The organism is Streptomyces sp. MI02-7b, from assembly GCF_033793585.1.
Lineage (GTDB): Bacteria > Actinomycetota > Actinomycetes > Streptomycetales > Streptomycetaceae > Actinacidiphila.
This window is the reverse complement of sequence record NZ_JARAWX010000008.1, coordinates 227935-337965: the sequence shown is the minus strand read 5'-3', so window position 1 is coordinate 337965 and position 110031 is coordinate 227935. Positions and strand designations below refer to the sequence as shown.

Below are 110031 nucleotides of genomic sequence, written 5' to 3'. Positions count from 1 at the left end.
GCTTCACGGCGATCAGCACCCCGGCCGCGGCGACCGCCGCGGCGGCGACCACCGACACCGCGACGGCCAGGCCCCGCCGGTTGCCGGGCGGCTTGGGCCCGCCGGGCCCGCCGGGCAGCGTCTGGGCGCCCCACGGCGGGGGCGGCGGCTGGTAGGCCGGGTGCTGCTGGGGCGCGTACGGCGACGGGAACTGCTGCGGGGGATGCTGCGGATACTGCGGTCCCCCCGGCTGCTGCGGATACTGCGGTCCCCCGGGCTGCTGTTCTCCTGGCCACATGGCTCGAAACACTAGGGGTTGCGGCCTCCCGGTTCCATGGATCGCGCCATTACCAGCTGGTAACATCCGGCCATGTCCGAGAACCAGCCCCAGATAGCCGAGCTCCTGACGGCCACCGTGCCCATGGTCCGCACCCTGAACCTCGAGTACGAGGAGACCACCGCCGAGCGCGCGGTGCTCCGCCTTCCCGACCAGGCCGATTACCACAACCACGTCGGCGGCCCCCACGCGGGCGCCATGTTCACCCTCGCCGAGTCCGCGAGCGGTGCCATCGTGCTCGCCGCCTTCGCCGACCAGCTCTCCCGCGCGGTGCCTCTCGCCGTCCGCGCTGAGATCTCCTACAAGAAACTCGCCATGGGCCCGGTCACCGCCACCGCCGAACTCGGCCGCCCCGCCGCCGAGATCGTCGCCGAACTCGACAAGGGCGAGCGCCCCGAGTTCCCGGTCACCGTCGCGATCCGGCGCGAGGACGGCGCCGTGACGGGCGAGATGTCGATCGTGTGGACCCTGCGGCCCAACTCCTGACGCACGGGGGCCCCGGGGTGGGCCACCCCACAGGCACGGGAACCGCGCCGGGCCGTACGTCGGATACGCTGCAACGACGTGCGCGCCCGGCGCACCGGCACCCGACCGCCCCAGGGGAAGGAAGCGGCCTTGCACGTCCAGGAGTGGCTCGGGACGATCCCGCCCGTCAGCATCTATCTGCTGGTGGCCCTCGTGATCGGTGTGGAGAGCCTGGGCATCCCCCTGCCGGGCGAGATCATCCTCGTGAGCGCGTCGCTGCTCGCCTCGCAGGGACATGTCAATCCATGGGTGGTCGGCGTCTGCGCCACGGCCGGGGCGATCGTGGGCGACTCCATCGGCTACGCGATCGGCCGCCGCGGCGGACGTCCGCTGATGGACCGGCTCGGCCGGCGCTTCCCCAAGCACTTCTCTCCCGGCCACATCGCGACCGCCGAGGCGTCCTTCGAACGCTGGGGCATGTGGGCGGTGTTCTTCGGGCGCTTCGTCGCGCTGCTGCGGATCTTCGCCGGGCCGCTGTCCGGTGTGCTGCGCATGCCGTACTGGAAGTTCCTCGTCGCCAACGTCCTCGGCGGCATCGTGTGGGCGGGCGGCACGACGGCCGTCATCTACTACGTGGGCATCGTCGCCGAGCCCTGGCTCAAGCGCTTCTCCTGGGTGGGCCTGGGCGCGGCCGTGCTGATCGGCCTGGCGTCCTTCCTCGTCGTACGCCGCCGGGCCAAGGCCGCCGCGGCCGCCGTCGTGGAGCCCGCCGAGGAGACGGTCGCGGCGACGGCCGAGTGAGCCGCCGGGCTCAGCCCGCGGCGTCCGCCGTGAACGCGGCGCGGTGCGCACTGGCCAGCTGCACGTAGTGCTCGGCGTTCAGCCGGACCATCTCCCGCTCCTCCGCCGTCAGTTCCCGCCGCACCTTGGCCGGCACCCCGGCCACCAGCGAACCCGGCGGCACGCGCATGCCCTGCGGTACGAGGGCGCCCGCCGCCACCAGCGAACCCGTCCCGATGCGGGCGCCGTTGAGCACCGTCGCGCCCATGCCGACCAGCACGTGGTCCTCCACGACGCAGCCGTGCACCACCGCGTTGTGCCCGATCGTGACGCCCGCGCCGATCACCGCCGGGAAGCCCGGATCGGCGTGGACCGTCGCGTTGTCCTGCACATTGCTGCCCGCGCCGAGGCTGATCGGCGCGCAGTCGCCGCGGAGCACCGCGTGGTACCAGGCGCTGGCGCCTGCCGCCATCGTGACCTCGCCCAGCACCACCGAGGTCGGCGCGGCGAAGGCGTCCGGGTCGACGCGGGGCGTGTGGCCGCCCACGGCCGCGATCAAGGCTCTCTCCGTCATGGAGATCACCGTAGCCCCGCGATTGCGGTGATCGCGGGGAGGGTAGCGCCTACAGCGTGCTGAAGTTCTCCGATGATGTGATCGCCGCGCTGGAGTCGGGCGCCCCGGTCGTCGCCCTGGAGTCGACGATCATCTCCCACGGCCTGCCCCGCCCCCGCAACCTCGAGGTCGCCCGGGAGCTGGAGGCCGCCGTACGGGACGGCGGAGCCGTGCCCGCGACCATCGCGGTCCTCGACGGCGTGCCGCGCGTCGGCCTGGACGACAAGGAACTGGAGCGCGTCGCCCACGACGAGCGGATGCGCAAGCTCGGCCACCGTGATCTGCCCGTCGCCCTGGCCACCGGCGCCGACGGGGCCACCACCGTCTCGGCCACCGCGTTCCTGGCCGCCCGTGCCGGACTGCGCTTCTTCGCCACCGGCGGACTCGGCGGCGTGCACCGCGGCTGGACCCACGAGCAGGACGAGTCCGCCGACCTGCGCCTGCTCGCCGAGACCCGCATCACCGTGGTCTGCGCCGGGGTCAAGTCGATCCTCGACGTCGCCGCCACCCTGCAGCGGCTGGAGACCCTCGGCGTCACCGTCGTGGGCTACCGGACCGGGGAATTCCCCGGCTTCTACCTCAGCCGCTCCGGGCAGCCGGTCGACTGGACGGTGGGCACGCCCGAGGAGGTCGCGGCGGTCATGGCCGCCCAGGACGACCTGTGCGGGCCGCCCGCCGCGATCGTCGTCGCCAACCCCGTGCCGGAGGAGGAGCAGCTCGACCCGGAACTCCACGACCGCGTCCTGGCCGAGGCGCTGGACGCCGCCGAGCGCGACGGCGTGACCGGCCAGGCCGTCACACCGTTCCTCCTCGGCCGGCTCGTCGAGGGCACCGCGGGGGCCAGCCTGGAGGCCAACCTCGCCGCGGTGCGCGGCAATGTGCGCCTGGCCGCGCGGCTCGCCGTCGCGTGGTCCGAACGCGGCACACATCACACCTGATCGACCGGCCGCGCACCACGGCCCTCGGTACCGTGAGCGGGTGCCGAAAAACGAGAACCTGTTCTCCCCGTTGGGGGCCTGGCGCCGGCGCGCCACCTCCCGCCTGGTGCACCGCGGCTGGCGCTGGGTCCAGGGCGCCGGAGCGGTGACCGCGGACCGTCCCGGGCCGCTGCGCTTCGGCCGCATCGGCACCGGAACCCGGCTGGCGTTCCCCCAGGGCACGATCTTCGGCGAGCGCTGGATCCACCTCGGCGACTACTGCATCATCGGTGAACAGGTCACCCTCACCGCGGGCATGATGCCCGGCCTCGACCTCGGCCCCGACCCGGTCGTCCGGCTGGGCGACGGCGTCGTCCTCGGCCGCGGCAGCCATGTCATCGCCTCGCGGCCGGTGGTGTTCGGGAACGACGTCTACTGCGGTCCGTACGTCTACGTCACCAGTGACAACCACTCCTACGACGATCCCCACGAGCCCATCGGCCGGCAGTGGCCGCGTTCCGCGCCCGTCGAGATCGGCTCCGGAAGCTGGCTGGGGGCGGGCGCGGTGATCCTGCCCGGAGCCCGGATCGGGCGGAACGTGGTGGTCGCGGCGGGGGCGATCGTCCGGGGCGAGGTCCCCGACCACTCGGTGGTGGCGGGCGCACCGGCGCGCGTCGTGCGGCGCTGGGACCCCGAACGCGGCTGGGAGCCCCCGCTGCGCACCCCCGCGCCGATGCCGGTGCCCGCGGGGGCGACGCACCAGCAACTCGCCGCCCTGGCCGCGCTCGTCGAGCTCGAACCGGAGGGGTGACCGCCGCCCCGCACGGCGTGCGCGGGGGCGGTGTCCCCCCGCGGCTGTCCGTTCTCCGATCGGCGGCGCGTCCGGCGGGGCGGGTTTGTTAGCGTGCCGGACATGCGCGCACCCATCGGCACCTTCACCGACGTCTCTCCGGCCCTCGAACGGCTCGACCTCCTGCCGGAGCCCGTCGCCGCGGTCCTCACCGCCTGGCACGGGGAGGTGCCGGCCGAGGAGGTGCTGCTCGTCGACACCGACCCCGAGAAGGCGGACACGGCCGTCTTCGCGGAGACGTACGGCGTCGGCATGGACCAGTCGGCCAACTGCGTGGTCGTCGCCGGCAAGCGGGGCCAGGACGTGACCCTGGCCGCGTGCGTGGTGCTCGCGACCACCCGGGCCGATGTGAACGGCTTCGTCCGGCGTCATCTCGGTGTGCGGAAGGCCTCGTTCGCGCCCATGGACACCGCGGTCGGCGAGAGCGGCATGGAGTACGGCGGCATCACCCCGATCGGGCTCCCCGCCGCGTGGCCGCTCCTGGTCGACGCGGCGGTCACGGACACGCCGTACGTGATCATCGGCAGCGGCCGGCGCCGCGGCAAGTTGCTCCTGCCGGGCAAGGCGCTGGCCGCGCTGCCCGGCGTCCAGGTCGTCGAGGGACTGGGCGTCCCGGCGTGACCGAGTTGCTGGCGCGCCTGGAGCGGTACTACGACGCGGTGCCCCGGGCGGCCGCCCGCGCCGAGGACTTCGGCCCGCTGACGCTCTTCGTCCGGGAGGGACTCGGCTGGCCGTACTACGCCCGCCCCACACGGGACGCGGACGGGCGGGTCGGCCGCGCGGACGTGGACCGGGTGCGGGAGCGGCAGCGGCGGCTCGGTGTTCCCGAGTGCTTCGAGTGGGTGGCGGAGACGACGCCCGCGTTGCGCGAGGCGGCGGAGGCCTCGGGCCTGCTCGTGCACGCGCACCCGCTGATGGTGCTCGACCCCGGGGCGGCCGGAGCCGTCGCCGCGCCCGTCGACGGCGTGGACGTCCGGGTACTGGCGCCCGGCGACCCGGCGTTCGCGAGCGCCCTCACGGTGCCCCACCTGGCCTTCGCGCACCCCGGCACCGCGATCGGCCCGGCCGGGACGTCCGAACTGGACGTCGCCCGGGTGCTGCACGCCGCCCCGGCCGCCCTCGCGGCGGCCGAGGCACGGGTCAGGGACGGGCTGACCGTGCACGCGGCGGCGGTGGACGGCACGACCGCGCTGTGCGCGGGACAGTACAACCCGGTCGGCGAGGTGTGCGAGATCGTCGGCGTCGGGACGCTGCCCAGCGCCCGCCGCCGCGGCCTCGCGCTCGCCGTGACCTCGGCGCTCGTCCGGCACGCCCGGGCGCGGGGACTGGGCACGGTGTTCCTGTCCGCGGGCGACGAGGACGTGGCCCGTATCTACGCCCGCGTCGGCTTCCGCCGGGTGGGCACGGCCCTCATCGCGGAGCCCCCGGCCGGCTGAGGTCCAGCGACAGCGGTATGGAGTGCTCGGCGAAGCCCAGGCTCCGGTACAGGGACTCCGCCTCGGGCGTCGCGTGCAGGTCGACCCGCGTGACGCCGCGCTCGGCGAACCACGCGAGCAGCGCCCCCGTGGTCGCCCGCGCGTGGCCCAGGCCCCGGTAGCGGGGATCGGTGCAGACGCTGAAGACGAAGCCGAACCGCCCCTCGGGGTGCGCGGGCGCGGGCAGCCGCTCCTCGATCCGCCCCACCGCGCACGCCGCCAGATGCGGCCCGCCGCCGGGGTCGCCGTCGACCACGAACGCGCCCATCGCCCGCGCGGCACCGCCGGCGAGCTGCTCCCGGGCCCGCTGCTCGGCCGCGGCCTCCCACGCGCCCGGTTCGTCCCGGCCGCTCATGGCCAGGAACATCAGCCGGCGCAGGCGCACCAACTCGGCGGCGTCCTCGGGGCGGGCCGGGCGGACGACGGCGTTCGCCGTCATCCGAGACGGGGGATCTCGATCGCCGGGCAGCGGTCCATCACCATGACCAGGCCCGCGTCCTTGGTGCGGGCGTACGCCGCCTCGTCGATCACGTCCAGCTGGAACCAGACGCCCTTGGCACCGATCGCGACGGCCTCGTCCGCCACCGCGCCGGCGAGGTCGGAATTGACGAAGACGTCCACGACGTCGACAGGGAAGGGGATGTCCGCCAGCGAGGCATAGCCCTGCTCGCCGTGCACGGTCTCGGCCTTCGGGTGCACCGGCACCACGCGCTTGCCGAAGCGCTGCAGCACGCGGGCCACGCCGTAGGCGGCGCGCGAGGTGTTGCTGGACAGGCCCACCACGGCCCAGGTGTCCCCGAGACCGGTCAGCAGCTCACGTACCGCCGCGTCGTCTTCGTGCACGTCGTCCTCCCTCGGACCTGAGGCCGTTCCCAGCCCTCCGCAGCAGTCAACCAGAGGGGCCGCACGGCCATTCCCGTAGGGTGGCGGGGTGGTGGAGCGGTATCTGACGATCGGGCGCGCGGGCGTCCACGAGAGCGAGATCAAGCGATCCCGCTTCCTGTGCGCGCTGGCGCCGGTGTCCAGCGAGGCGGCGGCGCAGGAGTTCATCGCCCGCGTCCGCCGGGAGCATCCCGGCGCCAGCCACAACTGCTTCGCGTACGTCATCGGCGCCGAGGGGCGGGTGCACAAGGCGGGCGACGACGGCGAGCCCGGCGGCACCGCGGGCACCCCCATGCTGCAGGTCCTGCTGCGCCGCGAGATACGGGACGTCGTCGCCGTCGTCACCCGCTACTACGGCGGGATCCAGCTCGGGGCGGGCGGACTGGTGCGGGCGTACGGCGGCGCGGTCTCCGCGGCACTGGACGAGCTCGGCACCGTCGAGCGGCAGAAGCTCGCCCTTGTCACCGTCGTCGTCGACCACCAGCGGGCCGGCCGCATCGAGAACGACCTGCGGGCCGCGGGCCGAGCGGTGCGCGGGGTGGCCTACGCGGCCGACGTCCGCATCGAGCTCGGCGTGCCCGAGGAGGAACTGGACTCCTTCCGCGGCTGGCTCGCCGACGCCTCCGCGGGCTCGGCCGGCATGGAGGTCTCGGGCAGCGCCTACGTGGACGTCTAGGCCCGGTCGTCACATGGGCGCCGGCCGCCCGGAGGGCTGGCCCCGCGTCGGCGGCTGCCGCTGGGGTGCCCCCAGGTGCGGCGCATCGCCAGGCGGAGAGTTGCCGTGCCGGGCGCCGCGGGGTGGGGGCACCCCTCACCCCCGCTGGGGGAGGGAATGTGACGACCGGGCCCGGCCCGCCGTCAGGTGCGCGGTCGCGGCGACGGCCACGACGGACAGGCCGTCCAGGGCGGTGATCGCGCAGGACGGGAGGCCGTCGCGCATCAGGGCGGCCGGCACCGCGGCGTCACCGATCACCGTGCGCAGCAGGTCCACGGTGACCCCGCCGTGCGCCACCAGCGCGACCGGGCCCGGCGTTCCGGCCAGGACGACCAGGCAGGCGCGCAGGCGTTCCGCCGCGGCGCGGGAGGAGTCACCGCAGGCGGGCAGGAAATCCCGGTCCTCCACGGTGGCCGCCCAGTCGCTCAGGAAGTCCTCCGCGGACCGGGAGGAGTCCCAGTTGATCCGCTCGCGCAGCCGGGAGTCCTCCTGGACGGGCAGGCCGGTCCGGTCCGCGATGGCGGCGGCGGTCTCGCGTGCACGGCGCAAGGGGCTGCTGAGGAGGGCGCGGACACCGGCGTGGTGCAGCCGGTCGGCGGTCCTGGCGGCCTGCAGGCGTCCCGCCCCGGTCAACCCGGGGTCCCCGGGGAGGCGTTCCTTCTCGGCGTGCTGCACCGGATGGAAGACGGTCATGCCCGCAGGGTGACGGTTCGGCGGGGCGGCCGCCACCAATGGACGCCGGTCTCACTCGGCGGTGAGCTCGCTCAGCTGCTCGGCGGCGGTGATGTTGCCGGCGTTGGCGAGGCGGCGGAGTTCCTCCAGGTCCTCGTTCTCGGTGGCGAGTTCGACGACCAGGTCGGCCGCGTCGCTGTTCCCGGCGTCCGCGAAGGTGCGGAGCAGGTCCATGTCGCCCTGCTCGGCGGCCAGTTCGATGAGCTGGTCGATCGCGTCGCTGTCGCCCGCCTCGGCCAGCGTGCGGAGTCCGGTCGGAAGGTAGTCGGTCATGACGCTCTCTCCTTGGTGTCCTTGGAGTCCTCGGTGTTCGTCCGGCGTGGGCAGGGTACTCGCGGCCCGCGGGGCGGCGCGGTGCGCGCGCCTCTCCGCGGGGGCGTGGTGGCCCGCGGGCCCGGAGCCGGTGTTCCCCCGGTCACGGGCTGGCCGGCAGGGCGTCGCGGAGCGGCTCGGTGCGCCGGGTGCGGCCCGGACCGGTCGGCGTCACGGCTTCATGACCAGCGTGACCTTGCCCTGGAGCGTGGCCCGGACGTAGCAGGTGCGGTGGCTGTCCACGCGGTACAGGGACATGTAGCGGTCGTGGTCGATGAGACCGGATTCGACGATCAGATACTGGTTCTCGGGGTGCGCCACCCCGCAGTCCTTCTCGGCCCGCTTCATCAGAACGGGCAGGGCGTCCCAGTTGACGGAACCGAGTTCGATCAGGGCGTCGTCGGGGTCGACGGTGCCGCCCGACCCCCAGGCGCCGGTCGTGCCGTCCCGGTAGACGGAGCTGTCGTAGATGGTCCTGTCGGACCTGGTGGGGGCGGAGAAGGTCGCGAAGTCCGGGTACAGGGTGAGCCTCAGCACCTTGGTGTCGCCCGAGACCCCCCGTACGACGCCGGCCATGGAGCGGCCGCCCGCCACGCTGAGCAGTGTCCCGGCGGCCGCGGTCTCCGGGGAGGACGGCTGGGACGCAGGACCGGACGTCGGTCCGGAGCGGGAGCCGGGGGACGAGGCGGATCGTGTCGGCGAGGCGTTCGCGTCGCCCCCGCCGTGGAGGTCCGGGACCAGCGTCCACAGCAGGACGCCCGCCAGGCCGACCGCCGCGACGGAGGACACCGCGGCCACGGCACGCCCTCGGCGGCCCGCAGGGGCGGCGGCCGGCCGCGGCGGGTACGTCGCCGGGGGCGGCCCGAAGCCGGCGGGCACCGCGTCGACCGGCGGCGCCGCCAGGCGGGGCGCGGGCGAGCCGGCGGGCGCCGCCCCGGTCCCGGTCTCCGCCTCGGCGAGCATCCGGTCGAGGTGCCCGGCGCCGGGCCGCGCGGCCGCGTCCCGTACGAGCAGCGCGGCGAGCACCGGGGCGAGCGGCCCGGAACGCGCCGCCGGCGGGAGGGGCTCGTCGAGGACCGCGACGAGGGTGGCGATGCTGGTCTCACGGCGCAGCGGATGGACGCCCTCCACCGCGACGTACAGCATCATGCCGAGCGACCACAGGTCGGAGGCGGGGTTGCCCTCCTCGCCGCGGATCCGCTCGGGGGCGATGTACTCGGGAGAGCCGATCAGGCCGCCGGTGGTGGTGAGCCGGGGGGCGTCGCCGAGCGTGGCGATGCCGAAGTCCGTGAGCACCGGGGTGCCGTCGGGCCGCAGCAGCACGTTCGCGGGTTTCACGTCGCGGTGGTGGACCCCGACCGCGTGCGCGGCGCGCAGCCCGGCGAGGACGCCGCGCCCGATGCGGGCCGCCTCCCGCGGCGCCAGCGGACCCCGGGCGATCAGGTCCTGGAACGTGCCCCCGGTGACCAGTTCCATGACCAGCCACGGGTGGGCGAGGTCCGTTCTGTCCACGATGTGGTGGATCGTGACGACGTTGGGGTGGTGCACCCGGGCCAGCGCGCGGGCCTCGCGCAGCACGCGCTCCCGCAGCTTCGCCGCCGCCTCGGGGTCGGAGGTGGCCAAGTCCGGATCGGACGGGCGGACTTCCTTCAGCGCGACCTCGCGGTGCAGGGCGGTGTCCCGGGCCCGCCACACCAGGCCCATGCCACCGCCGCCGAGCCGTTCCAGCAGTTCGAAGCGGTCGTCGACCAGGGGGACGGGGGGTCTGCCGGAGTCGCTCGCCGTCATGGCGGTCATGGTACGGGCCGCCACCGACGGCCGTGGCGGTGTCGTGACCGGTATTGCCCGGATTCGGACTCCCGCGCCGCGTTGTCACTGGTGGCGGATAGCCTGATCGGCGAAGCGCATGGGAAGGGTGGGGACACCGGTTCTCCTGCGGAGGATGCGGGACGAGAGCCGGAGGAGCGGAACATGCGGGCGGGAGAACCGCGGTGAGGCTGCTGCACACCTCCGACTGGCATCTGGGGCGGTCCTTCCACCGGGTCGGACTGCTGGACGCCCAGGCGGCGTTCGTCGACCACCTGTTGGCCACCGTGCGCGCGGAGGACGTCGACGCCGTCCTCGTCGCGGGGGACGTGTACGACCGGGCGCTGCCGTCGCTGCCGGCCGTCGAGCTCTTCGACCGGACCCTGCACCGGCTCGCCGACCTGGGCGTGCCGACGGTGATGATCTCCGGCAACCACGACTCGGGCCGCAGGCTCGGCGTCGCGTCCGGCCTCATCGACCGCGCCGGCATCCACCTGCGCACCGACCCGGCGGGCTGCGCCACCCCCGTCGTCCTCGCCGACGCGCACGGACCGGTCGCGCTGTACGGGCTGCCTTACCTCGAACCCGCCCTGGTGCGCGAGGAGTTCGCGATGGAGCGCGCCGGGCACACCGAGGTGCTGTCGGCCGCCATGGAGCGCGTGCGCGCCGACCTCGCCGCCCGCCCCGCCGGTACCCGCTCGGTGGTCCTGGCGCACGCCTTCGTGGCGGGCGGCACGCCCAGCGACAGCGAACGCGACATCACCGTCGGCGGTGTCGCCGCCGTGCCCGCGGGGGTCTTCGACGGCGTCGACTACGTCGCCCTCGGCCATCTGCACGGCTCCCAGACGATCACCGAGCGGGTGCGCTACTCCGGCTCTCCGCTGGCCTACTCCTTCTCCGAGGCCGACCACCGCAAGAGCATGTGGCTGGTGGACCTCGGCGCCGACGGCTCCGTGACCGCGGACCGGATCGACTGCCCCGTGCCGCGGCGGCTGGCCCGGATCCGCGGCCGCATCGAGGACCTGCTGGCCGACCCCGCCCGCGAGCGCCACACGGACGCCTGGGTGGAGGTCACCCTGACCGACCCGTACCGGCCGCACGACGCGATGGCCCGCCTGCGCGAGCGCTTCCCGCACGCCCTCGCGCTCGCCTTCGAGCCCGAGCGGGTGGACGACGACCCCCTCGCCTCGTACGCCGAGCGCCTGCGCGGCCGGACCGACCGCCAGATCGCCGAGGACTTCGTGGCCCACGTACGCGGCACCGCCCCCGACACCGCCGAACGGGCCGTCCTGCGCGACGCCCTGGACGCGGTCCGCACCGACGCCGCCCGCGCGGAGACCGACTGATGCGTCTGCACCGCCTGACCCTGACCGCCTTCGGCCCCTTCGCCGGCAGCCACACCGTCGACTTCGACGAGCTGTCCTCGGCCGGGCTGTTCCTGCTGCACGGCGCGACCGGCGCCGGCAAGACCTCCGTGCTGGACGGCGTCTGCTACGCCCTGTACGGCGGCGTTCCCGGCAGCCGGCCCGGCAACCGGCTGCGCAGCGACCACGCCGGTCCCGACACACCGACCGAGGTCGTCCTGGACCTCACCGTCGGCGGCCGGCGGCTGGAGGTCACCCGGCGCCCCGAGCAGCCGCGCCCGAAGAAGCGCGGCAGCGGCTTCACCATGGAGAAGGCCGTCACGCTGCTGCGCGAGCAGTCGGCGGGACAGTGGCGCGCGCTCAGCAAGTCCCACCAGGAGGCGGGGGAGGAGCTGCTGCGGCTGATCGGCATGAGCCGCGAGCAGTTCTGCCAGGTCGTGCTCTTGCCGCAGGGCGAGTTCGCGACCTTCCTGCGGGCCACCGCCACCGACCGCGCCGCCCTGCTCGGGAAGCTCTTCGACACCCGGCGGTTCAAGGCGGCCGAGGAATGGCTCAAGGCGCAGCGGAACGCCGCCCAGTCGCGGGTGCGGGAAGGCGACGACGAGCTGCTGCGGCTCGCCCACGGGATGCAGCAGGCCGCCGGCGACGGCTCCGAACGCCTGGAGGACTGGCTGCCGGAGGGCGCGGGCGCCGGGCATCCCGACTTCGCCCCGCACGTGCTGCAGTGGGCGGCGGTCCTGCGGGCGACGGCCCACGAGCAGGCCGCCGTCTCCGACCTGGCCACCACCGCGGCCGAGACGGCGCATGCCGCGGCCCAGCGCGCGGCCGAGGACGTGCGCGAACTGCACACGCTCCAGCGGCGGCACGCGGCGGCCATGCGCCGCGCCGCCGCCCTCGAGGAACAGAGCGAGGTCCGTGACAGCGAGGAGGCGGTGCTGGAGACCGCCCGCCGGGCCGAGACCGTGGGGCCCGCGCTGGAACTGCGGGACCGCGCCGCCGTCCGGCACCGTCGCGCGGCCGAGCAGGAGCGCGCCGCCCGCGCGGACCTGCCCGCGGAGCTCACCGGCGCCGGTGCCGACCAGCTCACCGCGTACGGGAACGGACTGCGCGAGGAACTCGGCGGCCTCACCGAGGCCGGCCGCGCCGAGCACCGCGCGGCCGAACTCGTCGCCGAACGCGCCCGGCTGGAGCGCGAGACCGGGGCCGACGAGCAGCTGATCGCCGACGCCGGTGCCTGGCTGGAGGACTGGGAGCGGGTACGTCTCGGGCACGAGCGCCGTATCGACACCGCCCAGGCCGCCGCGACCCGCGCCGCCGAGCTGGCGGGCACTCTCGACTCCTCCCGCCGCAGGCTGAGCGCCGCCCGTGAACGCGATGCCCATGAGAGGGAGTTGGGCGCTGCCGAGGAGCGCCTGCGGGCTGCGCGGGAGGCCGCCGCCGACGCCCGCGAGCACTGGCAGGACGTCCGCGAGGCGCGCATCAACGGCATCGCCGCCGAACTGGCGGCCCGGCTCCGGGACGGCGAGGGATGCCTGGTCTGCGGCGCCACCGAGCACCCGCACCCGGCCCGGCCCTCGGACCGGCAGGTCGGCCGCGCCGAGGAGGAGGCCGCCCAGACCGCCCACCAGGAGGCCGCCGACGCCCGCGAGAGCGCCCAGGCAGAGGTCGCCCGCGTCACCGCCGCCCGCGACGCCGCCGCCACCGAGGCGGGACGGACGCCCGAGGCCGAGCTGGCCGCCGCCCACGCCGAACTGGAGCGCGCCTGCCGCGAGGCGTCCGCCGAGGCCGCCGCGCTGCCCGAGGCCCGGCAGGCCCTCGACCGGGCCGTCGCGGAGCACACCCGGCGCACCCGGCTGCGACACGAGGCCGAGAGCCGGGTCGCCTCCGTCACCTCCCGCCGCGAGGTGCTGGACCAGGAGCACAGTGCGCTCACCGGGCAACTGGCCCGCGCGCGCGGCGCATTCGCGACCGTCGCCGAACGCCGCGACCGGCTCGCGGAGCAGGCCGAGCGGATCGCGGCCGCGCCCGCGGCCGCCCGCGCCGAACAGGACACCGCCCGTGCGCTCAAGGACGCCGACGCCGACCTCGCCGACGCCGCCTACCGCGCCGGGTTCGACACTCCCGAGGCCGCCGCCGCGGCGCTGCTGCCGTCGGCCGAGGTGCAGCGGCTGCGTCAGCGGGCGGAGGAGCGCCGCCGCGAGGAGGCCGCCGTCACCGCGGAACTGACCGCACTGGACGTGGCGGAGGCGGCCGGGCTGCCGCCCGCCGACCCCGAGGGCGCCCGGCGCGCCGTCGAGGACGCCACACACAGGCTGCGCGGGGCCACGGCCCGTCAGGACGCGGCCCGCAGCACCTGCGCCGCCCTCGACCGCCTCGGCGCCGCCGCGCTGACCCGTACCCGCGAACTGGCCCCTGCCCGCGCCGAGTACGCGCGGCTGCGCCGGCTGGCCGACCTGGCCACCGGCGCCGGCGAGAACACGCTGCGGATGGAGTTGGAGACCTACGTGCTCGCCGCCCGCCTGGAGCAGGTGGCGGCCGCCGCGAGCGTTCGCCTGCAACGGATGTCCTCCGGCCGGTACACGCTCGTCCACACCGACGCGCGGGCCTCACGGGGCGTCAAGTCGGGCCTCGGCCTGATGGCCGTCGACGCCTGGACGGGTACCGAACGCGACACGGCCACCCTGTCCGGCGGCGAGACCTTCTTCGCCTCCCTCGCCCTGGCGCTCGGCCTCGCCGACGTCGTGACCGACGAGGCGGGCGGGGCCCGGCTGGACACCCTCTTCATCGACGAGGGCTTCGGCAGCCTCGACGAGCAGACCCTCGACGAGGTGCTGGACGTGCTCGACGGGCTGCGCGAACGGGACCGCGCGGTCGGCATCGTCAGCCACGTCGCCGACCTGCGGCAGCGCATCCCCGCGCAGCTCCAGGTGGTCAAGGGGCAGGGCGGTTCATCCCTGCGCCACCGCGCGGCGGGCGAGCGGTGAGGAGTAGACGACGCTCGTCGTCACCGAACCGAGCCCGCCGATACGGCCGGTGACCTCCTCCAGGTGACGCATCGAGCGGGCGGTGACCTTCATGACGAAGCAGTCGTCGCCCGTGACGTGGTGCGCCTCCAGCACCTCGGGCGTGGAGGCCAGCAGGTCGTGGAACGGCTTGTAGTTGCCGTGCGGGTAGCGCAGCCGTACGAAGGCGAGGATCGGACGGCCGATCCGGTCGAGGTCGATCACCGCGGAGTAGCCGGTGATCACCCCGGCCTCCTCCAGCCTGCGTACGCGCTCGGTCACGGCGCTGGCCGACATGGCCACCGCCCTGGCGAGCTCGGCGTAACTGGCCCGCCCGTCGCGCTGCAGGGCGTCCAGAATGCGCCAATCGGTCGCGTCAAGGGATTCCACGGTCATGGACGGTGTCTAGCAGGGGATTCCCCGGCAGGACAAGCGCGGTGCCGGGGAACGTGCCTTCCGGGTGGGGACTCCCGACCGTAGATTCCTGACCATGACACAGACCTCCGCACGTCCCGGAAGCCCGGTCGCCCCCGGTACCGACAACCCCGTGCTGCGGGTGCCGCCCGCCGTGCCCTCCGAGGCCGCGGCGTACTTCGCCGCGAGCCTCGCCTTCCACGCCGACGTCGCCGATGTCGCCGCGGCGCTGGCCGCTGCCGCCACCGGCGCAGACCCGGGCTTCGTGCTCATCGACTCCCGCTCCACCGAAGCGTGGGAGCAGGGGCACGTTCCCGGCGCCGTCCACCTGCCGACCGGCCGGATCCCCCGAGAGGCGCCCGCCCTCCTCGACCCCGCGGTCCCGGTCGTCGTCCACTGCTGGGGCCCCGGCTGCAACGGCGCCACGCGTGCCGCGCTCGCGCTGGCCGAACTCGGCTACCAGGTGAAGGAGATGCTCGGCGGCATGGAGTACTGGATCCGCGAGGGCTTCGCCTACGAGACGGCCGCGGGCGATGAGCGACGCCCCGCCGACCCGCTCACGGCCCCCGTCGCCGCGGGCGACTGCGGCTGCTGAGCCGCCGTTCCGGCGGCGGGTGGACGTGGCGGGTGCCGACCACGCCTGAGCGCGGCCGTTCGGGCGGCCCGTCGGGGGAACGGCGGTTCCGGGTGCTGCGCGGTGGGGCCGGCCTGTCATGCCGGGGAGTTCCATCGTGCGGCGGACGCGGCGGGTGTCGAAGCCGGCGGACAGGTCCGGGCGGCACGGACGGGAGCAGCCGCGGGCCGAGGTCCGGGCCTCGGCCCGCGGCTGCGCGTGCGGCGTTCAGGGGCGGCGGATGCGGCGGGTCGCAGGCAGCGTGCCCAGTCGGGTCAGGATCCGCCGCCCGAGTGAGGCGTCCGGCGGCGCGTCACGCACGTCACGCACGGCCGGGAGGCCGCGACCCCGGCAGCCGCGACCGGAATCTCGTCCCGCCGCTGCCGACGTGCCCTTCAGCGGACGACGGAGGCGACGGGCCGCCGGAAGCGTGCGTCGGGCGGTGCGGGCTCCGCCGCCGGGGCGGCGGCGCGCAGCACCACGTCGAGCACGGCGTCCTCGTCGCAGGCGTAGTGCCCGCTCGCCCAGGCCGCGTTGGCCTCGACCACGGCCCATTTCCCCGCGACGCAGCCGACGTCGACGACGATCGCGGAGGGCAGTTCGGGCACCCCGGGCGCGAACAGGCGTGCGGCGAAGTCCAGGACCTCGTCCCGAGCGGGGTCGGCGTCCAACGGCGCGACGTCCAGGTCGCCGCCGGTCGCGTACCGGCTGCCCGTCAGCACCTCCCCGTCGCACAGGAAGAGCCGGTACTCCGCGCCGAAGGTGACGATGTCGCTGACCAGCACCGGTACGTCGTCGTCCACCGCGTCCGGGCCCGGCAGTCCGCTGCCGTCCCGGTGGACCCGGGCCGGGAAGCTCTTGTCGTTGGGCGGCTTGACGAAGGCCGGCCGACGCAGGCGGCGCGCTTCCGCGACAGTGGCGAAGGCGATATGACGCCGTGTCAGTTCCTGGGGCAGGCGGGCGAGCCAGTCGGCGTCCGCCTCCAGCAGGGCCAGGCGCAGATCGCCCGCGACCGCGTCGGCGAACAGCGGGCCGGCGTACAGGGACGGTCCGGGCACGTCCATCAGCTCGGCCGGCACGCGCCACTCCCGCAGGGTGTGCACGGGGATGCCGCGCCGGTGCGCGGCGGACGCCAGCGCACGGCCGGTGGCCGTGGTGCGGGGCGAGAGGAAGAGCGTACGGGCCGAGGTGTTCACGGTCGTCGATGATGCCCCGGGGAAGCGCCCGGCGACACCCGTTTACCGGCCGGTCAGGCGGCGCGCAGCCGCAGTTCGTAAGCCCGCTGCGCGTCGCGGTCCGCGACCCGCCCGAAGCCCGCGCGCTCCAGCACCCGTTGCGACGGCCGGTTCGCGGGGTCGGTGGTGGCCAGCACCGTGCGCACCTCGGCGCGGGTGAGCGCCCAGTGCGAGATGACGCGGACGGCGTCGGTGGCCCAGCCGGCGCCGCGCGCCGACTCCGAGAGGTCGTAGCCGATCTCGACGACCCTGTCGTCGACGGACGGCGGGCCGTGGAACCCTATGCCGCCGAGGGCGAGGCCGTCCTCGGACCGCTGGATCACGAACAGTCCCCACCCGGGCGCGTAGACCCCCGCGGCCGCCGCGATGGTGATCATCCCCGCGGCGATGATCGTGCCCTCGCCGGGACCGCCGTCGATCCACGACAAGCCGGCCGGTTTGCCGTCGGCGAGCCGGGCCGCCTCCTGGGGGAGCTGTTCGCGCAGGACGATCCGGCCGTGGGTGAGCACCAGGCGGCCCTCGTCATGGCAGGCGTGCGGGATCATCGGGTGGCACCGTTCTTTCGGGGACCGGCAGTGCCGCGGACGCGGCGCGGGCGGCGTGGACACGGGTCGGAAGGCGCTCTGCGGCCGCCCCGGTCGGGCGGCCGGGACGTCCTGCGGAACCCACGGGTCCTGCGGACGCCGGGTACCCGGACGGCGTCCGTCCCCGCCGCCGCGGTCGCGTCGCGACGGCACGGCGGATCCGCGCAGAAGTCGAGCAACACCCCCATATGGGCAGCCTATCCGCCCCGCGTCCCGTCAACAGGGCGTTACCGGACAGTCACTCGACGGAATCCGCCACACCGCTTCAGGCCGCCGTCCGGCGGCGGTACGGGACCGCCGCCGGACGGGAACGGTCAGAGCCGGGACAGCTCGTCCACGAGGTCGTCCAGGCCCAGGGAGCCCTGGGACAGCGCGGCCATGTGCCAGGCCTTGGCGTCGAAGGCGTCGCCGTGGGCCGCTCGGGCGGCCGCCCGGCCGGCGAGCCAGGAGCGCTCGCCGAGCTTGTAGCCGATCGCCTGGCCGGGCATGCCGAGGTAGCGGATGATCTCGCTGTCGAGCATGGCGGCGCTGAGCCCGTTGTACGCACCGAAGAAGTCGCGGCCCAGCTCCGGGGTCCAGGTCTCGCCGGGCCGGTACGGGCTGTCGTCCGGGATGCGCAGTTCCAGGTGCATGCCGATGTCGAGGATCACGCGGGTGGCGCGCAGCATCTGGGCGTTGAGGTAGCCCAGGCGGCGGCCCGGGTCGGTGAGGAAGCCGAGTTCGTCCATGAGGCGCTCGGCGTACAGGGCCCAGCCCTCGGCGTTGGCGCTGACCTGGCCGAGGGTCGCCTGGTAGCGGGAGAGCCGGTCGGCGACGTAGGCCCACTGGGCGAGCTGGAGGTGGTGGCCGGGGACGCCCTCGTGGTACCAGGTGCTGACCAGGTCCCAGACCGGGAAGCGCTCGCGGCCCAGCGTCGGCAGCCAGGTGCGGCCCGGCCGGGAGAAGTCGAGCGAGGGCGCGGTGTAGTAGGGGGCGGCGGCGCTGCCGGGCGGGGCGATGCGGGACTCGACCTGCTTCACCGGATCGGCGAGGTCGAAGTGCGTGCCGTCGAGCGCGCTCATGGCCTCGTCCATGAGGGCCTGCAGCCACTCGCGCACCGCGTCGACGCCCTCGACGGCCTCGCCGTGCTCGTCGAGGTGGGCGAGCGCCTCCATGGGGGTGGACCCGGGCAGCACCTTCTCCGCCTCGGCGCGCATCTCGGCCTCGATACGGCGGAACTCCTCCCAGCCCCAGGCGTAGGCCTCGTCCAGGTCGAGGTCGGAGCCGGTCCAGTAGCGCGCCCAGGTGGCGTAGCGCTCCCGGCCGACGGCGTCGGATGTCCCCTCGACGGCGGGGGCGTAGGTGTCGCGCAGCCAGTCGCGCAACGCGGCCACGGCGCCGGTGGCCAGGGCGGCGCCCGCGTCCAGGTCGGTACGCAGCGACTGCGGGCCGTCCTTGACGAACTGGGTGAACCAGCTGCCCGCCTCGTCCTCCAGCCACTCGCCGAGCTGGACGACGACGGTGGCGACCTGGCGCGGCCCGGCCGGCAGCTTGCGGTCCAGGCCCTCCTCCAACGAGGCCCGGTAGCCCGCCAGGGCCTCCGGTACCGCCCGCAGCCGGGCGGCGACGGCGGCCCAGTCCTCGTCGGTCTCGGTGGGCATCAGCATGAAGACGCCGCGGACGGAGTGCACGGGGGAGTGCAGGTTGCTGACGGCGCGCAGGTTCTCGCCGGCCTCGTGGACCGCCAGTTCGGCGGTGAGCCGCTCGCGGAGCAGCCGGGCGCAGCGACGCTCGTCGTCGTCCGGCACCTCGGCGGCGTCGAGGGCGGCCAGGGTGCGCCGGGCCAGGTCCGCCTGGGCTTCGTGGCCTGCCGGTGAGAAGTCGGGGAGCCGGTCCTGCCCGGTCCGGACGCCCAAATACGTGGCGGTGATGGGGTCGAGTTCGGCGGCCGCGTCGACGTAGGCGTCGGCGACCGTGCGGGGCAGTGCGCTGCTGGTGGTGTCGGACATGGTCACATCCTGGTACGGAGCGCCCTGCCGCGTCATCACCATTGCGGATCATATTGCTGACGCGGGCGGGAGCAGCGGCCCGCAGTCCCAGTGCTGGAAGATCAACCGGGTCTCGACGCGGGCGACTTCGGGACGCGAGGTGAACTCGTCGACGACCAGGCGCTGGAGGTCGCCGGTGCTCGCGACGGCGACGTGGACGAGGTAGTCGTCCGGTCCGGTGAGGTGGAAGAGCGACCGCGACTCGGCCAGCGCCCGCACCCGGTCCACGAACGGGCCGATCAGCTCCCGGCGGTGCGGCCGGACCTGGACCGACAGCAGCGCCTCCAGGGGCCGTCCGAGCCGGGCGGGGTCGACCCGCAGCTCGTGGCCGAGGATCACCCCGGTGCGGCGCAGCCGGTTGACCCGGTCCAGACAAGTGGAGGGCGCGACCCCGCAGGCGGCGGCGAGGTCACGGTAGGTCGTCCGGGCATCGTTTTGCAGCAGGCGCAGAATTTCCAGGTCGACCGGATCCAGAAGCACAGAATCGGACACCGGCCGAAATTAACACGGGCGATCACCACTACGGACCGGTAGCTGTTCAGCATCGGGCCATGGACACGACAGCCCAGCACTCATCCCGTTCCCGTGCCCTCGCCACCGAGGCCGTGCACGCGGGCCGCGAGGACCTCACGGACCTCGGCCTGCACGCGGTCCCCCTGGACCTGTCCACCACCTACCCGTCCCGGGACAGCCGTGCCGAGGCCGCCCGGCTGGACGACTTCGCCGCCACGGGCGCCGCGCTGCAGGGGTCGCCGGTCTACTCGCGGCTGGACAACCCCACCGTCGCGCGCTTCGAGACGGCGCTGGCCCGCCTGGAGGGTGCCGAGGCCGCGGTCGCCTTCGCCAGTGGCATGGCCGCGTTCACCGCCACGCTGCTGGCCCGCGCCGCCATGGGCCTGCGCCACGTGGTGGCCGTGCGCCCGCTGTACGGGTGCAGCGACCACCTGCTGACGGGCGGGCTGCTGGGGACCGAGGTGACGTGGACCGACCCGGCCGGCATCGCCGACGCCATCCGGCCCGACACCGCCCTGGTGATCGTGGAGACCCCGGCCAACCCGACCCTGGCCGAGGTCGACCTGCGCGCGGTGGCCCACTCCTGCGGCACGGTGCCGCTGCTCGTCGACAACACCTTCGCCACGCCCGTCCTGCAGCGCCCGCTGGAGAGCGGTGCCCGGATCGTGCTGCACAGCGCCACCAAGTACCTCGGCGGGCACGGCGACGTGCTGGGCGGGGTCGTCGCCTGCGACGAGGAGTTCGCCCGCGTGCTCCGCAAGGTGCGCTTCGCGACCGGCGGCGTGCTCCACCCGCTCGCCGGGTACCTGCTGCTGCGCGGGCTGTCCACGCTGCCGGTACGGGTGCGGGCCGCGTCGGCGACGGCGGCCGCCCTGGTGGAGCGGCTGACGGCGGACCCGCGGGTGGCGCGGGTGCACTACCCGCGGATCGGCGGCGCCATGATCGCCTTCGAGGTGCAGGGCGACCCGCACGAGGTGATCGCCGGGGTGCGGCTGATCACCCCGGCGGTCAGCCTCGGCAGCGTCGACACCCTGATCCAGCACCCGGCCTCGATCAGCCACCGCATCGTGGACGAGGACGACCGGCAGGGCGCGGGCGTCAGCGACCGGCTGCTGCGGTTGTCGGTGGGGCTGGAGGACCTCGACGACCTGTGGGACGACCTGGACCGGGCGCTCAGCGCAGCGGAGCGCTCGCCTCGGCCGGCGACAGCGTCGCGGTGATGACCAGCGTGCCGTCCTCGACCTGGTAGTCCAGCGGCAGGGCCAGGCGGCGCATCGTCGCGATCATCCCGGTGTTGGTCGCCCGGGTCACCGCGTACACGCGCTCGCACTCGGCCTCGACGGCCTGGGCGACCAGTCGGCGCAGCAGTTCCAGCCCGATGCCGCGGCGCTGCCAGGCGTCCTCGACGAGCAGTGCGACCTCCGTCTCGTCGCCGTCCCACAGCAGGTGGGCGAGGGCGACGACGCGCCCGGAGACCGTCTGGACGGCGAGGGTCTGGCCGAAGCGCGGGCTGAGCAGGTGGTTCAGGTAGCGGTCCACGTCGGAGACCGGGCCGTGGTACCGGTGGGCCAGCGTGGCCGGTGAGCAGCGCTCGTGGAGTTCGCGGGCGGCCGCGAGGTCCTCGGGGCCGGCGCGCCGGACGGTGATCTCGTTGCCCTCGGGCAGGGTCAGGACGTCCCGTTGCTCGGGGACCCGCACGCCCAGCCGGTCGTCCAGCTCGACGAGGGCGCGGGCGCGGGCGAACTCGGTCGGGGTGAAGGGGAGATAGGGGCGTTCCACGGTGATCGTCCCTCCGGCGGGGTCGCGCAGCCGCATGACGGTCTCCTGCAGGGTGTCCTCGGCGAGGTCGCCGCCGGGCCGGCCGGGCGGGGTGGACCTTATGGTGCAGCGTCCGAACAACTGGCGCAGCGCCAAAGGGAGTTCGGCCGCGTCCATCGCGGTGCGCGTGGCCAGGGTCAGCATCCGGGTCGGAGTGTCGACGAGGTCGTGGGCGTCGGCCCGCTCGATCCAGGTGTCACGGCCGCCGGCGGCGCCCGCGGCGCGGGTCAGTTCCCCTGCGGGCAGGTCCGCGGGGGCGCGCAGCAGGAACTCGTCGACGGTCCCGTCGGTCAGCGGGTGCGTCTGCAGGGTCAGGATGTCCACGGCCCGGGCGGCCAGCGCCGTGGTCACGGCGGCAAGGCTGCCGGGCGTGTCGCGCACGGTGGTCCGCATGCGCCACAGCGTCGTCCCGGCGTCCGGACCGGTGGCGGCGGCGGAGCCTTCCCCCAGCTCCGCCGCCCCGGTACCGGCGGTACCGCCGTCCGGTGGCGCATGGCTGTGGCGGCGCGCCCACCACGTGTGGAACCCGGCCGTCGCGATCAGGGCGGCGGCCGAGGCGCACAGCAGGACGGGGCCGTCCGGGCCGTGCCCCACAAGGTTGGCGATCAGGTCGGCCGTCGCCACCGCGACGAAGAGCGCGGCGAGCTCGACGACGTCGCGCCGCCAATGATGGCGATGCCGACGGGGGTTGGTCGTGGCATACGTCAGATCTGGCATGCAAACACCATGCCGAAGACGTGTTGCGCGATCACGAACGCGTTGTGACCGACGGGTAAAGGGTGTCCCATGTCGGTTAACTCCCCTTTTCAATAGTTTCATCCTGCGACAATCGGCGCAGGCACCGTCCGTACCGGCGTGCGACGACACGCTGAGTGACGTGTCCCAAGGGGCCCAGTAGACCCATGTACCACGTGGCGGGTCTACTGAAGGCCGTGACATCCAGCCACACGGAGCCGTCCGGTTCCCGGCGGACGACGAACGACTCCTCGCCGCGTTCCGGGTGGCCGGCGAGCGTTCCGTACGCGAATCCCGCCCGCTCCGGACCGTGTTCGGCCCACACCACCTCGCACGGCGCGCTCAGCGGGCCGATCCGCAGCCGTACGCGCACCCCCGGTGCGGCGTCCGGGGTGCCCGCGGGGACCCGCAGCCCTGTCGCACGGTGCATGCGCCAGCCGAACAGGGCCCGCTCGGCCGCCGCGTACACGTCCGGGCCGTCGCCGAGCCGCGTGCGCTCCCGCAGCCGCCGGAAGCCGGGCGGGAGCGCCGCGCCGGGGTCCCGGGTGATGCCGACGTGGTCGTAGGTGAGTCCGTTCGTCACGGCCCCATATGTACCGCCCGGTGCGGTGCGCCGCCCCGACGAGGCGCGAATTCGCCCTCTTGCCTGGGGGATTTGCGAATGCCAACGCCCTAAGGTCCGGGCCGGCCAGCGGGCCGGCCCAGCGGCGCGCGTCGCGGAACGACCCGGTCGCGGAGGTCTCCACGACCATGCGCCCCGGACGGTCCGAGCGCACCCACACCGAACCGCCCGTCGCCGTCACGTCACCGCTCTGCACGCCGGACGTCGCCGCCGGCCGCCCCGAGAGGGCCGGCGCGGGAGCGGCCACCGTCGCCGGCACCAGTAACGCCCCCGATGCGGCGAGACCGCCCCGCAGCACTGCGCGCCGCCCGACGCCGCTCTCCGTTCCGTGTCCCGTCCTGACCTCCGAAGTCCGTGACCGTGTGGGCCGTTGAGTGTCCGTCACCGTTCCTGCTCGCGCCGTGTGCCGTCGGTCCGAACGACCGGTGAAAAACCGCCCGGCACCTCGTCGTCGCCGACGCCGGCCGACTGCGCCCCGCCGGTCCGCACGCCGGCACGCGCCCACGGAAACCGCTGGTCGTCCCGGATCGCACAGCCGTACGATGTGCGGCATTCGGCGGCCGCGATCACCAGATCGCCCAACCCGCGCCGCCCTCCGGGGCCTTGCCGGCGCAGACACGATGACTGCAGACGAGACACCGCACACCTTCCAGGTCGACCTGCGCGGCCTGGTGGACCTCCTCTCCCACCACCTCTACTCCAGCCCCAGGGTCTACCTGCGAGAGCTGCTCCAGAACGGCGTCGACGCCATCACGGCGCGGCGTGCAGAGCAGCCCGGGGCGCCCGCGCGCGTCGAGCTGTTCGCCGACGGCGAGCGGTTGCGCGTGGAGGACACCGGCATCGGCCTGACCGAGGCCGATGTGCACAACCTGCTGGCCACCATCGGCCGCAGCTCCAAGCGCGACGGACTGGAGTCCGCCCGCGCGGAGTTCCTCGGCCAGTTCGGCATCGGCCTGCTCGCCTGCTTCGTGGTCGCCGAGCGGATCCGGGTCGTCAGCCGCTCCGCCCGCACACCGGACGCGCCGCCCGTGGAGTGGACCGCCCGGGACGACGGGTCCTACACCGTCCGCACGCTGCCCGACGAGGCCCGCCCGGAGCCCGGCACCACCGTGCACCTCACCGCCCGGCCCGGCAGCGGCGAGTGGCTCACCGGGGAGCGCGTGCTCGCGCTCGCCAGGGACTTCGGGTCGCTGCTGCCGTACGACGTGCGGGTGGACGGCGCCCCCGTCACCGAACGGCCCCCGGTGTGGGAGGCCCCGCACCCCGGCCCCGCCGCGCGCAGGGTGGCGCTGGCCCGGCACTGCCACCAGCGGTTCGGTTTCAGCCCGCTGGACGTCATCGACCTCGACGTCCCGCTCGCCGGCGTGCGCGGCGTCGGCTACGTGCTGCCCGCGGCCGTCAGCCCCGCGCAGCGCGCCGGGCACCGCGTCCACCTCAAGGGCATGCTGCTCACCGACCGGGCCGACGACCTCCTGCCCGACTGGGCGTTCTTCGTCCGGTGCGTCATCGACACCGACAGCCTGCGGCCGACCGCCTCCCGCGAGAGCCTGTACGCCGACGAGACCCTGGCCGCCGTCCGCGAGGCGCTGGGCGAACGCATCCGTGCGTGGCTGACCGGCCTGGCCGCCGAGGACCCCGGCCGGCTCGCCGAGTTCCTGGCCGTGCACCACCTCGGCGTCAAGGCGCTGGGCCCGGCACGACGCGGACATGCTGCGGACGATGCTGCCGTGGCTGCCCTTCGAGACCACCGACGGGCAGGTGTCGCTCGAGGAGTTCGCCCGCCGCCACCCCGTCGTCCATTTCACCCGCACCGTCGAGGAGTTCCGGCAGGTCGCGCCGATCGCCGCGGCCCAGGGCATCGGGGTCGTCAACGGCGGCTACACCTACGACGCCGACCTGGTGGAACTGCTGCCCACCGTCCGGCCGGGCACCTCCGTCGCCGAACTCGACGCCGACACCGTCACCGCCCACCTCGACGCCGTCGACCCCGCCGAGGAACTGGCGCTGTCGGGGTTCCTGACCGCCGCCCGCGCCCGGCTCGACGCGCTCGGCTGCGACGTGAGCCTGCGCGCCTTCCACCCCGTGACCGTTCCCGCCCTGCACCTGGACGACCGGAACGCCCGGCACGAACGCGCCCGCGCCGAGGAGGAGGGGCAGGCCGACGACCTGTGGGCCGGCATCCTCGGCGCCCTGCGCGGCGGAGCGCCGCGGGCCCGGCTGGTGCTCAACCACCTCAACCCGCTGGTCCGGCGGATCAGCGGCTTCGGGGACGCCGAACTCGCCGGCACCGCCGCCGAGGCGCTGTACGGGCAGGCGCTGCTGATGGCGCAGCGCCCGCTGCGCCCGGCCGACTCCGCGCTCCTCAACCGTGCCTTCCTCGGCCTGCTCCACTGGGCCGCCCGGTCCACGGAGACCCCGGACACCGCCGACACCGAGAAGGAGGACGGCCGATGAGCCCCCAGGACCCGGAGGTCGCGGCCGTGCGCCGCTCCCTGGCCCACAACCGGGACGAGCCCGAGGGCCGCGCCCGCAACGCCGGGGCGGAGCGCCTCGTCGCCGAGGCCGAGGCCACCGGTGACACCCCGCTGCTCCTCGACGCGCTCTTCAACCTCGCGAGCGCCTACGCGTACAGCAGCGAGCGGAACAAGTTCTTCGTGCCCTTCGCCCGGTTGCTGCGCATGTGGGACGAGCGGCCCGGCGACTTCGACGGCACGAACACCGGCCAACTGCACTGGATCTTCAAGTGGGTCGCGGGCGGGATGCTCGACCAGCCCGACGTCCCGCTCGCCTCCATCGAGAAGTGGCAGCGCGAGATGGAGCACCGCTACCGGCTGGCCGGGCACTCCGAACGCGCCGTGCGCCAGGGCGACTTCCGGATCGCTCGGCACCTCGGTGACACCGGGCGCGCGCAGGCCGCCTTCACCGCCTGGCTCGCCGCCGACCGCGACGCCATGGCCGACTGCCACGCCTGCGAGCTGCACGGCCAGGGCGTCTGGCAGGTGGACTGCGGCCAGGACGCGGAGGCCGTGGCCACCTGGGGTCCCGTCCTCCAGGGCGTGCACACCTGCGCCCACGAACCGCACAATGTACTGGCCGGCTCCCTGCTGCCCCTGGTCCGGCTCGGCCGGCTCGACGAGGCGCGCGCCCACCACCTGCGCGGCTACCGCATGGTGCGGTCCATGGACAGCATGCGGGGCGCGGTCAGCAGCCATGTCGAGTTCTGCGCGCTGACCGGCAACGAGGCCCGTGCCCTGGAGATCCTCGCCGAGCACCCCGCGTACTTCACCGACACCGGCGACCCCGACGCCCGGATGGACTTCCTGGCGGCCACCGCACTGGTCATGCGGCGCCTCGTCGCCCTCGGCCACGCCGGCCGTCCCGTCCCGGGCCCTTCCGGCGCCACCTGGTCCGCCGGGGAACTGCTCACCCATGCCGAGCGCGAGGCCGGCGCGATCGCCGCGCGCTTCGACGCCCGCAACGGCACGGACGCGGTCGGCCGCCGGATGCGCGAGCGGCTCGACAGGACCCCGCTGGTGGACCGGCTCCCGCTGGGCGTACGGGCGCAGCGCCTGGCGACGCCGGAGCGGCCGCCGAGCGCCCCGGTTCCCGAGTCCGCGGCGGCGGCGCCCGACGACACGACCGCCCTGCTGGCCGCGGCGCGGCGGCTCACCGAGACCCAGCACCCCGGTGCGGGTGCCGCCTGGGCCGCGCTGGCCCGCGCCGCCGAGCGCACCGGGACGGAGCTCGACGACCGGGCCCGGGCGGAGATCGCCGACCACGCCGGCATCGACGCCTTCGAGGACCCCGGCACGGCCGTACCGCTCTTCGCGGCCGCGGCCGGGCTCTTCGAGGCCGCGGGCGACCCCGGTGAGGCCGCTGCCTGCCGGGCCCGGGCCGCCTGCGCCGCCGCCCTCGCGGACCCCACGAACGAGGCACTGGCCGCGTTCGACACCGCCTGCGACGCCCTGCGCGCGCTGCACGCCGCCGGGCGTGCGACGCCGCGCCAGCTCAGCGGGGCGCTGCTGGCCCGCATCCGGCTGCGGGACCCCGGACCGGAGACCGAGGAGGAGGTCGCCCGGATCGTCGCGTTCGCCGAGGAGTACCGCGACGCGGAGCGCATGGCCTCCCGGCTCGCGGACGCCGTCGTCCTGCAGGCCCGGCTGACCGCCTCGCGCGGCGACACGGCGACCGCCGCGGCGCTGTTCGGCCGGGCCGCCCGGCTCCGGCACGAGGCCGCGCTGCCCTGGTACGCGGCCGAGGCGGAGGCGATGCTCGCCGACCTCGCCCTGCAGTGCGACGACCACGCCACCGCCGCGTCGTCGGCCCGCGCCGCGCTCGACCACGGCGACGCCCACTTCGACCCCGTGCAGCGCGCTCACCTGCACACCGTCCTCGCCGCGGCCCTCGCGGCGGGCGACCGGCACGCCGAGGCGGCCGAGCACGCCCTGGAGGGCGCGCACTGGGCGGACGAGGGCGGGCAGGCCGAGGGCCTGGGCGCCTGGGCGCGGCTCGTCCTCGGCGGGGCACGGCTGCGGCAGGGCCGGCCGTCCGAGGCGGCCACCGTCCTGGAGACGGCGCTGCCGGACCTGGAGGCCGTGCACCACGAGGGACGCGTCGTCCAGGCCCGCTGGTGGCTGGGGGAGAGCCTGGGGGACCTGGGCGAGCCGCGTGCCGCCGCGGAACAGTTCCTGCTCGCCGCGGAGATCGCCAAGGGCTGGGAGGAGCAGCGGGACCACGCCGTCCTCGCCCATCTCGCCGCCGACTGCCTGGAACGGGCCGGCCTGGCCGACGAGGCCGTCCGCGCCTACGTCCGCGCCGAGGAGCTGTGGCGCGGCCTGGACCGCCCGGCGCAGGTGGTCAGGACGCTGCGGGCCCGCGCCTGGATCACCCTGCGCGACGGCCGGGGCGGCGTCGCCGAGGGCCGCGTCCTGATGGCGCGGGCCGTGGCCGAGGGCGAGGCGGCACTGGCGGCCGCGACGGCGGCCGGTGACGCGGACGAGGCACGCCATCTGCGCGCGGAGCTGGCCGGGACGTACCGGCAGAGCGGTGAGCTGGTCGTCCGGGCCTGTGCCCACGAGCCGGGGGACGGGGAGGACGACGGCTCGGCCCGTGCCGCGTACGAGGAGGGCCTGGCCTTCGCCGACCGTGCCGTGGCCACCTTCGATCCGGGCGACGACCGCAGCGCCGCCCAGCTCATGGCGGCCTGGCTGGAAGCCGATCTGGGCCTGCCCGGGCGGGCGGTGGCCCGTGCCCGGGAGGTGCTGGCCGCGTACGAGGGGCGGGAGGGCGCCGTCGCCGAACGACGGGTCGCCGAGGCGCACGCGGTCCTCGAGTACACGGACCACGACGACCAGGACGACCAGGACCACGAGGACGCCCCGAGCGGTCACCGCGATCACGACGCCGCCGCGCGGGCCGGATCCGTGGCGGCCGCAGAGCACAGCGAGAGCGGGGACGCCCAGGGGGACTAGTCTGAATGGTGGCTTTTGTCGCTTAATCCGGTTCGCCCGGCGACCGAGGAGGCCACCGTGACAGCAGAAGCCCTCGCGTCCCCGTCCGCAGCCGCGGGCGGCGACCGGTACCTGCCGATCGCCGCCCACGGACTCATCGGGGACCTGCGCAGCGCCGCCCTGGTCGGCACCAACGGCACCATCGACTGGTACTGCTGCGGCCGGTTCGACGCGCCCAGCATCTTCGCGTCGATCCTCGACGCCGACCGCGGCGGCAGCTTCGAGCTGGCCGCCGACGTGCCGGCCCTGACCAAGCAGTTCTACTTCCCGGACACCAATGTCCTCATCACCCGCTTCTTCGCCGAGGAGGGAATGGGCGAGGTCCAGGACTTCATGCCGGTCGTGGACGACTCGGACGACGAGGGCCGCCACCGGCTGATCCGCCGGGTGGTCTGCGTCCGCGGGATGCTGCCGTTCCGGGTGCGCGTCGCCCCGCGCTTCGTCTACGGCACGGTGCCGCACACCACGCACATCCACGGCGTGCAGGCGATCTTCGAATCCGCTGTCCAGACGCTCTCGCTGACCTCGGGAGTGCAGATGGAGACCGACGGCACCGACGTGTGGGCGCAGTTCAAACTCTCCGAGGGCGAGACGGCGGTCTTCGCGCTGGACCAGATCGCCGAGGGCGTCGAACTGCGCGGCTGCCCGCTGACCGAGGCCGAGGACCAGTTCGAGGCCACCGTGCGCTACTGGCGCCGCTGGCTGGCCAAGTCGCGCTACCGGGGCCGCTGGCGGGAGATGGTCCACCGCTCGGCGCTGACGCTCAAGCTGCTCACGTACGCGCCCACCGGGGCCATCGTGGCCGCGCCCACCACCAGCCTGCCCGAGCGCATCGGCGGCGAGCGGAACTGGGACTACCGCTACGTGTGGATCCGCGACGCCGCCTTCTGCGTCTACGCCCTGCTGCGGCTGGGGTTCACCGACGAGGCCGAGGCCTTCATGGGCTTCCTGTCCGAGCGGGTGGCCCTCGGTCCCTGCGACGGCACGGCCGGGCCGTGCGACGGCCCGCTGCAGATCATGTACGGCATCGACGGCCGCACCGAACTGCCCGAGCACGAGCTCCCGCACCTGGAGGGCTACCGGGGCTCGGCGCCGGTCCGGATCGGCAACAGCGCGGTCGGCCAGCTGCAGCTGGACATCTACGGAGAGCTGATCGACTCGCTCTACCTCTACGACAAGTGGGGCGCGCCGATCTCCAGCGCCCACTGGGACACCGTCTGCGGGATCGTCGACTGGGTCGTGAAGAACTGGGACCAGCCCGACGAGGGCATCTGGGAGACCCGCGGCGGCCGCAAGAACTTCCTCTACTCGCGGGTGATGTGCTGGGTGGCGATCGAACGGGCCATCCGCATGGCCAACCACCGCGGGCTGCCCGCCAACCACGTCCGCTGGTGCGGGGCCCGGGACGCGATCTACCGGCGGATCATGCGCGAGGGCTGGTCGGAGAAGCGCGGCGCCTTCACCCAGAGCGAGGGCGAGGACGTGCTCGACGCGTCCGTGCTGATGATGCCGCTCGCGAAGTTCATCTCGCCGACCGACCCCAAGTGGCTGTCCACCCTCGACGCGCTCGGCAAGGACCTCGTGTCGGACTCCCTGGTCTACCGGTACGACCCCATGGCGAGCCCGGACGGACTGCGCGGCGAGGAGGGCACGTTCTCCATCTGCTCGTTCTGGTACGTGGAGGCCCTCACCCGCGCAGGCCGCGCCGACGACGCGCGCCTGGCCTTCGAGAAGATGCTCACGTACGCCAACCACGTGGGCCTGTACGCCGAGGAGATCGACCGCACCGGCGAGCAGCGCGGCAACTTCCCGCAGGCCTTCACCCACCTCGCCCTGATCAGCGCGGCCTTCAACCTCGACAAGGCACTGGGCTGACCCGGCCGACGGTACCGGGGTCGACGGTGCCGGGGTCGACGGTGCGGGCCGGCCGGCGAGCCCGTCAGGCGGCCCGGCCGAGTTCCGAGCGGGCCGCGACGGCGGCGCTCCTGCGGCGCCGGACGGCCACCGCGACGCGCCCGCGGCCGCCCGCGGCGGAGCCGAGGGCGACGGCGGTGAGCGGCACGGCGGCGACCAGGAGCAGACCGGCCAGCACACCGCCCATGGCCGGGAACCCGAGCCGCGCGCCGAGCACGGCACCGGTGAGCGGGCCGCACGCCACGCCCAGGGACGAGGCGGAGCCGGCGTACACCGCCCACCGGCCGCGGCCGTCCAGTGCGGCGGCCAGGCCGATCGCGTAGGAGAGCACCACCGGGTAGAACGTGTTCCACAGCACCTCGCCCGCGGCGAAGGCCGACGCCTCGCGCGCCGAGGAACTGACCACCACGCAGGCGGCGATCAGCGCCGTCCCCGCGCCGAGCGGGAGTGCGCGGCCGAGCCTCGGGCCGAGCGCGCCCGCCGCTGTGACCCCGAGCAGCCCGCCGCCGAGCGCCACCGCGAAGACCACGCCGAGCGCCGCCTCCGACAGTCCGACCCGGTCCAGCCCGATACGGCCGCTCACGCCCCACAGTGCGTTCTGCGCGAGCGACCAGCACAGCATCGACACCGCCAGGACCATCCCGGAGCGCCGGTGCGGCAGCGGTCCGGCGGCCCCGGACCGTGACGGCACGACGGGCGCCGCCGGCAGCCACCGGGTGAGCGGGAGGACGAGCAGGGCCGTGGCCGCGATCGCCGTGAACGGCAGTGCGTGACCGCCGCCGAGCGACGGCAGCACGAGGTAGAGCGCGCCGGCCACCGCGGAGGTCGCCAGCAGGCCGAGCACGGTGACCCGGTGCGGTTCCCGCTGCCTGGAGATGCCCACGGCGGCCACCGCCGTCGACGTGCCGGACCCGAAGCCGCCGACGACGCAGCCGGCCACCACCAGGGCGACGTGGTGCGTGGCCGCGGCCGTCGCGAACCCGCCCGCGACGAGCAGCAGACCGCGTCGCGCCAGCCGTGCCCGGCCGATCCGGTCGACCCGCGAGGCCAGGACGAACCCGGCGCAGGCGGAGGCCAGCAGCAGCGCGCTGCCGACGGCCCCGGCCTGCGAACCGCTCAGCGCGAGCCCGCCGGAGAGCCGGCCGACGAGGGTCGGCATGAGGTACGGGGCGAGGTAGCCGGCGCAGAAGAGGGCGACGAGCGGCAGCAGGGCGCGCGAGGGCGCGGTCCGCGAAGACATGGGCGTTCCTGATGGACGGCCGAGGACTCGGCGAGCAAGCGTGGGGGAGGGGCGACCGTCGACGGACAGGAACGCGCAACCATGTGTATCAAGCACCCAGGTGCCCCGTTAAGGGGGTGTATGCAACTCAAACCTGTCGTTGCCGAATTGAGACCGAATGCCGGCGCGGCCCCCGTCGGTGCAAACCGCCGTACGGATGACCGACAGCTGCCCGTAACCCGGGACGGCCCGGGCCGTGCGGCCCCTCGGTACGGCGGCGGCGAGCCGTCCGCGGCGGGTGCCGCACCTCACACCGGACGCCCGGGCCGGAGCGGGAACTACGGCGGTCCGCCCGTAGTTCGAACAGATACGGGCCGTCGCGAGAAGCGCCGGCCCGGCCAGCGGCCCCGACCGGGGGCCCCCGTCCCGGTCGGGGTCTTCACCGCCGCGGCCGCCGCGCGATCCTGCGCCGCGCGACGGCCGCCCGCGGTGGCCGGACAGGGCAGGTCACTTCACGCCGAGCAGCTGCTCCAGCGGATCGATCGCGAAGTACACCACGAAGAGCGCCGAGACCGCCCACAGCAGCCAGTGCACCTGCTTGGCCTTGCCCAGCACGGTCTTCAGCACGACGTAGGCGACGAAGCCGGCCCCGATGCCGTTGGTGATCGAGTACGTGAAGGGCATCACGGCGATCGTGAGGAAGGCGGGGAGGGCGATCTCGAAGTCGTCCCAGCCGATGTTCTTGACCTGCGTCATCATCAGGAAGCCGACCGCGACCAGCGCGGGCGCGGCCGCCTGGAGCGGCACGATGGTCAGCAGCGGGCTGAGGAAGAGCGCCACCGCGAACAGCCCGCCGGTGACGAGGTTGGCGAAGCCCGTGCGCGCCCCCTCGCCGACGCCGGCCGCCGACTCGATGTAGGCGGTGTTGGAGGAGGCGGAGGCGGCGCCGCCCGCGACCGCCGCGGCGCCGTCGATCAGCAGCACCCGGCCCAGGTTCGGGACCCTGCCCTCCTCGTCCAGCAGCCCCGCCTCGGCGGTGATGCCGACGACCGTGCCCATGGTGTCGAAGAAGTCCGACAGGATGAGGGTGAAGACCAGCAGCACCACGGTGATCGCGCTGATCCGGCCGAAGGCCCCGAAGAGACTGAAATGGCCCAGCAGCCCGAAGTCCGGCGCCGCGAACACGTCGTCCGGCACCTTGGGCGTGGTCAGGCCCCAGCTCTTGATGTCGGCCAGCGCGTCGATGACGATCGCGACCACGGTCATGGTCACGATGCTGATGAGGATGGCGCCCTTCACCTTCCGCGCCAGCAGCGCGACCGTCAGCAGCACGCCGAGGCAGAAGACCAGCACCGGCCAGCCCGACAGCGCGCCGGTGCCGCCCAGTTGCACCGGGACGGTGGTGTTGGCGGCGTCCGGGATGCGGCTGACGAAACCGGCGTCGACGAACCCGATGAAGGCGATGAACAGGCCGATGCCGACGCTGATCGCCTGTTTCAGCGGCTGGGGTATCGCGTGCATCACCGCCTCCCGCAGCCCGGTGACCACCAGGACGCAGATCAGCAGGCCCTCCAGGACCACCAGGCCCATCGCGTCGTCCCAGCTCATGAGGGGCGCGATCTGGAAGGCCACCACCGCGTTGAGACCGAGGCCGGCCGCGATCGCCAGCGGCAGATTGCCGCCGACACCCATGATCACGGTCATCACGGCCGCCACCAGTGCGGTGGCGGTGACCAGTTGACCCGTCGACAGGGCGTGCCCGAACTTGTCCTTCGCGCTGCCCAGGATGATCGGGTTGAGCACCAGGATGTAGGCCATCGTGAAGAAGGTGGCGAAGCCACCGCGGATCTCCCTGCCGAAGGTCGACCCGCGCTCCCCGATGCGGAAGTAGCGGTCAAGTGGGTTGCTCGGTGCGGGCGGTGAGCCCTGCGCCACGTCGGTGGCCTGAGCGGACATGGTGCTCCTCGGGTGCGGCGATCGGTCGGCCTGCTGATGGTTGGGGGGATTGTGGACGCCCGGAGGACGGTTCGGGTTTTGGAAGTGTTTCCTTGTGCTAACGAATGTGTACCGCTCAACGAGTGCGGCGAGGAACGGCGTTGACCTGAGTACGGCCGGCGGGCCGCATGGCGCGGCACGACCGCGTGGCGCACCCTTCGCCGGCGCACCCTTCGCCGTCACGGCCTCCCCGCCGTGCCGGGGCCGGGCCCGGCACGGGAGAATGGGAGGGTGGGAGACGACACGGCCGCCGCGGCGGTCTTCGAGGAGCACCGGCCCGTCCTGACCGGCGTGGCCTACCGCATGCTCGGCCGCTTCGCCGACGCCGAGGACGTCGTGCAGGAGGCCTGGCTGCGCTGGGCGGCCACCGACCGGGAGGCGGTGCGCGAACCGCGCGGCTTCCTGGTGACCGTCACCACCCGGCTCGCCATCGACCGCCTGCGGCAACTGCAGTCGCGGCGTGAGGCGTACGTGGGGCCGTGGCTGCCCGAGCCGGTCGCCACCGACTTCGCGCACACCGTGCCCGACACCGCCGAACGCGTCGTCCTCGCGGAGTCCGTCTCCCTCGCGGTCCTCGTGCTGCTGGAGTCGCTGTCACCGCTGGAGCGCGCCGTCTTCGTGCTGCGCGAGGCCTTCGACTACCCGTACGCCCGGATCGCCGCCGTCCTGGACCGCGCCGAGCCCGCCGTGCGCCAGCTGGCCGGACGGGCCCGGCGGCACGTCGAGGAGAAGCGCGCCCGGTACGACGCCGACCCCGCCGAGACCGCCAGGATCACCGAACGCTTCCTCGCTGCCGCCGTCGGCGGCGACATCGACGGCCTGCTCGCCCTCCTCGCCCCCGACGTGCGCCTGGTGGGCGACGGCGGCGGCGTGCAGAAGGCCCCGCGCCGCGTCATCGAGACGGCCGCCAAGGTCGCCCGCTTCCTGCACGCGATCGCGCCCACCCCTGTCCCCGACCCGTCCTTCACCCTCCGCGAGGTCAACGGCGTCCCGTCCGTGGTCCTCACCTCGCACGGCAGGCCCCACACCGTGATCTCCCTCGAACTCACCGACGGCCTGGTCACGACGGTCTACGTGCTCACCAACCCCGGCAAGCTGACCGGCGTCGCATCCCCCGGTCCCGTCCTGAGCGAAAGCGACCGCCTCTGACCGCCCCCGCGCGCCGGGAGGGGGCGAACGGCCGGTTAGGGTGCCGGAGTCGGCGCAGGGGCGAGGGTGGGGAGCTGGCGGTGGCTGATCGGTCCGGGGAACGCGGGGACGCTGAGCGGCTGGAGGCCGAGGGGGAGGTGGCGACCGCCCGCATCGCGCTGGCGGACGGTGATCTGACGCACGCGGCCCGCCACTTGGAGGACGCGCTCGCCCGGGACCCCGGCCTGCCGGAGACGCACGAGGCGCTGGCGGAGTTCGCCGCCCGCGCCGGGGGAGCGGCAAAGGCCCTGGACTGGTTCGAGCCGGAGAAGCGGGCGTACATCGGCACGGTCGCCGCGCGCGGCCACCTGTGCGCGGTCGCGGGGCGCTGGGACGAGGCCGTGGCCCTGCTGGCCCAGTGCGCGAGCCACGAGCCGGACCGCGCGTGGCTGGACATCGGCTGGCTGCGGCGCCCCGGCATCGCCGGACTCGTCGCCCCGGACACCGTCGCCCGCGCCGCCGCCGGAGTGGCCCCGCGGTTGCCCGACCCGGTCGCCGAGGAGCACCGCGCCCCCCTGACGCCGCTGCTCGACCTGGTCCGCGCGAGCGTCGCCCGCCATCCCGACCACACCATGCTCCTGTGGTGCGGCTCCACGCTCGCCCGCCGCATGGGCCGCGCCGAGGAAGCCGTCGCCTGGGCCGCCCGCTCGTACGACCTGGAGCCCTGCCACCCCGCCGCCGTCATGCTGGGGTACGCGCTGCGCAGCGCGGGCCGCCCCGAACAGGCACTGGAGGTGTGGCGGGGCGAGGTGCGGCGCGACCCCGCCGACCTCGACCTGTACATCGACATCGCCGAACTGCTGCAGACACTGGGCCGGCCGGCCGAGGGCCTGGAATGGGCGGAACGCGCCGCCGCGGCCGACCCAGGCCACCCCAAGGCGGCCCCGGCCGCGCACGCGCTGCGCCACGCGATCGACGGCGACACGCAGCACCTCGTCGCGCTCGCCGACCACCTGCGCGGCGCGCCGGACCACGAGTACGCCGGCGAACTGCTGGCCCGGCTCGGCCGCGGCCGCCCCTGGCTGAACTGGATACCGGGCGGCAACGAGGCGATCATCAGCCTGCTCCACCAGGCCCTGGAGCAGTCGGTCGCCGCCGACGCCGAACTGGCTCTCACCGTGTCCGCGCTGGAGCCCCCGAGCGCGCTGCTCGCCCTGCGTACGGCCTTCCCCCGCGCGTCCCTCGACGTCCAGGACGTCCCCGAGCCGGACCCGCGGGTGCCGCCCCGCCCGGTGAGCACCCCACTGTGGGCTTACGAGGGCACCACCGCCCGCCCCGCCGTCCCGCCCCCCTCGCCCGAGGCGGCCGAGGCCGTGCGCCGCGTCGCGTGGCACGGCTGGCCGCACCTGCCCGCCGCCTACGACGACGCGGTGGTGCTGTCCGGCCTCGACCCGGCGGACCTGCTGGGCGTCCTGGTCCACCCGCCCGCCCCGCGCGACGACGAGCTCGGCCGGGCGCTCGCGGCGCAGGCCCCGGACCTGTGGATCCGCGCCGTGCAGGTCTGGGCCTGCCTGGGGCTCGCCCACCACCGCACCGACGAGCCGTGGGCGGTCTCCCGCCGCCGCGCGCTCCTGGCCGACGTGCTGGCGGGCGCAGAGGACTGGGTGTGCGAGGCGGCCGCGCTCGCGATCGTCGCCACCGCCTGGGTCGACCCGGCGGCCCGTGAGGACGCGGCCCGGTTGGTGGCCCGCCGCCTCCTGGACGCCCTGGAGGCCCGCAAGACCCGTGTGGTGACGCTCACTTGGTCGCTGTGCCATCTCGCCCTCGCCGCCCCGGGGGTCATCCCCGAGGTGGCGGCGCTGGCGGCCGACGTGGTCCGCGCCATAGAGACCGAAGACCCTGCCGCCGACGCCGACGCCGACGCCGAGGCCGAAGCGCAGGCCTGATTCCTACAGGCCGCCCGTGACCCGCAGCACCGCGCCGGTGGTGTACGACGCCTCGGGCGACATCAGCCACGCCACCGCGCCGGCCACCTCCTCCGGCTCCCCGGGCCGCCGCATGGGCACGCGGTCCGGGTTCCGCCACGGCCGCTCCGGGTCGCCCATGGCCGCGTGGATCCCGGTCAGGACCATGCCGGGCTGCACCGAGTTGACCCGCACGCCGTCCGGGGCGAGCTCCTTGGCCAGGCCCACCGTGAGCGCGTCCACGGCCGCCTTGCTCGCCGCGTAGTGCACGTACTCCCCGGGGCTGCCGAGCGTCGCGGCGCCCGAGGAGATGTTGACGATGGCGCCGCCCCCGCCGCCGTACCGCGTGGACATCTCCAGGGCGGCGCGCCGCGCGCACAGGATCGCGCCCATCACGTTGACGTCGACGACCCGGCGGATCTCCGCGACCGGCGTCTCGGTGAAGCGGCCGAGCGGCCCGGTGACGCCCGCGTTGTTGACCAGCCCGGTGATGGCGCCCAGCTTCTCCCGCACGGTGTCGAACAGCCGCTCCACCTGGGCCTCGTCGCTGGTGTCGCCCTGCACGGCGACGCACTCGGCGCCGGCCTCCCGCACCTTCCGGGCGACGTCCTCGGCGGCCTCGCGTGCCCGCTCGTAGCCGATGCCCACGGCGTGCCCGTCCCGCGCCAGCCGCAGCGCCACGGCCGCTCCGATGCCGCGCCCGCCGCCGGTGACCACCGTGACCGCCGCCATGACCCGCTCCCTCGCCCGCCCGTCCTCGATGATCACGAACGCTACCAGCGTGCGAACGGCCCGTGACGAGCGCGAACACCTTGTGAACGCCGCGCGGCGGCCGCGCCCGGATCGCGCCGGGGCGGCGAGCATTGGTCTTGACCAAGCCGCGGGAGCGGCCCTATCGTCCCCTAGTAGTGCAAGAACCTTTAATAAAGAGCCGTTCGGAAACAAGGCTGAACAACCCCCCGGCGGGGCCAGGCCGATTGCGGAGGACAGGGTGGGGACCACGCAGCTCGAGAATGTGCCGGAGCCCAAGTACTGGCACCTCAAGACCGTGCTTGTCGACGCCCTCGACTCGGAGTTCGCCGTGGGCGAGATCCTGCCGAACGAGCGCGACCTCGCGGCCCGTTTCGGCGTCGCCAGGGCCACGCTGCGCCAGGCGCTGGAGCAGCTGGAGCTGGAGGGCCGCCTGCAGCGCCGCCGCGGTGTCGGCACCACCGTCGCGCCGCCCCGCGTCGGCGTCTCCGTCGGGCCCTCGCGCGGCACCTGGCCGGGCGCCCCGGGTGACGCCTGGCGTACTGTGGGCTGCGCCGAGGCCGCCGCGCCCGCCGTGGTCGCCACCGCCCTGGGCATGGCCGCCGATGAGCCGGTCCACACCGTCCGCCGGGTCCGCGCGATGGGCGGCCAGTCCGTCGCCACCGAGCTGCTGTACGTGCCGCGGGCATCCGTCCCCGGCCTGGGCGACGACCTGGCGCCCGCCGATCACGCCCCGGCCGTGCTGCGCGCGCTGCGCGCACTCGAACTCGACGGCGACGACCGCGCCGTGGAGCTGGGCTCCGCCCGCGCCGAGGACGCCAAGCAGCTCGACCGGCTGCCCGGCGCCCCCGTTCTCGTCGTCACCACCCGCTACTTCTGCGGCGGCCGGGTGGCCGCCGTGGCGGTCTCCACCTACCGGGCCGACACCTGCCGCCTCACCTTCGGCGACAGCGGCGCCATGGAGATCACCCACCACGACGGCGATCGGCACGCGGCGGCCTCCTGAGGTACGGCCCGGGCGGGCTCGCTCAGTAGTAGCGGCCCGTGTTGGCGTCCTTCGCGCCCAGCGTGCCGGACGGCACGGGCACCGGGTGCCCGGCGCAGCGCGCGTCCGCGTCTCCGACGTCGCCGGACGTCAGGTAGCGGTCGACCCGCGAGACGAGGCACGCGTTCCAGATGCTGACCAGGCCGTGCGAACCGCGTCCCACCTCGGTGACCAGCCGCGAGCCCTGCAGCCTGCGGTGCAGCTCCAGGGCGCCTTCGTACGGCGTGGCGGCATCCCGCTCGGACTGCGTCAGGAGTACCGGCGGCAGTTCGGCGGACCAGGCGCCGACGTCGACCGGCTCCCCCGCCCGGGCCGGCCAGGTGGCGCACGGCAGGTTCATCCAGGCGTTGGGCCAGGTCTCGAAGGGGTGCCGGAGCGCCAGCCGCGAGTTGTCCCGGTCCCAGGTGCCCCAGTCCCGCGGCCAGGCGGCGTCCGTGCACTGCACGGCCAGGTAGACCGCGTCGCCGTTCTCCGCGGCCTTCGCCCCGGACCGGTCGGGCGCCTCGGCGGCCACCAGGGGCTTGTCGTCGCCGTGCAGATAGCGCGACAGCTGGTGGGCGAACGTCACCCAACGCTGGTCGTAGTAGGCGGCGTTCTCCGCTGCCGCGTGCAGCTCGCCGGGTCCCACCGTGCCACCTGCGGGCTTCTTGGCCAGCTTGCGCATCGCCAGGTCGAAGGACGCCTGCACGCGGCTGGCCGTGGAGCCGAGACCGTACACGGAGTCGTAACGGGCGGCCCAGGCGCGCCAGTCGGCCCAGCGGCCCTCGAAGGCCACGTCCTGGCTGAGGTTGGCGCCGTACCAGACACCCTGCGGGTCCGGGTTGACGACGCTGTCGAGGACCATCCGTCGCACATGGCGGGGGAAGAGCGTCGCGTACACCGCGCCCAGGTAGGTGCCGTACGAGACGCCGTAGTAGTTCAGCCGGGTCTCGTGCAGGGCGGCGCGGATGACGTCGAGGTCGCGCGCCATGTCGGCACTGGTCATGTGGCCGAGCATCGACGCCGAGCGGCGGCCGCAGCCGTCCGCGATCCCCCGGGCCTTGGCACGCTCCCGGGTCTGGGCCGCCGCGTTCGCGGTGCGCGGGTCGGGTGAGGGCGCGTGGATGTAGTTCTCCGGGCGCACGCACGAGATCGGCGCCGAGTGGCCGACCCCGCGCGCGTCGAAGCCGATCAGGTCGTACGTCCTGGCGGCCGTCCCCCACACCTTGCGGGTCACCGGGCCGGCGCTCTTCAGCCCGACGGCGGGGAACCACAGGCCGGGGGCGCCGGGGCCGCCCGGGTTGAAGACCAGCGCGCCCTGCCGCCCGGAGGCCGGACCGGTGGCGCGCAGCCGGCTCACCAGCAGGTCGATCCGGCGGCCGCCCGGGTCGGCGTAGTCCACCGGCACCTTGACCTTGCCGCACTGCACCGGCGCGGCGAGCCCGCTGTCCTTGGGACAGGCGCCGAAGGCGATCCCGGTGTCCGCGGCGGCGTCCGCGGCCAGGGCGACACCAGCCGTCCGCAAGGGGTCGTCCACGGGACCTGGCAGGTAGGCCGAGGCGGGTGACGCGGTGAGCGCCCCCGCCGCCAGGACCACGGACACACCCAGGATCACAGCTCGCCGCACGCGGGACGCCCTTCCGCCGGCCGCGCCACCGCGGCGCGGCGTCATCTGCCGATGGCAGGGATCGTCGGCTGGTCGGACTAGACGGCAAAACAGGCAGGCCGATAAGTCGTCACATTTCCCCCGAATACCCCTCGAATTGCCCCGTCGTCGGCCTTCCGGGCCCCGGTTCCGCTCAGCGGTTGAGCAGAGAGGTGCGCGCCACCGCGAAGAGCCGCTCCTCGACGTGGTCCAGGGCCAGCCGCAGCGCACCGGTGGCGACCGCCTCCTGCCCCAGCGCCGACAGCGCCACCTCCGGCGGCCGCAGGCAGTAGCGGGCCAACTCGGCGCGCAGCGGCTCCAGCACGCCGTCCAGTCCCGCCGCCCACCCGCCGATCACCACGAGTTCGGGGTCGATGGCCAGCACGAGCGCCGCCACGTCGTGCACCAGGCGGTGCAGGAAGCGGTCGACGGCCTCGCGGGCCTGCAGGTCGCCCGCCCTTGCCAGCGCGAACACCTCGGCCACCGCGGGCTCGTCCAGCGGGTGCAGCGGTGTCCCGGTCGTCGACAGCAGGCGTTCCGGCGTCGCCTCGCGGCCGAGCAGGTGCAGGGCGCCGATCTCGCCGGCCGCGCCGCCGAAACCCCGGTGCAGCCGGCCGCCGATCAGCGAGCCCGCGCCCGGGCTCAGCCCGGCCAGCACGAAGACGACGTCGTCCGTACCGACGGCCGCGCCCTTCCAGTGCTCCGCCACGGCCGCCACGTTCGCGTCGTTCTCCACCAGCACCGGGCAGCGGAACGACCGGCGCAGGCGCTCGCCCAGGGGCAGGCCCGTCCAGCCCGGAAGGGCCGTGCTCAGCCGCACCGCGCCGTCCGTCTCCACGATCCCCGGACTGCCCACACCGACCGCCCACAGCGTGCTGCGCGCCACTCCCGCCTTGCGCAGCAACTCGGCGACGGCGCCCCGCACCCGCTCCAGCCGCTCCTCCGCGGGGGTGGCGTCGGCGACGTCGTGGGCCAGGGAACCGAGGACCCGGCCGCTCAGGTCGGACAGCAGCGCCCGCACCTGGCGGGCCCCGATCTCGATGCCCAGCAGGTGCCCCGCCTCGGCGTGGAAGCGGAACCTGCGCGCGGGCCGCCCCTGTTTCCGCGCGTCCCCCGGCTCCTGCGGCGCCTCGACGACCAGGCCGGAATCCATCAGCCCCTCGATGACGCCCTCGACGGTCGGGCGCGACAACCCGGTGCTGTGCACCAGTTCGGTCAGGCTCGGTCCGGGGGCACCACGCAGCGCGTGCAGCACCACAGCGGAATTGATCCGCCGGAGCAGGGACGGATCCCCGCCGGTGAGCCGCCCCAACGTACGTCCTCCCAGCTTGCGCGCGTGTTGGCCGGATCGTACCCGTCCCGGCCGCCCGCGGCGAGTGGCCCGGCGCAGGCTCGCGTGACGTGACGTCAAGTGTCCGACCCCGGGGGTTTACTGTCCCCATGGATCTCGTACGTCACCTCGCCGCCGTGGAGGCGCTGCGCGCCCGCCTCGACGCGGCCGGCGGCGACCCCGGATTCCACCTCGCGGACCTCGCCGCCGAGGACGGCTGCCGCGACCCCGACGAGCCGCTGCTCCCGCAGTGGGAGGACGACGTGGGAGCGGCCTGCGAGTCCCTCGTCTCGGCACTGACCGAGCGCTACCGCACGCCGGCCGTGCTGGTCGATCTCCGGCCCCACCTGGAGCGTTCGGCTCTGGGGGAGGCGGTCGCGGCCCCGCTGGCGGTGCTCAGCGGGCACGCCGACGAGGCCTTCACCTGGCGGGTCGGCTGGCACTGGATAGCGATAGCCGACGCCAGGCCCCATCTGCTGGCCGCCGTCGCCGACACGGACCTCATTCCTTAGAGCGGCTTCCCGCCCACGGTGCTCGACGGTGGGGTGAGCGGACGCCTACGCTGCGTGCAGGACAGTCTGACGCGACAACAAGCGCGGCGGCACGCGCCCGGAGACCTGCCCGATTCCGCCCGGCGAACCGAACGATCCGGCGCCGGCCGACGGCTGGACGCCCACCGGGCCCGGCGCCGCGTCGCGCCATCCAGGGGGACCGCCATGCCGCACCCGCGCCGTATCCTTCACCGCTTGCCCGGCCCCGTGCTCCGACGGTTCCTCCGGCGGGTGCTCGCCGGGTGGTTCGCGGGCGTTCTGGCCGCCGCCACCGCACTGGTGCTCGCCCCGGCCGCCGCCGCCGAACCCGCCACGGGCATCGGCTATCCGGCGGGGGCCACCGCGACCCGCTACTCCGGGCTCGCCTTCGACGCCTGCACCGCACCGCCGCTGACCACCATCCAGGCGTGGGGCGCCTCCCCGTACCGCGCGCTCGGCGTGTACATCAGCGGTGTCAACCGCACCTGCGCCCAGCCGCAGCTGACGGCGGACTGGGTCTCGTCGGTCTCCCGCTTGAAGTGGCGCCTGCTGCCCATCCACAAGGGCCTGCAGCCGCCGTGCGGCGGCCGCCCCACCGACGCGAAGATCAGCCGGACCGCCGCGACCGCCCGCGCCCAGGGCGCCGCCGCGGCCGGGGACGCCGTCGCCGCCGCCAAGGCCCTGGGCATGCGGCCCGGCAGCGCCTTCTACAACGACATCGAGAACTACGCGCAGGCCGACGCCGGCTGCCGCACCGCCGTGTTGAGCTATGTGTCCGGCTGGACCAAGGAGTTGCATCGCCTCGGCTACATCTCCGGTGTCTACATGAACCTCAACCTCGGGGCGCGGCAACTGTCCGACGCCTTCACCTCGGCCTCCTACGCCCGCCCCGACGCCCTGTGGATCGCACGCTACGACGGCGCCGACACCCTCAAGGGCTGGGCCGGTGTCGCGGACGGCAAGTGGTCCGTCCACCAGCGGGCCAAGCAGTACCGGGGCAGCCACGACGAGACCTACGGCGGCGTCACGGTCAACATCGACAACGACCGTCTGGACGCCCCCGTCGCCACGGTCGCCCACACCTACACGGTGACCAGCCCCGGCGCGCTCAACGCCCGCTCCGGGCCGTCCGGCAGCTATCCCGTGGTGCGGACCCACGCGTCCGGCTCGGCACTCCAGGTCGTCTGCCAGACGCCCGGCCCGAAGGTCGGCACCACGACGGTCTGGGACAAGCTGACCGACGGCACCTATGTGACCGACCACTACGTCAGCACACCCTCGGCCACGGGCTACAGCGCTCCCGTCCCGCGCTGCGTCCACCCCTACCAGGTCACGGCCAACGGCGGCCTGACCGTACGCACCGGGCCCGGCAGCTCCTACGCCGCCCAGGGCAAGGCGGCGAACGGGGCGCTGGCCTGGGTGGTCTGCCAGAAGAGCGGATCGAAGGTCGGCACCACGAAGATCTGGGACCGGCTCGACAATGGCCGTTACGTCTCGGACCATTACGTGGCGACGCTGAGCGGCACCACGTACACCAAGCCGGTCCCGCGCTGCTGAGGCTCAGTCACCGGCCGCGGCGCGCAGCCGTCCGAACTCCTCCACCATCGCACCGGTCGTCCACCCGGCGTTGAGCCCGCTGGGGTTGGGCAGGGCCCAGATCCGCGTGTCGCCGATCGTCCGCTCCTGCGGACCGATCGCGGCGCGCGGATCGGCGAACGCCACGCGGTAGGCGGTGACGCCGACCACGGCCAGCCAGCGCGGCCGGTGGCGCAGCACCCGCTGCGTCAACAGCACGCCGCCCTCGACCAGTTCGGCCTTGCCGAGCTCGTCCGCCCGCGCGGACGGCCGCGCGGCGACGTTGGTGATCCCGAGCCCGTACGACAGCAACTCCCCCTGCTCGGAGGGGTCCAGGCGGCGCGGTGTGAATCCGGAGCCGTGCAGCACCGGCCAGAAGCGGTTGCCCGGCCTGGCGAAGTGGTGGCCGGTGGCGGCGGACATCAGGCCGGGGTTGATGCCGCAGAAGAGCACCCGCAGGCCGTCCGCGATCACATCCGGGACGGTGCGCTCGCGGGCGGCCTCCAGCTCGTCCTGCGTCGGCCGGCGGGTGGTCAGAGGATGGCTCCGGGCCGGTACGAGGCCGCCAGGGGATGACGCTCGGTGACCTCCTCCACGCGCCGCACGACCTCGGCGACCTGCGCGGACGCGGCGCCGGTGAAGGAGAGCCGGTCCGCCATGAGGGCGTCGAGCTGTGCGCGGTCCAGCGGGATGCGCTCGTCCTCGGCGAGCCGGTCCAGCAGCTCGTTGCGGTCGGCGCCCTTCTCGCGCATCGCCAGCGCGGACGCCACCGCGTGCTCCTTGATGACCTCGTGCGCGACCTCACGGCCGACCCCGGCGCGTACCGAGGCCATGAGCACCTTCGTCGTCGCCAGGAACGGCAGGTAGCGGTCGAGCTCGCGGGCGATGACGGCCGGGAAGGCGCCGAACTCGTCCAGCACGGTCAGGAAGGTCTCCATGAGGCCGTCCAGCGCGAAGAAGGCGTCCGGCAGCGCGACGCGCCGCACCACCGAGCAGGAGACGTCGCCCTCGTTCCACTGGTCGCCGGCCAGCTCGCCGACCATCGAGGCGTAGCCCCGCAGGACGACGGCGAGGCCGTTGACGCGCTCGCAGGAGCGGGTGTTCATCTTGTGCGGCATGGCCGAGGAGCCGACCTGTCCGGGCTGGAAGCCCTCGGTGACCAGCTCGTTGCCGGCCATCAGCCGGATCGTCTTGGCCAGCGACGAGGGCGCGGCGGCCAGCTGCACGAGCGCGGTCACGGCGTCGTAGTCCAGCGAGCGCGGGTAGACCTGGCCCACCGAGGTGAACTCGTGCGAGAAGCCCAGGTGCTGCGCGACCCGCCGCTCCAGCTCCGCGAGCCGTGCCTCGCCCTCGGCCCCGCCGCCCAGCAGGTCCAGCATGTCCTGCGCCGTGCCGACCGGGCCCTTGATGCCGCGCAGCGGATAACGGCCGAGCAGATCCTCGACCCGGGCGAAGGCGACCAGCAGCTCGTCGGCGCCGGTCGCGAACCGCTTGCCGAGCGTGGTGGCCTGGGCGGCGACGTTGTGCGAGCGCCCCGCCATCACCAGCTCGCCGTACTCGGCGGCCAGCCGTCCCAGGCGGGCGAGCACGGCCACCGTGCGGTCGCGCACCAGCTCCAGCGACAGCCGGATCTGCAGCTGCTCGACGTTCTCCGTGAGGTCGCGCGAGGTCATGCCCTTGTGGATCTGCTCGTGCCCCGCGAGCGCGTTGAACTCCTCGATGCGCGCCTTCACATCGTGCCGCGTGACCTTCTCGCGCTGCGCGATGGACGCCAGGTCCACCTGCTCCAGCACCCGTTCGTAGTCCGCGATCGCCTCGTCCGGCACCTCGATCCCGAGGTCCTTCTGCGCCCTCAGCACCGCCAGCCACAGGCGGCGCTCCAGCACCACCTTCTGCTCGGGGGACCACAGGGTGGCGAGCTCCACGGATGCGTAGCGGCCGGCCAGGACGTCGGGGATGCGGGGCTTGGAAGTCACGTAGCGAGAGTTTACCCGCCGCCCATGGTGAATGCTCACGCCCCAGGAGGAGCGGAAGGCCAGGTCAGAGACGCTCAGCCGACGATTTCGCGGTGCCTGCGCGCGAGGTCGGTGCGGTGTCCCGGGGCCGGACGGCTTCGCACGTCAGGCGGCGGACGTCGCTCCGGTGTCGGAGGCGGCTGCGATCGTCGGCTCATGGACGAGTGGGTCGAACAGGTCGACGAACGTGATCTCGTGGTGGCTGTGGTGCGCCGCGCCGAGGCTGTCCGCCGGGGTTGGCTGCACCGGGTCGCCGTGACGATCTGCCGCGATCGCGAGGGACGATTCCTCGTCCATCGGCGGTCCGGGAAAGTGTCCCGCTTCCCGGGGCACTACGAGGTCGCGGTCGGCGGTGCCGTCGCCGTGGGTGAGTCGTACGAAGCGGCGGCGGCCCGCGAGCTGGAGGAGGAGCTGGGGGTCCGGGTGCCGGTGCACCGCGTGGCCACGTTCCTGAACCTCGGCGGCCTGAGCCCCCACTGGCTCGCCGTCCACGAGGCCGTCGTCCCCGGCCAGGTCAGGCCCGACGGGGACGAGGTCGCGTGGTGCGACTGGATGACCAGGAGCGAACTGGCGGGTTTCATGCGACGGGAGGCCTTCACTCCGGACAGCCAGGAGGTACTGAGCCGGTATGCCGCCGCGGTCCGGCCGGTGCCCCCGGAGGAACGGTGAGGCCGACTCCCGTTCCCGAGGCGGAGCCGCCCCCGGCTCACGCGTCCACGGGCGGGAGCGGGAGGAGCTCGGCGCGCTTGGGGGCCAGGCCGTCGCCGGAGGAGCGGCCGGTGAGGCGGCGGCCTATCCACGGCACCAGGTGCCGGCGGGTGAAACGCACGTCGGCCGCGCGGCGGACGGCCCAGGGGAGCTTCACCTCGGCGGGGAGGACCTCGGTCCAGTCGAACCGCGGGGTGTGGCCGAGGGTCTGCCAGACCGCCTCGGCGACCCGGCGGTGCCCCTCCTCGTCCAGGTGCAGCCGGTCGTCCGCCCACAGCCGCGGGTCGCCCAGCACGTCCGCGCCGTACAGGTCGACCACGAGGGCGCCGTGTTGCGCGGCCAGCTTGTCGATGAAGCCGAACAGCTCCTCCATGCGGGGCAGGAAGCGCACCGCGACCGGGCCACGGCGGGCGGGGCTGCGCATGAGCACGAGCTGCCGGCAGTTCGGCGCCAGCCGCTCGACGGCCTCCTCCAGCAGGGCGCACACCCGCGGGACGTCGCACTTGGGCCGCAGCACGTCGTTCAGCCCGCCGACCAGGGTCACCAGGTCCGCGCCCATCGAGGCCGCGGTCTCCACCTGCTCGTCCACGATCTGCTGGATCAGCTTGCCGCGCACCGCCAGATTGGCGTAGCGGAAGTCCGGGCTGTGGGCGGCGAGCCGGCCCGCGAGGAGGTCGGCCCAGCCGCGGTAGGTGCCGTCGGGCAGCGCGTCCGACATGCCTTCGGTGAAGGAGTCGCCGAGCGCGACGAAACTGGTGTGGGTGGCGGTCATCTCCATGGCGGCCGTGATCCTACCGGGCCGTTCCGCGGCCGCCTCAGGCGGCCGGTGTGTGCCCCATCAGCTCCTTGAGCACGTCCTCCATGGTCACCAGGCCCATGCCGCGCCCCTCGTCGTCGACCACCGCGGCCAGGTGCGCGCCGCTGGCCCGCATCGCCGCCAGGACGTCGTCCAGCGGGGTCGCCGCGCCCACGCGGGTGATGCGCCGCAGCGCTCCGCGCGGGAACGGGAGGTCGCGGTGGTCCGGCCCGAAGGCGAGGGCGTCCTTGACGTGGAGGTAGCCCAGGACGCGGCCGGAGTCCTCGGTGACCGGGAAGCGGGAGAACCCCGAACGCGCGCTCAGCCGCTCCAGCCCCTCGGGTGTGATGTCCGAACGCGCCGTGACCACCCGGTCGGCGGGCACCACGACCTCGCCCACCGGACGCCGGCCGAGTTCCAGCGCGTCCTGCAGCCGGATCGCGGCCCGCTCGTCCAGCAGCCCCGCTGCCCCCGCGTCGGTGACCATCCGGGCCAGCTCGTCGTCGGAGAACACCGCGGCGACCTCGTCCTTCGGCTCCACCCGCAGCAGCCTCAGCAGGCCGTTGGCGAACGCGTTGATCGCGAAGATCACCGGGCGCAGCGCCCGCGCGAGCGTCACCAGCGGCGGCCCCAGCGCCAGCGCGGTGCGCTCGGGCGCGGCGAGCGCGATGTTCTTCGGCACCATCTCGCCCAGCAGCATGTGCGCGTACGTGGCCAGGGTCAGCGCGATGGCGAACGACGCCACGTGAACCGCGCTCTCCGGGACGTGCAGCGCCTGGAACAGCGGGGACAGCACGTGCTCGATGGCGGGCTCGGCCACGATGCCGAGCACCAGGGTGCACAGGGTGATTCCCAACTGCGCGGCCGCCAGCAGCGGCGAGAGGTGCTGCAGGCCCCACAGGACGTGGCGTGCCCCGCGTTCGCCGGCCTCGGCGCGGGGCTCGATCTGACTGCGCCGCACGGAGATCATGGCGAACTCGGCGCCGACGAAGAACGCGTTCACCACCAGCGTCAGCAGCCCGACCAGGATCTGCAGGAAGGTCATCGCACCTCCGCCGCGCCGTCGTCGGTGCCGTGCCCCGCGTCCTGGCCGTGCCCCGCGTCCTGGCCGTGCCCCGCGTCCTGGCCGGGCGGCGCGTCCTCGCCCGGCGGCGGGGAGATCAGCCGCACATGGGCCGCGCGGTGCCCGGAGTCGTCGGTGACCTCCAGCACCCACCCGGCGGCCTCGGCGATGTCCCCGGTGACCGGGATGCGGCCGAGCCGTTCCGCGATCAGTCCGGCCAGCGTCTCGTACGGCCCCTCGGGCGCCCGCAGCCCGATCTGGGCCAGCTGGTCGGTGCGGGTGGCGCCGTCGGCGTCGTAGACCCGGCGGCCGGTGCGGTCCTGGTGGATGAAGGCGAGGTCGGGCGTCTCCTGCGGGTCGTGCTCGTCACGCACCTCCCCGACCACCTCCTCCACGATGTCCTCCAGGGTGACGACGCCGGCCGTGCCCCCGTACTCGTCGATGACCACGGCCATGCCCGTGTCGCCGGCGAGCCGGTCCAGCAGCCGGTCGACGGTCAGCGACTCGGGCACCAGCAGCGGCTCGCGCAGCAGCGGGGTCAGCGGGTGGCCCGGCCGGCGCTCGGCCGGCACGGCCAGCACGTCCTTGATGTGGACGATGCCGATCACGTCGTCCAGGCCGCCGCGGTGCACGGGGAAACGGGACAGGCCGGTCGCCCGGGTGGCCTCGGCGACGTCCTGGCAGCTCGCGCGCTCGTCCAAAGAGGTGACCTGGACCCGGGGGGTCATGACGTTCTCGGCGGTCAGCTCCGCCAGGCCCAGGGTGCGGACGAACAGTTCCGCGGTGTCCGCCTCCAGGGCACCGGCCCGCGCCGAGTGACGGGCGAGCGCGACCAGTTCCTCCGGACTTCGGGCCGACGCGAGCTCCTCCGCGGGCTCCATGCCCAGGCGCCGCAGGATGCGGTTGGCGGAGTTGTTCAGATGGCGGATGAGCGGACCGAAGGCGGCGGTGAACGCCCGCTGCGCCGGGGCGACCGCCTTGGCGACCGGCAACGGACGGGAGATCGCCCAGTTCTTCGGGACCAGTTCGCCGACCACCATCAGCACGACCGTCGAGATCGCCGTGCCCAGGACCAGTGCCAGGGACATCGCCGCCGAACTCGGCATCCCGAGCGCCCGCAGTGGCCCGGCCAGCAGCTTCGCGATGGAGGCCTCCGCCAGCATGCCGATCACCAGGCCCGTGACGGTGATCCCGAGCTGGGCCCCGGACAACTGCAGCGTCAGGGTGCGCACGGCACGCAGCGCGGCGGGCGCGCCCCGCTCACCGGCCCGCGCGGCACGTTCCAGGTCGCCGCGCTCGACGGTGGTCAGCGAGAACTCCGCGGCGACGAAGACCGCGCACGCCAGCGTGAGCAGCAGCGCGACGGCCAGCAGGAGCACTTCGGTCATCGGGACACCTCGATCCCATGATCGGTCAGCGGACGGCGGCGCGCGCGCTCATGCCACCGTCGGCGGAACGGGCGCGTGTCCCTGCGGGCGACGGCGGTGCCGGGCGGGCTACCCGGCGGCCGGAGGGCCGGGCGGGCGGACCTCGACGAGCGGCTTGGTCCAGCGCCGCCACTGCTCGTTGGGGAGATAGCCCGCCGACCGCCAGGCGTGGTGGGCCCGCTCGTTGCGCACGAGCACCATGGCGTCCCCGCGGCGGCCGCCGAGCGCGGCGAACCGGCGCTCCGCCGCGGCCAGCAGCGCGGTCGCGACGCCCTGGCGGCGCCCCCGCGGGTGCACGGCCAGGCGGTACAGGTGGCAGCGCCAGCCGTCGAAGCCGGCGATGACGGTGCCGACGAGTTCCCCGCCGCGTGTCGCGAGGAGCAGCGCCTCGGGATCCCGGGCGATGAGGCCGCTCACCCCGGCCAGGTCGTCGCTGACCGTGGTGCCCTCGGCGGCGTCCTTCCAGAACGCCAGCACTCTTTCGGCGTCGGCAGGTGCCGCGGCCTGTATTCGCAGATCGTCCACGGTCCTCACCCAAGCAGGCCGTACGGGCGCCCGTCGAGGGTTTTACGTGCGGTTCCGCCGCGGTTCCGCGATCACGCGGGCGAAGTCCTCGGCCGTGGGCTCCTGGACGCCCCGCCGCGCCCGGGGCGCCGGTCCGGCTGGTCGGGCACCTGCACGGCGATCTGTGGGCGCGGTGCCGTGCGCCACGGCGCCCCGGTTCGTCCCCCGTGGCGGCGGGCAGCAGCCGCAGAGTGCCGTCATGCGTGCGTGGAGCGGCCTGCGTCCCGGTCAACGCGACGACGCTCGCTGGCCATCCGGCCCCAGCGTCCGGCTGCGGTTCGCCGGCGCACCGGCCGTCGCGCCCAGAGGCGGCGCAGCGTGGTGACGGTGTGCGTCGGGCGGTCCGGCCGCCCCGAACGCTTCGCGCAGGTAGCCCGCGCCGAGGGCCGGTTCCCGGCGTCCGCCAGAACCGCAGGCGGCGTTGAGCGCGAAGGTGCCGAGCCGGGCCCGCTGGGCGGCGTGCGCCGCCGTGTAGCCGGCCGGTCCGACGCCAGCGCCCCGCCGCCGCACGGCGCACCGCGCACGCCGTCATTCGTGCGCGATGGCCGCCAGCACGTTCATCCTCGAGGCGCGCAGCGCCGGCAACAGGGCGGCGACCAGACCGACGACCACCGAGCCGGCCATGACCGCGCCGACCGTCGTCCAGGGCACCGTGAGCGCCCGGATGCCCTCCAGGGCGAGCACCTCGTGCGCCACCAGTCCCCACACCAGACCGAGTCCGAGGCCCAGCACCGCGCCGAACACGGCGATCACCACCGACTCCAGGCGGATCATGCGTCTGAGCTGGAGGCGCGACAGGCCGATGGCCCGCAGCAGCCCGATCTCGCGGGTGCGCTCGACCACCGACAGGGCAAGGGTGTTGACGACACCGAGGACCGCGATGACGATCGCCAGCCCCAGCAGCGCGTAGACGAGGGTGAGCAGCACGGAGATCTGGGTGCGCACCAGCCTCTTGTAGTCGGCCTGGTCCCGGACCTCGACCTGCGGATAGGGCTTCAGCGCCCGCTCCAGCCGGGCGCGGAGCGTCGGCTTGGCAGTGCCGGGCGCCGCGTTCACGTACAGGGCGGCGTCCTGGCTCCCCGGCAGATGGCGCTCGGCGGTGGCGAGCCCCATCGTCAAGGTGGCGTCGTCCCCGAAGAGGGTGCCCTGGCTGGTGGTCAGGGCCCGCAGGACGAAGGTGGCCCTGCGGGCGTCGGCGAAGCGCACCGGCAGTCTGCTGCCCACCCGCAGCCCGTGCCGGGCCGCGTACTCCTGCGAGAGCGAGACGCTGTCCGCGGCGAGCGCCCGGGCGGTGTCACCGCGGGCGTAGTCGAGGTTGAGCACGTCGTCGGCGCCGGGGCCGATGGCGGCACCGGTGAGCTTCGCAGTACGACCGCCGGGCAGGGTGACCAGGACGGGCACGTAGCGCATCGGGACGATCCGGCCCGCCCCCCGCACCTTGTGCACCGCCTTGGTGACGGCGGGGGAGAAGGGCGCGAAACGGTCGCCCTGGACGACGAAGTCGGCGCCGAGTGCCCTGTCGATCTCGTGGTCGAACGAACTGGCCATCGAGGTCCCGGCCATCGACATGCCGGTCACCAGGGCGAGCCCGATCATCAGTGCCGAGGCCGTCGCGCCGGTGCGCCGGGGATTGCGCAGCGCGTTGCGCTGGCTCATCCGCCCCACCGGCCCGAACAGCCGCGGCAGCGCCCCGCCCACCACACGGATGACCGGGCGTACGAGCAGCGGGCCCGCCACCACCGCGGCGATCAGCGAGAGCCCGATGCCCAGGCCCAGGAAGGACGCGGCGGCACCGATCGTCCCCGCGGCCGCCGCGCCCGCGAGCGCGGCCGCCGCCGGCAGCGCGATGAGCCCGCCCGCGACCGCCCGTCCCCGCAGCGACCGGTCGCCGTCCGTGACCTCGACGTCGGCAAGCGCGGCCATGGGGGACACCCGCGAGGCCCTGCGCGCCGGCAGGTAGGCCGCGACGAGCGTCACCACCAGCCCGACCGCGTACGCCGCCACCGGTACCGGCGGACGCAGCACCATCTGCGAGGCGCCGATGTTCATGCCGAACGCGCCCAGCAGCCGGATCAGCCCGGCCGCCAGCCCCACCCCGCACAGCAGCCCGAGCGTGGAGCCGACCAGGCCGAGCAGCGCCGCCTCCACGAGCACCGAGCGCCGCACCTGCCGCCGGTCCGCGCCCAGCGCGCGCAGCAGCCCGAGTTCGCGGGTGCGCTGCGCGATCAGCATGGAGAAGGTGTTGACGATCAGGAAGACACCGACGAGGACCGCGACCCCGGCGAAGCCCAGCATCACGTACTTGATCACGTCGAGGAACGTCGCCAGGGACTCGGCGGCCGACTTCGCCTGTTCGGCCTGCGTCGTGTACGTGTAGCCGGGGCCCAGCGCGGCGGCGATCCGCCGCTTCAGCGTCGCGTCGGACACGCCGGGCGCGGCGTCGGCGCGCACCGAGGTCGCGGCTCCGGCCCGGCCGATCAGCCGGGTCTGCGCGGTGGGCGTGTCCACGAACAGCCGGGCCGTGCCCGGGTTGGTGGTGGTGAACGTGGCGATGCCGACGATGCGCACGGGGAACGCGCCCGGCTGCGCGAGTACGCGCAGGGTGTCACCGATGCGCAGCCCGCGGTTGGCCGCGGTGTCCGCGTCGATCAGCGCCTCGCGGTCGCCGTGCGGCGCGTGGCCGCTGGTCAGCCGTACCGGACTGCGCGGGTCGCCGGACCAGTTGCCGGCCAGGACGGGTGCCCCGGTCGTCGGTCCGACGGGGCGGTTGCGGGCGTCGACGACGGTGGCGTTCCGGACGGTGGCGTCGACGTGCGCGTCGGCGACCCCCGGCACGGCCTCGACCTTGGCCAGCAGCGACGCGGGAAGCGTGCCGACCTGGCCCGAGGCGTAGTTCTGGTTCTCGGAGAACGCCTCGGGCGGACCCACCGTCACATCGGCCGCGGTCGAGGCGAAGAGCCGGTCGAAGGTGCGGTTGACGGTGTCGGAGAAGATCATGCTGCCGGTGACGAACGCCACCGACAGCAGGACGGCGAGCGCGGAGAGCAGCAGCCGGCCCTTGTGGGCCAGGAAGCTGCGCAGCGTCGCCCGGAGCACGGCAGGGGCCTAACCCTGCTTCCGCAGCGCGTCGAAGCGCTTGAGCCGCTCCAGCACGCCCTCGGCCGAGGGCCGGGACAGCTCGTCGACGATGCGCCCGTCGTTGAGGAAGAGCACCAGGTCCGAGTGCGCGGCCGCGGTGGGGTCGTGGGTCACCATCACCACGGTCTGGCCCAGCCGGTCCACGGCCTCCCGCAGGAAGCGCAGCACCTCCGCGCCGGACTGGGAGTCCAGGTTGCCGGTGGGCTCGTCGGCGAAGATCAGCTGCGGGCGGGACGCGAGCGCGCGTGCGCACGCGACACGCTGCTGCTGGCCGCCGGACAGCTGCGACGGGCGGTGCCGCAGCCGGTCGCGCAGGCCGAGGGTGTCGATGACGCGGTCCAGCCACTCCTGGTCGGGCCTGCGGCCGGCGATGTCCATCGGCAGCGTGATGTTCTCCGCCGCGGTCAGCGTCGGCAGCAGGTTGAAGGCCTGGAAGACGAAGCCGACCTGGTCCCGGCGCAGACGCGTCAGCTGCCGTTCGCCCAGCCGCGTGATCTCGGTGTCGCCGATCCACACCTGCCCGGAGGTGACGGAGTCCAGCCCCGCCAGGCAGTGCATCAGGGTTGACTTGCCGGAGCCCGACGGCCCCATGACGGCGGTGAACCGGCCCCGCCGGATGTCCACGTCCACCGCGTCCAGTGCCACCACGCGGGTCTCGCCCGTTCCGTACGCCTTCGTCAGTGCCAGGGACCGGGCCGCCACCTCGGCGCCCGTCACGGTGTCCTCTGTGCCTGTTGTGGCCGGTGTCGACACGCTTGTCCCCCATCATGCCGATGTGCGTGCTGTCGTATGGGGCGAGAGTAGGTCGTCGCGAGCGCGCGTGCATCGTCCGGGGGTCGGGCTCCGGATCGCGCGTGTAAGGGGCACTTGTCACTGCTAGCGCATCGGCGCTAGCCTGATGGTATGGCCAAGACCCAGTTGAACGTGCGGGTCGACGAGACCACCGCCGCGACCGCCCGGGAACGGGCCGCGCAGCGGGGGATCAGTGTGAACCGCTACATAGAGGAACTCGTCCAGCAGGACGCGGGCGAGAACGGCCGCACTTTCGTCGAGGCGGCGGCCGACTTCATGAAGCAGTACGAGTCCGTCTTCGCCGAGGAGTTCGGCGCGGAGCACGAAGGCCGTCGTTGACCCTGCGGATCGATCTCGCCTGGCTGCTCATGGTCGCCGAGCACAACACCCCCGGTGACCCCCAGGTCGCCGACTGGGGCGCGCTGGTCGCCGCCGTCAGCCGGCACCAGGCCGAGATATTCGGCGTGCCCGTGTACGCAGACACCTACGAGTGCGCCGCGTCCCTCATGCAGTTGCTGGTGCACGTCCCCGCCCTGGAGCGGTCCAACGTCATGTTCGCCTCGGCCGTGGCCTACGCCTATCTGGTCGCGAGCGGGCTCAAGGTCGCCACCTCGCCGGAGCGGGTGCGCGAGCTGGCCCGGCTGGTCAAGGGCGGCACGGCCGACGTGCTGGAGATCGCCGAGGTGCTGCGCGGCTGGAGCCTGTGAAGGGGTCGCCGGGCGCCGGTCGGTCCCGCGGCTACGGCCACCGGACGCCCACGGGGAGTTGGTCCCAGTGCGGCGCCGACAGGTGGAGCAGCGTGTAGCGGTCGGGGTCGTCGCCGACCGCCGGCTCCGCCCACAAGGTGAGATGGACGATCTCCCAGTGCCGCGGGTCGACCGCGAGCACGGTCGCGTGCACGCCCGGGGCGGCGGAACGCTCCTGCCAGCGCTCCAGCGCGCGGGCCACCGGCTCGCGGGGGTCGGCGCCCGCCGGCAGGGGCTCGCGCAGGCGGCTCGCCGCCCGGGGCGCGGAGCCGTGGGCAGGGCCGGGGCGGAAGGCGGCACCGGTCCAGTGGTGCACGGACGGGCGGCCGAAATCGCCGACGATGCCCCCGAAGCCGCCGCCGCCCCACAGGAAGCGGTTCATCCCGCCGGTGTCGCCCCAGAGGTAGAAGGGGGCGTACTGGTTGACCGGCGAGCCGTCGGCGCCGCGCTCCCGCACGAGATAGGCCTTGAACCCCAGGCCCTCGTACGCGTCGGTGAGACCGCCGCGGGCGGCCACCCGGTCATGGATGATCCCCATGTCGTAGTCGGCGGGCAGGGTGATCTCGTACTGCATCGCGTACACGGAACCGCCTAGGAGTGATGCGACAGCAGCGCCAGCACTCCGCTGACGGCCTGGTCGAAGGGCGCGGCCGAGCCGGCCGCGCGGGCCAGCACGTAGCCGCCCTGGAGGACGGCGACGACGGTCGCGGCGATGTCGTCGGGGTCGAGCCCGGGGGCGATCTCGCCGCGTGCCTGGCCGCCCGCGAGCACGTCGGCGATCCGGCCGCGCAGCCACTCGAAGGTCTCGTCCACCGGAGCGCGCAGCGCCGGGCTGGTGACGATCTCCGGGTCCTGGGTGAGCCCGCCCACCGGGCAGCCGCGTAGCACCTCGCGCTCGCGCCGCAGATAGCGGGTGATCCGCTCGACCGCCGTCCCGGGCCCGGCGAGCTGCTCCTCGGCCGCAGCGCGCATCTCCGCGGCGGTGCGCCGTACCGCGGCGAGCGCGAGATCGGGCTTGCCGGAGAAGTGGTGGTACATGCTCCCCTGGCCGACACCTGAGCGCTGCTGGATGGCCTTGGGGCTGGTGCCGACGTAGCCGCGTTCCCACAGCAGCGCGCGGGTGCTCTCGATCAACCGGTCGGGGGTGTCCACGCGGGTGACTGTACATACCGGTAGGTACAGCGGGCAAGATCAGCCCGGGCGGCGCGCCGTGGCCAGTACATGCGGTGAACTCGGCACCTGGAGCCCGTGCTCCGGGACGCGCAGGCGGCGCAGCTCCAGCAGCTCGAAGCCGCTCGCCTGCACCGCCGCCGGAGTGTCCCGTCCCGTGCGGCAGCCCCCGAACAGCAGAGGCCAGAACGTGTGGTCCGCCACCCACTGCACCGCCGCCCCGCCGCGGCCCGGGGCCCGGCAGTGTTCCAGCAGCCGCAGTTCACCGCCCGGCCGCAGCACGCGCAGCAACTCGCCGAGCGCCCGCGCCGGATCCCGCACCGAGCACATCACCAGTGAGGACACCGCGGCGTCGAAACCCTCGCTCTTGACCGGCAGGGCCTCCGCGACGCCCGGCACCACGTCCACCGGCACCTGCGCACGCTGCGCCTCGTCCACGGCCAGCCGGCGCAGATGCCGTTCGGGTTCGATGGCCACGACTTCCGCCACCGTGCGCGGATAGTGACGGAAGTTCAGTCCCGGGCCGGCACCGATCTCGATCACCCGGCCGGACAGCCCGGCCAGGAGTTCCCCCCGCAGCTCCGCCAGGCCCATACGGGTCTCGGCGCCCCGGGCGCAGCGGGCGTAGAAGCGGGCGAACAGCGGGTGGTGGACGGGCTCGCGCATCACGCTGGAACGGATGGGCATGGCAGGCCCCTTCTTGTCGAGTACGCCTCGTCGTGCCCCCCTCTTCCGGATTCTGCCGCCGGGGCGGGCCCGCCATGCCTCGTGGTGCGCAGTTCCGGCTCGCGGTTCGGCCGCCGCCGGACGGCCGTTCGAGCCGTCAGATGATGGAGGACCAGATCGCCGTGAAGGCGTCGACGTCCCAGAGGCCGCCGATGCGGGGCGCGAGCCAGCCCGGCGCGGCCTCCCGGAAGGCGTCCGGCGAGAGCGCCGCGGCCCCTGCGGGGACGGCGCCGATCAGCGGTGCTCCGGTGCAGTCCGGGAGGTCGGCGAGGTTGCTGCGGGCCGCCAGGTCCGGGTCGCCCGGCCAACTGCCGATGACGAAACCGGCGCAGGCCAGTGCGCGGGCCCGCAGCGCCTCCGCCGTGAGGGCGGCCGTGTTGAGCGTCCCGAGCCCGGCGGGCGCGACGACGAGGACCGGTGAACCCAGCATCTTCGCCGCGTCCGCGAGCGTGGAGCCGTCCTGGTCGAACCGGACCAGGAGCCCGCCCGCGCCCTCGACCAGGACGATGTCGTGGACGGCCGCGAGCTTCGCGGCGGCCTCGGCGATCTCACCCGGGCCCACGGACGGCATGCCGGCGCGCCGGGCCGCCGTGGCCGGGGCCAGGGGGTCGGGGTAGCGGACGAGTTCGACGCCGGTGAGCTCGTGCCCGGCCAGCCGCGTCACCTCCGCGGCGTCGCCCGGCTCGTCGGGACCGAGGCCGGTCTGGGCGGGCTTGAGGTAGGCGACGCTGAAGCCCACCGCGAGCGAGGTCGCCGCGATGGCCGCCGAGACCACCGTCTTGCCGATCTCCGTGCCCGTACCGGTCACGAACAACACCGTCATGCCGCCTCCGCTGCCGCGCACACCGCCGCGCAGATGCGCGCGACGTCCTCGTCCCCCGTCACGTACGGGGGCATCGTGTAGATCAAGTCCCGGAACGGCCGCAACCATACCCCCCCGCGGACGGCGGCCCGCGAGGCGGCCGCCATGGCAGCAGCGTCGAGGGGGGTGTCGAGCTGGACGACCCCGATCGCGCCCAGCACCCGTACGTCCCGCACTCCCGGGAGGGCGGCGGCCGGCGCCAGCCCGTCCCGCAGTCCGGCCTCGATGCGCTTGACCTCCTGGGCCCAGTCCTGCCCGAGCAGCAGGTCGATCGAGGCGCAGGCGACGGCCGCGGCCAGCGGGTTGCCCATGAAGGTGGGGCCGTGGGCGAGGACGGGGACCTCGCCCCGGGAGATGCCGTCGGCGACCCGGGCGGTGCACAGGGTCGCGGCCATGGTCAGATAGCCGCCCGTGAGGGCCTTGCCGACGCACATCACGTCGGGGGAGACGCCCGCCTGCTCGGCGGCGAAGAGCGTGCCGGTCCGGCCGAAGCCGGTGGCGATCTCGTCGAACACGAGCAGCACGTCGTGCTCGTCGCAGGCCTCGCGCAGCACCCGCAGATAGGCCGGCGGGTGGAAGGACATGCCGCCCGCGCCCTGCACCACCGGCTCCACGACGACCGCGGCGAGTTCGTGCGCGTGGCGGGCGACTCTCTCCCGCAGATGGCGGGCGTACGCGTCGTCGTACTCGGCCGGTGGCGCGTCGGCGAAGACCTGACGGGGCAGCACCCCCGACCACAGCCCGTGCATGCCGCCCTCGGGGTCGCACACGGACATCGGCTGCCAGGTGTCGCCGTGGTAGCCGCCGCGCCAGGTCATCAGGCGCTGCTTGGCGGGCCGGCCGAGGGAGCGCCAGTACTGCAGGCACATCTTGACGGCGACCTCGACCGACACGGAGCCGGAGTCGGCGAGGAAGACGTGCCGCAGCGGCTCCGGGGTGATCTCCACCAGGCGGGCGGCGAGCCGGACGGCGGGCTCGTGCGTGAGCCCGCCGAACATGACGTGGCTCATGCGGTCCAGCTGGCCGCGCGCCGCCTCGTTGAGCACCGGGTGGTTGTAGCCGTGGATCGCCGACCACCAGGAGGACATGCCGTCCACGAGTTCGGTCACGCCCTCGACCGGTTCGGCGAGCCGCAGCCGGACCCCGGCGGCGGACTCGACGACGAGCGGGTCCTGACGGCCCGGCATGGGCCCGTACGGATGCCAGACGTGCTCCCGGTCCAGTGCCAGGAGCTCGCCCGCGGTGAGCGGTTCAGGCATTGGGCGGCAGGTCCGTCCCGGTGCCGCGACGGCGCACCGCCACCAGGTCCGTGCGCGGGGCACCCGCGGTGCCCGCCGGGACCGGGGCGGCGTCGCCGTGTCCGCCGCAGGGGCCGCAACCGCCCTCCCCGGCGTCGTGCGAGCCGCAGCCGTCGCTGTGCGAGCCGCATCCGGCACCCGCCCGCGCGTCCGCGACGTCGGCGCGGTGCTGGGGGAGGGTGACCGTGCCGGCGCCCTCCACCTCGAAGCCGGCGTCCGCGATCATGTCGAGGTCGGCCTGACCCGCCTGGCCCTCACTGGTGAGGTAGTCGCCCAGGAAGATGGAGTTGGCCAGGTGCAGCGCCAGCGGCTGCATGGTGCGCAGGTGCACCTCGCGGCCGCCCGCGATGCGGACCTCCACGTCGGGGCAGACGAAGCGCACCATCGCGAGGATGCGCAGGCACCGCTGGGGGGTGAGGTTCCACTCCTTGGCCAGCGGCGTGCCCTCGAACGGGATGAGGAAGTTGACGGGGACCGAGTCGGGGTCCAGCTCCCGCAGCGCGAACACGACGTCGACCAGGTCCTCGTCGCTCTCGCCCATGCCCGCGATCAGGCCGGAGCAGGCGGACAGGCCCGCCGCCTGGGCCTGCTGCACCGTGTCGACCCGGTCGGCGTAGGTGTGCGTGGTGGTGATGTCCCCGTAGGTCGCCTCGGAGGTGTTGAGGTTGTGGTTGTACGCGTCGGCGCCCGCGCCGCGCAGCCGGCCGGCCTGCCCCTCGGAGAGCAGGCCGAGGCAGGCGCAGACCTCCACGCCCTCGTTCTGCTCCTTGATGGCTTCGATGGTCTTCGAGACCCGGTCCACGTCGCGGTCGGTCGGTCCGCGCCCGCTGGCCACCAGGCACACCCGCTTGGCGCCGCCCGCGACCCCCGCCGCCGCGGCGGCCGCCGCCTGTTCGGGCTTCAGCCAGGTGTACTTGAGGACACCGGCCTCGGAACCCAGCCGCTGCGAGCAGTACGAGCAGTCCTCGGGGCACAGCCCCGACTTGAGATTGACCAGGTAGTTCAGCTTCACGCGGCGCCCGAACCAGGCCCGGCGCACCTTGCCGGCCGCGGCCACCACGTCGAGCAGCTCGTCGTCGGAGGTGACCAGCACGGCGAGGGCCTCCTCGCGTGTGGGCAGCTCGCGGCGCAGCCCCTTCTCCACCAACCCATTGAGCAGATCCATGCCGTGATCCTGACGCACGCGGCGACCCGGAGCCAATGAGGCACCCCACAAGACCGCTCGCGCAGGGTGTGTGGATCACCACACCGTGCGAACCGGCAGGGCACACTACGGTGCTGCAGAGACCTCACGACGACCCCGGGGACGACCATGGCCCGCGACCCGTTCGACTGGATCGACGCGCACGCCGAACGGCGCGGCGCCGCGGGGCTGGTGCGCACCCTGCGGCCCCGCCCCGCGCGGTCGCCGCTGCTCGACCTCGCCTCCAACGACTACCTGGGCCTGGCCCGGCACCCGGAGGTCACCCGTGCGGGTGCCGATGCGTGCCTGCGCTGGGGCGCCGGGTCGACCGGCTCACGGCTGGTGACCGGCAGCACCGAACTGCACGCGGAGCTGGAGGCCGAACTCGCCGCGTTCTGCGGCTTCGAGGCGGCCCTGGTGCTGGCCTCGGGGTACGCCGCCAATCTCGCCGCGGTGACCGCGCTGACCACCGAGCCGGGCACCCTGATCGTCTCCGACGCGGGCAACCACGCCTCCCTCATCGACGGCTGCCGGCTCTCCCGGGCATCCACCGAGGTCGTCGCCCACGCCGACCCCGAGGCCGTGCGCAAGGCGCTGTCAGGGCACGACGGCCCGGCCGTGACCGTCACCGACTCGGTCTTCTCGGTGGACGGCGACGCCGCCCCGCTCGGTGAACTGGCCGCGGCCTGCGCCGAGGCGGGGGCCGCGCTCCTGGTCGACGACGCGCACGGGCTCGGCGTCCTCGGGGACGGTGGCCGGGGCGCGACGGCGGCCGCCGGGCTGGCCGGGGCCCCGGGGCTGGTGTGCACGGCCACGCTGTCCAAGTCGCTGGGCAGCCAGGGCGGCGTGGTGCTCGGCCCGGCCCGGGTCATCGGGCATCTGGTCAACGCGGCACGGACGTTCATCTTCGACACCGGCCTCGCCCCGGCGGCCACGGGCGCCGCGCTGGGGGCGCTGCGGCTGCTGCGCCGGGAGCCGGACCGCGCCGCGCGGGCCCGTGAGGTGGCCCGTGAGCTGTACGAACGACTGGCGGCTGCGGGGCTGGAGACCACCGCGCCGGACGCGTGCGTGGTGTCGGTGCGGGCGCCCTCGCCGGAGGCGGCCGTGCAATGGGCCGCGGACTGCCGGGAGGCGGGGCTCGGTGTGGGGTGTTTCCGGCCTCCGTCGGTGCCGGACGGGATCTCCCGTCTGCGGCTCACCGCCCGCGCCGACCTGACCGACCGGGAGATCGGCGACGCCGTCGGGACCATCGTCCGTACGGCGCCGCCACGCCGCTGAGCTCAGGGGCGCTCGGTGAGGGTTCCTGTGCGCACCGCGTCCAGGAACGCGTTCCACTCGGTGGGGGAGAAGAGCAGGGCCGGGCCGCGCACATCCTTGGAGTCGCGGACGGCGAGCTGTCCCGAGAGCGGCCCGGAGGGGAGCAGGGCCGTCTCGACGCAGTTGTTCGCCGCCGTGCTGTAGCTGCTGCGTCGCCAATTCACGCCGAAGAGGGACGCACTGGAGGAAACGTACTGAGGCAGTGCGCTGGACATGGGGGTGTGCCTCCTTACGCGCCTTTGCCGATGCCGGTGATGAAGGACAGCGACTGTTCACTCGACAGGGCGTGGGAGCGCAATCTGTTGAAGGCGGCACCGTACGCCCTGATGTCCTCTTTCTGATCCAGATAGAGACTACTCGTCAACTGGTCGAGAACGACAACATCCAGATCAGCAATGCGCGGAAACGAGAAGATGACGAAAGGCCCCGTGACGCCGATATGGCCACCGGCCGAGAAAGGCAGCACCTGCAGATGCACATGGGGCAGGGAACCGAGCTCCACAAGATGGCTTAATTGCGCCGCCATCACTTCCGGGCCCCCCACACTGCGTCGCAGCACCGCCTCGTCGAGCACGGCCCACAGCTCCAGCGGCGGTGACCCGCGGAGCACCGCCTGCCGCGCCATGCGCACGTCGACCAGCGTCGCGACCTGCCGCGGGCCGAGCTGGGGCAGCACCGAACGGGTCAGCTCGCGGGCGTAGTCCGGGGTCTGCAGCAGCCCCGGCACCACGGTGGTCTCCAGGGTGCGGGCCCGGCAGGCGTCGGTCTCCAGACTGATGAAGTCCCGGTACGCGGACGGGAGTTCCTCCCGGTACTCGTGCCACCAGCCGCGCCGGACGCCCTCACCGCCGGCCAGCGCAGCCAGCATGTCGCGCAGCCGCTGGTCGCGGACGCCGTACGCGTCCAGCAGTGCGGTCACGTCCTCCGGGCGCACGCCGCTGCGGCCGGTCTCGATGCGGCTCACCTTGGACTGATGCCAGCCCACGCGGAGGGCGACCTCTCCGCTCGTCAGGCCGGCCGTGTCCCTGAGACGGCGCAATTCGGAGCCGATCTTGCGGCGGCGGACCGCCGGCACCTGCTGCATGACTGTGTACCTCCTGGTTCCCGGCATGCCCCGCCGGTCCCCGGGCGAAGTCTGCCGCGCAAATACGTTCTCTCGTAGCAGAGTTCACCGCTTTGGGCGACAGATATATGCATATAGCTGTGGTGGCCCCTGTTTAACGGCACGATGGGTGGCACTCTGGCGCGTGGAAGCCGGTGCGCACCGTACGGGAAGTACGGACCACCGGCGGCCGGGCGCGCGGCCCGGACAGGCGTGCGCCGGAGTCCCGGTCACGGCGGGAAAGGGACAGCGTCGCCATGGCAGACCATCAGGAAGTATCCGTCACCCTGCCGAGCGACCCTGCCTCGGTACCCGCGGCCCGTCGTTACGTGTGCGACCTGTTGGTGGAGTGGGGGATGGCGGAGGACTCGTCGCCCGCCGACGCCGTCCGGCTCATCGTCTCCGAACTCGCCACCAATGCCGTCCTGCACACCCTCGGCCAGTCGCCGACCTTCACCCTCGACGTCCAGCTCGACCGCGACGAGCAGTTGCGGATCGGGGTCACCGACAGCCACCCGCGCTGGCCCCAGCGGCTGCCGGCCGCCGTCCAGCAGGACAACGGCCGCGGCATGGTGATCATCCGGCACCTCACCGCCGAGGCCGGCGGCCGGCTCCATGTCACCCCTACCGTCGAGGGCGGCAAGACCGTCTGGATCACCCTTCCGTGGGTGGCCGCGGCCGCCCCGGTGGAGTGAGCGCCGCGCCCGGCGTCGTCGCGGGGCGCCGGTAGGTTCCCAGCAGCAGGGCGCGCAGGGTGCGGACGCCGGGTGACGTGTCGTCACCGCGGCTCGCGAGCGCGATCGTCCGGTGGATACCGGGTGCCGCGAGCGCACGCACCCCGAGCGGCACCACCGAGGACTCCGCCATCATCCTGGGCACCAGACCCATCCCGAGCCCCGCACTGACCAGTGCGCACACCGTCACGTAGGCGGGGGTCTCGCACACCACGACCGGGCGCACGCCCGCGGCCCGCAGCGCCGCCTCCATCGCCTGCCGGTTCGGGTAGTCGGGTGCGCTGCTCACCAGCGGCTGGCCCGCGAGCTCGGCCCAGCGCATCGGGCCGGGCGCGGCGGCCAGCGCGTGCCCGGGGGACGTCACGAGGACCAGGTCCTCCACGAGGAGCGGCTCCACCGTGACGCCGGGGGGCGGTGCCGGATCCGGTCCCCCCTCGTAGACATGGGTCAGCGCGAGGTCCGCGTCCCCGGCGGCGACGGCGGCCACCCCGGCCGGCGGCTCGTACTCGGCGACGCGCAGCTCCACCTCCGGGTGTTCGCGGCGGAAGGCGGTGAGTACGGGCGGCAGCAGATGGATGCCCGCCGTCGTGAACGTGCCGATGCGCAGCCGGCCCCCGGACAGCCCGCGCAACTGCGACAGTTCCAGCCGGGCCCGGTCCATCTCGTCCAGCGCCCGTCGGGCGTGCGCGACCAGCACCTCGCCCGCCGCCGTGAGCCGCGCGCCGCGGTGTGTCCGGACCAGCAGCTCGGCGCCGGCCTCCCGTTCCAGCTTGGCCAGCTGCTGAGAGAGCGCCGGCGCGGTGTAGCCGAGGCGCGCGGCGGCCCGGGTGATCGATCCGGCCTCGGCCACCGCGACCAGCCCGGCGAGACGGGTGGAGTCGAACATTAAGCATTCCTTTGGACTGGCCCTCAAGATTGCACATACACACTAAGGGTCCCGGGGCCCCACGCTGGCAGGCATGGACGCACATCTCATCGCCTTCTGCGGGGTGGCGGCCGGCATGGTCGTGATGCCGGGCGCCGACTTCGCCGTGGTCGTGCGCAACGCGCTCGGATCCCGCCGGACCGGGGTCGCCACCGGTGTGGGGATCGCCGGCGGGCTGCTCGTGCACACCGCCCTCGCGGTCGCGGGGCTCGCCGCGGTGCTGGTGGCGGTGCCCGCGCTGTTCCGGACCGTGCAGCTGCTGGGCGGTGCCTATCTGCTCTTCCTGGGGTCGCGCGCGGTCGTGGCGGCGGTGCGCCGCGGCCGCTCCGGCGCGGCGGACGGCGCGGCCGGCGGCGACCAGGACCCCGGCCGCGGGGTCGTGCGCGGGCTGCGGCAGGGCTTCCTGACCAACGCACTCAACCCGAAGGCGCCGGTGCTCTTCCTCAGTCTGCTTCCGCAGTTCGTCCCGGCCGGGCAGCCCGCCGTTCCCCGCACCCTGCTGCTGAGCGCGATCGTGGTGGCCATGGCGCTGGTCTGGTTCCCCGGGGTGGCGCTCCTGGTCGACGGGCTCGGCACCTGGCTGCGCAGGCCCGCGGCGGCGAGCTGGGTGCGGGGGGTCAGCGGCGGCATGCTGGTGGCGCTGGGCGCGGTGCTGCTGACCGGGGTGCGGCCCTGAGGCGTTCAGTCGTGAGCGGGCACCAGCAGTGCCTCCGCGCCGATGGGTGTGAAACCCGCCGCCAGGAGCGCGCGCACGCTCGCCGCGTTGCCCGGGGCGATCTGGGCCCACAGCGTCCCGCCGTCCGGGACGAGGCGGCGTGCCTCCAGGGCCAGCCGTCGGCCGAGCCCGGCTCCGCGCGCCGCGGGCTCGACCTCGACCGCCATCTCCCACCGGCCCGCCACCCCGCGCCCGATGAGCACGGTGCCGCCCGGGACCGTCCACACGCGCACCTCGTCCCGGTGCGCCAGTGCCCGCGCCGCGCGAGGGTGCTCGCGCCCCGCGGTCTCCCGCAGGGCCAGCGGGGGGCCGGGTGGCGGACCGGGCAGGGCGGCGGCCGTCGCCAGCAGGTCGATGCCGTTCACCCGGCGCCCGAGCAGCCCGCCCAGGGCGGTCAGGAACGGCGGGTTGAGCGGCGCCGACAGGTCGCCGGGCGGCAGCAGTTCGCGGACGCGGCCGGGGTCGGCATCGGCGAAGACCACGGTGTGGGCCGTGAAGGCGAGGACGCCCGCGTCGCGTGCCGAGGGCTGCGGCAGGACCGTCACCGAGCCGTCGGGGGGCGGGAGGACACCCTCGGCGGCATCGGCGATCAGCTGCTGCAGCGTCATGGCCCCACGCTACGCGGGCCGGTACGCCGCGGGGCCTCCGGGTGGGCGCGTCCCGGGGCCCCGCGACGGGCGGTCACTTCACACGGCCGTACCAGACGCTGCGGGTCCAGATCTTCTCCAGGCGTACCCTGCCGCCCGGCTTGGGGGAGTGCCAGATCCTCCCGTGGCCCGCGTATATCCCGACGTGGTAGATGCTGCTCCCGTAGTGGAAGAACACCAGGTCCCCGCTGGTGCGGTCGGAACTGTGGATGTGCCGTGTGCTGTTGTACTGCGCGGCGGCGGTGCGAGGCAGCTTCCTGCCCACCCTCTTGAACGAGTAGAGCGTCAGGCCGGAGCAGTCGAAGCTGCGGGGGCCGGTGGCCCCGTACCGGTAGGGAGCGCCCTTCTTCGAGGCCGCGACCTTCAGTGCCTTGGCCCGGATCGTCGCGGCCTCGGCGTGCTGGGCCATGTCCGGAAGGACCGCGGGGCCGGCAACGGCAGCCGCCGTGAGGGCGGATACCGCCCCGAGCCGGGAGAGAACCGCGGACATGGCTGATGGCGCGATCATGCGCAAACCCTTCGTCGTCCGCCTGCGAAGGATGACCTGTCGGGTTCGGGCAGGCGAAGATGCCCGGCCGCTGCTGCGGCTTCACCCCAAGGGATCGGCCCGGGGGCCGGTCCCGTCGTACTCGGGTCCTCCGCTCCTGCCGTTGCGTTCGGTGTCGACCTGGCGTCCGCGACGGCGGCAGGACTCGGCGTCCGCGCGGACCGCCCCGCCGGATGACGGGGGCTTGTCGTCGAAGGGATGGTTACTCACAGAACCGGTCAGGACATAGCTCATCCGGTCGAATGTGAGTCTCTTCACGACTCACCTATTCGGGTGGACTCCGGTCTCGGGAGCCTCGCCTGACGACTCGAAACCAGTCGAACACCTGCGATGGAGCGTCAGATTCCGGATGTGTGCGGCCGGGGAGCGCAAGTCGGGACCGAGCGCGCGTCGACGCCGCGTACAACGATCGGGCGAGTCCATTCGGTGTCACTTCGTGTCGGGGCCGTGGTGGCGCATGACACGGTCGCGGAGAAGTGATCCGAACCCCCGGCGATGTGACGTCCCCTCAGCGAGGCGGCGGGGGAGGGAGGGTGACCATTCGCGTACGCCGTTCCCCGTCGAGCACGCGCAGGGCCCGCTCGATCGTCGTGGTGTGCAGTTCGCTCTCCCCCCGCAGATGCATCGTGGCCAGCGCGTCACGCAGCTCCGCCGCCCGCCCCGCCAGGGCCTGGGCAGCCCGCAGCGCTGCGTAGGTGTCCCGGACGCGGGCGGGGTTGATCCTTCCCAGCAGATCCACGACCTCCAGATACGTGTCGATGAGCTCGCCCTCGGCGCGGGTCAGGGCCGGCAGCGGCGGCAGTTCGGGCAGCACGGCCGGTCACCGCAGGGCGCGCGGGCCGGTCCCGTCGTCACCCTTGCGGCTGACGGTGAGCCGGTCCACCAGTCCGTACGCGAGCGCGGACGGGGCGTCGAGGATCATGTCGCGCTCGATGTCGGCCCGGATCCGCTCCGCGTCCCGTCCGGTGTGCCGTACCAGCAGCTCCTCCAACTGGTCACGACTGCGCAGCAGTTCCCTGGCCTGGATGTCGAGGTCGGCGGTGGTGCCCTGGACGGCCTCCGAGAAGGAGGGCTGATGGATCAGTACCCGCGAGTGGGGAGTCGCCAGCCGCTTGCCCGGGGTCCCGGCCGCCAGCAGCACGGCCGCGGCCGACGCGGCCTGGCCGACGCACACCGTCGAGACGTCGCAGTTGACGAACTGCATGGTGTCGTAGATCGCCGTCATGGCGGTGAGCGACCCGCCGGGGGAGTTGATGTAGAGCGAGATGTCCTGCTCCGGGGCGGCGCTCTCCAGGTGGATCAGCTGGGCGATGACGTCGTTGGCGGACGTGTCGTCGATGGGTGTGCCCAGCAGCACGATCCGTTCCCGGAGCAGCTTGGAGTACGGATCCAGGGAGTGCACACCCTCACTGGTGCGCTCGGTGAACTCGGGCAGGACGTAGCGGGCGGTCGGTCGAAGCATTGCGGCACCTCCGTCGGGGCACGGGTCCCCGTTCAGGTAAAAATGTACAGGACGTACATCCCGTTATGATGGGGAGCATGGCCCATGAAGTCCCCGTGACACAAGCGAGAGCAGAGCTCGCCGAGCTCATCAACCGCGTCGTCTACGGCGGTGAGCGCGTCGTCGTGACGCGCCACGGCAAGCCGCTCGTCGCCCTCGTCTCCGCCGCTGACCTGCAACGACTCCAGGAACTCGACGAGGCCGCGGACGAGGCCGTGGTCAGTACCGTCTCCTCGGTGCGCCCCACGCTGTCCGCCACGGGCGAACGGCGCCGCTTCGGTATCGCCGCCGAGCACCGCGGCACGACGAACGCCCGCCACGACGGAGCCTGAGCGGCACGCCGCCGCGTGCCGCGCCCGCGCGGCCCGGCCGGCGGGGTCCGCACGTGTCGTGCGCGGCGGGCCCGGGACGTCGTGGCATGCTGCCCGGGGCGCCCGGCGCGGCGGCGGGCCTCCGTCGAGGGGCGGCGAGTTAACGCGGACGAAACGACGCGGAACTAGCCTGCGACCTCCGGCTGTCGGAGAACGGAGCCGCAGGTCAGGGACGGCCCGCGGACCCGCTCACCCGGGACGACTGCGAGGTGTGGCCATGCAACTGACCCCTCATGAGCAAGAACGCCTGCTCATCCATGTCGCCGCCGACGTGGCGGAGAAGAGGCGGGCCCGGGGGCTCAGGCTGAACCATCCCGAGGCGATCGCCCTGATCACCTCGCACATCCTGGAGGGCGCCCGCGACGGGCGGTCCGTCGCCGACCTCATGGCCTCCGGTCGCAAGGTCCTCGGGCGTGACGACGTCATGGACGGCGTGCCCGAGATGATCCACGACGTCCAGGTCGAGGCCACCTTCCCGGACGGCACCAAGCTCGTCACCGTCCACGAGCCGATCGCCTAGGGGGCCCGCGTGATCCCCGGAGAGATCCTTTACGGCGACGAACCGGTCGAGCCCAACGCGGGCCGGCCGGTGACCCGCCTGGTCGTGCTCAACGCCGCCGACCGCCCGGTCCAGGTCGGCTCCCACTACCACTTCGCCGAGGCCAACCCGGGACTGCGCTTCGACCGCGCCGCCGCCCGCGGCAAACGGCTGGCCGTCGCGGCCGGCACCGCGGTGCGCTTCGAACCGGGCATCCCCGTGGAGGTGGACCTCGTGCCGATCGGCGGCGCGCGTGTGGTCGGGGGACTGCGCGGCGAGACCGGAGGTGCCCTCGATGGCTGAGCTCTCCCGCGCCGTCTACGCGGACCTGTTCGGGCCGACCACCGGTGACCGGGTGCGGCTCGCCGACACCGATCTGCTGATCGAGGTGGAGAGGGACCTGTCCGGCGGGCCCGGCAACTCCGGGGACGAGGTCGTCTTCGGCGGCGGCAAGGTGATCCGCGAGTCGATGGGGCAGTCCCGGGCCACGCGCGCCGAGGGCACCCCCGACACCGTCGTCACCGGGGCGCTGATCCTCGACCACTGGGGCGTGGTCAAGGCCGACATCGGCATCCGGGACGGCCGCATCGCCGCGATCGGCAAGGCCGGCAACCCGGAGACCATGGACGGGGTGCACCCGGACCTGGTCATCGGCCCGGAGACCGAGATCATCGCCGGCAACGGCAGGATCGTGACCGCGGGCGCCATCGACGCCCACGTCCACTTCATCTCCCCGACGATCGCCGACGAGGCCCTCGCCTCGGGGATCACCACCCTCGTCGGCGGGGGGACCGGCCCCGCCGAGGGCACCAAGGCGACCACGATCACCCCGGGGCCCTGGCACCTGGCCCGGATGTTCGCCGCGCTGGAGCACTACCCGGTCAACATCGGCCTGCTGGGCAAGGGCAACACCGTCTCGCAGGAGGCGATGCGCTCCCAGCTGCGCGGCGGCGCGCTCGGCTTCAAGATCCACGAGGACTGGGGTGCGACCCCGGCGGCGATCGACGCCTGCCTCACGGTGTGCGAGGCCACCGGCGCCCAGCTCGCGCTGCACACCGACACGCTGAACGAGGCCGGATTCGTCGAGGACACCCTGGCCGCGATCGCCGGGCGCGGCATCCACGCGTACCACACCGAGGGAGCGGGCGGCGGGCACGCGCCGGACATCATGACGGTGGTGGCGCACCCCAACGTGCTGCCCTCGTCCACGAACCCGACCCGGCCGCACACCGTCAACACCGTCGAGGAGCACCTCGACATGCTGATGGTCTGTCACCACCTCAACCCCTCGGTGCCGGAGGACCTCGCCTTCGCCGAGTCCCGGATCCGGCCCGGCACCATCGCGGCCGAGGACTTCCTGCACGACCTGGGCGCGATCTCGATCATCTCCTCGGACTCGCAGGCGATGGGGCGGGTCGGCGAGGTGGTGCTGCGGACCTGGCAGACCGCCCACGTGATGAAGAAGCGGCGCGGTGCGCTGCCCGGTGACGGGCGTGCCGACAACCTCCGTGCACGTCGATATGTCGCCAAATACACGATCAACCCGGCGGTCGCCCAGGGCCTCGACGGCGAGATCGGCTCCGTGGAGCCCGGCAAGCTCGCCGACCTCGTCCTGTGGGACCCCGCGTTCTTCGGCGTCAAACCCCAACTGGTGATCAAGGGCGGCCAGATCGCCTACGCGCAGATGGGCGACGCCAACGCCTCCATCCCGACCCCCCAACCGGTCCTGCCCCGTCCGATGTTCGGTGCGCTCGGTCGGGCACCCGGCCTGAACTCCGTGAACTTCACCACCGACACGGCGCTGGAGGACGGCCTGCCGGAACGGCTCGGCCTGGCCAAGGAGTTCGTCGCCATCCGCAACACGCGCCGGATCACCAAGGCCGACATGCGCGAGAACGACGCCATGCCCCGGGTCGAGGTCGATCCCGACACCTTCACCGTCCGTATCGACGGCGACGTCGTCGAGCCCGCCCCGGCCGTGGAACTCCCCATGGCCCAGCGCTACTTCCTCTTCTGAGCGCGGCCATGACCGCGATTTCGACCACGACCACGACCACGACGACAGCGACAGCGACGGCGACGACGACGGCGACGGCGACCGGTGCCGTCGCCACCGCGACCCGGGCGGCACTGCTGGTGCTGGCCGACGGCCGCTTCCCCGCCGGTGGCCACGCGCACTCCGGCGGCGCGGAGGCCGCGGTCAAGGCGGGCCGTATCCGCTGCCCCGCCACGCTGGAGTCCTTCTGCCGGGGCCGGCTGCACACCGCAGGACTGGTCGCGGCGGCACTGGCCGCCGCCGCGGCCGCCGGCCTCGACCCGCTGGAACTGGACGAGGCCGCCGACGCCCGCACCCCGTCGCCCGCGCTGCGCGCGACCGCGCGCCGGCTCGGCCGGCAACTCACCCGGGCCGCCCGCGCGGCCTGGCCGTCGGAGGCCCTCGACGCGCTCGCCGCCGCCCGGCCCCGCGGCGCCCACCAGCCCGTCGTCCTGGGTCTGACCGCCCGCGCCGCGGGCCTCACCCCGCCGGACGCCGCCCACGTGGCGGCCTACGAGTCCGTGACCGGACCGGCGACCGCCGCCGTACGCCTGCTGAGCCTGGACCCGTTCGCCGTGACCGCCGTGCTCGCACGGCTCGCCCCCGACCTGGACGAGGTCGCGCGGCGGGCCGGTGACGCGGCGCGGCGCGCGCTGACCGAGGGCACCGGCGCGCTGCCCGCCGCGTCCGCGCCGCTGCTCGACGTGTACGCCGAGCAGCACGCCACCTGGCCCGTACGCCTCTTCGCCTCCTAGGACGCCACCATGCATCTCGACCACGACCACGAGTTCCCCGAGCGCTTCGCGTACACCACCCCCGCCACCCCCGTCACCCGCCTCGACGGCAGCCGCCGCGCGCTGCGCGTCGGGCTCGGCGGCCCCGTCGGCTCCGGCAAGACCGCCACGGTGGCCGCGCTGTGCCGGGCGTTGCGCGACCGGCTGTCGCTCGCGGTCGTCACCAACGACATCTACACCCGCGAGGACGCCGACTTCCTGCTCCGCAACGCCGTCCTGCCGCCCGAGCGGATCACGGCCGTGGAGACCGGTGCCTGCCCGCACACGGCGATCCGCGACGACATCTCCGCCAACCTCGAAGCCGTCGAGGAGCTGGAGGAACGCCTCGGCCCGCTGGATCTCGTGCTCGTCGAGTCCGGGGGCGACAACCTCACCGCGACCTTCTCCAAGGGCCTGGTCGACGCGCAGATCTTCGTCATCGACGTGGCCGGCGGCGACGACATCCCGCGCAAGGGCGGACCGGGAGTGACCACCGCGGACCTGCTCGTGGTCAACAAGACCGACCTCGCCCGCTACGTCGGCTCCGACCTGGACCGGATGGCCCGCGACGCGAAGGCGCAACGCGGTGAGCTGCCCGTCGTGTTCACGTCACTCGTCGCGGAGGACGGCGTCGCCCCCGTGGCCGAGTGGATCCGCGCCCGCATCGCCGCCTGGACCGCGGTCCCGGCGTGACGGGTGTCCGCGCGACCGCACGGATCACCGCCGCCCCCGACAGCCGCGGCGGCACCGCGCTGCCGGAACTCGTCGGGGACGGCCCGCTCGCGCTGCGCCGCACCCGCTCGTCCGAGGGCGCCACGGCCCGGGTCACCGTCGTCGGCGCGATGAGCGCGCCGCTCGGCGGCGACCACCTCGCGATCCACGCGGCCGTGCTGCCCGGCGCCGCGCTGCGCGTGGACGCCGCGGCGGCGACGGTGTCCCTGCCCGGCCGGTCCGGGGAGCCCGCCCACTACGAGGTGCGGCTGACCGTCGGCGAGGACGCCGTACTGCACTGGCTGCCCGAGCCCCTCATCGCGGCCGAGGGCAGCGACCTGCGCATGACCACCACGGCCGAACTCGCCCCCGGTGCCCGGCTCGTGCTGCGCGAGGAGCAGATCCTCGGCCGGGCGGGCGAGCGCCCCGGGCGGCTCGTCTCCCGGCTGGTCGTACGCGTCGGCGGGCGCCCGCTGCTCGACCAGGCACTGTCCTTCGGCCCCGGCGCGCCGGGGTGGTCCGGCCCGGCGGTGCTGCACACGCACCGGGCGGCGGGTCAACTGCTCGTGGTGGATCCGGCGTTCGAGGAGAAGCCGGTGAGCGCGCGCGTCCTCGCGGCGGACCCGGCGCGGGGCGAGGCCGTGCTCACCCCGCTGGCGGGGCCGGCCGCCCTGCTCACCGCCGCGGCGGCGGACGGGCTGTCCCTGCGGCGGCTGTTGTCGGCTAGCGTGGGTCCGTGAGTTCGATAGACACCGATGACACCGAGAGCCCGGGCCGGTACGGCCCCGGCGCGACCACCGAGGCCGAGCCCGAGCAGGTCGGTCCCGTCCGCACCGAGTACTCCCCGGACCACGACGGAGACCCCGACCCCGGGGAAATCGTGTGGACCTGGGTCCCGTTCGAGGAGAACGACGGCCGCGGCAAGGACCGTCCGGTCCTGGTCGTGGCCCGCGAGCCGGCCGGAACCCTGCTCGCCGTCCAGCTCTCCAGCAAGGAGCACAACGACGACCGGGAGTGGGTGCCCATCGGCTCCGGCCCCTGGGACAAGTCCGGCCGCGCCTCCTGGGTCAACGTCGACCGCGTTCTGCGGGTGCACGACGAGGGCATGCGCCGGGAGGCGTGCGCCCTGGACCGGGGCCGTTTCAACATCGTCGTGAACCGGCTCAAGGAGCTCTACCGCTGGCGCTGAGCCCGGCGGCGACGCGAGACGAGGGCCCCCGGGCGGTCGTGCCGCCCGGGGGCCCTCGCGTGCGTGGCCGGTCCGCGGGAGCGTCCGCGGATCACTCCGCGACGACGGAGTACTGCGAGGAGTCGTGCTCCAGCACGCACTTGCGCATGCCGGCGCGACGCGCCGTGAACTCCTCGCTCGCGACGAACGCGAGGTACTGCTCCATGGACGCCCATTCGCTGGTGACGATCCAGCAGTCGGGGTCCTTGACGGACTTGCACAGCTGGGAGCTGATGTACCCGTCGGCCTTGGCGATGTCGTGGTGCACGAGGTCGTATGCCGCCGCATACTGGTCGCCCATGCCCTCGTGCAGCTGGATGCGCAGGACGACGCGCGTTTTCGTGGGTGAAGTCTTCGGTGAAGTACTCATGACCCTCGACCTCCCGTGGGACAACGAGGACGCTGTTGCTTCGCCGGATGCTCACTCTGCGCGGCCGTCGGGCCACGATGCGGGACGGCGGCGGGTCCGGCGGGCCGGGACCGCGAGGCGCGGATCCCCGGCGGGTCGGTGACGTGGCGAGAGGGTGTCCTGCCCCGCGTTTCCCATGAGCGGACTCCCATGGGGCGCGGGCACCCCGAATGCCGCCGTCCCACGACTGTGGCCCCCTCACCCGGGCGGCGCAAAACCGATGAGCCGAACGGGTGAGCGGGCCCTTGGGGCGTCAGGCCGTCGGCTCCGGCGGGTCGGCCGCCGTCAGCAGTGCGGCGAGTGCGCCCGCCGCCTCCCCGGGACCCCCGCGGCGGTGCAGGAGCTCGGTGCGGTGCACCAGCCGCGGTGCGGCCAGCGGTACCGCCACGACGCCCTGACGGCCGGCCACGGCCGACCGGGGCAGCAGTACGGGACCCAGCCCGGCCCGTACCAGGTCGAGCACCCCACGCACGTCCGGCCCCTCGTAGCGCACGCCGGTGCGGAAGCCCTCGCCGGCCGCCGCCGGGTGGAGTCCCGCGGGCGGCACCGCCGCGGCGGGCGCGTCCACCCACAGGGCGTCGGTGAGGTCGGCCAGCCGCAGTCCGGACCGGCGGGCCAGCGGGTGGTCCGCGGCCAGGGCGACGACCAGCTCCTCCTCCGCGCACCGCACGGCCCGCAGGGCACCGGCGCCCGGCATTCCCAGCGGATCGCTCGGCGCGGCGGCGCCGTCCACCAGGCCGAGGTCCAGGTCACCGGCCGTCACGCCGGCCACCACCGCGGCCCGTTCCAGGACCCGCAGCGTCACCTCCGCACGCGGCCGCTGCGCCCGCAGCCGGGCCACGGCGCGCGCCAGACGGCCCCCCATGGCGGGTGCCGAGACCCCGGCCGTGATCCGTGCCGCCGGGGCACCTGACACGCGGGTGACCTCGGCGCGGGCCGCCGCCAGGCGCAGCAGCAGCGGTTCGGCGTGTTCCAGCAGCCGGGCGCCCGCCTCCGTCGGCGTCACCGGCCGTCGTCGCAGCAACTCCACCCCGAGATCGGCCTCCAGGGCGGCGATGTGTTGCGAGACCGCGGACTGGGTGTAGCCGAGCTCCCGCGCGGCGCCGGAGAAGGAGGCGCACCGGACCACCTCGGTGAAGGTGCGCAGCAGATGAGGGTCCACGGCCGATCAGTATCGCTGATCGGCCGTGCGCACATCATCGTTGGACGCGATGCGGACGGGTGCGGACGATGGTGCGCATGACCTCGACCACCGGACGTCCGCAGGCCACCGCCCGTCTCGCCCTCGTCGGCGACCGCTCCGAGTCCGTGCGTTCGCACCGCCGCGTCCCGCGGCTGCTCGAGGCGCTCCGGACACGCGACGGGCTGCTCCTGGACGCCTACTGGATCCCCACCGAGGAGGTCGAGGCGGCAGGCGAGACCGGCGGTGTCGAGGGCTTCGACGCGGTGTGGACGGTGCCGGGCAGCCCGTACCGCAGCGAGGCCGGGGCCCTGGCCGCGATCCGTACCGCCCGCGAGCGGGGCATCCCGTTCTTGGGCACCTGCGCCGGATTCCAGCACGCGCTGCTGGAGTTCGCGCGGAACGTGTGCGGCGTCGCCGGCGCCCGGCACGGCGAGAACGAACCGGACGCGGGGGACGACGCGTTGATCGTGCCGCTCGCCTGCTCGCTGGCCGGGCACGAGGGCCCGCTGCTGATCACGCCCGGCTCGCGCACCGAGGCGGTGCTCGGCGCCACGCGGACCGTCGAGCGCTACCACTGCTCCTTCGGACTCAATCGCGACCGGCTCGGCGAACTCACAGGCCGGGGGCTGGCCTTCACCGGTCACGACCCGGAGGGCGAGCCGCGGATCGCCGAACTCCCGGGCCACCCCTTCTATGTGGCCACCCTCTTCCAGCCGGAGCTGGCGGGGGACGGCTCGGTGCCGCACCCCCTCGTCCGGGCCTTCGCCGCGGCGGCCGTCGCCCGCGCGGTCAACCGCCGCGTCATGCATACGGCTTGGTAAAGATACGCCCGTACGATCTTCTCCTGACGGCCGTGCGGGCGAAATGATCCCCCTGAAGTTCTGTGCTCGCGCCGCCACAAGCGGCTCAACAGCAGGGGGACGTCATCGTGAGACGCACAGCCGTGCTCGGGCTCACCGGAGCCCTGATAGCCGGCACCGTGGTCGCCGCCGCGCCGCAGACCGCGGTCGCCGGGGGCGCCGGCCACGGCCACCATGTGAACGCGGAGGACGCCGGTGTGCGGGTCGCCGCCGCGCGCGCCGCCAGGGCGGGCATCGACTGGGCCGCCTGCCCCGCCGACTGGGGCATCGCCGCCCCCGTCCAGTGCGGCTGGGTCACCGTGCCGGTCGACTACGCCAAGCCGAACGGCAGGACGATCCGGATCGCCGTGGACCGGATCGGCAACACCGGCACCGCCGCCGAGCGGCAGGGCGCCCTGATCTACAACCCCGGTGGCCCCGGCGGCTCCGGCATGCGCTTCCCGCTCCGCGTCACCGCCAAGAACCCCATTTGGACGGCCACCGCCAAGGCGTACGACTTCGTGGGCTTCGACCCGCGCGGCGTCGGCCACTCCGCGCCCATCTCCTGCGTCGACCCGCAGGAGTACGTGAAGGCTCCCAAGGCCGACCCGGTCCCGGACAGCGAGGCCGACAAGCGGGCGCAGCGCAAGCTCGCGGCCGAGTACGCCGAGGGATGCAAGGAGCGCACCGGCGCCGCCATGCTCTCCCAGATGACCACGCCCAACACCGCCCGGGACCTCGACGTCATCCGCGCCGCGCTCGGCGAGCGAAAGCTCAACTACCTGGGCGTCTCCTACGGCACCTACCTCGGCGCCGTGTACGCCACGCTCTTCCCGGGGCACGTCCGCCGCATGGTCGTCGACAGCGTCGTCAACCCGGCCCGCGACCAGATCTGGTACCAGAACAACCTCGACCAGGACGTGGCCTTCCAGGGCCGCTGGGACGACTGGAAGGCGTGGGTCGCGAAGTACGACTCCGTCTACCACATCGGCAGCACGCCGGCGAAGGTCCAGGCGCAGTGGGAGCGGCTGCGCGCCACCGCCAAGGCCCACCCCATCGGCGGTCTCGTCGGCCCGAACGAACTGCTCGGGCTCTTCCAGTCCGCCCCGTACTACGACTCGTCGTGGGCGGCCGTGGCCGGGGTCTGGAGCAAGTACCTCGCCGGGGACACCCAGGCCCTGGTCGACGCGGCGGCCCCGGACCTGTCGGACACCGCGGGCAACACCGCGGCGGAGAACGGCAACGCGGTCTACACGGCCGTGGAGTGCACCGACGCCAAGTGGCCGCGTGACTGGCGCGTCTGGGACCGCGACAACACCCGGCTGCACGCCAGGTACCCGTTCCTGACCTGGGCCAACGCATGGCTGAACCTCCCGTGCGCCACCTGGGGAGTCCCGCAGAAGAACCCGGTGGAGGTGCGGACCGGCCACGGCCTGCCACGCGTCCTGATCGTCCAGAGCACCCGTGACGCGGCGACCCCGTACCCCGGGGCCGTCGAACTGCACCAGCGGCTCAAGGGCTCGCTCATGATCACGGAGAAGGGCGCCGGCTCGCACGGCGTCACCGGTCTGGTCAATCCCTGCATCAACGACCGGGTGACCGGCTACTTCGTCAGTGGCGCGCTGGACCGCCACGACGTCACGTGCACCCCGCACGCGGCGCCGGTGCCGGCCGCGGGCTGACCCCGGCACCACCCCGCACGAACGGTCCCGGCCCCCGGTCGAGGGGGGCCGGGACCGTTTGCCTCGGCAGGGGGCGGGTCAGGCCGGGCGCACACCCGTCGTGCCCTCGTTGCCGTCACCGGTGTTGACCGTGCCGCGCGGCTCGAACATCAGGATGCGGGTGCCCTCCTCGGCGCGCGGCCGGTGCGGAACGCCCTTGGGCACGGTGAACACCTCGTGCGGGCCGAGCGTCACCGTGCCGTCCGGCAGGTCCAGGTGCAGCCGGCCGGCCAGCACGAGGAAGAACTCGTCGGTGCCGGCGTGGGTGTGCTCGCTGAATTCACCCTCGACGTTGGCGACCTTGACGTCGTAGTCGTTGACCTCGGCCAGGACGTGCGGGAGCCACTTCTGCTCCACGGCGTCCATGACGGTGTCGATGTTGCGTTTGTCCATGCTTCCTCCCTACCCGGGGAACGCGGCGGCGAAGGCCGCGCGGGTGGGTGCGTCCCGCTGCCGGTCCAGAACGGCGAAGACGACCCGGTCGAAGCGCTCCGCGAAGCGTCCGCCGGGATGCAGCAGGCCGCGGAACGCCGCCGCGACGCGTACCGGGTCGTTGCGGAACACCCCGCAGCCCCACGCGCCCAGCACCAGCGCCCGGTATCCCCCGGCGGACGCGACCTCCAGTACCCGGCAGGCCCGCGCGTCGATCGCGGCGGGCAGCCGGACGGCGGCCGGCGGGTCCCGGAGCTCGACGACCCCGGCATTGGGCGCCGCGCAGGTGAGGAAGCCCACCTCGAACGGTTCCTCCAGCAGCTCCCCGCGCGGGTCCCGGAACACCGGGACGGCGGGGGAGTGGACGACGCGGTCGCTGTAGAAGGGACTGCCGTCGGTGCGGTGCCAGGTGTAGAAGTCCCGCGCGGCGAGCAGCGTCGTGTACAGGGCCGAGGAGCGGCACAGCGCCTCCTCCTGGGCCTGGGCGCCATTGAGATAGCCGCCGCCGGGATTGCGGGCCGAGGCGAAGTTGAGGACCGCGACCGGACCGGCGCCCTCGCGGTCGAGTCGTCCGGCCGCCTGGAGGCTGTCCTCGCCGGTCACCTCGAAGGCGGTCGGCGCCGAGAGCACCGGTGCGGCACCGGGGTCGACGGGCTCCGGCCCGAGGACCCGGGTGCCCGCGACGGCACGCCGCACCGCCGCGCCGATCGACACCTCGGTGCCCCGCGCCGTGCGGTAGCCGCCCGCGGCGACGACGTCCTCCGTCGCCCGGGCCATCGCCCGCAGCCGGGCGCTCATGAACGATCGCTTCCCACGGCCGAAGGCCAGTGGGGGCCGGTCCGGGGAGCGAGGGGTTTTCCCTCCGCCAGCCAGCGGTCCTCGGCCGCGTAGTCGAAGAGGTCGCCGAAACGGTCGTAGGTGGTGGCCAGCACCGGGAACGCGGCACGCCAGTCACGGTCGCCGAGCCGGGCCACGAGGCCCTGCACGGTCGCCGGCAGCGACTCCGCGTAGCCCGTCACGGCCCGGTAGCCGAGCTCGCGCGCGGCGGCCGCCATGTCGAGGACGAAGGGGTGCGCCGCGCTCCACGGGGTGTCGCCGACGTTCGGGGCCGGCGGCGGCCCGTCCACCAGGACCGTCTCGGCGTCGTGGTCCAGCAGCGCGCCGATCGCGGCGGCGATCTCCGCGACCGTCGGGGCGTACGGATCACCGGCGTTGAGGACGCGCGAGCCCGGACGGCGGGCGGCCAGCCGGACGAGTTCGGCCAGATTGGCGGTGTGGACCGGGTGGAAGCGGCTCTCGCCGTTGTGGGCCATGATCATGACCGGCCGCCTGTCCAGGGCGCGTTTGACGAAATACATCTCGCGCGGGCGCAGGTCGTGCGGGCCGTGGACGGCGCCCGCCCGCACCAGTGTCGTGGGCAGCCGGTCGCCCGCCGCGAGGAGTTCACGTTCGAGGGCGGCCTTGCGCGTGGCGTAGTCGCGCGGCCCCGCGGGGACGAGCGACTGGGTCTCGGGGATCGGGACGGGCAGCACCGGGGCGCCGTCCGGTTCCTCCTGGGTCTGCAGGCTGCGGCCCCGGTCGTCGGCGTAGACCGAGCAGCTGGAGACGACGACGGCGGAACCGATCCGTCCGGACAGGTCCAGCAACTGGCGTGCGTGCTCCGTCCCGTACGCCACGCAGTCCAGCAGCACGTCGCAGCCGTCACCGAGGGCCGAGGCCAGTGCCGCGGTGTCCTCGCGGTCCACCGTGACGGGCCGTACGCCATCGGGCCAGGGCACATCGCCGCCGCCCCCGCGGGAGGCCGCGCGCACCTCCCAGCCGTCCTCCGCGAGGGCGCGCACCGCGGCCCGCCCGATCTGTCCCGTCGCCCCGATCACGAACGCGCTTCCCGTCGTCATGCGGCGACGGTAGGCGGCCGCCCGGGGCCCCGGCCAGGCGGGTTCGCCCTGCGCGGATCCGCTGAGGGCGCAAGGCGCGCGGCGAGGGGCCGCTCAGGCGCCGCGCCGCAGCCGGGAACCGACGCCGCGCCCCGGATTCCGGCTCTGCTGCTCGGCCTTGACGTCCGCGGCGTAGCGGTCGACGTACTCCTGGCCGGACAGTTCCAGGATGGCGTACATGATCTCGTCGGTCACGGAGCGCACCACGAAGCGCTCGTGGTCCATCCCCTCGAAGCGTGAGAACTCCAGCGGTTCGCCGAAGCGGATGGTCACCGGCTTGATGCGCGGCAGCCGGCGTCCGGCGGGCTGGATCTCGTACGTGCCGATCATCGCGCACGGGATCACCGTGACCTTCGCGCGCAGCGCCATCGTCGCCACGCCCACCTTGCCCTTGTACAGGCGTCCGTCGTGCGAGCGGGTGCCCTCGGGGTAGATGCCGAGCAACTCGTCCTTGGCCAGCACCTTCAGCCCCTCCCGGATCGCCGACTCGCCCGCCTTGCCGCCGGAGCGGTCGACCGGGATCTGCCCCGCGCTCCGGAAGAACGCCGCGGTCAGCCGGCCCTTGATGCCGGGGCCGGTGAAGTACTCCGCTTTGGCGAGAAAGGTGATGCGGCGCGGCAGGATCGCCGGCATCAGGAAGTGGTCGGAGAACGACAGGTGGTTCCCGGCGACGATCGCCGCCCCCTCCTCCGGGATGTTCTCCATGCCCTCGATCCTCGGGCGGAACAGCAGCCTGAGGAGCGGGCCGAGGAGCACGTACTTGAGCACGTAGTAGAACACGGTGCGACTCCCAACCGTCCGGCTCGGCCTCGGGGCAGCGTTCTGCCACGTCGGAAGGCGTGTCGGGGACGGCCAGTGTAGGTCCCCGCCTCGCCGTCCGTCACCGGTTGCGGGCGGCCCTCGTGCCGGCGTGGCCCGAAGTTGGTATGGACATGACTAATCGTCGGCCCCGGGTTCGCCGCGACATCGTCGGTGAGAGCGCTCTCATGGTATTCCTCCGCACCCTCCGCACCCCCTGCAGACCTTCCTCCCACCACAGTCAGGGGACCTGTCATGAGACGCAGGACCAGCGCGCGCACGGGTCTGTCCGCCCTCCTCGTACTGGCCGGGCTGGGCGGCTCGCTCACCTCGCTCTCGGCCGCCGCCTCGACCGCCTCCGCCTCCGCGGCCGGTACCTCGGCCCGCGTCACGGCGCCCGCCGCGGCGGAACTGGCCGGCGTCGTGGCGGGCGACCTGGGGCTGACCCGCGGTCAGGCCCGTGAACGGCTCCGGGACGAGGCCGCCGCGACGCGGCTGGAGCCGACCGCCCGGCGCGCGGCCGGCGCCGCGTACGGCGGTTCCTGGTACGACGCGGACAGCGGACGGCCGGTCGTCGCGGTCGTGGGTACCCGCGGGGCCGAAGCCGTGCGCGGCACCGGGGCGGCGGCCCGGCTCGTCCGGCACACCGCGGGCGAACTCGACGCGGTGAAGGCCGGCCTGGACCGTGCGGCCAGGGCGAAGGCCGCTCCGTCCGGGGTGACGGGGTGGCGGGTCGACCCGCGCGCCAACCGCGTCGTGGTCGACGTCCGCGCCGGAGCGGAGCGCGTCGCCGCCACCGAGGCCTTCGTGGCCCGGGCCCGCCGGGCCGCGCCGTACGCCGTCGTCACCTCGGTCCGGCCGGCCGGCCGGGCCCCGGTGACCCTCGCGGCGGGCACGGTCGGCGGCGACCCCTACTACAGCCACAACATCCGCTGCTCGATCGGCTTCTCCGTCCACGGCGGCTTCGTGACCGCGGGCCACTGCGCCCAGCTCGGCGCGGCCGTGTCCGGATGGGACGGCTCCTCCATCGGCGCCTTCCGGGGCGGGACGTTCCCCGGCAACGACTACGGTTGGGTCGACGTCGGCAGCGGGTGGTGGACGGTCCCGGTGGCGCTCGGCTGGGGAGCCGTCCCCGACGCCCTGGTCCGCGGCTCCGCCGAGGCGCCGGTGGGCGCCTCGGTGTGCCGCTCGGGGTCCACGACCCACTGGCCCCGCGGCACGGTCCTGGCGAGGAACGAGACCGTGAACTGCAGCCAGGGCAGCGTGTTCGGCCTGACCAGGACGAACGTGTGCGCCGAACCGGGCGACTCCGGCGGCTCGTTCATCAGCGGTGACCAGGCCCAGGGCGTCACCTCCGGCGGCTGGGGCAACTGCTCCTCCGGGGGTGAGACCTGGTTCCAGCCCGTGAACCCGATCCTGTCCCGGTACGGACTGACCCTCCACACCGCCTGACCACCCGAACGCCCGGCGTCGCCCGGTCAGTGCCCCGTCGCGCCCTCCCTGGCGCGGCGGGGCATCAGGAAGGTGGCCACCAGGGCGACGACGAAGGCCGCCGCCGCCATGAGCGCCGTCCACTGGGCGGCGTCCACGGTGTCCCCGTCGGCCGCGTACGAGAAGAAGGCCGTGCCGAGCACCGCGACACCGACCGAACCGCCCAGCTGCTGAACGGCGTTGAGGACACCGGAGGCCGATCCGTTCTCGTGCTCCTCGACGTCGGCGAGGGCGATGTCGAAGAACGGCGCCATGACCAGGCCCATCGCGAAGCCGTTCAGCAGCAGTGCGGGCAGCAGTTGCCAGGTGGTCGCCCCGTGGCCCGCGAGGTGCACGGTGAGGGCGAGTGCGGCCACCGCGACGGCGGACAGCGCGAAGCCCGCCTGGATGGTGAGCCGGCCGTACTTCGGTCCCAGCACCGCTCCGGAGAGAACGGCGCCGATCACGGTGCCGAGGGACCAGGGGATCATCGAGGCGCCCGCGTGCAGGGCGCTGTATCCCAGGCCCACCTGCAGGTGCAGGGTGAGCACGAGCATCAGCCCGCTGATCGCGGCGAAGAAGACGATGCCCACGACGAGCGCGGCACTGAAGCCGCGGTGCCGGAACAGACCCGGCTCGACCAGCGGTGATCCGCCGCGGGCCACCAGTCGCCGCTGGTAGCGGACGAAGAGCCAGAGGACCGGGACCGCGCCGGCCATCGACAGGTAGGTCCACAGCGGCCAGCCCAGGTCGCGGCCCTGGACCAGCGGATACACCAGCAGGAGCACCCCGAGGCTGACCAGCGCCGACCCGGGCAGGTCCAGCCGCGGCCCGTGCGGCGCGCGGCCCTCGGGCAGGATGCGCAGCGCGGCGACGAAGGCGACGGCGCCGATCGGGACGTTGATCAGGAAGACCGCGCGCCAGCCGGAGCCGAACAGGTCCGCGTCGGTGAGGAAGCCGCCGAGCACCGGGCCGGCGACCGCGGCCAGTCCCATGACCGGGCCGAAGGCGCCGAAGGCCGCGCCCTGCTCCTGCGGAGGGAACATCTGGCGCAGGATGCCGAGGCCCTGCGGGACCATCATCGCGGCGAACACCCCCTGCGCGGCCCGTCCGCCGATGAGCATCCCGGCCGAGCCCGCCGCCGCGCACAGCGCGGAGCAGACCGTGAACCCGGCGAGTCCGACCAGGAACATCCGGCGGCGGCCGACGATGTCGCCCAGCCGTGCCCCGGTGATCATCAGTACGGAGAACGTGAGGGTGTAGGCGGCGGTGATCCACTGGATCTGTGTGGAGCTGCCGCCGAAGTCCGCGCGGATCGAGGGCGAGGCGACGCCGACGATCGTGGCGTCGAGCAGATCCATGATCTCGACGGCCAGGACTATGGCGAGGCCGAGCTTGCGCAGGGGGTGGCCGCCGGAGGGGGCGGCCGCAGGCGTCGGCGGGGAGAGGGACGCTGATGCTTCGGTGCTCACGGGAGGGGCCTCCGGTTCGGTGCACGGGGCGAACAGTGTTCGTTCGGAACGAACAGTGTTCTAGAAGACGAACGCCGTTCGTGTCAAGTACGCTGTTCGTGTTCAGCTCCCGGAGGTACGCAGCCCGTGACATCGGTCCCCGCCCCGCCCTGGCGTCCCGAGCGCAAGAAGGCCACCCGCCGCACGCTCAGCCAGGAGGCGATCGTCACCGCCGCCCTGCGGATCGTCGACGCCGAGGGCCTGGACGCGCTGAGCATGCGCCGCGTCGCTCAGGAACTGGACACCGGCGCCGCCTCGCTCTACGCGCACGTCGCCAACAAGGAGGAGCTGCTGGAGCTCCTCCTGGACCGCATCCAGACCGATGTGACCCGCCCGGAGCCGGATCCCGAGCGGTGGCAGGAGCAGGTCAAGGAGATGGCCCGCGAAGGCCGCCGGGTCCTCGTCACCCACCGCGACCTGTCCCGGGCCGCCCTGGGCCAGGGCATCCCCTCCGGCCCCAACGCCCTGCTCAACGCCGAGGCCATGCTCGGGATCCTCAAGGCCGGCGGACTGTCCGACCGGGTCTGCTCCTACGGGGTGGACGCCCTGGCGCTCTTCATCACCGCGACCGCCGTGGAGGACGCGCAGCGCGCGCAGGGCTTCGGCGCGTCCGAGGTGAGCCTGGAGGAGCAGGTGGCCCGCGCCCGCGAGTACTTCGCCGCACTGCCGTCCGATCGGTTCCCGCACATCACGGGCATGGTCGACGCGCTGACCCGCAGCGAGGGCGACGAGCGCTTCGAGTTCGGCCTCGACCTCCTCGTCTCCGGCCTCGCCCGGCACGCGACGGGCTGACCGCGGCCGCCCGGTCGCGGCCCGGTGGATCCGCGGGACGGGACGACGCGTTCGCCGGCCGGGGCATCGCGCAGTGCGCCGAAGCCTCGTCGGGTGACCCCTCCAGGTCGGGGCGGGCGGCCGGGTCGTGAGCCGGGACGCCTCCGGCGGGCGCCGGCCACCGCCCCGGAGCCCCTGGGGGAGGGGGAGTCAGCGGGGTGTGCGGATCGCGAACGTGCCGATCGTCGCGAGGCCGAGCACGACCCAGGCGAACCAGAGCCAGCCGTTCGGCCCGAGGGCCACCGTGTACGCGGTCACGGCGACCAGGCAGGCCACCGTGAGCGCGATCATCGCCTTCGCAGGTGCGGGCATCGAGGCCCTCCTCCCCGGGCGGCGTACGGCGGCGGCCCGGACACCATGGTCGCCCCGCAGGGCCCCGGGGCGCTACCAGTCGCCGTCCGTGACCGATCCGTCACCCTTGAGCTGTTGCACCTGTCCCGGCACCGGGGGCACCCAGGGCGACTCGTCCTCGCCCAGCCAGTCCCCGACCGGCTTCACCCGGGTGAGGGTGTCGGGGGCCGCCAGGTCCTCCGCGTCGGCGTCGTAGTAGTCGAACCACGGGAGCCCGGCCGCCGTGTACGCCGCCCGGTTCACCGGGGACGGCGGCGGTGCCTCGCCGGTGATGCGGCGCCACTCGGGAGCCGTCGTCAGATGGACGTAGATCCGGCCCGACGGCTCGTCCCGCCAGTCGGAGGGCTTGCGGTCGTCGCGGTAGACCTCCTGCCGCATCCGCCCGCCGGCGCCCAGCCCCATCGCGGGGGCGGACCGCGCCGGCCCGCGCGTCCGTCCGGAGGGCGCCGCACCGGGGGCGGGGGCCGCCATCGGCGCCATCGGCATCGCGCCCGCGGGACCGCCGTACCCGCCGAAGGCCGCCCGGGGCATGCCGTCCCCGCGCCGCTGCTCCGCGTGCCAGGCCGCCAGCCGATCCTCGCGGAGCTCGGAGACCTGGAGCTGCACGCCGCCCCAGACCTCCTCACCGGTGACCTGGCCCTCGACGGTCGCGCCGAGGCCGAGCGGCACGGCCACGAACTGCCGGATCGTGCCGGAGCCGGAGTTGATGCCGTCCAGCCACGGCTGGCGCGGCAGCACCACATAGTTCTGCGGGTTCTGCGTGAGCCGGTCGCTCCACGGCGCGCCCGACACCGCGCAGACCTTGCCGACGCCCACCTGCAGCGCGGCCGGTGCGGCGGCCGAGAAGCTCAGCCACATCGCCTCGCGCTGGTAGACCGGCAGCATGACGCCGCCGCGCGCGAGCCACTGCTCGGGCGCCCGGTCCGGGAAGTCCGCGACGCGGCGCAACGGGAAGGTGCCGAGCCCTGGTGGCAGCGGGTGCGTGCCCGTCTCGGGCAGGCGCAGCGTGCGCATGAAGCGCACCGTCACACCGCCTGGCAGGAGCAGCGCGTCGCCCGATATCCGTACCTGGTCGCCCATCGAGGGCCTCCCTTCGCGGCGGGCGGCCCCGGTCAGCCGCGACCCCGCGCCTCCAAGGATGCCAAGTAGGCGTTGTACGCGGCCAGTTCCGCGTCACCGTCGCGGTCCGCCGCACGGTCCTTGCGGCGGGCGTGCCGCTGTTCCGAGGTGTACCACTGGATCAGCAGCGCCACCAGCACGAGGACCGAGGGGATCTCGCTGAACGCCCAGGCGATGCCGCCGGCGGCGGTCTGGTCGTCGAGGGCGTCGATCCCCAGGGAGGCCGACGGGTGCTGGAAGGTGCGGATCATGGGCTCGGAGGCCATCATCAGCGCGATGCCGAAGAACGCGTGGAAGGGCATGCCCGCGAACAGTTCCAGCATCCGCATCACGTACCCCGGCCGGTGCGGTCCGGGGTCGACACCCATGATCGGCCAGAAGAAGACCAGGCCGACGGCGAGGAAGTGCACCATCATCGCGATGTGCCCGGCCCGGCTGCCCATCAGGGTGTCGAACAGCGGGGTGAAGTAGAGCCCGTACAGGCTCGCGATGAACAGCGGGATGGTGAACGCCGGATGCGTGACCACCTGCATGTAGCGGCTGTGCAGCACCGCGACCAGAAGCTCGCGCGGTCCCTTGCGGCCGCGCGCGGCCGCGGGCAGAGCGCGCAGCGCCAGGGTCACCGGGGCGCCGAGCAGCAGCAGGATCGGGGCGACCATCGAGAGGACCATGTGCTGCACCATGTGGACGCTGAACATGACCATGCCGTAGTCGTTCAGCGCGGTGCACATGGCCAACCCGATGGACAGCACACCGCAGGTGAAGGCGACGACGCGTCCGACCGGCCAGCGGTCGCCGCGGCTGCGCAGGCGTACGACGGCGGCGCCGTACAGGCCCAGCGCCAGCAGGCAGCCGACGAGGAAGAACGCGTCCCCGCTGAAGGCGAGTCCCCTGCCGAGAGTGAACGGCGGGAGCTCCGTCATCATGCCGTGTCCGCCGTGGTCCATCCGTCACTCTCCTGTCGTGCCCGTCCGCACGCACCGCGCCGTCGGCAATGTGCCGGTTGGGGCGGGTGCGCCCGCACCAGACTAGAACCGCCCCCGGTCGCGCTCGCGGCCGGGGGCGGTTCCTGAAGGGTGATCAGCGCGTCACAGCACGCACTCGGCCTCGACGTAGCGCTCGACGGGCACGGTCTTGAGGTGCTCGACGGCCTCGGCCAGCGGGACCAGCGTGATGTCGGTGCCGCGCAGCGCCGTCATCATGCCGAAGTCGTCGTTGTGCGCGGCCTCCACGGCGTGCCAGCCGAAGCGCGTGGCGAGCACGCGGTCGTACGCGGTCGGGGTGCCACCGCGCTGCACGTGGCCGAGGATCACCGGACGGGCCTCCTTGCCCAGCCGCTCCTCCAGTTCCACCGAGAGCCGGGTGGCGATGCCGGTGAAGCGCTCGTGGCCGTAGGCGTCCTTGACGCCGGCCTCGAACGACATGGTGCCCTCGCGAGGCTTGGCGCCCTCCGAGACCACCACGATGGCGAACTTCTTGCCCGCCGAGAAGCGCTCGCCGACCCGCCGGGTCAGCTCCTCGATGTCGAAGGGACGCTCCGGCACCACGATCGCGTGCGCGCCGGCCGCCATCCCGGAGTGCAGCGCGATCCAGCCCGTGTGGCGCCCCATGACCTCGACGATCAGCACGCGCTGGTGCGACTCGGCGGTGGTCTTGAGGCGGTCCAGCGCCTCGGTGGCGACGGTCACGGCCGTGTCGAAGCCGAAGGTGACGTCGGTGGAGGCGATGTCGTTGTCGATGGTCTTGGGCACGCCCACGATCGGCAGCCCGTTGTCCGACAGCAGTCGGGCGGCCTTGAGGGTGCCCTCACCGCCGATCGGGATGATCGCGTCGAGGCCCAGGTCCGCGACGTGCCCCTTGGCCCGTTCCACACCGTCCCGCAGGTGCTCGGGGCGGACCCGGGAGGAACCGAGGATCGTGCCGCCGCGGGCCAGGATGCCGCCCACCGCGTCGAGGTCGAGCTTGCGGTAGTCGCATTCGAGGAGGCCCTTCCACCCGTCGTGGAAACCTATGACCTCGTCCCCGTGGTCGACGACCGCGCGGTGCACGACCGACCGGATGACGGCGTTCAGGCCGGGGCAGTCGCCGCCGCTCGTCAGCACACCAATACGCATTGCTCGTTACTCCTGGAAGATCGATCCGGGCGCCGGACGCCGTCGTCCGGATGGACCTGCGACGCACGCGCCGCAACACCTACGTTATCGAGCCGGGCGCGGACGACGGAAACGCCGCCCGCACTGCGGACACTCCCGGCCCGGGCCCCGCTCCCGGTACCGCTGCTTCAGGCAGGCTGCGTGGCGGAGGCGATCCGCTCCGCGCGCAGCGCCTCGTACCACTGGTCGTCCACGGGCGGCAGTGCCCTCACGTCCATCGCCAGCTTGATCAGCATGTCCGCGATCTGCGGATTGCGGGCCATGACCGGTCCGTGCATGTAGGTGCCGAAGACGGTCTCGTTGTACGCGCCCTCGGTGCCGTCGCCGGTCCCGTTGCCGTTGCCGAACCGGGTGCGGGCCAGTGGGCGGGCGTACTTGCCCACCTGCGTGATGCCCTGGTGGTTCTCGAAACCGGTCAGCGGCGGCAGGCCGAGCGCCGGGTCGATGTCGGCCAGGACGTCGCCGACGCACCGCTCGCCCTCGCCGCGGACGCTGACCACGTCGAGCAGGCCGAGGCCGGGCTCGGGGCGGCCGAGGTCGTTGACGAACTCGTGGCCGAGGATCTGGTACCCGGCGCAGACCGAGAAGACGATGGCACCGTTGTCGACCGCGCGGTTCAGCCCGCCGTCGCGGCGCAGCCGCTCGGCGGCCAGCCGCTGCGGCCGGTCCTCGCCGCCGCCGATCAGGTAGATGTCACCGGAGGTCGGGATCGGCTGGTCGGACCGTACGTCGATGCGGGTGACCGGGACCCGGCGCTGGCGCGCACGGCGTTCGGTGACCAGCACATTGCCCTGGTCGCCGTAGGTGCTGAGCAGGTCGGGGTAGACCCACACCAGGCGCAGGCTGGAGTCGCTCATGGCGTGTTCTCCTGTCGAAACGGGTCTTCGGTCAGTTGCCGACGCGGCGGCGCAGGTCCTGGAACGCGGTGTAGTTGGCGATGGCCTCGATCCGGCCCTGCGGCGAGGTGCGCACCGCCTCGTCGAAGTCCGCGCACACCTGGAACTGCAGCCCGGCGACCTCCAGGCGGACCGCCAGGTCCAGCTTACGGTCGCCGATCACCCGGATCGGGTGCCCGGCCAGCCGGGTGTAGTCCACGTCCCACAGCCAGGACGTGTCGGTGCCGTCGGCGCCGCGGGCGTTCACCGAAAGGATCACCGGCGTGGGCGGCCTGTCGATCAGCGAGAAGGTCTCCAGCCAGCCGGCCGGGTTCTTCGCCAGCAGCAGCCGTACGTCGCGGCCCTGGAACTGCACCACGTCGTAGCGTCCGGCCACCGCCTGGACCTTGTACATCCGCTCCAGCGCGACCTTGGGGTCCACGCCGAAGGCGGCGGCAGCGGCGGCGGAGACGGTGGCGTTCGACTTGTTGGCGCGGCCGGGCAGCTGCAGCTGGATCGGCCAGGCGGAGCCGTACGGGTCGATCACGTGGTCGCCGGAGAGCGCCCACGTCGGGGTCGGGCGCCGGAAGCCACACTCACCGCAGAACCAGTCCTCGGAGGGGCGCTGCAGCACACCGCCGCAGGACGGGCAGGACCAGGCGTCGTCCTTCCACTCCTGGCCGGCGGCGACCCACACGACGGTCGGGCAGGAGGAGGCCGCCCAGGTGATCAGGGGGTCGTCGGCGTTGGCGATGATGATCGCGTCGGTGCCGGCCAGTCCCTCGCGCCACTTCTCGGCCAGCATGCGCGTCTCGGCGGCCCGGTCCAGCTGGTCGCGCGACAGGTTCAGCAGGGCGATGGCCTTGGGACGCACGTCCCGTGCCACACCGGCCAGGTACTTCTCGTCGACCTCGATCACGCCGTAGCGGGCCTCGGAGCCGCCCGCCAGGGCCGAGGTGATGCCGGCCGGCATGTTGGCGCCGAGCGCGTTGGAGACGACCTCACCATGGGCACGCAGCGCCTCTGCGAGCAGCCGGGTGGTGGTGGTCTTGCCATTGGTGGCCGAAACGAGCACGACGTCGAGGTGCGTCGCCAACCGGGCCAGCAGGTCCGGGTCGAGTTTGAGCGCCACCCGGCCGCCGATCACCGATCCGCTGCCGCGTCCCGCCGCCCGCGACACCGCCGCCGCGGCCTTGCCCGCCGTCACGGCCAGCTTGGCCCGCGGCGACAGTGGCTCCGCGTTGCCTGCCATCGTCTCCACCATCCTCCTCGCGTCCGGCCCCGGTCGCCCTCCCCGGCGGTCGGCCGGAGCGCGTGCCCCGGCCGTCGCACCGGCCGGAAGGCATCGGTCGCCGATCAGCCTATCCACTTCCCCTACCGGCGCTGAAACGAGCCGCCCCCGTACCCTGGCCCGCATGCCACACGTCACCATCCCCGGCAGCTCCGGGACCGTCCGTCCGATGCGTCTGCTGGGAGACCCGGAGCTCACCGCGCCCTGCCGCGAGGTGACCGCTTTCGACGCCGAACTCGCCGCGCTCGTCGAGGACTTGTTCGCCACGATGTACGCGCACGACGGAGTCGGCCTGGCCGCGAACCAGGTCGGCGTCCCGCTGCGGGTGTTCGTCTGGGACTGCCCGGACGACGAGGAGATCCGCCACCTCGGCCATGTGGTGAATCCGCGGGTGACGCACGCGGGCGGGGTCACGGTGACCGGCCACGAAGGCTGTCTGTCGCTTCCGGGCGTGCACGCGCCCACGCCCCGCCACGACGAGACCGTCGTCGAGGGCGTCGACCTGCACGGCCGGCCGCTGCGCGTGGAGGGCACCGGATTCTTCGCGCGCTGCCTGCAGCACGAGAGCGACCACTTGGACGGCGGCGTCTTCACCGACCGGCTCACCGGCCTGCGCCGGCGCAGGACACTGCGCGCCGCCCGCCGAGCTCCGTGGGCGGTGACCCGCTGACACGTCGGCGGGCCCTACAGCAGCGGGGCGCCGGGGCGGTCGCCCACCGCGGCCAGCCGGCCCCACAGGAGATCGGCCAGGTGCCGCACCAGCACGTCCCGCGAGCAGGGGCGTTCACCGAGCCACCAGTCACCTGCGGCGTGCATCATGCCGACGATGCCGTGGCCCCAGACCCGGGCCGCCTCCTGGCCGTCGGGGCCCAGGTCCAGCCGCTCGGCGATGAAACGGGCCAGTTCCTCGCCCATGCGGCGCAGCACCGGGGCCGAGTGCCGGCCCACGTCGAATCCGCGCTCGCCCTCGCCGGCGTCCTCCGCCGGGTGCATCAGGAACCGGTAGACCTGGGGCCGGGCCTCGATCGCGGAGAGGTACGCGTGGAGGGTCGCCTCGACCCGGTCGCGGCGCTCGTTCGGCGCGTCCAGGGCGGCCCGCAGGTTGGCGAGCAGCGCGTCGGTGTGACGGATGGCCAGGGCGCGGTAAAGACCGCTCTTGTCGCCGAAGTGCCGGTACAGAATGGGCTTGGTGATGCCCGCCTCGGCGGCGATCGCGTTCATGGACGCCTCGGGGCCGTCCCGCAGCACGACGCGGTCCGCGGCCTCGAGCAGCTCCCTGCGGCGTTCCTCCGCCGCGGTCGCCGTTCGCTGGTCCTGCCGCTGGCTGGTACCCACCCGAGCCTCCCCGCCCGTTCGATTTCTCCCGTCTGCGCAACGTAACACCCCAGGTTCGGTTGACATCGCTTACCGGCCGGTAACAGACTGACGTTACCGCAAGTAACCAGCACGTGGAGGGGACCATGGGCGGCTTCACGCTCGAGCTCGACGACGACCAGAAATCGGTGCGTGACTGGATCCACGGCTTCGCCGCCGACGTCATGCGCCCGGCCGCGGCGGAGTGGGACGAGCGCGAGGAGACCCCCTGGCCGGTGATCCAGGAGGCCGCGAAGATCGGCCTGTACTCCCTGGACTTCTACGCCCAGCAGTACTTCGACCCCACCGGTCTGGGCATCCCGATCGCCATGGAGGAACTCTTCTGGGGCGACGCCGGTATCGGCCTGTCCATCGTCGGCACCGGACTCGCGGCGGTCGGCGTCCTCGCCAACGGCACCGACGAGCAGATCGGCACCTGGATCCCGCAGATGTACGGCGACGCCGCCGACGTCAAGGTGGCCGCGTTCTGCTCCTCGGAACCGGACGCGGGCTCCGACGTCGGCGCCATGCGCACCACCGCGGTGTACGACGAGGCCAAGGACGAGTGGGTCATCAACGGCACCAAGACCTGGGCCACGAACGGCGGCATAGCCAACGTCCACGTCGTGGTCGCGGTCGTCGACCCCGCGCTGGGGTCCAAGGGCCACGCCTCGTTCATCGTCCCGCCGAACACCCCCGGGCTCTCGCAGGGGCAGAAGTTCAAGAAGCACGGCATTCGCGCCTCCCACACCGCCGAGGTCGTCCTCGACGGCGTCCGCGTCCCCGGGCACTGCCTGCTCGGCGGAAAGGAACGGCTCGACGAGCGCCTCGCCAGGGCCCGGGAGCGCGCCCTGGGCGGCGAGCGCGTCAAGAACGCCGCCATGGCCACGTTCGAGGCCTCCCGGCCCGCCGTCGGCGCGATGGCGGTGGGCACCGCCCGTGCCGCGTACGAGGTCGCCCTCGACTACGCCACGACCCGCACCCAGTTCGGCCGCCCGATCATCGACAACCAGGGCGTCGCCTTCCAACTCGCCGACATGCGCACGCAGATCGACGCCGCCCGCCTCCTGGTGTGGCGCGCCTCCTGGATGGCGGTCGCCGGCAAGCCCTTCACGTCGGCCGAAGGCTCGATGTCCAAGCTCTTCGCGAGCGAGACGGCCAAGAAGGTCACCGCCCAGGCCATCCAGATCCTCGGCGGCAACGGCTACACCCGCGAGTACCCGGTCGAGCGCATGCACCGGGATGCGGCCATCTACACGATCTTCGAGGGCACCAGCGAGATCCAGCGCCTCGTCATCGCCCGCACGCTCTCGGGCGTGACCATCCGCTGAGGAGCCGTTCCGCGGCGGTGTTCCGGCGGTGCGGCACGGTGCCGCACCCGCCCCCGCTGCGCGTGCGTTTCGCCCGATGCGGGGGGCGCCGCGGAGCCGGCCGCCGGCCGACACCCGCGTCTCCCGCGCCTCGCCGCCGGTCTGAACCCGGCGGGACCGGCCTGGTCGGCCGTACGCGCGGCTGCCGCTGGGTACGGCGGCGGACCTGGCGGGGCGTCCTCGCGGTGGGCGCCGGAGTGCCGTTGCGGGGTCGCGGCACCGTGTCGCCTGCTCCGGGTGCTCTTCTCCGTCCTGTGTGGGCGGTGGGGGCAGGCCGGCGCATTGGTGGTGGGGTGCCGACGGGCGTTCGCCCGGCCGGCGCCGTGAGTTGCTGACGGTCGCGGTCGTCAGCGGCCGCGGCGCCGGTGATCGCGTCGCCGTGTGGCGCGCTCCGGCTGCGCCCCTCCGCTCTTCGTGGGCAGTGAGCGGCAGGCCGGTGCTGTCGCTGTGGCGCCGACGAGCCGTGGCACGCTGTCCGCCGCCGGTGGCTGACGGGGTGGTGGCGCTGCGCGCGGTCGTCAGGTGGGGTGCGGGGTCGCGGCACCGCGTCGTTCTCCTTGGCCCCGCGAGGGTGGTGAGCGGCAAGCGGGTGCCGCGTACCGGCGCGCGCCTCGCCTGGGTCACGCGCCCCAGGACGGGGCGCTGCGGCGGCGGGAGGGGCGGGTGCGGGGGAGGGGGCGGAACGCGGCTTCGAGGTCGTCGAGGGTTTCGACGAGCAGTTCGGCGCTGCGGCGCACCACGCGGTCGTCCGCCGACGGCGGCCACCGCTCCAGTGTCGTCCGGACGCCGGAGAAGTCCGGTGGGCGCCGGGTGCGTACCGCGGCGGCGCCCTGGGCCGTGGCGTCGCGCAGTGCTGCGGCGAAGGGGACGGCGTCGGGCACCGGGGGAGCGTCAGGGGCGGGGATGTGGGCCTCCATGAGCATCGGGACGCGGCCCAGGGCCGAGAGCGCGGCGTCGGCGGCGTCCGCGGAGCGGCGGGAGAGCCCGCGGCCGCGGACCGGCTCGGCGTTCGCGCGGGCCACGGCCTGGTCCCACGCCATGGCCGCGGAGCGCGCGTCCAGCAGAGCGGAGCGTACGGCCTCGCGGCGGCCGGTCCCCGGGGCGCCGTGCGCGTCGAGGGCCGCGGCCGCGTAGCGCCCGGTCGCCTCGATGCGCTCCGCGAGGCGGTCCCGCAGCCGGGGTGTCTCCCACGCGGGGAAGACCGCGTACCCGATCATCGCCAGCAGCCCGCCGAGCAGGGTCAGCAGGACCCGCTCCGGCACGGTCTGCGTCCACTGGGCGCCGGCCATGCCCAGCAGGAACACCACGTACGCGGAGACGGCCACCTGGGAGACCAGGTAGCCCGTGCGCATCAGCAGGTACAGCAGGGCGACCGCGACCAGGGCCAGGGCCGCGCACGGGTACGGCCCGGGGGAGAAGGCCTGCATGACGGCGGTCGCCACGGTCACCCCCGCCAGCGTGCCGACGAAGCGCGCCACACCGCGCGCATACGTCTGCGAGAAGTCCGGCCGCATCACCATCACCGAGGTCAGCGGTGCCCAGTAGCCGTGGCCGAGCGGCAGCGCGGCGCCCAGGGCGTAGCCGGCCGGGGTGACCGCCGCGAGCCGGATCGCGTGCCGGAGGACCGGGGAGTCCGTCCGCAGTTCCCGGCGTACCGTGCGGGCGGTCAGCGGCACGAGCTCCCACAGCGTGGGACGGCGCAGGTGCGCGGTGTCGGCCCCGACGGAGCCCTGGCGGCCGGCCGCGGAGGACACGGCCTCGCTGAGCAGCGCGATCAGCCGTAGGCCGGTGCGCCGGGCGGGCCCGGTCAGCCGGTCCTCGGGTCCGGGCTCGACGAGCACGACGGCCTCGGCCTCCGCCGGCACGCGGACCGGCTCGGCCTTGCGCACCGCCCGCGCCACCGCGTCCAGCACATCGGCGGCGGCCGCCAGCAGCTGCCGGGCCCGGTCGCGCTCGGGCCCCTCTGCGGCCGCGCCGACCGCAGGGTCCGCCAGAGAGGCCAGCACCGGGCGGATGCGCTCGGCCAGTACGCGTTTGCCCCGCAGCGCCGCCGGCCGGCGGCGGGCCTGGCGGGGCGTGACGGTGGCGGCGCTGCGCGCCGCCATCAGCGGCGCGGGATCGAACGGCGCCACGGGGTCGTGCCGCAGCCGGCGGGCGTAGTCCGCCTCCGCCGCGAAGGCATCGGCCAGGGCGTCGCGCTGCGGCCCCCAGCGCCGCAGGGGGATGAGCACGATCAGCGCGGCCTGCACCGCTCCACCGGCCGCGATCACCGCCGCGTGGCCCAGCGCCGTCGCCACCGACGTGGGCAGCGTGACCACGACCAGCATCACCGCGACCGTCAGCGACGACACCAGGCCCGCCGTCGGGCCCAGCGCCCACGCGGTGCCCGCCAGGAACGCCCAGACCGCGATCAGCACCACGAACAGGGCCCAGTGGGCGCCCGCGAGGTAGCCCAGGAAGGTGCTCACCGCCAGCCCGGTCCCGGTCACCAGGGCCAGCAGCGGCCGCGGGCGCCAGCTGCGCTGGAAGGTCGCCATGCCGGAGGCGAAGGCCCCGAAGGCGGACGCCGCGGCGAACACCGGGGAGGCCAGCCACAGCGTCACGCCGACCACGACGGCGACGCCCGCGGCGCCGCGCAGGGCGATCAGCGGCTCCAGCTTGGCGGGCTCCAGCCGCAGCCCCGCACGGGCGGCGCTGCCCACCGCGCGCAACCAGCTCATGATCCAGAGGATAGGACCCGGAGCGTCGGGTAAGCGCAGCGCAAGATCCGTTCCGGCGAGCCCCGAGGAGGACATCCCGCCATGACCGCCGTTGCCCGCGCACCCCGCGCGACCGTGCCTCCTGTGCCGTCCCCGAACCCCGTGCCGCCCTTCCCGCCCGATCCGGTGCCGCCCTCGCCGCATCCGGTGCCCGGTCCCGCACCGGACCCGCTGCCCGAGCCGCCGTCGCGGCCGGACCCCGATCCCGCGCCCGAACCTCAGCCGGAACCGCAGCCGCTGTGACGAAAGGGCCGAACGCCCGGGGTCGCCGGGTATTCGCGTTCGCGGCGGGCAGGGCCCGTGGTTCAATGGTTTCCATGGCCAGCCTCACTGACACCGCGACAGGTCGCAGCGACCTCGAGCCGTTCTGGCCGTCTCGGCAGGAGTACCAGTTCGACCGGGAGTGTTGTCGCGCGGTTCCCGCGCGGACCCCGGCCCACAGCTGACGCCCCCGATTCACGGCTGCCGCCCGCTGTCGGTGTCCCGGTCGTCCCGCGCAAGACGTCGTCCACGACTCCCTCGCGCGAAAGAACCGAGACCCCATGTCGCTCACCCCGTCCCTCCCCGTGCCCGCCTCGGGCCGCCAGCGCCTGCGCGCCGTGCGTCCCGGCGAGGTCCCGCCGCCCGTTCCCGACTTCCTGCCGCCCGGTGCCACCTGGCTGCCCGCTCCGGGGCATGTGATCCCCGAACTGGCCGGGCAGCCCCCGATGGTCGGCTACCTCGTCCTCGTCCCCGCCGAGCAGGTGGCTCCCGCGCCGGAGCCGCCCGCCGCGCCCGTCCCGCCGCCGCTGGTGCGCGTCGACGCCGAACGGCGTGTCGCCCAGGTGCGCGGCCGCACCCTCGACCTCACGTACCTGGAGTTCGAGCTGCTCGCCCACCTCGTCGCCCACCCGCACCGGGTGCACACCCGGGACCAGCTGGTCACCACGGTCTGGGGGTACGGCCACGTGGGTGACGGCCGCACCGTGGACGTCCACGTCGCCCGGCTGCGCCGCAAGCTCGGGCCCGAGCACCGCGGCAGCATCGTCACCGTGCGGCGGGTCGGCTACAAGTACGCACCGCCCGCGACGGGCTGACGCTCCGTGAGCCGTGCGGGCCGGTCCCGCGACGGCCTCGCGACGCCGCCGGGGAGCTTCCGTGGCCCCGGCGGCGTCCACTTTTCCCACACGTAACGCCGGTGGCACGTCCCCCCACCGGACTATGGGTACGCTGTCCCCATTTCCGGCGCGGCCCGGCGCGACGGAGGCAGGTCCGGAGGGCGTGATGGCTGAGTCTCGGGAGTGGGCGCCCCCGGCATCCGGGATACCCGTGCCGGCCGGCTGGCCGGCCTCCGCCGCCACGCACATGGCGCTCAACGGCGTGGGCGGTTTCGACTGGGACCTCGACCGCGACCGCGTGCACCTGGACGCCGAGGCGCTGCGCGTGCTCGACGTGCGCCCCGACGAGTTCGACGGCGACCCGCTCGCCATGCTCTCCCGGCTCACGCCCGACGACGCCGCCGCCGTCGGCCGCACGATCAAGCAGGCGCTCGCCGAGGGCCACGCGTCCTGGGGCGCCTACAGCCGGCTCACCCGCCGTGACGGGCGCTTCGGATGGGTCCGCCTGCGCGGCCGCGTGGTGCGCGACGGCGACGGCCGGGCCTGCCGCGTGATCGGCATCGCCATCGACGCCACGGACGAACTCGCCCAGGCCGCCGCCTGTCTGCGCGAGGAGGACCGGTCCACCGAGAGCAACCTCGTCGTCGAGGTGACCGCGTCCCTGGCCCGTGCCGTGACCGTCCGCGATGTGACCGCCGCCCTGACCGGCAACCGCAGGATGGACCGGCTCGGCATCGCCAGCCTCTTCCTCGGCCAGGTCGAGGGCGGCCGGGTGCACGTGGTGAGCGACGCCAAGGAGACCAGCTGGGTCCCGGAGCTCCAGTTCACCCGCATCGACGACGACTACCCGATGAGCGAGGTGGTCCGCACGCTCACCCCGCGCTTCATCACCTCGCCCGAGGAATTCGCCCGCCGCTACCCGACGTTGTGGCCGCACATCGAGCCGCTGGGCGCCTCGGCCGCGGCCTATCTGCCGCTCGTCGCGCAGGGCAAGCCGATCGGCGCGCTGGGTCTGCTCTACCGGCACAAGACGACGTTCTCCCCGCAGGAGCGCGACCTGCTCATCGCGCTCGGCGGCAGCATCGCCCAGAGCCTGCAGCGGGCCATCCTGTTCGACCAGGAGCACGACATCGCGCAGGGCCTGCAGACCGCGATGCTGCCCCGTACGATCCCGGACGTCCCGGGCGCCGGGATAGCGGTGCGCTACCGCTCGGCGCGACTGGCCCGGGACATCGGCGGCGACTGGTACGACGTCGTGGCGGTCCCCGGGGGCCGGGTCGCCGTCGTCATCGGCGACGTCCAGGGACACGACACCCACGCGGCCGCCGTCATGGGGCAGTTGCGGATAGCACTGCGCGCCTACGCCGCCGAGGGCCACCCGCCGGCCACCGTCATGGCCCGTGCCTCCGCCTTCCTGCACGAACTGGACACCGACCGCTTCGCCACCTGCCTGTACGCCGAGGCCGACCCCGCCACCGGCGCCACCCTCGTGGTCCGCGCCGGGCACATCGACCCGCTCGTGCGGCAGGCCGACGGCACCGTCCGCGTGCTGCCCACCGTCGGCGGGCTCCCCCTCGGGCTGTCCGCACAGTTCGGCCCGGCCGAGTACCCGGTGACCCGGGCCGAACTCGCCCCGGGCGAAACGTTTCTGATGTTCACCGACGGACTGGTCGAGCGGCCCGGCGCCGACCTCGACGACGGCGTGCGCCTGCTGGCGGGGGCGCTGCGCGACGGCCCCTGCGGCCTGCAGAACCTCGCCGACCACCTGACCACCGTCATGGGCGAGCCGGGTACCGAGGACGACATGGCGCTGCTCCTGCTGCGCCGCGACGGTGACGCCGAGCCGGCCCCGGCCCGCCGGCGGCACCGGCACGTCGCCCCCGGGGACCCGCGGGGGCTGGCCGGGGCCCGCGCCATGGTCCGGGACGCCATGACGGACTGGGGCATGCCCGACCGGGCCGACGAGGCCGCGCTCGCCGCCGACGAACTGATCACCAACGCGCTGGTGCACACCGACGGCGGCGCCGTGCTCACCCTGCGCCTGCTCCCCGATCCGGCCCCCGCCCCGGCACACGACGGCGCGGGCCCCGCCCGGCGGCTGCGGGTGGAGGTGCACGACCTGGCCGCCGACTGGCCGCGCCGCCGCCGTCCCGGCGACGGCGAGCCGTCCGGCCGCGGGCTGCTGCTGGTGGACGGGCTCGCCGACGCCTGGGGGGTGGAACCGCACGGTTCCGGCAAGTCGGTGTGGTGCGAGTTCCACGCCCCGGGGGCCTGCGCGCCGGCCCCCGGTACCCCGGCCGGCTGAAAGCACGCGGCCGCGTCCTCCCCGGGGTGCGTTTCGGCCGGTCACGGGCCTCGGATTCACCCGTACGGCTCACCCGCCACGACACGCCGCCTTTTCCCCCGCACGCTGTCGGTGAGGAGCCAAGAGGGAACTGCTCACATGCTGGCCGCGCCGGCACCGGGGAGGTCTGCGATGCCGACGGTGTCTACAAGCGTGATCGTCACCCGAACCGTGGAAGAGGTCTTCGACTTCCTGGCCGACGCCCGCAACCTCCAGGTGTGGAGCTCGGGCGTGGCCGCCGTCTCGACGGAGTGCGTGACACCGGGGGAGCGGGCCGTGTACCGCTACCACTATCCCGGCCGCCACCGCGAACACCGGCTGGTCTGCTCGGTCTACCAGCCCTGCCGCAGGATCACCTATCGGGGACGGCGGATGTGGAGCCCGCTGGGCACCCAGGTCCCCGAGTACGCCTTCCGTATGCTGCCCCACGCACAGGGCTCGTTCGTACAACTCAGCGTCACCAGTACGCTCGGCGGGGGCATGCTGCTACTGGCCCCTTTTCTCGGCTGGGCCTGGCGCCGCGACCTCCCCGAGGACGCCCGCCGGTTCCGCGAGGCGCTCGGCAGCCCCATGGTGGCGCCCCCGCAGCCGCCCCCGCCGGCCGGGCAGGTTCGTGCCGGCGCCCCACGCGCACCGGCCGCCGCGGCGATGCTCCCGGCGGCCGCCCTGCGTCCCGCGCTCCCGCGCGTAGCAGGTCAGGACCGCATAGGCACGGGCACCTGACGGATCCGCCTGAAGTTACCTCGATCGGGTTACTTCGCTGACAGGCTGGACGCCGTAGGTGCCCCACCCCCGCAGGACTGAACAGAGAGGACCCGCAGATGGCGGAGCAGGCCCGCATCGGCGTCACCGGACTGGCGGTCATGGGCCGCAACCTGGCCAGGAACCTCGCGCGGCACGGTCACCCGGTGGCCCTGCACAACCGCACCCCGGCAAGGACGCGGTCCCTGGTCGAGGAGTTCGGCGGCGAGGGCGAATTCCACCCCGCGGAGACCCTCAAGGAGTTCGTCGACTCCCTCGAGCGCCCCCGGCGCATCATCATCATGGTCAAGGCCGGTGCCCCCACCGACGCCGTGATCGACGAGCTGGTGCCGCTGCTCGAACCGGGCGACATGGTCGTCGACGGCGGCAACGCCGACTACCGCGACACCCGGCGACGGGAGAAGGCACTGCGCGAGCAGGGCCTGCACTTCGTCGGCACCGGCATCTCCGGCGGTGAGGAGGGCGCCCTCAACGGCCCCTCGATCATGCCGGGCGGCTCGGCCGAGTCGTACGAGTCCCTGGGCCCGATCCTGGAGGACATCGCCGCCAAGGTCGACGGCGTCCCGTGCTGCACGCACGTGGGCCCCGACGGCGCCGGGCACTTCGTGAAGATGGTGCACAACGGCATCGAGTACGCCGACATGCAGCTCATCGCCGAGGCGTACGACCTGCTGCGGCACGCCGCGGGCAAGCGCCCGGGCGAGATCGCGGAGATCTTCCGGACGTGGAACTCCGGGCGCCTGGAGTCGTACCTCGTGGAGATCACCGCCGAGGTGCTGGCGCACACCGACGCCGAGACCGGCAAGCCGTTCGTCGACGTGGTCCTCGACCGCGCCGAGCAGAAGGGCACCGGCCGCTGGACCGTGCAGAACGCGCTCGACTTCGGTATCCCGGTCTCCGGCATCGCCGAGGCGGTGTTCGCGCGCTCGCTGTCCGGCAGCACCGAACTGCGCGAGGCGAGCCAAGGACTGCCCGGGCCCGGCGAGACCTGGCTCGACAGCGCGGCGAGCGACCGCTTCGCCGACGACGTCGAGGAGGCGCTGTACGCCTCGAAGATCGTCGCCTACGCCCAGGGCTTCAACCTCATCCAGGCCGGCAGCGCGGAGTTCGGCTGGCAGGTCGACCCGGGCGCCATGGCCACCATCTGGCGTGGCGGCTGCATCATCCGGGCCCGCTTCCTCAACCGCATCAAGGAGGCGTACGACACCGATCCCGGCCGCGCCACCCTGCTGACGGACTCGCACTTCGCCGACGCGCTCGGCGCCGCGCAGGACGCCTGGCGCCGCGTCGTCACCACGGCCGCCCAACTGGGCGTCCCCGCGCCCGGGTTCTCCGCCGCGCTCGCGTACTACGACGCGCTGCGTGCCGAGCGGCTGCCCGCCGCGCTCGTCCAGGGACTGCGGGACTTCTTCGGGGCGCACACCTACGGGCGCGTCGACAAGCCGGGCGCGTTCCACACGCTGTGGGGCGGCGACCGTTCGGAGATCTCCGCCGGCTGAGTCGCCGCGGGCCCGCCGGTCCACCCGCCCCCGCGAGGGCGGGTGGACCGGCGGGCCCGGCACAATAGGGGCGTGCGACTGACCCCCGTGAGCTGGGAACGGCTGACCGAAGCGGTGGCCGACCGCGTGGTGGAACTGACCCCGCAGGACGGGGGAGAGCGCCCGCGCGTGGCCGTCGACGGAGCCCCCGCGGCGCACCCCGAGGCGCTGGCGGAGGCCCTCGCGGACGCCCTGCGGCTGCGCGGGCGGCCGGTGCTGCGGGTCGGCGCGCGGACGTACTGGCGGCCCGCGTCGCAGCGTCTCGAGCTGGGGCGGCGGGACCCGGACGCCTACTACGACCGCTGGCTCGACACCGGCGCGCTGTGGCGCGAGGTGTTCGACCCGCTCGCGCCCGGCGGCAGCGGGCGGGTGCTGCCCTCCCGCTGGAACCCCGAGACGGACCGAGCGACCCGCGCGGCGTACGAGGAACTGCCGCCCGGCGGCGTGCTGCTCCTGGAGGGCGCGCTGCTGCAGGGGTACGGGTTCCCGTTCGACCTGAGCGTGCACCTGCGGATGTCGCGGGCGGCGCTGGCCCGCCGGACCCCGCAGGAGGAGCACTGGACGCTCCCGGCCTACGAGCGGTACGAGCGGGAGGCGGCGCCGGGGGAGACCGCGGACATCCTCGTCCATACCGACGACCCCCGGCATCCGGCCTGGACGGGCTGACCGGGCGCCGCTTGCCGCCGCCCCACGGCGACCGTTAGCGTCCCGGAGCACCATGACTGTCGCCATAGCTCCGCTGACCACCGAGCACGTCCCCGAGGCCGCCGCACTGCTGGACCGCTGGTACGGGAAGGTACGAAGAGGGCTGCCGCTCCAGCCGGGACGGGCCGCGGTCTCGCCGGGCGGCGAGGAACTGCTCGGGAAGATCCTCGCCGGGCCGCGCGCGGAGGCGGTCGCCTCGCGCGCCGGCGACGGCGCCATGACCGGCTACCTCGCGGCGACCGCGCTGGACCTCGCGGACGACGACCGTGCGGCGCTGCGCGCCCACCCGCGCTCGGCGCTGGTGGGGTACGGCGGGCACGCCCTGCGCGGCGGCCGTGAGGGACTGCGGGACGACGTGCTGCGCGGGCTGTACGCGACGGTGGCGCAGCGGCTGGTCGCGGACCGCCGCTATGTGCACTACGTGGACCTGCCGGCCGACGACGAGGCCGCGCTCGCCTGGTTCCGCTGCGGTTTCGGGCTGGAGCGGGTGCGCGGACTGATGGCGGTGCGGCCCAAGGGCCGTCAGCCGCGGGGTGTGGACGCCCTGTCGGTACGCCGGGCGGGCCCGGGGGACCTGGAGCGGATCGGGCGGATGGCGGTCGAGGCGGCCCGCGCCGACCGTGGTTCCGCGGTCTTCCGCCCGCAGCCCGAGCCGGCGCTCGCCACACTGCGCACGCACTACGCGGGCGCCTTGGCCGATGCGCGCAGCGGGGCGTGGGTCGCGCTGCGGCGCGGCGAGGAGATCGGCATGGTCGTGCTGGTCCCCGCCGAGCCGGGCCCGGTGGTGCCGGAGGGCTGTGTCGAGCTGGTCGAGGCGTACGTGACGCACGTCGCCCGCGGGGAGGGGATCAGCCGGGTGCTGCTGGCGACCGCGCTCGCCTGGGCGTACGACCACGGGTACCGGCACATCACGGCGAGCTGGGCCGCCGGATCGCCGGTGTCCGCGGGGAATTGGCCGGCGGTGGGGTTCCGCCCCGTGGCGTACCGGCTGCAGCGAGTGCTCGACCCGCGAATGTGGGCGACCCCACAGCGCTGAGGAGTTTGGCGGTTCGAATCACCTCTCCTTGACTGTTAAACTATCGTTGGATCGCGCGGCGAAGAGAATCGTTTCCGCTGCGCGCCTCCATGACTGCCCCGGCCAGATCCCCCCGTCCTGGCCGGGGCTTCTCCTTTTCTTGGTCTAGACATGACCAACTCGTCGGAGTAGCTTCACTATTGGTCCAGACCAAGCCGGTCCTGCAGGCTCCGCAACTGCTCTCAGAACTCCCCCACGTTCTCCGAGGAGCGAAGCATGCCCAGAAAACTCGGTGCGGCCGTCGTCGGCCTCGCCCTCGCCGGGCTGTCCGTCCTGGCCACCGGCAGTGCCTACAGCCACGGCTACACGGACGCCCCGATCAGCCGTCAGAAGCTCTGCGCCAACGGCGCGGTGCCCAACTGCGGTGACATCCAGTGGGAACCGCAGAGCGTCGAGGGCCCCAAGGGCTTCCCGTCCGGCGGGCCCTCCGACGGCACCATCTGCGCGGGCGGCAACAGCCGGTTCGCCCAGCTGGACGACCCTCGCGGCGGGACCGGCTGGCCCACCACCAAGGTGACGGGCGGCCAGAACTACAGCTTCCGCTGGCAGTTCACCGCCTCGCACGCGACCGCCGACTTCAAGTACTACATCACCAAGCAGGGCTTCGACCCGAGCCGGCCGCTGACCCGCTCCGCGCTCACGCTGACGCCCTTCCTGACGGTCAACTACAACGGGGCCCGCCCCCCGGCGACCGTCACCCACCAGGGCACGATCCCGACCGGCCGCACCGGGCGCCACATCGTGCTCGCGGTGTGGACCATCGCGGACACGGGCAACGCCTTCTACGCCTGCTCCGACGTGCAGTTCTGATCCCCCGGTCCTGATCCCCCCGGTCGCGCCGCCGGGTCCGCCGATCCCCCCTCGGCGGCCCGGCGGCGCCACCGTTCCCGGGGTCCTGCCGTGCGGGGCGCCGGTGACCGGCGCCCCGCACGCTCAAGGGGTCAGCTCAGCGTCCACTTCTGGTTCGCGCCCCCGGTGCACGTCCACAGCTGGAGCCGGGTGCCGTTGGCGGAGTTGTTGCCCGTGACGTCCAGGCACTTGTTCGCCTGCGGGTTGACGATGTCGTGGGCGGCGGACAGGGTCCACTTCTGGTTGGTGCTGCCGGCGCAGTCCCACAGCTGGAGCTGGGAGCCGTCCGCGGTGCCGAAGTCCTTCACGTCCAGGCACTTGCCGAGGGCGCGCAGGGTGCCGTCCGCGGCGGCCGTCCACTGCTGGGCGGCCGAGCCGTTGCAGTCGTAGAGCTGGACGGGGGTGCCGTTGGCCGGGTTGGCGCCGGCGACGTCGACGCATTTGCCGGCCAGGCCGGTGATGCGCCCGGTGCCGCCCCCGCCCGAGGTGTCCGAGGTGGTGACGCGCACGTAGTCGACGACGAGCTGCTGCGGGAAGGACGTGCTGCCGTCCGGGTCGCCCGGCCAGTAGCCGCCCACCGCGAGGTTGAGGATGACGAAGAACGGCTTGTTGAACACCCACTGCCGGCCGCCCAGGTCGGCGGGGGTCCTGCGCTGGTAGACGGTGCCGTCGACCGACCAGCTGATCGCGTCGGGGCTCCAGTCGATGGCGAAGGTGTGGAAGGCGTCGGCGAAGGCCTGGCCGCCCGGGAGCGTGTAGCCGGCGCCGATGCCACCGGACCCGGAGTAGCCGGGACCGTGGAGTGTGCCGTGCACCGAGCCGGGCTCGAAGCCGACGTTCTCCATGATGTCGATCTCGCCGCTGGCGGGCCATCCGACGTCGCCGATGTTGTCGCCCAGCATCCAGAACGCGGGCCACATGCCCTGGCCGCGGGGGAGCTTCATCCGGGTCTCGACATGCCCGTACGTGGTGGTGAAGCGGCCGGAGGTGTTGAGCCGGGCCGAGGTGTACTGGCAACTGCCGTACCAGCACTGGTACCCGGCGGGGTTCTCCTTGCGCGCGGTGATGACGAGGTGGCCCTGGCCGTCGAGGGCGGCGTTGCGGTTGCCTGCGGTGTAGTACTGCCGCTCGTGGTTGTTGACGTTGTCGCCGGTCTCGGTCTGCCACTTGCCGCCGTCGACGCCGCTTCCCGCGGGGCCGTCGAACTCGTCGGCGAAGGTGGTGACGGCCGCCGCGGCGGCCGGGGCCGTCGCCGGGGCGCCGCTCGCCGGGCCCGTGGTGGTGAGGGCGGCGAGGGCGAGGAGGCCGGTGATGCCGGCGGCGAGCAGACCGCGGACGCGCGGGCGTCGGCGCGGGCGTGGGGGGAGTGCGTTCACGGGCGCTGCCTTTCATGGGGAAGTCATGCACCTGTCATGTGAACGGGACGGGCCGGGCCGGTCGGTCATGGGGGAGGCCTGAGGTCCATCCGCCTTTGTTCAAGGCTTAGTTCACGTCGTGATTGAACTGCCGGGTCAAGAGCCCGTCAAGAGGTCTGGACCAAGAAGAACGGGCCCGCGCGGGAAACCCGCACGAGCCCGACCCGCGCCGCCGAGGTGCCCGGCGCGCGCCCCGGTCGTCCGCCGCTCAGGTGCCGGGCTTGCGCCCGTACACGTACACGTCGTCACCGGTCTTCAGCATGCTCCAGTACTTCTTCGCGTCCGCCGACCGCATGTTCACGCAGCCGTGCGAACCCGGCGGGGACCACACGCTCCCCGCGATCGAGTGGAACGCCTCGCCGCCGTCGAAGAACTGGCTGTACGGCATGGCGACGTGGTAGATCGTCGAGTAGTGGTTGATGTGCCGCCAGTAGATCTTCTTCAGGCCGGTCCGCGTCTCGTAACCGTTGCGGCCCGTCCGGACCGGCACCGGCCCGAACTTGAGGGTCTTGCCGTCCTGTATCCAGCTCAGCTGCCGGGTCAGGTCGACGCAGGCGATGCGGCCCTTGTTCGTGGGGCACTTGCCCGCCTTGTTCGGCGTGCGGCCGGCGGCCTTCTGGGCGTTCATGATCTTCATGACGCCCCAGGTCACCGGTCCCGCGTAGCCCGCGTTCGGGGAGATGCCGTTCTTCGTCTGGAAGGCGCGTATCGCGTTGCAGTCCGCCGAGGACTGCTTCCCGTCCACGGGCCGCCCGAGGAACTTCTCCACGTCCTTCTGGTACGGCCCCTTGCTCGCCGTGCACTTCGCTGCGGCGTGCGCCGTGCCGCCCCCCGCGACGACCGGAGTCACCGCCATCACGGCCACCGCGAGGGCCGCCCCCGCGCGCCGTCCCGCTGTCGCTCTCGCTCCCATGCTTCCCCTTCCCCGCCTGACCGCCGTGCGACGGCCTCACTCCCTAGGACATCCGGGAGCCGTGGGAGGTTGCGGCGACGGGACGGCGTACCGCAGCAACTCCGCGACGGGGTCAGCGGGTTGGGGACCACTCCAGTGCCTCGCGCACCGTGCGCACCGCCCGCTCCGTGTCCTCGCGGGTGATGTCCAGGTGGAACACGAACCGCAGCCGCCCCGGGTACGCGGCGCACAGCACCCCGCGCCGTGCGAGGCGGTTCCGCACCTCGTCGGCGGTCAGCCCCGGCCCGGGCTCGGCGAAGACCATGTTGGTCTGCGCGGGCTCGACCACCAGTCCCGGAACGTCCTTCAGCGCCTCCGCGAACAGCGCGGCGTGCGCGTGGTCGTCGGCCAGCCGCGGCACGTGGTGCTCCAGCGCGTGCAACGCCCCCGCCGCCAGGACACCGGCCTGCCGGGTCCCGCCGCCCAGCGCCTTGCGCCAGCGCAGGGCGCGCCCGATGAACTCCCGTGAGCCCAGCAGCGTGGAGCCGACCGGGGCGCCGAGGCCCTTGCTGAAGCAGACCGAGACGCTGTCGAAGTTCCCCGCGATCAGCCGCGCCTGCTCGAACGGGTCACCGCCCGCCGCCACCGCGGCGTTGAACAGCCGCGCCCCGTCCAGGTGGGTGGCCAGCCCGTGGTCCCGGGCGAGGCCGGTGGCCGCGCGCAGGTAGTCCAGCGCGACGGGCCGGCCGCCGATGGTGTTCTCCAGGCACAGCAGGCGGGTGCGCGGGAAGTGCGGGTCGTCCGGCTTGACCGCCGCCGCGATGTCCGCCGGGTCCAGGGTGCCGTCCGCGCGGTGCGGCAGCGGATTCGGCTGGATGCCGCCCAGCACGGCCGCGCCGCCGCCCTCCCACCGGTAGACGTGTGCCGACTGCCCGGCGATGTACTCGTCGCCGCGGCCGCAGTGGGTCAGCAGCGCGCACAGGTTGCTCTGCGTACCGGAGGAGACGAACAGCGCGGCCTCGAAGCCCAGGCGCTCGGCGATCCGCTCCTGCAGGGCGTTGACGGTGGGGTCCTCCCCGAAGACGTCGTCGCCCACCGGGGCGTCGGCCATCGCCCGGCGCATGGCCTCGCCGGGCCGGGTGACGGTGTCGCTGCGCAGGTCCAGGACACGGGCGGGGGCTTCGTCGCCGGCTCGGCTGACTTCTGTGGCATCGGTGATCGGCATGCACTCACCCTGCCACGCCCGCCTCGGCGGCCCGCGACCGGTACGATCGCCCGGGTGAAGCCCTACTGGCACGTCGTTCTGCCGCCGCTGTGCGCCTGACCGGGCGCACCCACTGACGGTTCCGACCCGCGCCCCCGGCAGGCCACGTGCCGCCCGGGGCCGCACCGGTGCGCCCGCTGCGAATCCGCATCTTCCGATTCGTGACGAAAGGCCACTCCTGTGCCGGATCTGTCTCCCGCGGCTCCCTCCACCCCCGAGCGCCCGCTCGCGGCCCGAGCGCCCGCCGGCCGTGCCCGGTTCCTCCACGGCGCCCTGCCCGTCCTGACCGCCGCACTGCTGTGGGGCACCACCGGGACCGCCGCCTCCTTCGCACCCGCCGGCGCGGCGCCCGCGTCGGTCGGCGGTGCGGGTCTCGTCCTCGGCGGCCTGCTCCTGCTGGCCGGCGCCCGGGGAGTCCCGGCGCTGCTGCGTTCCACCGGGCACGGCCGTCCGCCGCTGCTCGCCGTCGGCGCCCTCGCCGTCGCCGGATACCCGCTCGCGTTCTACCCGGCGGTCTCCAGGACGGGCGTCGCCGTCGCCACCGTGATCGCGCTCGGCAGCGCCCCGGTCCTCACCGGACTGCTGGCCTGGGCGGCGCGCCTCCACCGGCCGGGCCCGCGCTGGACGGCCGCCACCGCGACGGCGGTGCTCGGCTGCGCGCTGCTCGTCCTCGGCGGGGGCGGAGGTGCCCACACCCGCATCGATGGCGCGGGCGTCGCCCTCGCGGCCGTGGCCGGGCTGTCGTACGCCGTCTACTCACTGGTGGGCGCCCACCTCATCGGGGCCGGCCACGCCCCCGGCGCGGTGATGGGCGTCCTCTTCGGCGCTGCCGGAACCCTCACACTGCCGGCCGTCCTGGCGTCGGGGGCGACGACGTGGCTCCCGACCCCGCGCGGGGCGGCGGTCGTGCTGCACCTCGCGCTGCTCACCACGTTCCTCGCGTACCGCCTCTTCGGCCACGGCCTGCGCAGTACGACCGCTTCCGCGGCCACCACGCTCACGCTCGCCGAGCCCGCGGTCGCCGCTGTGCTCGGTGTCGCCGTGCTGGGAGAGCGCCTCGGCGCGCTGTCCTGGACGGGCCTCGCCGTGCTCGGCCTGGCCCTGGCGGCGCTGACCCGCGAGGACGGGTGAGCGCCGGGGGACCGGCCCGCGGGGCCCTGCGCCCGGGCGGTCCGTTGGGCTCAGGGGGAGTGCTGGAGCGGCTGCGGCCCGGCGTACAGCTCGGTGAAGGGATGGCACGACGCCGCGCCGCCCGCCTTCCGCGACAGCGGCAGCCACAGCGAGAGGTTCAGGCTCGTACGGTCGAAGACCTTGCGCGCGCCGAGTTCACCGGCGGCGCGGCCGGCCTCGGCGGCATCGAGGTGTTCCAGCGCGGCGAGGGCGTCGTGCACCGCCGCCCGGTCCGCCGTGGAGTCCGCCGCGCGCACGCGGAGCAGCCCGATCTGCCGTTCGCCCGGCTGGTGCAGCAGCCAGACGGCCGCCAGTCCCTGCCCGGCGGCCTCTTCGAGGACGGCCGGCCACGCGCGCTCCAGGACCCGTTCCGCGTGCTGGTGTCCCGGGCCGGACCACCGCTCCAGGCGGCTCACGTGATGCGTCGAGGCGAGCGGCGTGAGGTCGTGGGCGCCGACGACCCGCCAGGTGCGGCGGTCGAGGTGGCTGAAGAACGGCCGGTTCCAGAAGGTGACACCCGGCTCCAGTTCGAGCTGGTCGGTGAAGCGCACATAGGCGACGGCGTTCTCCCAGGTGTCGAAGAGATAGCGGCCGCCCACCTCGTTGACGCCGAGGTTCTCGTCCCTTCGCAGGGGCAGGTGTTTGTGGTGCATGCCGGGGCGGCCGTCCATCGCGGGACGGTCGCCCTCCGCGAGGCCGGCGATCTGCCGGACCGGCAGATCGCCGGGCAGGTCGAAGTCGGACGTGAAAGCGGCCTCGGCGGCGATCCGTCCGGTGGGGTAGTCGCGTACGTCCACGGGTGTCCTCTCGCGTCCCGCCCCCTGGCGGGACGCGAGAGCCGGCCCTGCGCGCGTCCCGGGTTGCCGCCGCGCCTCACTTCGGCGTCGGCGGCAGGTCGTCGTCCTCCACACGTTCGCCCTCCGCCTGTGACGGGGTGGTGTGGGGGACGTCGGGGTGGATTTCCATGGTGCTGCGCTCGGCGGGGTCGTACTCCCGCTCGCCCTCCGCCTGGGAGGGGGTCTGCAGATAGATGCGGGGATCGGTGTCGGAAGCTCTGGAGCTCACGGTGCTCCTCCTTCGCGTGATCCCTCCATCGTGCTCCTTCAGGCGCGGCGGGGCGAAACCAGCAGGAAGGAGGCCCGGCCGCCGCGGTCGCGGTGGAGCGTGCACTGCCAGCCGTGGGGCTCCAGCAGCGCCCGGCACCGCTCGAGTGCGGCCTCGGCGGGGTCGTCGCCGGGAGAGGGCCAGGAGACCTCGGCGACGCCGTCCTGCGCGGCGGCGGGGGCCACGGCGTAGCCGGGCCGCGCGGGGCGGCCGGAGTCGTCGCGGGCGGACGGCGGAAGACCGGCTGCCTCCAGGGCGAGGGCCACCGCGTGGACGAACCGGTCGCGTTCCCAGGGCGCCGGGCGGCCGGTGTCGCCGTCCTGCAGGACGCGCCGGATCTCCAGCAGGCCGGACCAGGCCGCCGCGACCTCGGCGGCGCGCGAGCCGGAAGCGGTCTGCCTGAGCGGA

The 110031-nt window shown here is 74.1% G+C and carries 108 protein-coding genes, 2 pseudogenes and 1 riboswitch (1 of these 111 only partly in view); of the genes and pseudogenes, 47 read left to right on the top strand and 63 right to left on the bottom strand.

What is annotated here, in order from left to right; all coding sequences use genetic code 11:
- Positions 1-277 (bottom strand): annotated as a pseudogene (locus PV364_RS16475) (hypothetical protein); the annotation flags it as partial.
- Positions 278-349: 72 nt separating this feature from the next.
- On the opposite strand from PV364_RS16475, the gene PV364_RS16470 reads away from it, so the two are divergent.
- Both PV364_RS16470 and PV364_RS16465 read left to right on the top strand, forming a co-directional pair.
- Positions 350-802 (top strand): DUF4442 domain-containing protein, encoded by a 453-nt coding sequence (locus PV364_RS16470; protein WP_319660738.1) that lies wholly within the window; start codon positions 350-352, stop codon positions 800-802.
- A gap of 129 nt (positions 803-931) precedes the next feature.
- Complete coding sequence (locus tag PV364_RS16465) at positions 932-1582, top strand: DedA family protein (RefSeq protein WP_319660737.1); 651 nt, start codon at positions 932-934, stop codon at positions 1580-1582.
- 10 nt (positions 1583-1592) lie between these two features.
- Here PV364_RS16465 and PV364_RS16460 read toward each other — a convergent pair whose 3' ends face one another.
- Positions 1593-2135 carry a gamma carbonic anhydrase family protein gene (locus PV364_RS16460; RefSeq protein WP_319660736.1) on the bottom strand — a complete coding sequence of 181 codons (543 nt, stop codon included), beginning with the start codon at positions 2133-2135 and terminating at the stop codon, positions 1593-1595.
- Between the two features lie 56 nt (positions 2136-2191).
- Between PV364_RS16460 and PV364_RS16455 the strand changes: the two genes are divergently transcribed.
- The 4 genes from PV364_RS16455 (at position 2192) to PV364_RS16440 (ending at position 5377) form a co-directional block, all read left to right on the top strand.
- Positions 2192-3112 carry a pseudouridine-5'-phosphate glycosidase gene (locus PV364_RS16455; protein WP_319660735.1) on the top strand — a complete coding sequence of 307 codons (921 nt, stop codon included), beginning with the start codon at positions 2192-2194 and terminating at the stop codon, positions 3110-3112.
- A 40-nt stretch (positions 3113-3152) separates the two neighbouring features.
- Positions 3153-3902, top strand: a complete 750-nt coding sequence (locus tag PV364_RS16450; RefSeq protein WP_319660734.1) for an acyltransferase — start codon at positions 3153-3155, stop codon at positions 3900-3902.
- A gap of 102 nt (positions 3903-4004) precedes the next feature.
- On the top strand, positions 4005-4562 hold the full coding sequence (locus tag PV364_RS16445; RefSeq protein ID WP_319660733.1) for a YbaK/EbsC family protein: 558 nt from the start codon (positions 4005-4007) through the stop codon (positions 4560-4562).
- On the top strand, positions 4559-5377 hold the full coding sequence (locus PV364_RS16440; protein ID WP_319660732.1) for a GNAT family N-acetyltransferase: 819 nt from the start codon (positions 4559-4561) through the stop codon (positions 5375-5377). The genes PV364_RS16445 and PV364_RS16440 overlap by 4 nt, the downstream gene beginning before the upstream one ends.
- Here the strand turns inward: PV364_RS16440 and PV364_RS16435 are convergent.
- On the bottom strand, positions 5352-5855 hold the full coding sequence (locus PV364_RS16435) for a GNAT family N-acetyltransferase (protein ID WP_319660731.1): 504 nt from the start codon (positions 5853-5855) through the stop codon (positions 5352-5354). The two genes, PV364_RS16440 and PV364_RS16435, sit on opposite strands and share 26 nt — an antisense overlap.
- Positions 5852-6259 carry a CoA-binding protein gene (locus PV364_RS16430; protein WP_319660730.1) on the bottom strand — a complete coding sequence of 136 codons (408 nt, stop codon included), beginning with the start codon at positions 6257-6259 and terminating at the stop codon, positions 5852-5854. The genes PV364_RS16435 and PV364_RS16430 overlap by 4 nt, the downstream gene beginning before the upstream one ends.
- A gap of 88 nt (positions 6260-6347) precedes the next feature.
- On the opposite strand from PV364_RS16430, the gene PV364_RS16425 reads away from it, so the two are divergent.
- Complete coding sequence (locus PV364_RS16425; protein WP_319660729.1) at positions 6348-6974, top strand: YigZ family protein; 627 nt, start codon at positions 6348-6350, stop codon at positions 6972-6974.
- A 135-nt stretch (positions 6975-7109) separates the two neighbouring features.
- Here the strand turns inward: PV364_RS16425 and PV364_RS16420 are convergent, their stop codons facing one another.
- The 3 genes from PV364_RS16420 to PV364_RS16410 form a co-directional block, all read right to left on the bottom strand.
- On the bottom strand, positions 7110-7706 hold the full coding sequence (locus PV364_RS16420; protein ID WP_319660728.1) for a histidine phosphatase family protein: 597 nt from the start codon (positions 7704-7706) through the stop codon (positions 7110-7112).
- A 51-nt stretch (positions 7707-7757) separates the two neighbouring features.
- Positions 7758-8018: a hypothetical protein gene (locus PV364_RS16415; RefSeq protein WP_319660727.1), complete on the bottom strand. Its 261-nt coding sequence runs from the start codon at positions 8016-8018 to the stop codon at positions 7758-7760.
- A gap of 210 nt (positions 8019-8228) precedes the next feature.
- The gene (locus PV364_RS16410; protein WP_415924562.1) at positions 8229-9854 is read right to left on the bottom strand and encodes a serine/threonine-protein kinase; all 1626 of its coding nucleotides are present in this window, start codon (positions 9852-9854) and stop codon (positions 8229-8231) included.
- Between the two features lie 194 nt (positions 9855-10048).
- Here PV364_RS16410 and PV364_RS16405 point away from each other — a divergent pair, with 194 nt between their 5' ends.
- Complete coding sequence (locus PV364_RS16405) at positions 10049-11209, top strand: exonuclease SbcCD subunit D (protein WP_319660725.1); 1161 nt, start codon at positions 10049-10051, stop codon at positions 11207-11209.
- Positions 11209-14211, top strand: coding sequence for an SMC family ATPase (locus PV364_RS16400; RefSeq protein ID WP_319660724.1), 3003 nt, complete (start codon positions 11209-11211; stop codon positions 14209-14211). The genes PV364_RS16405 and PV364_RS16400 overlap by 1 nt, the downstream gene beginning before the upstream one ends.
- On the opposite strand, the gene PV364_RS16395 is transcribed toward PV364_RS16400, so the two are convergent.
- Positions 14176-14625: an Lrp/AsnC family transcriptional regulator gene (locus PV364_RS16395; RefSeq protein WP_319660723.1), complete on the bottom strand. Its 450-nt coding sequence runs from the start codon at positions 14623-14625 to the stop codon at positions 14176-14178. The genes PV364_RS16400 and PV364_RS16395 overlap by 36 nt on opposite strands.
- Positions 14626-14719: 94 nt before the next feature.
- On the opposite strand from PV364_RS16395, the gene PV364_RS16390 reads away from it, so the two are divergent.
- Positions 14720-15238, top strand: a complete 519-nt coding sequence (locus tag PV364_RS16390; protein ID WP_319660722.1) for a rhodanese-like domain-containing protein — start codon at positions 14720-14722, stop codon at positions 15236-15238.
- Between the two features lie 413 nt (positions 15239-15651).
- Here the strand turns inward: PV364_RS16390 and PV364_RS16385 are convergent, their stop codons facing one another.
- From PV364_RS16385 to PV364_RS16370, 4 genes are all read right to left on the bottom strand, one after another.
- Positions 15652-16452 carry an ATP-grasp domain-containing protein gene (locus tag PV364_RS16385; RefSeq protein ID WP_319660720.1) on the bottom strand — a complete coding sequence of 267 codons (801 nt, stop codon included), beginning with the start codon at positions 16450-16452 and terminating at the stop codon, positions 15652-15654.
- 53 nt (positions 16453-16505) lie between these two features.
- Positions 16506-17036 (bottom strand): GNAT family N-acetyltransferase, encoded by a 531-nt coding sequence (locus PV364_RS16380; protein ID WP_319660719.1) that lies wholly within the window; start codon positions 17034-17036, stop codon positions 16506-16508.
- A 353-nt stretch (positions 17037-17389) separates the two neighbouring features.
- The gene (locus PV364_RS16375; RefSeq protein ID WP_319660718.1) at positions 17390-19063 is read right to left on the bottom strand and encodes a DUF885 domain-containing protein; all 1674 of its coding nucleotides are present in this window, start codon (positions 19061-19063) and stop codon (positions 17390-17392) included.
- Positions 19064-19111: 48 nt separating this feature from the next.
- Positions 19112-19594 carry an Lrp/AsnC family transcriptional regulator gene (locus PV364_RS16370; protein WP_319660717.1) on the bottom strand — a complete coding sequence of 161 codons (483 nt, stop codon included), beginning with the start codon at positions 19592-19594 and terminating at the stop codon, positions 19112-19114.
- 59 nt (positions 19595-19653) lie between these two features.
- On the opposite strand from PV364_RS16370, the gene PV364_RS16365 reads away from it, so the two are divergent.
- On the top strand, positions 19654-20835 hold the full coding sequence (locus PV364_RS16365) for a trans-sulfuration enzyme family protein (protein ID WP_319660716.1): 1182 nt from the start codon (positions 19654-19656) through the stop codon (positions 20833-20835).
- On the opposite strand, the gene PV364_RS16360 is transcribed toward PV364_RS16365, so the two are convergent.
- The 3 genes from PV364_RS16360 to PV364_RS16345 form a co-directional block, all read right to left on the bottom strand.
- On the bottom strand, positions 20789-22150 hold the full coding sequence (locus PV364_RS16360) for a GNAT family N-acetyltransferase (protein ID WP_319660715.1): 1362 nt from the start codon (positions 22148-22150) through the stop codon (positions 20789-20791). The genes PV364_RS16365 and PV364_RS16360 overlap by 47 nt on opposite strands.
- A 76-nt stretch (positions 22151-22226) precedes the next feature.
- Complete coding sequence (locus PV364_RS16355; protein ID WP_319660714.1) at positions 22227-22751, bottom strand: DUF1990 domain-containing protein; 525 nt, start codon at positions 22749-22751, stop codon at positions 22227-22229.
- A 420-nt stretch (positions 22752-23171) separates the two neighbouring features.
- Positions 23172-23372, bottom strand: a complete 201-nt coding sequence (locus tag PV364_RS16345) for a hypothetical protein (RefSeq protein WP_319660713.1) — start codon at positions 23370-23372, stop codon at positions 23172-23174.
- Between the two features lie 38 nt (positions 23373-23410).
- Here PV364_RS16345 and PV364_RS16340 point away from each other — a divergent pair.
- The 3 genes and pseudogenes from PV364_RS16340 (at position 23411) to PV364_RS16330 (ending at position 30175) form a co-directional block, all read left to right on the top strand.
- Positions 23411-25244 (top strand): annotated as a pseudogene (locus PV364_RS16340) (HSP90 family protein).
- Positions 25241-28261: a tetratricopeptide repeat protein gene (locus PV364_RS16335; protein ID WP_319660712.1), complete on the top strand. Its 3021-nt coding sequence runs from the start codon at positions 25241-25243 to the stop codon at positions 28259-28261. The pseudogene PV364_RS16340 and the gene PV364_RS16335 overlap by 4 nt, the downstream one beginning before the upstream one ends.
- A 57-nt stretch (positions 28262-28318) precedes the next feature.
- Positions 28319-30175: a glycoside hydrolase family 15 protein gene (locus PV364_RS16330; RefSeq protein WP_319660711.1), complete on the top strand. Its 1857-nt coding sequence runs from the start codon at positions 28319-28321 to the stop codon at positions 30173-30175.
- A gap of 64 nt (positions 30176-30239) precedes the next feature.
- On the opposite strand, the gene PV364_RS16325 is transcribed toward PV364_RS16330, so the two are convergent.
- Together PV364_RS16325 and PV364_RS16320 are read right to left on the bottom strand one after the other, a co-directional pair.
- A complete protein-coding gene (locus tag PV364_RS16325) occupies positions 30240-31454 on the bottom strand; it encodes an MFS transporter (RefSeq protein WP_319660710.1) in 1215 nt (404 codons plus the stop codon).
- A gap of 486 nt (positions 31455-31940) precedes the next feature.
- Entirely contained in the window at positions 31941-33389 is a 1449-nt protein-coding gene (locus PV364_RS16320; protein WP_319660709.1) for an NCS2 family permease, read from the bottom strand.
- A gap of 270 nt (positions 33390-33659) precedes the next feature.
- Here PV364_RS16320 and sigJ point away from each other — a divergent pair, with 270 nt between their 5' ends.
- Both sigJ and PV364_RS16310 read left to right on the top strand, forming a co-directional pair.
- The gene (gene sigJ / locus PV364_RS16315; RefSeq protein ID WP_319660708.1) at positions 33660-34577 is read left to right on the top strand and encodes an RNA polymerase sigma factor SigJ; all 918 of its coding nucleotides are present in this window, start codon (positions 33660-33662) and stop codon (positions 34575-34577) included.
- Between the two features lie 80 nt (positions 34578-34657).
- The gene (locus PV364_RS16310) at positions 34658-36502 is read left to right on the top strand and encodes a tetratricopeptide repeat protein (protein ID WP_319660707.1); all 1845 of its coding nucleotides are present in this window, start codon (positions 34658-34660) and stop codon (positions 36500-36502) included.
- 3 nt (positions 36503-36505) lie between these two features.
- Here PV364_RS16310 and PV364_RS16305 read toward each other — a convergent pair whose 3' ends face one another.
- Positions 36506-37252, bottom strand: a complete 747-nt coding sequence (locus PV364_RS16305) for an SDR family oxidoreductase (RefSeq protein WP_319660706.1) — start codon at positions 37250-37252, stop codon at positions 36506-36508.
- A gap of 259 nt (positions 37253-37511) precedes the next feature.
- On the opposite strand from PV364_RS16305, the gene PV364_RS16300 reads away from it, so the two are divergent.
- Positions 37512-38276: a GntR family transcriptional regulator gene (locus tag PV364_RS16300; protein ID WP_319660705.1), complete on the top strand. Its 765-nt coding sequence runs from the start codon at positions 37512-37514 to the stop codon at positions 38274-38276.
- A gap of 22 nt (positions 38277-38298) precedes the next feature.
- Here the strand turns inward: PV364_RS16300 and PV364_RS16295 are convergent, their stop codons facing one another.
- Together PV364_RS16295 and PV364_RS16290 are read right to left on the bottom strand one after the other, a co-directional pair.
- Entirely contained in the window at positions 38299-39966 is a 1668-nt protein-coding gene (locus PV364_RS16295; protein ID WP_415924561.1) for an alpha/beta hydrolase, read from the bottom strand.
- A gap of 127 nt (positions 39967-40093) precedes the next feature.
- Positions 40094-41251, bottom strand: coding sequence for an ROK family transcriptional regulator (locus tag PV364_RS16290; RefSeq protein ID WP_319660703.1), 1158 nt, complete (start codon positions 41249-41251; stop codon positions 40094-40096).
- A 128-nt stretch (positions 41252-41379) separates the two neighbouring features.
- Here PV364_RS16290 and PV364_RS16285 point away from each other — a divergent pair, with 128 nt between their 5' ends.
- Positions 41380-41781, top strand: a complete 402-nt coding sequence (locus tag PV364_RS16285) for a hypothetical protein (RefSeq protein WP_319660702.1) — start codon at positions 41380-41382, stop codon at positions 41779-41781.
- Between the two features lie 234 nt (positions 41782-42015).
- On the top strand, positions 42016-43356 hold the full coding sequence (locus tag PV364_RS16280) for a glycoside hydrolase domain-containing protein (RefSeq protein ID WP_319660701.1): 1341 nt from the start codon (positions 42016-42018) through the stop codon (positions 43354-43356).
- Between the two features lie 3 nt (positions 43357-43359).
- Here the strand turns inward: PV364_RS16280 and mug are convergent, their stop codons facing one another.
- The 3 genes from mug to PV364_RS16265 all read right to left on the bottom strand — a co-directional run bounded on the left by mug (position 43360) and on the right by PV364_RS16265 (position 45686).
- Entirely contained in the window at positions 43360-43848 is a 489-nt protein-coding gene (gene mug / locus PV364_RS16275; protein ID WP_319660700.1) for a G/U mismatch-specific DNA glycosylase, read from the bottom strand.
- Positions 43849-43907: 59 nt separating this feature from the next.
- On the bottom strand, positions 43908-45350 hold the full coding sequence (gene purB, locus PV364_RS16270; RefSeq protein WP_319660699.1) for an adenylosuccinate lyase: 1443 nt from the start codon (positions 45348-45350) through the stop codon (positions 43908-43910).
- Positions 45351-45494: 144 nt separating this feature from the next.
- Positions 45495-45686 (bottom strand): hypothetical protein, encoded by a 192-nt coding sequence (locus tag PV364_RS16265; protein WP_319660751.1) that lies wholly within the window; start codon positions 45684-45686, stop codon positions 45495-45497.
- Here PV364_RS16265 and PV364_RS16260 point away from each other — a divergent pair.
- The gene (locus PV364_RS16260; protein ID WP_319660750.1) at positions 45594-46058 is read left to right on the top strand and encodes an NUDIX domain-containing protein; all 465 of its coding nucleotides are present in this window, start codon (positions 45594-45596) and stop codon (positions 46056-46058) included. The two genes, PV364_RS16265 and PV364_RS16260, sit on opposite strands and share 93 nt — an antisense overlap.
- A 37-nt stretch (positions 46059-46095) precedes the next feature.
- Here the strand turns inward: PV364_RS16260 and PV364_RS16255 are convergent, their stop codons facing one another.
- The 6 genes from PV364_RS16255 to PV364_RS16230 all read right to left on the bottom strand — a co-directional run bounded on the left by PV364_RS16255 (position 46096) and on the right by PV364_RS16230 (position 53838).
- Complete coding sequence (locus tag PV364_RS16255; protein WP_319660698.1) at positions 46096-46875, bottom strand: SGNH/GDSL hydrolase family protein; 780 nt, start codon at positions 46873-46875, stop codon at positions 46096-46098.
- Positions 46876-46912: 37 nt separating this feature from the next.
- Entirely contained in the window at positions 46913-47938 is a 1026-nt protein-coding gene (locus PV364_RS16250; protein WP_319660697.1) for a hemolysin family protein, read from the bottom strand.
- Positions 47935-49344 (bottom strand): hemolysin family protein, encoded by a 1410-nt coding sequence (locus PV364_RS16245; protein ID WP_319660696.1) that lies wholly within the window; start codon positions 49342-49344, stop codon positions 47935-47937. Before PV364_RS16245 ends, PV364_RS16250 begins: the two co-directional genes overlap by 4 nt.
- A 108-nt stretch (positions 49345-49452) precedes the next feature.
- The gene (locus tag PV364_RS16240; protein ID WP_319660695.1) at positions 49453-49908 is read right to left on the bottom strand and encodes a GNAT family N-acetyltransferase; all 456 of its coding nucleotides are present in this window, start codon (positions 49906-49908) and stop codon (positions 49453-49455) included.
- Between the two features lie 567 nt (positions 49909-50475).
- Positions 50476-53043 (bottom strand): ABC transporter permease, encoded by a 2568-nt coding sequence (locus PV364_RS16235; RefSeq protein ID WP_319660694.1) that lies wholly within the window; start codon positions 53041-53043, stop codon positions 50476-50478.
- Positions 53044-53052: 9 nt separating this feature from the next.
- Positions 53053-53838, bottom strand: a complete 786-nt coding sequence (locus PV364_RS16230) for an ABC transporter ATP-binding protein (protein WP_319660693.1) — start codon at positions 53836-53838, stop codon at positions 53053-53055.
- A 150-nt stretch (positions 53839-53988) separates the two neighbouring features.
- Here PV364_RS16230 and PV364_RS16225 point away from each other — a divergent pair, with 150 nt between their 5' ends.
- Positions 53989-54216, top strand: coding sequence for a toxin-antitoxin system HicB family antitoxin (locus PV364_RS16225; RefSeq protein WP_319660692.1), 228 nt, complete (start codon positions 53989-53991; stop codon positions 54214-54216).
- Positions 54213-54584, top strand: a complete 372-nt coding sequence (locus PV364_RS16220) for a fic family toxin-antitoxin system, toxin component (protein WP_319660691.1) — start codon at positions 54213-54215, stop codon at positions 54582-54584. The genes PV364_RS16225 and PV364_RS16220 overlap by 4 nt, the downstream gene beginning before the upstream one ends.
- A gap of 31 nt (positions 54585-54615) precedes the next feature.
- On the opposite strand, the gene PV364_RS16215 is transcribed toward PV364_RS16220, so the two are convergent.
- The 6 genes from PV364_RS16215 to bioB all read right to left on the bottom strand — a co-directional run bounded on the left by PV364_RS16215 (position 54616) and on the right by bioB (position 59844).
- Positions 54616-55206 (bottom strand): DUF4865 family protein, encoded by a 591-nt coding sequence (locus PV364_RS16215; RefSeq protein ID WP_319660690.1) that lies wholly within the window; start codon positions 55204-55206, stop codon positions 54616-54618.
- Between the two features lie 8 nt (positions 55207-55214).
- Positions 55215-55775, bottom strand: coding sequence for a TetR/AcrR family transcriptional regulator (locus PV364_RS16210; protein WP_319660689.1), 561 nt, complete (start codon positions 55773-55775; stop codon positions 55215-55217).
- Between the two features lie 39 nt (positions 55776-55814).
- Positions 55815-56480, bottom strand: a complete 666-nt coding sequence (locus tag PV364_RS16205; RefSeq protein ID WP_319660688.1) for a class I SAM-dependent methyltransferase — start codon at positions 56478-56480, stop codon at positions 55815-55817.
- A 136-nt stretch (positions 56481-56616) separates the two neighbouring features.
- Positions 56617-57342 carry a dethiobiotin synthase gene (gene bioD / locus PV364_RS16200; RefSeq protein ID WP_319660687.1) on the bottom strand — a complete coding sequence of 242 codons (726 nt, stop codon included), beginning with the start codon at positions 57340-57342 and terminating at the stop codon, positions 56617-56619.
- Positions 57339-58640: an adenosylmethionine--8-amino-7-oxononanoate transaminase gene (locus PV364_RS16195; protein ID WP_319660686.1), complete on the bottom strand. Its 1302-nt coding sequence runs from the start codon at positions 58638-58640 to the stop codon at positions 57339-57341. Before PV364_RS16195 ends, bioD begins: the two co-directional genes overlap by 4 nt.
- A complete protein-coding gene (gene bioB, locus PV364_RS16190; RefSeq protein WP_319660685.1) occupies positions 58633-59844 on the bottom strand; it encodes a biotin synthase BioB in 1212 nt (403 codons plus the stop codon). Before bioB ends, PV364_RS16195 begins: the two co-directional genes overlap by 8 nt.
- Positions 59845-59991: 147 nt before the next feature.
- Here bioB and PV364_RS16185 point away from each other — a divergent pair, with 147 nt between their 5' ends.
- Positions 59992-61140, top strand: coding sequence for an 8-amino-7-oxononanoate synthase (locus tag PV364_RS16185; RefSeq protein WP_319660684.1), 1149 nt, complete (start codon positions 59992-59994; stop codon positions 61138-61140).
- Positions 61141-61142: 2 nt separating this feature from the next.
- Here PV364_RS16185 and PV364_RS16180 read toward each other — a convergent pair whose 3' ends face one another.
- Both PV364_RS16180 and PV364_RS16175 read right to left on the bottom strand, forming a co-directional pair.
- Positions 61143-61394, bottom strand: a complete 252-nt coding sequence (locus PV364_RS16180; RefSeq protein WP_319660683.1) for a DUF397 domain-containing protein — start codon at positions 61392-61394, stop codon at positions 61143-61145.
- A gap of 14 nt (positions 61395-61408) precedes the next feature.
- A complete protein-coding gene (locus PV364_RS16175; protein ID WP_319660682.1) occupies positions 61409-62263 on the bottom strand; it encodes a helix-turn-helix transcriptional regulator in 855 nt (284 codons plus the stop codon).
- A gap of 275 nt (positions 62264-62538) precedes the next feature.
- On the opposite strand from PV364_RS16175, the gene PV364_RS16170 reads away from it, so the two are divergent.
- Entirely contained in the window at positions 62539-62976 is a 438-nt protein-coding gene (locus tag PV364_RS16170) for an ATP-binding protein (RefSeq protein ID WP_319660681.1), read from the top strand.
- Here the strand turns inward: PV364_RS16170 and PV364_RS16165 are convergent.
- Positions 62936-63901, bottom strand: a complete 966-nt coding sequence (locus tag PV364_RS16165; protein WP_319660680.1) for a LysR family transcriptional regulator — start codon at positions 63899-63901, stop codon at positions 62936-62938. The genes PV364_RS16170 and PV364_RS16165 overlap by 41 nt on opposite strands.
- A 73-nt stretch (positions 63902-63974) precedes the next feature.
- Between PV364_RS16165 and PV364_RS16160 the strand changes: the two genes are divergently transcribed.
- Positions 63975-64616 (top strand): LysE family translocator, encoded by a 642-nt coding sequence (locus PV364_RS16160; RefSeq protein WP_319660679.1) that lies wholly within the window; start codon positions 63975-63977, stop codon positions 64614-64616.
- A 5-nt stretch (positions 64617-64621) separates the two neighbouring features.
- On the opposite strand, the gene PV364_RS16155 is transcribed toward PV364_RS16160, so the two are convergent.
- From PV364_RS16155 to PV364_RS16140, 4 genes are all read right to left on the bottom strand, one after another.
- Positions 64622-65263, bottom strand: coding sequence for a GNAT family N-acetyltransferase (locus PV364_RS16155; protein WP_319660678.1), 642 nt, complete (start codon positions 65261-65263; stop codon positions 64622-64624).
- Between the two features lie 73 nt (positions 65264-65336).
- Positions 65337-65810 carry a C40 family peptidase gene (locus PV364_RS16150; protein WP_319660677.1) on the bottom strand — a complete coding sequence of 158 codons (474 nt, stop codon included), beginning with the start codon at positions 65808-65810 and terminating at the stop codon, positions 65337-65339.
- A gap of 4 nt (positions 65811-65814) precedes the next feature.
- Positions 65815-65974, bottom strand: a riboswitch (cyclic di-AMP (ydaO/yuaA leader).
- Positions 65975-66357: 383 nt separating this feature from the next.
- On the bottom strand, positions 66358-66663 hold the full coding sequence (locus PV364_RS16145) for a hypothetical protein (protein WP_319660675.1): 306 nt from the start codon (positions 66661-66663) through the stop codon (positions 66358-66360).
- Positions 66664-66669: 6 nt separating this feature from the next.
- Positions 66670-67311: an ATP-dependent Clp protease proteolytic subunit gene (locus tag PV364_RS16140; RefSeq protein WP_319660673.1), complete on the bottom strand. Its 642-nt coding sequence runs from the start codon at positions 67309-67311 to the stop codon at positions 66670-66672.
- A 77-nt stretch (positions 67312-67388) separates the two neighbouring features.
- Between PV364_RS16140 and PV364_RS16135 the strand changes: the two genes are divergently transcribed.
- The 8 genes from PV364_RS16135 (at position 67389) to PV364_RS16100 (ending at position 72967) form a co-directional block, all read left to right on the top strand.
- On the top strand, positions 67389-67682 hold the full coding sequence (locus tag PV364_RS16135) for a type II toxin-antitoxin system Phd/YefM family antitoxin (RefSeq protein WP_319660672.1): 294 nt from the start codon (positions 67389-67391) through the stop codon (positions 67680-67682).
- 256 nt (positions 67683-67938) lie between these two features.
- A complete protein-coding gene (locus PV364_RS16130; protein ID WP_319660671.1) occupies positions 67939-68241 on the top strand; it encodes an urease subunit gamma in 303 nt (100 codons plus the stop codon).
- Positions 68242-68250: 9 nt separating this feature from the next.
- On the top strand, positions 68251-68562 hold the full coding sequence (locus PV364_RS16125) for an urease subunit beta (RefSeq protein ID WP_319660670.1): 312 nt from the start codon (positions 68251-68253) through the stop codon (positions 68560-68562).
- Positions 68555-70276 carry an urease subunit alpha gene (locus tag PV364_RS16120; RefSeq protein ID WP_319660669.1) on the top strand — a complete coding sequence of 574 codons (1722 nt, stop codon included), beginning with the start codon at positions 68555-68557 and terminating at the stop codon, positions 70274-70276. Before PV364_RS16125 ends, PV364_RS16120 begins: the two co-directional genes overlap by 8 nt.
- Before the next feature lie 8 nt (positions 70277-70284).
- Complete coding sequence (locus PV364_RS16115; protein WP_319660668.1) at positions 70285-71049, top strand: urease accessory protein UreF; 765 nt, start codon at positions 70285-70287, stop codon at positions 71047-71049.
- Between the two features lie 9 nt (positions 71050-71058).
- Positions 71059-71760, top strand: a complete 702-nt coding sequence (gene ureG / locus PV364_RS16110; protein WP_319660667.1) for an urease accessory protein UreG — start codon at positions 71059-71061, stop codon at positions 71758-71760.
- A complete protein-coding gene (locus tag PV364_RS16105; protein ID WP_319660666.1) occupies positions 71757-72518 on the top strand; it encodes an urease accessory protein UreD in 762 nt (253 codons plus the stop codon). Before ureG ends, PV364_RS16105 begins: the two co-directional genes overlap by 4 nt.
- A 5-nt stretch (positions 72519-72523) precedes the next feature.
- Complete coding sequence (locus tag PV364_RS16100; protein WP_319660749.1) at positions 72524-72967, top strand: type II toxin-antitoxin system PemK/MazF family toxin; 444 nt, start codon at positions 72524-72526, stop codon at positions 72965-72967.
- A 91-nt stretch (positions 72968-73058) separates the two neighbouring features.
- Here PV364_RS16100 and PV364_RS16095 read toward each other — a convergent pair whose 3' ends face one another.
- Complete coding sequence (locus PV364_RS16095; protein WP_319660665.1) at positions 73059-73376, bottom strand: antibiotic biosynthesis monooxygenase family protein; 318 nt, start codon at positions 73374-73376, stop codon at positions 73059-73061.
- A gap of 292 nt (positions 73377-73668) precedes the next feature.
- On the bottom strand, positions 73669-74577 hold the full coding sequence (locus tag PV364_RS16090; RefSeq protein ID WP_319660664.1) for a LysR family transcriptional regulator: 909 nt from the start codon (positions 74575-74577) through the stop codon (positions 73669-73671).
- 77 nt (positions 74578-74654) lie between these two features.
- Between PV364_RS16090 and PV364_RS16085 the strand changes: the two genes are divergently transcribed.
- Positions 74655-75419 (top strand): glutamine amidotransferase-related protein, encoded by a 765-nt coding sequence (locus PV364_RS16085; protein WP_319660663.1) that lies wholly within the window; start codon positions 74655-74657, stop codon positions 75417-75419.
- 107 nt (positions 75420-75526) lie between these two features.
- The gene (locus PV364_RS16080) at positions 75527-77119 is read left to right on the top strand and encodes an alpha/beta hydrolase (protein WP_319660662.1); all 1593 of its coding nucleotides are present in this window, start codon (positions 75527-75529) and stop codon (positions 77117-77119) included.
- 78 nt (positions 77120-77197) lie between these two features.
- Here the strand turns inward: PV364_RS16080 and PV364_RS16075 are convergent, their stop codons facing one another.
- The 4 genes from PV364_RS16075 to PV364_RS16060 all read right to left on the bottom strand — a co-directional run bounded on the left by PV364_RS16075 (position 77198) and on the right by PV364_RS16060 (position 80307).
- A complete protein-coding gene (locus PV364_RS16075) occupies positions 77198-77551 on the bottom strand; it encodes a cupin domain-containing protein (RefSeq protein ID WP_319660661.1) in 354 nt (117 codons plus the stop codon).
- Positions 77552-77560: 9 nt separating this feature from the next.
- Complete coding sequence (locus PV364_RS16070; RefSeq protein WP_319660660.1) at positions 77561-78388, bottom strand: TIGR02452 family protein; 828 nt, start codon at positions 78386-78388, stop codon at positions 77561-77563.
- On the bottom strand, positions 78385-79488 hold the full coding sequence (locus PV364_RS16065) for an NAD-dependent epimerase/dehydratase family protein (protein ID WP_319660659.1): 1104 nt from the start codon (positions 79486-79488) through the stop codon (positions 78385-78387). The genes PV364_RS16070 and PV364_RS16065 overlap by 4 nt, the downstream gene beginning before the upstream one ends.
- A 93-nt stretch (positions 79489-79581) precedes the next feature.
- Entirely contained in the window at positions 79582-80307 is a 726-nt protein-coding gene (locus PV364_RS16060; protein WP_319660658.1) for a lysophospholipid acyltransferase family protein, read from the bottom strand.
- Positions 80308-80580: 273 nt separating this feature from the next.
- Between PV364_RS16060 and PV364_RS16055 the strand changes: the two genes are divergently transcribed.
- The gene (locus tag PV364_RS16055; RefSeq protein WP_319660657.1) at positions 80581-81777 is read left to right on the top strand and encodes a S1 family peptidase; all 1197 of its coding nucleotides are present in this window, start codon (positions 80581-80583) and stop codon (positions 81775-81777) included.
- A gap of 26 nt (positions 81778-81803) precedes the next feature.
- Here PV364_RS16055 and PV364_RS16050 read toward each other — a convergent pair whose 3' ends face one another.
- Positions 81804-83267 carry an MFS transporter gene (locus PV364_RS16050; RefSeq protein ID WP_319660656.1) on the bottom strand — a complete coding sequence of 488 codons (1464 nt, stop codon included), beginning with the start codon at positions 83265-83267 and terminating at the stop codon, positions 81804-81806.
- Positions 83268-83393: 126 nt separating this feature from the next.
- On the opposite strand from PV364_RS16050, the gene PV364_RS16045 reads away from it, so the two are divergent.
- Complete coding sequence (locus PV364_RS16045; RefSeq protein WP_319660655.1) at positions 83394-84098, top strand: TetR/AcrR family transcriptional regulator; 705 nt, start codon at positions 83394-83396, stop codon at positions 84096-84098.
- A 189-nt stretch (positions 84099-84287) separates the two neighbouring features.
- Here the strand turns inward: PV364_RS16045 and PV364_RS16040 are convergent, their stop codons facing one another.
- From PV364_RS16040 to PV364_RS16015, 6 genes are all read right to left on the bottom strand, one after another.
- Positions 84288-84449, bottom strand: a complete 162-nt coding sequence (locus PV364_RS16040) for a hypothetical protein (RefSeq protein WP_319660654.1) — start codon at positions 84447-84449, stop codon at positions 84288-84290.
- Between the two features lie 72 nt (positions 84450-84521).
- Positions 84522-85568, bottom strand: coding sequence for a hypothetical protein (locus PV364_RS16035; RefSeq protein WP_319660653.1), 1047 nt, complete (start codon positions 85566-85568; stop codon positions 84522-84524).
- Positions 85569-85600: 32 nt separating this feature from the next.
- Complete coding sequence (locus PV364_RS16030) at positions 85601-86554, bottom strand: cytochrome c oxidase assembly protein (RefSeq protein WP_319660652.1); 954 nt, start codon at positions 86552-86554, stop codon at positions 85601-85603.
- 141 nt (positions 86555-86695) lie between these two features.
- Complete coding sequence (locus tag PV364_RS16025) at positions 86696-87721, bottom strand: 6-phosphofructokinase (RefSeq protein WP_319660651.1); 1026 nt, start codon at positions 87719-87721, stop codon at positions 86696-86698.
- Positions 87722-87888: 167 nt separating this feature from the next.
- Positions 87889-88617 (bottom strand): glutamine amidotransferase, encoded by a 729-nt coding sequence (locus PV364_RS16020; RefSeq protein WP_319660650.1) that lies wholly within the window; start codon positions 88615-88617, stop codon positions 87889-87891.
- Between the two features lie 31 nt (positions 88618-88648).
- Positions 88649-89887, bottom strand: a complete 1239-nt coding sequence (locus PV364_RS16015) for a MurT ligase domain-containing protein (protein WP_319660649.1) — start codon at positions 89885-89887, stop codon at positions 88649-88651.
- Between the two features lie 163 nt (positions 89888-90050).
- On the opposite strand from PV364_RS16015, the gene def reads away from it, so the two are divergent.
- On the top strand, positions 90051-90596 hold the full coding sequence (gene def / locus PV364_RS16010; protein ID WP_319660648.1) for a peptide deformylase: 546 nt from the start codon (positions 90051-90053) through the stop codon (positions 90594-90596).
- A 14-nt stretch (positions 90597-90610) separates the two neighbouring features.
- Here the strand turns inward: def and PV364_RS16005 are convergent, their stop codons facing one another.
- A complete protein-coding gene (locus PV364_RS16005) occupies positions 90611-91261 on the bottom strand; it encodes a TetR family transcriptional regulator (protein WP_319660647.1) in 651 nt (216 codons plus the stop codon).
- 125 nt (positions 91262-91386) lie between these two features.
- On the opposite strand from PV364_RS16005, the gene PV364_RS16000 reads away from it, so the two are divergent.
- A complete protein-coding gene (locus tag PV364_RS16000; RefSeq protein ID WP_319660646.1) occupies positions 91387-92610 on the top strand; it encodes an acyl-CoA dehydrogenase family protein in 1224 nt (407 codons plus the stop codon).
- Positions 92611-93269: 659 nt separating this feature from the next.
- Here PV364_RS16000 and PV364_RS15995 read toward each other — a convergent pair.
- Positions 93270-95369: an FUSC family protein gene (locus PV364_RS15995; protein ID WP_319660645.1), complete on the bottom strand. Its 2100-nt coding sequence runs from the start codon at positions 95367-95369 to the stop codon at positions 93270-93272.
- A gap of 581 nt (positions 95370-95950) precedes the next feature.
- Between PV364_RS15995 and PV364_RS15990 the strand changes: the two genes are divergently transcribed.
- The 7 genes from PV364_RS15990 to PV364_RS15960 all read left to right on the top strand — a co-directional run bounded on the left by PV364_RS15990 (position 95951) and on the right by PV364_RS15960 (position 103739).
- A complete protein-coding gene (locus PV364_RS15990; protein ID WP_319660644.1) occupies positions 95951-96484 on the top strand; it encodes a winged helix-turn-helix domain-containing protein in 534 nt (177 codons plus the stop codon).
- Positions 96485-96671: 187 nt separating this feature from the next.
- Complete coding sequence (locus tag PV364_RS15985) at positions 96672-98810, top strand: SpoIIE family protein phosphatase (RefSeq protein WP_319660643.1); 2139 nt, start codon at positions 96672-96674, stop codon at positions 98808-98810.
- Between the two features lie 138 nt (positions 98811-98948).
- Complete coding sequence (locus tag PV364_RS15980; RefSeq protein WP_319660642.1) at positions 98949-99572, top strand: SRPBCC family protein; 624 nt, start codon at positions 98949-98951, stop codon at positions 99570-99572.
- Between the two features lie 98 nt (positions 99573-99670).
- Positions 99671-101110, top strand: coding sequence for an NADP-dependent phosphogluconate dehydrogenase (gene gndA, locus PV364_RS15975; RefSeq protein ID WP_319660641.1), 1440 nt, complete (start codon positions 99671-99673; stop codon positions 101108-101110).
- Positions 101111-101182: 72 nt separating this feature from the next.
- Positions 101183-101815: a uridine kinase gene (locus PV364_RS15970; protein WP_319660640.1), complete on the top strand. Its 633-nt coding sequence runs from the start codon at positions 101183-101185 to the stop codon at positions 101813-101815.
- 52 nt (positions 101816-101867) lie between these two features.
- Positions 101868-102890, top strand: coding sequence for a GNAT family N-acetyltransferase (locus PV364_RS15965; RefSeq protein WP_319660639.1), 1023 nt, complete (start codon positions 101868-101870; stop codon positions 102888-102890).
- 255 nt (positions 102891-103145) lie between these two features.
- On the top strand, positions 103146-103739 hold the full coding sequence (locus PV364_RS15960; protein ID WP_319660638.1) for a lytic polysaccharide monooxygenase: 594 nt from the start codon (positions 103146-103148) through the stop codon (positions 103737-103739).
- A 131-nt stretch (positions 103740-103870) separates the two neighbouring features.
- Here the strand turns inward: PV364_RS15960 and PV364_RS15955 are convergent, their stop codons facing one another.
- The 3 genes from PV364_RS15955 to ltaE form a co-directional block, all read right to left on the bottom strand.
- Positions 103871-105106: a ricin-type beta-trefoil lectin domain protein gene (locus PV364_RS15955; RefSeq protein ID WP_319660748.1), complete on the bottom strand. Its 1236-nt coding sequence runs from the start codon at positions 105104-105106 to the stop codon at positions 103871-103873.
- 295 nt (positions 105107-105401) lie between these two features.
- Positions 105402-106049, bottom strand: a complete 648-nt coding sequence (locus tag PV364_RS15950) for a L,D-transpeptidase family protein (protein WP_319660747.1) — start codon at positions 106047-106049, stop codon at positions 105402-105404.
- A gap of 169 nt (positions 106050-106218) precedes the next feature.
- Entirely contained in the window at positions 106219-107310 is a 1092-nt protein-coding gene (ltaE, locus tag PV364_RS15945) for a low-specificity L-threonine aldolase (RefSeq protein ID WP_319660637.1), read from the bottom strand.
- 219 nt (positions 107311-107529) lie between these two features.
- On the opposite strand from ltaE, the gene PV364_RS15940 reads away from it, so the two are divergent.
- Positions 107530-108480 (top strand): EamA family transporter, encoded by a 951-nt coding sequence (locus PV364_RS15940; RefSeq protein WP_319660636.1) that lies wholly within the window; start codon positions 107530-107532, stop codon positions 108478-108480.
- Between the two features lie 50 nt (positions 108481-108530).
- Here PV364_RS15940 and PV364_RS15935 read toward each other — a convergent pair whose 3' ends face one another.
- The 3 genes from PV364_RS15935 to PV364_RS15925 form a co-directional block, all read right to left on the bottom strand.
- A complete protein-coding gene (locus PV364_RS15935) occupies positions 108531-109316 on the bottom strand; it encodes a hypothetical protein (RefSeq protein ID WP_319660635.1) in 786 nt (261 codons plus the stop codon).
- 76 nt (positions 109317-109392) lie between these two features.
- Complete coding sequence (locus PV364_RS15930; protein WP_319660634.1) at positions 109393-109584, bottom strand: hypothetical protein; 192 nt, start codon at positions 109582-109584, stop codon at positions 109393-109395.
- A 38-nt stretch (positions 109585-109622) separates the two neighbouring features.
- Positions 109623-110031, bottom strand: partial view of a hypothetical protein gene (locus PV364_RS15925; RefSeq protein WP_319660633.1) — the 3' portion only. Its footprint extends 284 nt past the window's final position; 409 of the gene's 693 nt are visible here — the last part of the coding sequence; the start codon falls outside the window, past its right edge; its stop codon occupies positions 109623-109625.

Coding starts and splice junctions, on each gene's coding strand:
- PV364_RS16470 (WP_319660738.1), top strand. CDS start 350: ATGTCCGAGAACCAGCCCCAGATAGCCGAGCTCCTGACGGCCACCGTG.
- PV364_RS16460 (WP_319660736.1), bottom strand. CDS start 2,135: ATGACGGAGAGAGCCTTGATCGCGGCCGTGGGCGGCCACACGCCCCGC.
- PV364_RS16445 (WP_319660733.1), top strand. CDS start 4,005: ATGCGCGCACCCATCGGCACCTTCACCGACGTCTCTCCGGCCCTCGAA.
- PV364_RS16435 (WP_319660731.1), bottom strand. CDS start 5,855: ATGACGGCGAACGCCGTCGTCCGCCCGGCCCGCCCCGAGGACGCCGCC.
- PV364_RS16420 (WP_319660728.1), bottom strand. CDS start 7,706: ATGACCGTCTTCCATCCGGTGCAGCACGCCGAGAAGGAACGCCTCCCC.
- PV364_RS16415 (WP_319660727.1), bottom strand. CDS start 8,018: ATGACCGACTACCTTCCGACCGGACTCCGCACGCTGGCCGAGGCGGGC.
- PV364_RS16410 (WP_415924562.1), bottom strand. CDS start 9,854: ATGACCGCCATGACGGCGAGCGACTCCGGCAGACCCCCCGTCCCCCTG.
- PV364_RS16400 (WP_319660724.1), top strand. CDS start 11,209: ATGCGTCTGCACCGCCTGACCCTGACCGCCTTCGGCCCCTTCGCCGGC.
- PV364_RS16395 (WP_319660723.1), bottom strand. CDS start 14,625: ATGACCGTGGAATCCCTTGACGCGACCGATTGGCGCATTCTGGACGCC.
- PV364_RS16390 (WP_319660722.1), top strand. CDS start 14,720: ATGACACAGACCTCCGCACGTCCCGGAAGCCCGGTCGCCCCCGGTACC.
- PV364_RS16380 (WP_319660719.1), bottom strand. CDS start 17,036: ATGATCCCGCACGCCTGCCATGACGAGGGCCGCCTGGTGCTCACCCAC.
- PV364_RS16375 (WP_319660718.1), bottom strand. CDS start 19,063: ATGTCCGACACCACCAGCAGCGCACTGCCCCGCACGGTCGCCGACGCC.
- PV364_RS16365 (WP_319660716.1), top strand. CDS start 19,654: ATGGACACGACAGCCCAGCACTCATCCCGTTCCCGTGCCCTCGCCACC.
- PV364_RS16360 (WP_319660715.1), bottom strand. CDS start 22,150: ATGCCAGATCTGACGTATGCCACGACCAACCCCCGTCGGCATCGCCAT.
- PV364_RS16335 (WP_319660712.1), top strand. CDS start 25,241: ATGAGCCCCCAGGACCCGGAGGTCGCGGCCGTGCGCCGCTCCCTGGCC.
- PV364_RS16325 (WP_319660710.1), bottom strand. CDS start 31,454: ATGTCTTCGCGGACCGCGCCCTCGCGCGCCCTGCTGCCGCTCGTCGCC.
- PV364_RS16320 (WP_319660709.1), bottom strand. CDS start 33,389: ATGTCCGCTCAGGCCACCGACGTGGCGCAGGGCTCACCGCCCGCACCG.
- PV364_RS16305 (WP_319660706.1), bottom strand. CDS start 37,252: ATGGCGGCGGTCACGGTGGTCACCGGCGGCGGGCGCGGCATCGGAGCG.
- PV364_RS16295 (WP_415924561.1), bottom strand. CDS start 39,966: ATGACGCCGCGCCGCGGTGGCGCGGCCGGCGGAAGGGCGTCCCGCGTG.
- PV364_RS16285 (WP_319660702.1), top strand. CDS start 41,380: ATGGATCTCGTACGTCACCTCGCCGCCGTGGAGGCGCTGCGCGCCCGC.
- PV364_RS16265 (WP_319660751.1), bottom strand. CDS start 45,686: ATGGACGAGGAATCGTCCCTCGCGATCGCGGCAGATCGTCACGGCGAC.
- PV364_RS16255 (WP_319660698.1), bottom strand. CDS start 46,875: ATGGAGATGACCGCCACCCACACCAGTTTCGTCGCGCTCGGCGACTCC.
- PV364_RS16250 (WP_319660697.1), bottom strand. CDS start 47,938: ATGACCTTCCTGCAGATCCTGGTCGGGCTGCTGACGCTGGTGGTGAAC.
- PV364_RS16245 (WP_319660696.1), bottom strand. CDS start 49,344: ATGACCGAAGTGCTCCTGCTGGCCGTCGCGCTGCTGCTCACGCTGGCG.
- PV364_RS16225 (WP_319660692.1), top strand. CDS start 53,989: ATGGCCAAGACCCAGTTGAACGTGCGGGTCGACGAGACCACCGCCGCG.
- PV364_RS16205 (WP_319660688.1), bottom strand. CDS start 56,480: ATGCCCATCCGTTCCAGCGTGATGCGCGAGCCCGTCCACCACCCGCTG.
- bioD (WP_319660687.1), bottom strand. CDS start 57,342: ATGACGGTGTTGTTCGTGACCGGTACGGGCACGGAGATCGGCAAGACG.
- PV364_RS16195 (WP_319660686.1), bottom strand. CDS start 58,640: ATGCCTGAACCGCTCACCGCGGGCGAGCTCCTGGCACTGGACCGGGAG.
- bioB (WP_319660685.1), bottom strand. CDS start 59,844: ATGGATCTGCTCAATGGGTTGGTGGAGAAGGGGCTGCGCCGCGAGCTG.
- PV364_RS16185 (WP_319660684.1), top strand. CDS start 59,992: ATGGCCCGCGACCCGTTCGACTGGATCGACGCGCACGCCGAACGGCGC.
- PV364_RS16180 (WP_319660683.1), bottom strand. CDS start 61,394: ATGTCCAGCGCACTGCCTCAGTACGTTTCCTCCAGTGCGTCCCTCTTC.
- PV364_RS16175 (WP_319660682.1), bottom strand. CDS start 62,263: ATGCAGCAGGTGCCGGCGGTCCGCCGCCGCAAGATCGGCTCCGAATTG.
- PV364_RS16170 (WP_319660681.1), top strand. CDS start 62,539: ATGGCAGACCATCAGGAAGTATCCGTCACCCTGCCGAGCGACCCTGCC.
- PV364_RS16165 (WP_319660680.1), bottom strand. CDS start 63,901: ATGTTCGACTCCACCCGTCTCGCCGGGCTGGTCGCGGTGGCCGAGGCC.
- PV364_RS16160 (WP_319660679.1), top strand. CDS start 63,975: ATGGACGCACATCTCATCGCCTTCTGCGGGGTGGCGGCCGGCATGGTC.
- PV364_RS16155 (WP_319660678.1), bottom strand. CDS start 65,263: ATGACGCTGCAGCAGCTGATCGCCGATGCCGCCGAGGGTGTCCTCCCG.
- PV364_RS16150 (WP_319660677.1), bottom strand. CDS start 65,810: ATGATCGCGCCATCAGCCATGTCCGCGGTTCTCTCCCGGCTCGGGGCG.
- PV364_RS16140 (WP_319660673.1), bottom strand. CDS start 67,311: ATGCTTCGACCGACCGCCCGCTACGTCCTGCCCGAGTTCACCGAGCGC.
- PV364_RS16135 (WP_319660672.1), top strand. CDS start 67,389: ATGGCCCATGAAGTCCCCGTGACACAAGCGAGAGCAGAGCTCGCCGAG.
- PV364_RS16130 (WP_319660671.1), top strand. CDS start 67,939: ATGCAACTGACCCCTCATGAGCAAGAACGCCTGCTCATCCATGTCGCC.
- PV364_RS16120 (WP_319660669.1), top strand. CDS start 68,555: ATGGCTGAGCTCTCCCGCGCCGTCTACGCGGACCTGTTCGGGCCGACC.
- PV364_RS16115 (WP_319660668.1), top strand. CDS start 70,285: ATGACCGCGATTTCGACCACGACCACGACCACGACGACAGCGACAGCG.
- ureG (WP_319660667.1), top strand. CDS start 71,059: ATGCATCTCGACCACGACCACGAGTTCCCCGAGCGCTTCGCGTACACC.
- PV364_RS16095 (WP_319660665.1), bottom strand. CDS start 73,376: ATGAGTACTTCACCGAAGACTTCACCCACGAAAACGCGCGTCGTCCTG.
- PV364_RS16085 (WP_319660663.1), top strand. CDS start 74,655: ATGACCTCGACCACCGGACGTCCGCAGGCCACCGCCCGTCTCGCCCTC.
- PV364_RS16075 (WP_319660661.1), bottom strand. CDS start 77,551: ATGGACAAACGCAACATCGACACCGTCATGGACGCCGTGGAGCAGAAG.
- PV364_RS16070 (WP_319660660.1), bottom strand. CDS start 78,388: ATGAGCGCCCGGCTGCGGGCGATGGCCCGGGCGACGGAGGACGTCGTC.
- PV364_RS16065 (WP_319660659.1), bottom strand. CDS start 79,488: ATGACGACGGGAAGCGCGTTCGTGATCGGGGCGACGGGACAGATCGGG.
- PV364_RS16055 (WP_319660657.1), top strand. CDS start 80,581: ATGAGACGCAGGACCAGCGCGCGCACGGGTCTGTCCGCCCTCCTCGTA.
- PV364_RS16040 (WP_319660654.1), bottom strand. CDS start 84,449: ATGCCCGCACCTGCGAAGGCGATGATCGCGCTCACGGTGGCCTGCCTG.
- PV364_RS16035 (WP_319660653.1), bottom strand. CDS start 85,568: ATGGGCGACCAGGTACGGATATCGGGCGACGCGCTGCTCCTGCCAGGC.
- PV364_RS16030 (WP_319660652.1), bottom strand. CDS start 86,554: ATGGACCACGGCGGACACGGCATGATGACGGAGCTCCCGCCGTTCACT.
- PV364_RS16025 (WP_319660651.1), bottom strand. CDS start 87,721: ATGCGTATTGGTGTGCTGACGAGCGGCGGCGACTGCCCCGGCCTGAAC.
- PV364_RS16020 (WP_319660650.1), bottom strand. CDS start 88,617: ATGAGCGACTCCAGCCTGCGCCTGGTGTGGGTCTACCCCGACCTGCTC.
- PV364_RS16015 (WP_319660649.1), bottom strand. CDS start 89,887: ATGGCAGGCAACGCGGAGCCACTGTCGCCGCGGGCCAAGCTGGCCGTG.
- def (WP_319660648.1), top strand. CDS start 90,051: ATGCCACACGTCACCATCCCCGGCAGCTCCGGGACCGTCCGTCCGATG.
- PV364_RS16000 (WP_319660646.1), top strand. CDS start 91,387: ATGGGCGGCTTCACGCTCGAGCTCGACGACGACCAGAAATCGGTGCGT.
- PV364_RS15995 (WP_319660645.1), bottom strand. CDS start 95,369: ATGAGCTGGTTGCGCGCGGTGGGCAGCGCCGCCCGTGCGGGGCTGCGG.
- PV364_RS15990 (WP_319660644.1), top strand. CDS start 95,951: ATGTCGCTCACCCCGTCCCTCCCCGTGCCCGCCTCGGGCCGCCAGCGC.
- PV364_RS15985 (WP_319660643.1), top strand. CDS start 96,672: ATGGCTGAGTCTCGGGAGTGGGCGCCCCCGGCATCCGGGATACCCGTG.
- PV364_RS15980 (WP_319660642.1), top strand. CDS start 98,949: ATGCTGGCCGCGCCGGCACCGGGGAGGTCTGCGATGCCGACGGTGTCT.
- gndA (WP_319660641.1), top strand. CDS start 99,671: ATGGCGGAGCAGGCCCGCATCGGCGTCACCGGACTGGCGGTCATGGGC.
- PV364_RS15965 (WP_319660639.1), top strand. CDS start 101,868: ATGACTGTCGCCATAGCTCCGCTGACCACCGAGCACGTCCCCGAGGCC.
- PV364_RS15960 (WP_319660638.1), top strand. CDS start 103,146: ATGCCCAGAAAACTCGGTGCGGCCGTCGTCGGCCTCGCCCTCGCCGGG.
- PV364_RS15950 (WP_319660747.1), bottom strand. CDS start 106,049: ATGGCGGTGACTCCGGTCGTCGCGGGGGGCGGCACGGCGCACGCCGCA.
- ltaE (WP_319660637.1), bottom strand. CDS start 107,310: ATGCCGATCACCGATGCCACAGAAGTCAGCCGAGCCGGCGACGAAGCC.